General features: G+C 64.5%; 86 protein-coding genes, 1 tRNA gene, 2 pseudogenes and 1 riboswitch. Of the genes and pseudogenes, 32 read left to right on the top strand and 57 right to left on the bottom strand.

The window, feature by feature from the left end:
• Positions 1-452: 452 nt before the first annotated feature.
• Entirely contained in the window at positions 453-1391 is a 939-nt protein-coding gene (locus AC0KVN_RS22735; RefSeq protein WP_435568385.1) for a right-handed parallel beta-helix repeat-containing protein, read from the top strand.
• Positions 1392-1422: 31 nt separating this feature from the next.
• Complete coding sequence (locus AC0KVN_RS22740; protein WP_007713310.1) at positions 1423-1617, top strand: hypothetical protein; 195 nt, start codon at positions 1423-1425, stop codon at positions 1615-1617.
• Positions 1618-1731: 114 nt separating this feature from the next.
• On the opposite strand, the gene ahpF is transcribed toward AC0KVN_RS22740, so the two are convergent.
• The 3 genes from ahpF to betI form a co-directional block, all read right to left on the bottom strand.
• Positions 1732-3312: an alkyl hydroperoxide reductase subunit F gene (gene ahpF / locus AC0KVN_RS22745; protein ID WP_435568384.1), complete on the bottom strand. Its 1581-nt coding sequence runs from the start codon at positions 3310-3312 to the stop codon at positions 1732-1734.
• Positions 3313-3499: 187 nt separating this feature from the next.
• Positions 3500-4063 (bottom strand): alkyl hydroperoxide reductase subunit C, encoded by a 564-nt coding sequence (gene ahpC / locus AC0KVN_RS22750; RefSeq protein ID WP_004210655.1) that lies wholly within the window; start codon positions 4061-4063, stop codon positions 3500-3502.
• Between the two features lie 134 nt (positions 4064-4197).
• Complete coding sequence (gene betI / locus AC0KVN_RS22755; protein WP_037511538.1) at positions 4198-4800, bottom strand: transcriptional regulator BetI; 603 nt, start codon at positions 4798-4800, stop codon at positions 4198-4200.
• Between the two features lie 170 nt (positions 4801-4970).
• Here betI and AC0KVN_RS22760 point away from each other — a divergent pair, with 170 nt between their 5' ends.
• Positions 4971-5453 (top strand): hypothetical protein, encoded by a 483-nt coding sequence (locus tag AC0KVN_RS22760; protein WP_017503574.1) that lies wholly within the window; start codon positions 4971-4973, stop codon positions 5451-5453.
• A 596-nt stretch (positions 5454-6049) separates the two neighbouring features.
• Here AC0KVN_RS22760 and rsmA read toward each other — a convergent pair.
• From rsmA to AC0KVN_RS22780, 4 genes are all read right to left on the bottom strand, one after another.
• The gene (gene rsmA, locus AC0KVN_RS22765) at positions 6050-6904 is read right to left on the bottom strand and encodes a 16S rRNA (adenine(1518)-N(6)/adenine(1519)-N(6))-dimethyltransferase RsmA (RefSeq protein WP_435568383.1); all 855 of its coding nucleotides are present in this window, start codon (positions 6902-6904) and stop codon (positions 6050-6052) included.
• Positions 6894-7919 (bottom strand): 4-hydroxythreonine-4-phosphate dehydrogenase PdxA, encoded by a 1026-nt coding sequence (pdxA, locus tag AC0KVN_RS22770; RefSeq protein WP_303758970.1) that lies wholly within the window; start codon positions 7917-7919, stop codon positions 6894-6896. The genes rsmA and pdxA overlap by 11 nt, the downstream gene beginning before the upstream one ends.
• On the bottom strand, positions 7897-9261 hold the full coding sequence (locus AC0KVN_RS22775) for a peptidylprolyl isomerase (protein ID WP_483656396.1): 1365 nt from the start codon (positions 9259-9261) through the stop codon (positions 7897-7899). The genes pdxA and AC0KVN_RS22775 overlap by 23 nt, the downstream gene beginning before the upstream one ends.
• An 86-nt stretch (positions 9262-9347) precedes the next feature.
• Positions 9348-11612 carry an LPS-assembly protein LptD gene (locus AC0KVN_RS22780; protein WP_037511522.1) on the bottom strand — a complete coding sequence of 755 codons (2265 nt, stop codon included), beginning with the start codon at positions 11610-11612 and terminating at the stop codon, positions 9348-9350.
• A 179-nt stretch (positions 11613-11791) separates the two neighbouring features.
• On the opposite strand from AC0KVN_RS22780, the gene AC0KVN_RS22785 reads away from it, so the two are divergent.
• The 3 genes from AC0KVN_RS22785 (at position 11792) to ndk (ending at position 14216) form a co-directional block, all read left to right on the top strand.
• Positions 11792-13237, top strand: coding sequence for a leucyl aminopeptidase (locus AC0KVN_RS22785; RefSeq protein WP_435568382.1), 1446 nt, complete (start codon positions 11792-11794; stop codon positions 13235-13237).
• 5 nt (positions 13238-13242) lie between these two features.
• The gene (locus AC0KVN_RS22790; protein WP_048938572.1) at positions 13243-13680 is read left to right on the top strand and encodes a DNA polymerase III subunit chi; all 438 of its coding nucleotides are present in this window, start codon (positions 13243-13245) and stop codon (positions 13678-13680) included.
• Positions 13681-13793: 113 nt separating this feature from the next.
• Complete coding sequence (ndk, locus tag AC0KVN_RS22795; protein ID WP_004210674.1) at positions 13794-14216, top strand: nucleoside-diphosphate kinase; 423 nt, start codon at positions 13794-13796, stop codon at positions 14214-14216.
• Positions 14217-14498: 282 nt separating this feature from the next.
• Here the strand turns inward: ndk and AC0KVN_RS22800 are convergent, their stop codons facing one another.
• On the bottom strand, positions 14499-15137 hold the full coding sequence (locus tag AC0KVN_RS22800) for a hypothetical protein (protein ID WP_048938573.1): 639 nt from the start codon (positions 15135-15137) through the stop codon (positions 14499-14501).
• Between the two features lie 4 nt (positions 15138-15141).
• Positions 15142-15816, bottom strand: coding sequence for a glutathione S-transferase family protein (locus AC0KVN_RS22805; RefSeq protein ID WP_026109031.1), 675 nt, complete (start codon positions 15814-15816; stop codon positions 15142-15144).
• 83 nt (positions 15817-15899) lie between these two features.
• A riboswitch (TPP riboswitch) is annotated at positions 15900-16009 on the top strand.
• Between the two features lie 29 nt (positions 16010-16038).
• On the opposite strand from AC0KVN_RS22805, the gene AC0KVN_RS22810 reads away from it, so the two are divergent.
• Genes AC0KVN_RS22810 through pnuC form a run of 3 tightly spaced genes read left to right on the top strand, consistent with a single transcriptional unit; the run spans position 16039 to position 20044 of the window.
• Positions 16039-18333 carry a TonB-dependent receptor gene (locus AC0KVN_RS22810; protein ID WP_435568381.1) on the top strand — a complete coding sequence of 765 codons (2295 nt, stop codon included), beginning with the start codon at positions 16039-16041 and terminating at the stop codon, positions 18331-18333.
• 2 nt (positions 18334-18335) lie between these two features.
• A complete protein-coding gene (locus tag AC0KVN_RS22815; RefSeq protein WP_279728790.1) occupies positions 18336-19478 on the top strand; it encodes a phosphotransferase enzyme family protein in 1143 nt (380 codons plus the stop codon).
• The gene (gene pnuC, locus AC0KVN_RS22820) at positions 19478-20044 is read left to right on the top strand and encodes a nicotinamide riboside transporter PnuC (RefSeq protein ID WP_435568380.1); all 567 of its coding nucleotides are present in this window, start codon (positions 19478-19480) and stop codon (positions 20042-20044) included. Before AC0KVN_RS22815 ends, pnuC begins: the two co-directional genes overlap by 1 nt.
• 47 nt (positions 20045-20091) lie before the next feature.
• Here the strand turns inward: pnuC and AC0KVN_RS22825 are convergent.
• Positions 20092-20165, bottom strand: a tRNA-Cys gene (locus AC0KVN_RS22825).
• Between the two features lie 190 nt (positions 20166-20355).
• Between AC0KVN_RS22825 and AC0KVN_RS22830 the strand changes: the two genes are divergently transcribed.
• The 8 genes from AC0KVN_RS22830 to AC0KVN_RS22865 all read left to right on the top strand — a co-directional run bounded on the left by AC0KVN_RS22830 (position 20356) and on the right by AC0KVN_RS22865 (position 30291).
• Complete coding sequence (locus tag AC0KVN_RS22830) at positions 20356-20988, top strand: protein-L-isoaspartate O-methyltransferase family protein (protein WP_435568379.1); 633 nt, start codon at positions 20356-20358, stop codon at positions 20986-20988.
• 10 nt (positions 20989-20998) lie between these two features.
• The gene (locus tag AC0KVN_RS22835; RefSeq protein WP_063976333.1) at positions 20999-22441 is read left to right on the top strand and encodes a TolC family outer membrane protein; all 1443 of its coding nucleotides are present in this window, start codon (positions 20999-21001) and stop codon (positions 22439-22441) included.
• Positions 22442-22510: 69 nt separating this feature from the next.
• On the top strand, positions 22511-22999 hold the full coding sequence (locus tag AC0KVN_RS22840) for a DUF2497 domain-containing protein (RefSeq protein ID WP_435568378.1): 489 nt from the start codon (positions 22511-22513) through the stop codon (positions 22997-22999).
• Between the two features lie 141 nt (positions 23000-23140).
• A complete protein-coding gene (locus tag AC0KVN_RS22845) occupies positions 23141-25201 on the top strand; it encodes a S9 family peptidase (protein ID WP_435568377.1) in 2061 nt (686 codons plus the stop codon).
• A 38-nt stretch (positions 25202-25239) separates the two neighbouring features.
• Entirely contained in the window at positions 25240-25455 is a 216-nt protein-coding gene (locus tag AC0KVN_RS22850; protein WP_004210716.1) for a hypothetical protein, read from the top strand.
• Positions 25452-26048: an ATPase gene (locus AC0KVN_RS22855; RefSeq protein WP_125986080.1), complete on the top strand. Its 597-nt coding sequence runs from the start codon at positions 25452-25454 to the stop codon at positions 26046-26048. The genes AC0KVN_RS22850 and AC0KVN_RS22855 overlap by 4 nt, the downstream gene beginning before the upstream one ends.
• 47 nt (positions 26049-26095) lie before the next feature.
• The gene (locus AC0KVN_RS22860) at positions 26096-28795 is read left to right on the top strand and encodes a valine--tRNA ligase (RefSeq protein WP_435568376.1); all 2700 of its coding nucleotides are present in this window, start codon (positions 26096-26098) and stop codon (positions 28793-28795) included.
• Positions 28796-28839: 44 nt separating this feature from the next.
• Positions 28840-30291, top strand: coding sequence for an MATE family efflux transporter (locus tag AC0KVN_RS22865; RefSeq protein ID WP_435568375.1), 1452 nt, complete (start codon positions 28840-28842; stop codon positions 30289-30291).
• A 14-nt stretch (positions 30292-30305) separates the two neighbouring features.
• Here AC0KVN_RS22865 and AC0KVN_RS22870 read toward each other — a convergent pair whose 3' ends face one another.
• Positions 30306-31970, bottom strand: coding sequence for an ATP-binding protein (locus tag AC0KVN_RS22870; RefSeq protein WP_435568374.1), 1665 nt, complete (start codon positions 31968-31970; stop codon positions 30306-30308).
• A gap of 237 nt (positions 31971-32207) precedes the next feature.
• On the opposite strand from AC0KVN_RS22870, the gene AC0KVN_RS22875 reads away from it, so the two are divergent.
• A complete protein-coding gene (locus AC0KVN_RS22875) occupies positions 32208-33290 on the top strand; it encodes an acyltransferase family protein (protein ID WP_435568373.1) in 1083 nt (360 codons plus the stop codon).
• A 4-nt stretch (positions 33291-33294) separates the two neighbouring features.
• Here the strand turns inward: AC0KVN_RS22875 and AC0KVN_RS22880 are convergent, their stop codons facing one another.
• From AC0KVN_RS22880 to AC0KVN_RS22930, 11 genes are all read right to left on the bottom strand, one after another.
• Positions 33295-34299, bottom strand: a complete 1005-nt coding sequence (locus tag AC0KVN_RS22880; protein WP_435568372.1) for an LLM class flavin-dependent oxidoreductase — start codon at positions 34297-34299, stop codon at positions 33295-33297.
• A gap of 45 nt (positions 34300-34344) precedes the next feature.
• Entirely contained in the window at positions 34345-34776 is a 432-nt protein-coding gene (locus tag AC0KVN_RS22885) for an Hpt domain-containing protein (RefSeq protein ID WP_004210730.1), read from the bottom strand.
• Between the two features lie 55 nt (positions 34777-34831).
• A complete protein-coding gene (locus tag AC0KVN_RS22890) occupies positions 34832-35068 on the bottom strand; it encodes a sulfurtransferase TusA family protein (RefSeq protein WP_026109037.1) in 237 nt (78 codons plus the stop codon).
• On the bottom strand, positions 35058-36422 hold the full coding sequence (der, locus tag AC0KVN_RS22895) for a ribosome biogenesis GTPase Der (protein WP_010338561.1): 1365 nt from the start codon (positions 36420-36422) through the stop codon (positions 35058-35060). Before der ends, AC0KVN_RS22890 begins: the two co-directional genes overlap by 11 nt.
• A 32-nt stretch (positions 36423-36454) precedes the next feature.
• Positions 36455-37804, bottom strand: a complete 1350-nt coding sequence (locus AC0KVN_RS22900; protein WP_435568371.1) for an outer membrane protein assembly factor BamB family protein — start codon at positions 37802-37804, stop codon at positions 36455-36457.
• Positions 37805-37812: 8 nt separating this feature from the next.
• Positions 37813-38511 (bottom strand): tetratricopeptide repeat protein, encoded by a 699-nt coding sequence (locus tag AC0KVN_RS22905; protein WP_004210734.1) that lies wholly within the window; start codon positions 38509-38511, stop codon positions 37813-37815.
• A 74-nt stretch (positions 38512-38585) separates the two neighbouring features.
• Positions 38586-39458 (bottom strand): 3-methyl-2-oxobutanoate hydroxymethyltransferase, encoded by an 873-nt coding sequence (gene panB / locus AC0KVN_RS22910; protein ID WP_004210735.1) that lies wholly within the window; start codon positions 39456-39458, stop codon positions 38586-38588.
• A 102-nt stretch (positions 39459-39560) separates the two neighbouring features.
• The gene (locus tag AC0KVN_RS22915) at positions 39561-42020 is read right to left on the bottom strand and encodes a TonB-dependent receptor (RefSeq protein ID WP_435568370.1); all 2460 of its coding nucleotides are present in this window, start codon (positions 42018-42020) and stop codon (positions 39561-39563) included.
• A gap of 167 nt (positions 42021-42187) precedes the next feature.
• Positions 42188-42376: a YezD family protein gene (locus AC0KVN_RS22920; protein ID WP_004210739.1), complete on the bottom strand. Its 189-nt coding sequence runs from the start codon at positions 42374-42376 to the stop codon at positions 42188-42190.
• A gap of 110 nt (positions 42377-42486) precedes the next feature.
• Entirely contained in the window at positions 42487-43155 is a 669-nt protein-coding gene (locus AC0KVN_RS22925) for an RBBP9/YdeN family alpha/beta hydrolase (protein WP_010338566.1), read from the bottom strand.
• 174 nt (positions 43156-43329) lie between these two features.
• The gene (locus tag AC0KVN_RS22930; protein WP_004210742.1) at positions 43330-43695 is read right to left on the bottom strand and encodes a PRC-barrel domain-containing protein; all 366 of its coding nucleotides are present in this window, start codon (positions 43693-43695) and stop codon (positions 43330-43332) included.
• A gap of 86 nt (positions 43696-43781) precedes the next feature.
• Between AC0KVN_RS22930 and AC0KVN_RS22935 the strand changes: the two genes are divergently transcribed.
• Positions 43782-44213 (top strand): OsmC family protein, encoded by a 432-nt coding sequence (locus AC0KVN_RS22935; RefSeq protein WP_017500508.1) that lies wholly within the window; start codon positions 43782-43784, stop codon positions 44211-44213.
• Here the strand turns inward: AC0KVN_RS22935 and AC0KVN_RS22940 are convergent.
• The 16 genes from AC0KVN_RS22940 to AC0KVN_RS23015 form a co-directional block, all read right to left on the bottom strand.
• Entirely contained in the window at positions 44210-45115 is a 906-nt protein-coding gene (locus AC0KVN_RS22940; protein WP_435568368.1) for a DMT family transporter, read from the bottom strand. The genes AC0KVN_RS22935 and AC0KVN_RS22940 overlap by 4 nt on opposite strands.
• Before the next feature lie 53 nt (positions 45116-45168).
• Entirely contained in the window at positions 45169-45975 is an 807-nt protein-coding gene (locus AC0KVN_RS22945) for a class I SAM-dependent methyltransferase (protein WP_435568367.1), read from the bottom strand.
• 87 nt (positions 45976-46062) lie between these two features.
• Positions 46063-46788, bottom strand: a complete 726-nt coding sequence (locus tag AC0KVN_RS22950; protein ID WP_435568366.1) for an anti-sigma factor family protein — start codon at positions 46786-46788, stop codon at positions 46063-46065.
• Positions 46781-47308, bottom strand: coding sequence for a sigma-70 family RNA polymerase sigma factor (locus AC0KVN_RS22955; RefSeq protein WP_037516480.1), 528 nt, complete (start codon positions 47306-47308; stop codon positions 46781-46783). Before AC0KVN_RS22955 ends, AC0KVN_RS22950 begins: the two co-directional genes overlap by 8 nt.
• Before the next feature lie 5 nt (positions 47309-47313).
• Positions 47314-48537 (bottom strand): glycosyltransferase family 4 protein, encoded by a 1224-nt coding sequence (locus AC0KVN_RS22960; protein WP_435568365.1) that lies wholly within the window; start codon positions 48535-48537, stop codon positions 47314-47316.
• A gap of 46 nt (positions 48538-48583) precedes the next feature.
• Positions 48584-49309 carry a hypothetical protein gene (locus AC0KVN_RS22965; RefSeq protein ID WP_435568364.1) on the bottom strand — a complete coding sequence of 242 codons (726 nt, stop codon included), beginning with the start codon at positions 49307-49309 and terminating at the stop codon, positions 48584-48586.
• A gap of 79 nt (positions 49310-49388) precedes the next feature.
• A complete protein-coding gene (locus AC0KVN_RS22970; protein WP_004210759.1) occupies positions 49389-50921 on the bottom strand; it encodes a TadA family conjugal transfer-associated ATPase in 1533 nt (510 codons plus the stop codon).
• 99 nt (positions 50922-51020) lie between these two features.
• A complete protein-coding gene (locus tag AC0KVN_RS22975; protein WP_004210761.1) occupies positions 51021-51599 on the bottom strand; it encodes a hypothetical protein in 579 nt (192 codons plus the stop codon).
• Entirely contained in the window at positions 51596-53581 is a 1986-nt protein-coding gene (locus AC0KVN_RS22980; RefSeq protein WP_435568363.1) for a hypothetical protein, read from the bottom strand. The genes AC0KVN_RS22975 and AC0KVN_RS22980 overlap by 4 nt, the downstream gene beginning before the upstream one ends.
• Before the next feature lie 276 nt (positions 53582-53857).
• The gene (locus AC0KVN_RS22985; protein WP_004210764.1) at positions 53858-54112 is read right to left on the bottom strand and encodes an ATP synthase F1 subunit epsilon; all 255 of its coding nucleotides are present in this window, start codon (positions 54110-54112) and stop codon (positions 53858-53860) included.
• 153 nt (positions 54113-54265) lie between these two features.
• Positions 54266-55711: a F0F1 ATP synthase subunit beta gene (atpD, locus tag AC0KVN_RS22990; RefSeq protein WP_004210765.1), complete on the bottom strand. Its 1446-nt coding sequence runs from the start codon at positions 55709-55711 to the stop codon at positions 54266-54268.
• A gap of 24 nt (positions 55712-55735) precedes the next feature.
• Positions 55736-56620, bottom strand: coding sequence for a F0F1 ATP synthase subunit gamma (locus AC0KVN_RS22995; protein WP_004210766.1), 885 nt, complete (start codon positions 56618-56620; stop codon positions 55736-55738).
• Between the two features lie 3 nt (positions 56621-56623).
• The gene (locus AC0KVN_RS23000) at positions 56624-57214 is read right to left on the bottom strand and encodes a LysE family translocator (RefSeq protein WP_037511450.1); all 591 of its coding nucleotides are present in this window, start codon (positions 57212-57214) and stop codon (positions 56624-56626) included.
• Between the two features lie 42 nt (positions 57215-57256).
• On the bottom strand, positions 57257-58786 hold the full coding sequence (gene atpA / locus AC0KVN_RS23005) for a F0F1 ATP synthase subunit alpha (protein ID WP_004210768.1): 1530 nt from the start codon (positions 58784-58786) through the stop codon (positions 57257-57259).
• A 2-nt stretch (positions 58787-58788) separates the two neighbouring features.
• Positions 58789-59343 (bottom strand): F0F1 ATP synthase subunit delta, encoded by a 555-nt coding sequence (locus AC0KVN_RS23010; protein ID WP_004210769.1) that lies wholly within the window; start codon positions 59341-59343, stop codon positions 58789-58791.
• A 181-nt stretch (positions 59344-59524) separates the two neighbouring features.
• Positions 59525-61084: a S1C family serine protease gene (locus AC0KVN_RS23015; RefSeq protein ID WP_010338580.1), complete on the bottom strand. Its 1560-nt coding sequence runs from the start codon at positions 61082-61084 to the stop codon at positions 59525-59527.
• Between the two features lie 125 nt (positions 61085-61209).
• On the opposite strand from AC0KVN_RS23015, the gene ada reads away from it, so the two are divergent.
• The 4 genes from ada to yfiB all read left to right on the top strand — a co-directional run bounded on the left by ada (position 61210) and on the right by yfiB (position 64659).
• Positions 61210-62298 (top strand): bifunctional DNA-binding transcriptional regulator/O6-methylguanine-DNA methyltransferase Ada, encoded by a 1089-nt coding sequence (gene ada / locus AC0KVN_RS23020; RefSeq protein WP_435568361.1) that lies wholly within the window; start codon positions 61210-61212, stop codon positions 62296-62298.
• Positions 62299-62384: 86 nt separating this feature from the next.
• A complete protein-coding gene (gene yfiR / locus AC0KVN_RS23025) occupies positions 62385-62930 on the top strand; it encodes a regulatory sequestration protein YfiR (protein ID WP_435568360.1) in 546 nt (181 codons plus the stop codon).
• A 2-nt stretch (positions 62931-62932) separates the two neighbouring features.
• The gene (gene dgcN, locus AC0KVN_RS23030; protein WP_435568359.1) at positions 62933-64153 is read left to right on the top strand and encodes a diguanylate cyclase DgcN/YfiN; all 1221 of its coding nucleotides are present in this window, start codon (positions 62933-62935) and stop codon (positions 64151-64153) included.
• 14 nt (positions 64154-64167) lie between these two features.
• Positions 64168-64659, top strand: a complete 492-nt coding sequence (yfiB, locus tag AC0KVN_RS23035; RefSeq protein WP_435568358.1) for an outer membrane lipoprotein YfiB — start codon at positions 64168-64170, stop codon at positions 64657-64659.
• On the opposite strand, the gene AC0KVN_RS23040 is transcribed toward yfiB, so the two are convergent.
• Genes AC0KVN_RS23040 through AC0KVN_RS23050 form a run of 3 tightly spaced genes read right to left on the bottom strand, consistent with a single transcriptional unit; the run spans position 64656 to position 67704 of the window.
• Complete coding sequence (locus tag AC0KVN_RS23040) at positions 64656-64832, bottom strand: DUF1289 domain-containing protein (RefSeq protein ID WP_048938600.1); 177 nt, start codon at positions 64830-64832, stop codon at positions 64656-64658. The two genes, yfiB and AC0KVN_RS23040, sit on opposite strands and share 4 nt — an antisense overlap.
• Positions 64832-67000, bottom strand: a complete 2169-nt coding sequence (locus tag AC0KVN_RS23045) for a primosomal protein N' (protein ID WP_435568357.1) — start codon at positions 66998-67000, stop codon at positions 64832-64834. Before AC0KVN_RS23045 ends, AC0KVN_RS23040 begins: the two co-directional genes overlap by 1 nt.
• A gap of 38 nt (positions 67001-67038) precedes the next feature.
• Positions 67039-67704, bottom strand: a complete 666-nt coding sequence (locus AC0KVN_RS23050; RefSeq protein WP_483656397.1) for a DUF2490 domain-containing protein — start codon at positions 67702-67704, stop codon at positions 67039-67041.
• A gap of 127 nt (positions 67705-67831) precedes the next feature.
• Here AC0KVN_RS23050 and fsa point away from each other — a divergent pair, with 127 nt between their 5' ends.
• The 3 genes from fsa (at position 67832) to AC0KVN_RS23065 (ending at position 70176) form a co-directional block, all read left to right on the top strand.
• Positions 67832-68485, top strand: coding sequence for a fructose-6-phosphate aldolase (gene fsa / locus AC0KVN_RS23055; RefSeq protein WP_004210778.1), 654 nt, complete (start codon positions 67832-67834; stop codon positions 68483-68485).
• 86 nt (positions 68486-68571) lie between these two features.
• Positions 68572-68898, top strand: coding sequence for an antibiotic biosynthesis monooxygenase family protein (locus tag AC0KVN_RS23060; RefSeq protein ID WP_435568355.1), 327 nt, complete (start codon positions 68572-68574; stop codon positions 68896-68898).
• 69 nt (positions 68899-68967) lie between these two features.
• Positions 68968-70176: a GGDEF domain-containing protein gene (locus tag AC0KVN_RS23065; RefSeq protein ID WP_483656398.1), complete on the top strand. Its 1209-nt coding sequence runs from the start codon at positions 68968-68970 to the stop codon at positions 70174-70176.
• 17 nt (positions 70177-70193) lie between these two features.
• Here the strand turns inward: AC0KVN_RS23065 and AC0KVN_RS23070 are convergent, their stop codons facing one another.
• From AC0KVN_RS23070 to AC0KVN_RS23100, 7 genes and pseudogenes are all read right to left on the bottom strand, one after another.
• Positions 70194-71171, bottom strand: coding sequence for a fumarylacetoacetate hydrolase family protein (locus AC0KVN_RS23070; protein WP_435568353.1), 978 nt, complete (start codon positions 71169-71171; stop codon positions 70194-70196).
• 2 nt (positions 71172-71173) lie between these two features.
• A complete protein-coding gene (locus tag AC0KVN_RS23075; protein WP_435568352.1) occupies positions 71174-71965 on the bottom strand; it encodes a cyclase family protein in 792 nt (263 codons plus the stop codon).
• Positions 71962-73119, bottom strand: a complete 1158-nt coding sequence (locus tag AC0KVN_RS23080; RefSeq protein ID WP_435568351.1) for an alpha/beta hydrolase family protein — start codon at positions 73117-73119, stop codon at positions 71962-71964. Before AC0KVN_RS23080 ends, AC0KVN_RS23075 begins: the two co-directional genes overlap by 4 nt.
• A gap of 17 nt (positions 73120-73136) precedes the next feature.
• Positions 73137-74038, bottom strand: a pseudogene (locus AC0KVN_RS23085) (VOC family protein).
• Positions 74035-76419 (bottom strand): glycoside hydrolase family 3 protein, encoded by a 2385-nt coding sequence (locus AC0KVN_RS23090; protein WP_483656399.1) that lies wholly within the window; start codon positions 76417-76419, stop codon positions 74035-74037. The pseudogene AC0KVN_RS23085 and the gene AC0KVN_RS23090 overlap by 4 nt, the downstream one beginning before the upstream one ends.
• Positions 76407-77003: an NADPH-dependent FMN reductase gene (locus AC0KVN_RS23095; protein ID WP_029547871.1), complete on the bottom strand. Its 597-nt coding sequence runs from the start codon at positions 77001-77003 to the stop codon at positions 76407-76409. The genes AC0KVN_RS23090 and AC0KVN_RS23095 overlap by 13 nt, the downstream gene beginning before the upstream one ends.
• Before the next feature lie 61 nt (positions 77004-77064).
• Positions 77065-78177 carry an LLM class flavin-dependent oxidoreductase gene (locus AC0KVN_RS23100; RefSeq protein ID WP_483656400.1) on the bottom strand — a complete coding sequence of 371 codons (1113 nt, stop codon included), beginning with the start codon at positions 78175-78177 and terminating at the stop codon, positions 77065-77067.
• Positions 78178-78361: 184 nt separating this feature from the next.
• Between AC0KVN_RS23100 and AC0KVN_RS23105 the strand changes: the two genes are divergently transcribed.
• A complete protein-coding gene (locus tag AC0KVN_RS23105) occupies positions 78362-78979 on the top strand; it encodes a TetR/AcrR family transcriptional regulator (protein WP_004207109.1) in 618 nt (205 codons plus the stop codon).
• Positions 78980-78991: 12 nt separating this feature from the next.
• Here the strand turns inward: AC0KVN_RS23105 and AC0KVN_RS23110 are convergent, their stop codons facing one another.
• The 5 genes from AC0KVN_RS23110 to AC0KVN_RS23130 form a co-directional block, all read right to left on the bottom strand.
• On the bottom strand, positions 78992-79504 hold the full coding sequence (locus tag AC0KVN_RS23110) for a hypothetical protein (protein ID WP_069336346.1): 513 nt from the start codon (positions 79502-79504) through the stop codon (positions 78992-78994).
• A gap of 69 nt (positions 79505-79573) precedes the next feature.
• Positions 79574-79966, bottom strand: coding sequence for a C-glycoside deglycosidase beta subunit domain-containing protein (locus AC0KVN_RS23115; protein WP_069336345.1), 393 nt, complete (start codon positions 79964-79966; stop codon positions 79574-79576).
• Positions 79967-79978: 12 nt separating this feature from the next.
• Entirely contained in the window at positions 79979-80989 is a 1011-nt protein-coding gene (locus AC0KVN_RS23120; protein ID WP_010338599.1) for a sugar phosphate isomerase/epimerase family protein, read from the bottom strand.
• A 3-nt stretch (positions 80990-80992) separates the two neighbouring features.
• A complete protein-coding gene (locus AC0KVN_RS23125; protein WP_037511406.1) occupies positions 80993-82219 on the bottom strand; it encodes an MFS transporter in 1227 nt (408 codons plus the stop codon).
• 160 nt (positions 82220-82379) lie between these two features.
• Positions 82380-83327 (bottom strand): ThuA domain-containing protein, encoded by a 948-nt coding sequence (locus AC0KVN_RS23130; protein WP_483656401.1) that lies wholly within the window; start codon positions 83325-83327, stop codon positions 82380-82382.
• 303 nt (positions 83328-83630) lie between these two features.
• Here AC0KVN_RS23130 and AC0KVN_RS23135 point away from each other — a divergent pair, with 303 nt between their 5' ends.
• From AC0KVN_RS23135 to AC0KVN_RS23150, 4 genes are all read left to right on the top strand, one after another.
• Positions 83631-85130, top strand: a complete 1500-nt coding sequence (locus AC0KVN_RS23135; protein ID WP_483656402.1) for an MFS transporter — start codon at positions 83631-83633, stop codon at positions 85128-85130.
• Positions 85131-85235: 105 nt separating this feature from the next.
• Positions 85236-85886, top strand: a complete 651-nt coding sequence (locus AC0KVN_RS23140) for a gluconate 2-dehydrogenase subunit 3 family protein (protein ID WP_483656403.1) — start codon at positions 85236-85238, stop codon at positions 85884-85886.
• Entirely contained in the window at positions 85883-87565 is a 1683-nt protein-coding gene (locus AC0KVN_RS23145; protein WP_270093303.1) for a GMC oxidoreductase, read from the top strand. Before AC0KVN_RS23140 ends, AC0KVN_RS23145 begins: the two co-directional genes overlap by 4 nt.
• Positions 87562-88392: a nuclear transport factor 2 family protein gene (locus AC0KVN_RS23150; protein ID WP_483656404.1), complete on the top strand. Its 831-nt coding sequence runs from the start codon at positions 87562-87564 to the stop codon at positions 88390-88392. The genes AC0KVN_RS23145 and AC0KVN_RS23150 overlap by 4 nt, the downstream gene beginning before the upstream one ends.
• Before the next feature lie 62 nt (positions 88393-88454).
• Here the strand turns inward: AC0KVN_RS23150 and AC0KVN_RS23155 are convergent, their stop codons facing one another.
• The 4 genes from AC0KVN_RS23155 to AC0KVN_RS23170 form a co-directional block, all read right to left on the bottom strand.
• Complete coding sequence (locus tag AC0KVN_RS23155; RefSeq protein ID WP_483656405.1) at positions 88455-89840, bottom strand: MFS transporter; 1386 nt, start codon at positions 89838-89840, stop codon at positions 88455-88457.
• Positions 89841-89904: 64 nt separating this feature from the next.
• Positions 89905-90672, bottom strand: a complete 768-nt coding sequence (locus AC0KVN_RS23160; protein ID WP_483656406.1) for a hydroxypyruvate isomerase family protein — start codon at positions 90670-90672, stop codon at positions 89905-89907.
• Positions 90673-90790: 118 nt separating this feature from the next.
• On the bottom strand, positions 90791-93091 hold the full coding sequence (locus tag AC0KVN_RS23165) for a TonB-dependent receptor (protein ID WP_052076682.1): 2301 nt from the start codon (positions 93089-93091) through the stop codon (positions 90791-90793).
• A 22-nt stretch (positions 93092-93113) separates the two neighbouring features.
• Positions 93114-93416, bottom strand: a complete 303-nt coding sequence (locus AC0KVN_RS23170) for a hypothetical protein (RefSeq protein ID WP_483656407.1) — start codon at positions 93414-93416, stop codon at positions 93114-93116.
• 197 nt (positions 93417-93613) lie between these two features.
• Here AC0KVN_RS23170 and AC0KVN_RS23175 point away from each other — a divergent pair.
• Positions 93614-93918: pseudogene (locus tag AC0KVN_RS23175) on the top strand (transposase); the annotation flags it as partial.
• Positions 93919-93993 lie beyond the last annotated feature (75 nt).

Here is a 93993-nt window from a genome sequence, read left to right on the forward strand (position 1 = left end):
ATAGTCGCGCTGCCACCAGCCCCGTCATCGATCAGGCCGCCTGAGCGCTCCCCCGTGGGGGTGTTTTAGCGCTTACGGTGTTTCCTAGCTTCACGGCGAATTGTGACTCGAACACGCGCCGAAAACCGCCAAAAAAGTCCGGGGGTAAGTGCGGGGGTATCGGTCAACTTGACTTTGCAGAAAGACGAAAAATCAGCTAAATCAAGGCACTATTCGAGTATCGTAAGCGAAGCGAAGCGAAGCGACGGGCGGGCGTGCGGTGCGTTCGATCAGGATGTCATTGCGTTGCGGTCTGCCGCTTCGCCGACGGTCAGGTGAAAGGCGAACGGCCTTTTCGGGGCGCCGGACCCCTGTAAACGTCTTGGCAATAATCCTGCCCCAAAGTGGGGCATGTGCTTTCAGGTTTACTATGGGGCTTGGCTATGATGTGGTCGGCGCCTAGCCTTGTTGCCATGCGCATCTTCTTGACCCTGCTGCTGGTGTCCGCAGCCATCACCGCGTCGGCCTTTGCCCAGAGTGCGCCGGCCCCGTTCACCCTTGCCGAAAATGGCCGGGGCTTTGTCTCGCTTGCCGATGCGATCGGCGCGATCGGCGATGGCAAGGGCACGATCATCGTCGCGCCGGGCACCTATCGCCAATGCGCCGTGCAGAATGGCGGCGAGGTGACGATCAAGGCGGCAACGCCGGGCAGTGCGATTTTCGACGGGGTGGTTTGTGAGGAAAAGGCAGCTCTGGTGCTGCGCGGCCGCACCACCATGGTCGACGGCCTGATCTTCCAGAATCTGCGCGTGCCTGACGGCAATGGATCGGGCATCCGCCTCGAAAAAGGCAATCTTTCCGTCAGCAACAGCCTGTTCCGCAACAGCGAGGAAGGCATTCTGACCGGCGAGGATCGCGGTGCCACGGTCCAGATCGACAAGTCGACCTTCCGTCACCTGGGCCGGTGCGACCGCGATCTCGACTGCGCCCATGGCATCTATATCGGCCGGGTCGGGCGCCTCAGCGTCACCCGCTCACGCTTCGACCAGGGCGATGGCGGCCATTATCTCAAGAGCCGCGCCGCGCAGGTCGATATCCGTGACAATAGTTTCGACGACAGTGGTGGCCGCCTGACCAATTACATGATCGACCTCAGCAACGGTGCCAGCGGCCAGATCGTCGGCAACGACATGGTACAGGGCAAGGACAAGGATAATTGGTCGGCCTTCATCACTGTCGCGCCGGAAGGCCGCGAGAATGACAGCAGCGCCCTGGTGATCGAAGGGAACAAGGCCGGCTTCGTGCCGGGCGTCGAGCGCAGTTCGACCTTCGTCGCCAATTTCACCGACGATGTTGTCCGGATCGGCCAGAACCAGCTTGCCCCCAGCATGAAGATCAAGGACCGGCGCTGACTTTGCCGCGCCGATCTGATAGGGAAGGGCGATGCGCACCACCTATGACAGCGCGACCGTTCGCCTCTATCATCTGGGCGACGACGGCGCGGCGATGACGATCATGTACGGTCCCCTGAGTGAAGCCCTGCGCGTCGCCGAGCAACAGCCGCAGGAGGTGCAGGACGGCCTGTTCCTTGCCACAGACAATGATGTCGTCGCCTATCTCGACCTGATCGAAAGCTGAGTCGCCGCGCATTTCGGACGAGAAAATAGGAAAAAGGCCGGTCCGTCAGGGTGACGGACCGGCCTTCGCTGGCCTGAAAACCAGAAGGGGGGGACTGGTTCAGGCGGGCATTTTTCAGGCTGCCTCGGCCGCTTCCTCGGCAGTGGGCAGACGGATCAGATAGTCGAAGGCCGACAGGGCTGCGGTTGACCCCGCACCCATGGCGATCACGATCTGCTTGTAGGGCACGGTGGTGCAGTCGCCGGCAGCGAAGATGCCGGGCTGGCTGGTTTCGCCACGCGCGTCGATCTCGATCTCGCCACGGGGCGAGAGGGCGATCGTGTCCTTGAGCCATTCGGTGTTCGGGACCAGGCCGATCTGGACGAAAATGCCCTCCAGCTCGACATCATGCTCGGTGCCGCTGTTGCGGTCCTTGTAGCTGAGGCCGCTCACCCGCTCGCCATTGCCGTTCACCTTTGTGGTCAAGGCCGAGGTGATGATCTTGACGTTGGGCAGGCTGGCGAGCTTGCGCTGCAGCACCGCGTCGGCGCGGAGTTGGCTGTCAAACTCGATCAGCGTCACATGGGCGACGATGCCGGCCAGGTCGATCGCGGCTTCGACGCCGCTATTGCCGCCGCCGATCACCGCCACGCGCTTGCCCTTGAACAGCGGGCCATCGCAGTGCGGGCAGTAGGCGACGCCCTTGTTGCGATAGTCGTCCTCGCCCGGCACGCCCATCTGGCGCCAGCGGGCGCCGGTCGACAGGATGATGGTGCGGCCTTTCAGCGACGCGCCATTTTCCAGCACGACTTCATGATAGCCGCCTTCGGTCTTGGCCGGGATCAGCTTCGCCGCCTTCTGCAGGTTCATGATCTCGACGTCATAATCCTTGACGTGCGCTTCCAGCGCCGAGGCGAGCTTGGGGCCTTCGGTGCGGCTGACCGAGATGAAATTCTCGATATCCATGGTGTCGAGCACCTGGCCGCCGAAGCGTTCCGCCGCCACGCCGGTGCGGATGCCTTTGCGCGCCGAATAGATGGCCGCCGCCGCGCCGGCAGGGCCGCCGCCGACCACCAGCACCTCGAAGGGATCCTGCTTGCGGATCTTCTCGGCCGCCTTCGCCTCGGCGCCACTGTCGATCTTGGCGACGATCTGCTCCAGCTCCATCCGGCCCTGGCCGAAGGGTTCGCCGTTGAGGAAGATGGTCGGCACGGCCATGACCTTGCGCGCGTCGACCTCATCCTTGAACAGGCCGCCGTCGATCGCGACATGGCTGATCCGGGGGTTCAAGACGCTCATCAGGTTCAGCGCCTGCACCACGTCGGGGCAGTTCTGGCACGACAGCGAGAAATAGGTTTCGAACGCATAGTCGCCGTCCAGATCCTTCACCTGCTGGATCAGATCCTGCGCGGCCTTGGACGGATGACCGCCGACCTGCAGCAGGGCGAGCACGAGCGACGTGAATTCATGGCCCATTGGCAAACCGGCGAAGGTCACACCGATATCGGTGCCGACGCGGCGGATCATGAAGCTGGGCTTGCGCTTGTCATTGCCGGTGGCGAGGCTGACCTTGTCCGAAAGCTCGGCGATTTCGGTCAGCAATTCGTTCATTTCGCGCGACTTCGCACCATCATCCAGCGAAGCCACCAACTCGATCGGCTGGGTGATGTTCGCCAGATAGGCCTTCAACTGCCCCTTGAGATTTGCGTCCAACATGTCTGTCTGGCTCCGTGGAAAAAATGGCGGACCGTCCCGATCGGGAGGACGCGACGGCCCGTCCGGGGAATTGGTGCGACCCAAAAGCCCCGTTGAAACTAAGATAAGTCTGTAGAAAGCGTTTTGAAGGTCCGCCGGGTCCCCTCAATCTGGGCGAACCCGGCGGCCTGTCAGCACCTAAAGATGCTTAGATCTTGCCGACGAGGTCGAGCGAGGGGGCGAGGGTTTCCGCGCCTTCTTCCCACTTGGCGGGGCAGACTTCGCCCGGGTGGCTGGTCCAGTACTGCAGCGCCTTGATCTTGCGCAGCAGTTCGGCCGCGTTGCGACCCACGCCCTCGGGGGTGATTTCGACCAGCTGGATCACGCCTTCCGGATCGAGCACGAAGGTGCCGCGATCGGCCAGGCCAACGCCTTCGCGCAGCACGCCGAACTGGTTCGAGATGTCGTGGTTCTGGTCACCCAGCATGTAATAGTTGATCTTGCCGATGGCCGGCGAGGTGTCGTGCCAGGCCTTGTGGCAGAAATGGGTGTCGGTCGACACCGAGTAGACTTCCACGCCCATGCCCTGCAGGGTGGGGTAGATGTCGGCCAGGTCTTCCAGCTCGGTCGGGCAGACGAAGGTGAAGTCGGCCGGGTAGAAGAAGAAGACGGCCCACTTGCCCTTGACGTCGGCATCGGTGACATCGACGAACTTGCCTTCCTTGAAAGCGGTTGCCTTGAAAGGCTGCAGGGGGGTGTTGATGAGAGCCATGGGCTATCCAGTTCCTTGATTAGGGTTGCTGTTGCGAAGCCTGTTTAGGGAAGCGGATGATTCGGGGGAAATTGGTTTTCTCGGACATGTTGATAGATAAAAGCGATCACACACTATCCGATTAATCGAACGGTTCATTGATCCCGCAGGGCATGACCCATGGCTCGTTCAACCAGCTGCTGCGCCTCTGCCGCGCTGAAACTGGTGGGGTCCAGGCAATATTCCAGCCAGAGCCCGTCGACCAGCGCGGTGAGGCCGATCGCCTTGAGCCGTACTTGCGCGGGCGAGAAGGCCGGCGCGGCGGCGGCGACCAGCCCCTCCAGTTGCGCGCGCGACGCGGCATAGATGTCGGCATGGGCGGCCGCCACATCGGCATTGGACTTGATCAGGCTCCAGAAGGCGATCCAGGTGGCGAGCAGGTCGGCGTCCAGCACGGGCTCGCGGAAATTGGCCTGGAGAAAGGCGCGCAGCCGGTCCAGCGGATCATCGCCCGCGCCTGCGATCGCTGCGTCCATGGCCTGGGACACGCGCTGCCCGACATCGCGATAAGTGGCCAGGATCAGCGCGTCGACGCCCTCGAAATAATGGGTCAGAAGCCCCGACGATACGCCCGCAGCGGCGCAGATGGCGCGGACGGATGTGCCTGCCACGCCCTTTTCCGCCAGACATTTTGCCGTTGCGTCGATCAGTGCCTGCCGCCGGACATCGGCGGACTCCCGTACGAATTTCGCTCTCACTTGCCCCCCGGCATGGGACGACCCGGCGCCCCGAACATGCTATTTTGTTGCCGCTCATTGTGCGGAAATGACGGGCGCTGGCAAGCGCCGTTCGACCCGATTGCGGATCGATCCGGCCGGTTCGCCCGTTTCCCCCACATATTGTCGTCATGACAGCAAGGAGACCATGGATGATCCGACAGCCCGCCACCACGTCCGCCCTTCGCCTGATCCTGCCCGGTCTGGGCGCGGTATTGTTGCTGGGTGGCTGCGCCAAGGGCGTGGACAACGAAACGGTGGCGAACAATGCGAGCGTGCCGGCCCATGCCGAGGCGATCGAGGATACGGACTCCGTCGCGGCCCCGGACAATGCCGGCGCGGCGTTGCCCACCGACGAGTGGGTCGGGCGCTGGACCGGGCCGGAAGGGCTGTTCCTCGACATCCAGCCCGCACCCGACGGCAAGCCGGGCCATTATGCGCTGGCCAACAAGGATAATCTCGACCGGGAGGCGACCTATAGCGGCCTGGCCGATGGCGCGACGATCCGTTTCGTGCGCGATGGCCGCGATCTTGCCATCCGGCCCGGCACGGGGGCGGAGACGGGCTTCAAATATCTCGCCGACAAGCAGGACTGCCTGATCGTGAAGCCGGGCGAGGAAGGCTATTGCCGATAATGCGGGATCGGCAAAGGTCATGCCGACGCCACAGGGCCGAAGTTCACAGTGTCGTGCGGCATTTGTGGCCGTTTGCACCGGATATGCGCGTGCCACGCGCCCATGACGCGACGGTCGCGCGACAGTTTGGGCAGGACAGCCTCGCACCGACGCGCCGGTCGGGCCATGTCGACGCGACAGGGAGGCGACACATGGGGCACCGCCTGTGGCGGGCTGCGGTCGGGGCGAGGGAAGGGCGCGGTGCTGGTGCATCGCCCAGGGTAGATCAGAGATTGGGCGAGTAGGACAGGGCTTCGCTACTCTTGCCTGACGATGTCGGATTTTGACGGCTGACGACCAGAAGTGGACATTCCTCCCCGGAACGGGGAGGTGGCAGCGCGAAGCGCTGACGGAGGGGCAGGTGCCTCTTAGCGCTGAGCTATCCGGCCTGTGCCCCTCCACCACTCGCTACGCGAGCGGTCCCCCTCCCCGTGCCGGGGAGGAATGTCTTGTTCCCACCCAACTTTGGCATCCATGCTTTCGGAGAGATGACGGTGCTGGAGACGTTCGCTCATGGCTCCGTATCTGAGCCTTGCTGGGAGTGCCCCGTAGCGGAATCAGGCGCTGGTGGTTGCCTGGCCGAGCTGGCGGGCGAGGGTGACGAATTCTTCGACGCTGACGGTTTCTGCGCGGCGTTGCGGGTCGATGCCGATCGCCTCCAGCGCGTCGAGCGCGCCGGGGACGGACTTGAGGCTCTGGCGCAGCATCTTGCGGCGCTGGCCGAAGGCGGCGGCGGTCAGGCGTTCCAGGATCTTGAGCTGCACGCCTTCGGGCGCCGGCTTGGGGGTGATGTGGACCACGGCCGACATCACCTTGGGCGGCGGGGTGAAGGCGCTGCGATGCACTTTCATGGCGATGCGCGCGTCGCTGCGCCACTGGGCGAGGACGGCGAGGCGGCCATAATGGTCGGTGCCCGGCTTCGCGACGATGCGTTCGGCCACTTCCATCTGGAACATGAGCGTCAGGCTGGACCACCAGGGCAGCGGCGCCCATAGCGCCGACAGCCAGCCGACCAGCAGGGCGGTGCCGACATTATAGGGCAGGTTGGCGATGATATGGGCGCCATCGCCGGCTTCGGCATGGGCGTCGATCTCCATCGCGTCGCCGGAAATGACGCGCAACTGACCGGGGAAGGCCAGTTCCAGTTCGGCGAGTGCAGGCAGGCAGCGCCGGTCGCGCTCGACCGCGACCAGCTTGCCGCCGGCGCGCAGGATCGCGCGGGTCAGGCCGCCGGGGCCGGGGCCGACCTCAAACGCGGGCTGATCCTGGATGCTGCCGGGAATGGCGGCGATCCGGTCGAGCAACTGTTCGTCGAGCAGGAAATTCTGGCCGAGCGCCTTGCTGGCCTGAAGCCCATGGGCGGCGATCACGTCGCGCAGCGGCGGCAGAGTGGGGCGGGCGTCAGCCGGCATAGGCAATCCGTGCGCGGGCGGCTTCTGCCGCCATCTTGAGGGCGGCGATCATCGCGCCGGGATTGGCGCTGTCGGTGCCGGCGATGCCGAAGGCGGTGCCATGATCGGGCGAGGTGCGCACGATCGGCAGGCCCAGGGTGATGTTGACGCCATCGTCGAAGTTCAGCGTCTTGATCGGGATCAGCGCCTGATCATGATACATGCAGAGCGCCGCGTCATAGGCTTCGCGGGCGCGGGCATGGAACATGCCATCGGCCGCCAGCGGGCCGACAATGTCGATCCCTTCGGCGCGCAGCGCCTCGATCGCCGGGCGGATCACCTCGATCTCCTCACGGCCGAGCGCGCCATTCTCCCCGGCATGCGGGTTGAGGCCGGCGACGGCGAGACGGGGACGGGCGATGCCGAAATTGCGCTGCAACCCCTTTACCGTGGTGAGGGCGCGGGCGCGGATCAGATCGATGGTCAGCGCCGAAGGCACATCGGCCAGCGCGATATGGATGGTGATCGGCACCACCTTGAGCGACGGGCCGGCGAGCATCATGACCGCGTTCTGGGCCGAGACGCCGCAGCGTTCGGCGACGAATTCGGTCTGGCCCGGATGGGTGAAGCCGACGCCGTACAGCTGTTCCTTGCCGACCGGCGCGGTGACGATGCCGGCGGCCGATCCGGTGCGGGCAAGGCCGACCGCGACCTCCAGTGCCTGGAAAGCGGTGCGGGCGCCATCGATGCTGGGCGTGCCGGGCACGATCTCGCCCGCTTCGGCCACCTGCATGCAGGGCAGGGCGCGCTCGAACACCTGCGCGGCTTCCTCGGGCGATCCGACGATCTCGACCGGGCCGAGCCACACCGCGCGCAGCGATGCGGCATCGCCGACGGCGAAGAAGGTGGGCAGGCCACGTGCTTCGCGCATGACCCAAGCCTTGGCGACGATTTCCGGTCCGATGCCTGCCGGATCGCCGAGCGAGACGGCGAAGGGCGGCAGGCTGCCCGGATCAGTTATATTCGATAACGGCATCGCGGCGAAGATCGCGCAGATAGATGCGGGCGCGCTTGTTGACGCGTTCCTCTTCCAACTGGGCCTGGATCTGTTCGGGATTGGGGGCGTTGGCCGACTGCGGCTCGTCGCGGCCGCAGACGATCAGGACGCGGACGCCATCGTTGATCGAGCCGAAGGGCGGGGTGGATTCGCCGACCTGCAGATTGACCAGGATGTCCTGCAACTGGGGAGGCAGGTCGCGCAGCTTCACATTGTCATTGTCGACCACGTCGGCGCCGATGCGGGCGCCGATCTCGTTCGCCTGACCGCAGCCCTTGATCTCCTTGACCGCGGCGGCGAAGGTCGCGGCCTTCTGGCTCGCGGCTTCCTTGCTGGTGCCGGCCGGGAAGAGGACCGACAGCTGCTTGAGGCTGAGCAGCGAATCGCGCGGATCGGCGGTCAGCACCTTGCGCTTGTCCATCACGTAGATGATCGACATGCCGCCCACCGTCTCGATCGGGCCGGCGAGCTGGCCGACCTGCAATTCGGTGGCGGCCTGCGCCAGTTCGGTCGGCAGCTGGCTGGGGCGGACCCAGCCGAGATCGCCGCCGACGACGGCGGTGGAGGCTTCGGAGAACTGACGGGCATAGGCGGCGAAGCTGCCGCCCTGCTTGATCTGTTCGATGATGTTGCGTGCGTTGGCCGTGATCTGGTCACGGTTTTCCGGCGTCGAGGACAGGTAGATTTCGCTGATCCGCACTTCGTCGCTGCCCTTGGCGGCGTTGAGGCGATCGACCACCGACTTCACTTCGTCCTCGGAGACGTTGACGAAGGGCTGGATGTTGCGGCGGAGCAGGCGGCTCCAGGCCAGTTCGCCCTCGATCTGGCGCTTGATGCTGCTGGCCGAGCTGCCCTGTTCGCGCAGATACTGGTCGAACTGGGTGGGCGACTTGCGGAAATTGGCCGCGACGCGCTCATAGCTCTGGTTCACTTCGGTCGGATCGATCTTGATGTCGTTGGCCGCCGCTTCCTGGATCTGCAGCGTTTCGTCGATCAGGTTGCGCAGAACCTGGACGCGCAGCCGTTCCTTTTCCTCGGCCGACACCTTGCCGCCATTGGCGGTGATGATCAGGGCCAGGCGCTGGTCAACATCGGTGCCGGTGATGATGCGGCCGTTCACGATCGCCGTCGCCTTGCGGACATTGGGATCATTCTTGCCGAAGATGGTGACATCCTTGGGCAGGTTCAGGCCCTGATCGGCGTCATCGTCGACGGCCTGGGCCGATACGGTCTGTGCCGCCATGCCCAGAAGGGCGGTGGACAGGAACAGGGTGCGCAGGCCCGAGCGAACGGATTTGGGCGAGAAAACGACAGAAAGCATCGTCGGCAAAAATCTCCAATACGGTCGGGAGCCAATGCCCCGTTCCGCCTTAACCGGTCCTGAGCGGACGGCGGGAAGGCAGTTCCTTATATGCCAATATTGCGAAAAGCCAGCCGCAGCTGGAAGCTGTTGCCGGCGCGCGCGTCACCGTTGGTCTGATAGTCGCGCCGCCATGTAAAGCCCAGCGTCAAACAATCATCCTCATAGGCAACGCCGAGGCGCTGGCGCACGGGCTCATAGCCGTCGGCCGTGGTGCCCGGATCTTCCTGCGCGCCGGTAAGGTCGATGACGGTCGAGCCGAACACCGACCAGAAGCGGGCGAACTGGATGCGGCCGCCAAGGCGCAGTTCCTCGCGGTCCTGCAGATCCTCCAGCGTGATATTGGCGTTGCGGTTGAGGCGCAGATAGCTGATCTGGGCATAGGTCTTCTTGCTGCCCACGGTCGCGTCGACCTCGTTCCGGCGGACCGCCAGATTGTCCTTGTCGACCCGGAAGCGCTGGGTGAAGCTGACGAAATCCTTGTAGCGGATGGTCCAGCGGCCGACGATGTCGGACATGCGGTCGGACAGGCCGGTGCCGTCGGGCAGGATGCTGGCGCGGTTGTCGAGCCGGTAACTCTGGCCGACATTGGCGTCGAGCGTGAAGTCGGGCAGCGCCAGATTATATTCCAGGCCATAGGTGATGCGGCTCGAATCCTCGAACCGGTCATAGCCCGCGAAGCGGTTGAGCGCGAAGAGGTTGCTGTCCTCCAGATCGACCGACCGGGCATCCTCATTGGGCACCGACAGGTTGGCGAGATGCGGCGAGGCGACGATCTGGACGCGCGGGGCGATGCGCTGCACGCCGCCGAACGCCTCACCCATGAAGGGCCAGCGCATGTCGACCGCGGCGGCGGCGATGCCGCGCGCCTTCCAGCCCGGATCGCCGGCATAGCTGATCGTGTCGGTCAGCAGATTGTCGCTGCTGTGATAGACGTCGCCGCGCAGATAGGTGGTGAAATTCACTTCCTGGCCAAGGCCGGTCAGCTTGCGCAGATTCCATTCGAACGCGGCAAAGGCGCGCTGGGTGTCCTGCCCCTCGGTCCGGGTGATCGCCAGCGTATTGGCCTGGAACTGCATCTGGCCGCCGAGCAGCGGATCCTTCATCCGCAGCCGATAGTCCATGACCGGCAGGGCGATCGGCATCTGGCCCTGGGGATCGTCGACGCGCAGCGTCTGCACCGCCCAGCCGGCGAGCGAGAAATAGCTGTTCTCGCCGATCCGCTGGACGCCCAGGGTCGAACGCAGCCGGTCGTCGCGGCTGATGTCGTAGCGGCGCAGGAAGGTGCGGTCGGTGGCGACCCGGATCGATCCGTTGACGCTCCATTCAGGCGACAGCTGCATGCCGCCGCTGGCGTCGATCGCGCCGCGAATATCCTTTTGCGAATCGGTCGGCGTGATGCCGCTCGACCGGCTGCCATAGGTGGCATAGCCGGTGATCTGATAGGCGCCGCGATCGTAGAGATGGCGGAAATTGCCTTCGATCATCGGCAGCGAATCGCTGTAGACGTGCGGCGTGACGGTCAGGTCGCGATTGGGTGCGAGCTTGAGATAATAGGGGACCGCGACCTCGAAGCCGTTGACCCGGTCATAACGGATATTGGGGACCAAGAGGCCGCTGCCGCCATCGTCGCCGACCGGATGCGACAGGCCCGGCACCGGGATCAGCGGCAGGCCGAACAGCTCGACATTGGCGCGGGTATAGGAGACGCGCTGCTTGGTCGGGTCATAGACGACCTTGACCGCGTTGATCTGCCAGGTCGGTTCCTTGGGACAGCCGTCGCTGCCTTCTACCGGACAGCCGGTATAGGCGGCGTGGTGCAGCGTATAGACGCCATTGACCCGCTCGCCCTTGGTCGCGGCCATGCGGCCGCCCTTCTGGAGGACCAGCAATATATTGTCGACCGCGCCATCCTTGAGCGTATCGGTGACATCGAAGCGATCACCATAGGCGACATTGCCGTCGGGATCGATCACCGAGACGGCGCCCAGTGCCTCGACCTTGCCGGTGTTGCGGTCCCACACGATCTTGTCGGCGCGCAGCCGGTTGCCGTCGCGCAGCAACTGGACATTGCCGGTGGCGGTCACGACCTGGCTGTTGGTGTCATATTCCAGCGTATCGGCGGCGAAGCCGATTTCCTGGTCATTGTCGGGCACCGGCGCGTCGGGCGCGCTGATCGGCGTCTGGGGCTCGTTCAGCTTGGGCTCGGGCGCCTGTTGCGCATGGGCCAGCGGCGCCGCGAGCAGGCAGGACGAGGCAGCGCCGGCAAGCAGCGCCTGTTTGAACGACAGGGGAAACACGGAAATCTGCAAGCGTAGGGGCCTCTTTGTGGGCACTTCTGGTCCCTGCCTATCGCACTGCTTGGCCCGCGCCGCAATCGCTGCTCGCATTCGGGACGGCGGAAATCCGCCGAATGGCTTTGCAGAGCGGCAAAGCCGCACTATCTGGCTGAAACAAGAACGACACGGCATTCCAGAGAAAAGGCCCCCAGATGGACATCCAATTCAGCCCCACGCGCCCCCAGGTCGACACGTTGGTCCTTGCCGTGGCGAAGGGGACTGTCGACAGCCTGCCGCTTACCGCATCGGCCACGCTGGTCGCCGGCGCCGCCGCCGCGCGCTTCGCCGGTGAGGCGGGCGGCAGCGTCGAGAGCTTCGTCGAGGAAGCCGGCGCGGTGCTGCGCGTCCTGCTGCTGGGCATCGGCAATGGCAGCGCGGCCGACCTGGAGCGGGCCGGCGGCGCGCTGACCGCCAAGCTGTCGACCAGCGGCGCGACCCACGCAGCGGTCGAATTCCCGGCCGGCGTAAGCGGCGAGGATGCCGCCCGGCTGGGCCTGGGCGCACTGCTGCGCAGCTGGCGGATCGACACTTATCGCACGCGTCAGCCCGAAAAGGCCAAGCCGACGCTGGCGACCGTGACGATCGTCGCAAACGGCGCCGAGGCCGAATGGGCCAAGCTGTCGGCGGTCGCCGCCGGTGTCGCCTTCACCCGCGAGCTGGTGTCGGAACCGGCCAACATCCTCTATCCCGAAAGCTTCGTCGCGCGCTGCCAGCACCTGGCTGATCTCGGCGTCAAGATCACCGTGCTGGACCGCGCGGCGATGACGGAGCTGGGCATGGGCGCGCTGCTGGGCGTGGCGCAGGGGTCGGCGCGCGAGGCGCGGCTGCTGGCGATGGAATGGGACGGCACCGATGGGGCCGCCGAAAAGCCGGTGGTGTTCATCGGCAAGGGCGTGACCTTCGACACCGGCGGTATCTCGCTCAAGCCCGGCCCCGGCATGGAAGACATGAAGTGGGACATGGGCGGCGCCGGTGCCGTGGCGGGCGCGATGAAGGCGCTGGCCGGTCGCAAGGCCAAGGCGCGTGTCGTCGGCATTTGTGGCCTGGTCGAGAATATGCCCGACGCCAATGCCCAGCGCCCCGGCGACATCGTGACGTCGATGTCGGGCCAGACGATCGAGGTGCTGAACACCGACGCCGAAGGCCGTCTGGTGCTGTGCGACGCGGTGACCTGGGCACAGAAGACCTATGAACCCGAAGTGGTGATCGACCTTGCCACCCTGACCGGCGCGATGATGATCGCGCTCGGCAGCGAGCATGGCGGCCTGTTCGCCAACGACGACGCGCTGGCCGACGACCTGCTGGCGGCGGGCAAGACCAGCGGCGAGAAGCTGTGGCGCTTCCCGCTGTCGGAGGCCTATGACAAGCTGATCGACAGCCCGATCGCCGACATGAAGAATATCGGTCCGCGCTTCGCCGGCTCGATCACCGCTGCCCAGTTCATCAAGCGCTTCGTCAACGAAGGCGTGAAGTGGGCGCATCTCGACATTGCCGGCATGGTCTGGTCGGACAAGCCCGGCGCCACCGCCGACAAGGGCGCGACCGGCTATGGCGTGCGCCTGATCGACCAGCTGGTGGCCGACAAGTTCGAGCGCTGAAGCCGGTGCAGGTCGACTTCTACCAGCTGAGCCGCGATCCTGTGGAAGGGGTGCTGCCCGCGATCGCGGCACGCATCCTGGACATGGGCGCGCGGCTGCTGGTGGTGGCCGACGAGCCGGAGCGGCTGGCCCGCATATCGGCGGGCCTGTGGGCGGGGCCACCCGAAAGCTTCCTGGCCAATGGCCTGGCAGGCGACGGGGTGGACGCCGCCCAGCCGGTGCTGTTGGCGCAGAGCTGTGACGCTGCCAATGGCGCCAGGCATGTTGCGCTGGCGGACGGTGTATGGCGCGAGGAGGCGCTGGGCTTCGATCGCGCCTTCTATTTCTTCGATGCGGACACGATCGACGGCGCGCGGGCCAGCTGGCGGGCGCTCAGCAAGCGCGAGGGCGTGACCCCGCGCTTCTGGCGGCAGGAAGGCCGCAAATGGGTGCAGGGGCCGTGAACGCCCGGAAATAGGGACTTCTACCAAGCCCTCTCGCGCCCCTCTTGCGAAGTGATCCGGCCCGGTCTAAAGGGCGCGCAACTTTATTCCAACAATCCGGAGTTATGAGGGCCATGGCCGTCACGCGCACTTTTTCGATCATCAAGCCCGACGCAACCCGTCGCAACCTGACCGGCGCCGTCACCAAGATGCTGGAAGAAGCCGGCCTGCGCGTCGTCGCTTCCAAGCGCATCCGCATGAGCCGCGAGCAGGCCGAAGGCTTCTATGCCGTTCACAAGGAACGCCCCTTCTTTGCTGACCTGGTCGCCTTCATGATCTCGGGCCCGGTCGTCGTCCAGGTTCTGGAAGGCGAAAACGCCGTGACCCGCAACCGCGACATCATGGGCGCCACCAACCCGGCCAATGCCGACGCCGGCACCATTCGCAAGGAACTGGCCGAATCGATCGAAGCCAATTCGGTCCATGGTTCGGACAGCGAAGAAAATGCCGCGATCGAGATCGCCTATTTCTTCAAGCCCGAAGAAATCGTCGGCTAAACCCGACACCCGTCCCCGGACGAGCAAAAGGCCCGGCGCTCCCGCAAGGAGCGGCCGGGTTTTTTGTGGTTGGGGATGACGGATTTGGGTGGGAACAAGACATAGCCCCTCCCTTCCAGGGAGGGGGTGGGGTGGGTTGCGAGCGTAGCGAGCTTCTGCCCTATCGACTGTAGACCGCCGCTACGCGGCGCACCCACCCCCCGACCCCTCCCTGGAAGGGAGGGGAGTAGGAAACGTCCGCTTCTGGTCGCTTGCGGCCTGCCTGAACGTGGCCGTGCGGCTCTAGCGTTTCGTCTGACGGGCCCAGCGGGTGTCGATCTTGGCCTGGGCGCTGGCGCCCTGGGCGTGACTGACCAGGGAGAGGCCGCGCAGGGTCAGTTTGTGGCCGGACAGCCATTTGCCGGCGATGCCATAGCCGATGTCGTAGACGGCGGAATCGCTGTGGGTGTCGCCATTGACGACGAACTGGGTGACGATGGTCACCGGCAGTTTCTCGTCGCCGATGCTGTCGTCGGGCAGCTTGGCGGCATTGCGCGCCTTTTTCAGCGCATCCTCGAACCAGCCGGCCTCGATCCGCGGTTCGCCGGTCGTGTCGACCGGGGCGATGCCGAGCGCCTTGGGGAAATGGATGGTCTGGCTCTGCACCAGCTGATCGGGATCGGCGGGCTTGAGCGTCAGGCGGCTGTCGCCATCGGCTGCGGCGTTGAGCACCAGCCGGGCGGCGCGGGCGGATGCCTTGCTGCTTTCGGCGGCCTTGCTGGCGCGTTCGTCCTTCTTGTCGGCCCAGTTGAGATAGAGGGTGAGGGCGGAGATCAGCACCGCCGCCACCGCCAGCAATTCGCCCAGCGTAATCCAGCGCCGGCGGATGCGGGCGGCTTCCTCCTTGCGGGTCTCCTGCTTGGCCTCGGGGCTGTCGCTCATCGGGTCAGGCCGTCTGTGGCGGGACTTCGAACTTGTCGATCACCCATTCCTCCGCCTGCGCCTCGCCGATCCATTCCTGCATCCAGGGATGGGCGATGATCGCGCGCATATAGGCTTCGGCAAAGCGGGCGACGGGCAGCTGATAGGTGATGAAGCGGGTCACGACGGGCGCGAACATCAGGTCTACGGCGCCGAACTCGCCGAACAGGAAGTCGCCCTCACCACCATAGCGGGCGCGGGCCTGGGCCCAGAGCTGCATGATCCGGCTGATGTCGTGAGCAACGGCCTCCGACGGCGGGACCGGGTCATAGATCTGGCGGATGTTCATGCTGTGCTCGCGGCGGAGCGCGGCGAAGCTGCTGTGCATTTCGGCCGCCATCGAGCGGGCCATGGCGCGGGCACCCGGATCGGTCGGCCAGAACTGGTCGCCCCCGGTCTTTTCATTGAGATATTCGACGATGGCCAGGCTGTCCCACACGACGATGTCGTCGCCATCCCACAGGATCGGCACCTTGCCGGAGGAGGGGGCGAACTCATCGCCCTCGCGACGCTTTTCCCATTCCTCGTCATAGAGAGGGACCACCACTTCCTCGAACGGAAGGCCGGAGAGCTTGCACGCCAGCCAGCCGCGCAGCGACCAGCTCGAATAGGCCTTGTTGCCAATGAACAGCTTCATCATGGCCATGTCTTAGCCGGGCGGGCTTCGATAAGTCGAGAGCCGATAGAGAGGGCTTTCCACTTCGCGTCGAAACGCCTAAGGGGCGGCCATCCCCGGGGGGCCGCTCATGCGCGGCTGAGAGGTGGTCAGCAGACCACGACCCGCTGAACCTGATCCGGCTGATACCGGCGTAGGGAGGGCAAGGCGGCAGGTCCGTCGTCCCTCCTGTGGAGTGGACGTAAGATGAAGACTGCCCGATTGCCCCATGTTGGAAGCGCCTGCCTGACGCTCGCCCTGTTGATGATTGCATCGCCCGCGATGGCGGAGGATGAGCTGGACCAGTCGACCAATATTCAGGTCGTCGGCCATCCCGACCCCGAAGGCCTGTTGCCCGACCAGAGCGCGCCCAAGGCGGTGAGCGCGATCTCCACCGACTTCATCATCAAGCAGGCGCCGACGCTCAACGCCTTCCAGCTGGTCAACCTGCTGCCCGGCGCCAATGTCTCGTCCAGCGACCCTTATGGTCTGTCGGCATCGTCCAGCCTGACGTTGCGCGGCCTGGGCCAGGACCAGATCGGCGTGTTGATGGAAGGCGCGCCGCAGAACGACATCGGCTATTATTATGCCTATCCCTCGCAATTTGCCGATGCGGAGAATGTGCGGCAGGTGATGCTGGCGCAGGGCGCGGCGGACATTGACTCGCCGGTGGTCGCGGCGGCCGGCGGCCTGTTGTCGCTGACGCTGGATGATCCCAGGGCGGAGGCGGGCGGCCTCGTCAACCTGTCGGTCGGTTCCTATGACGAGCGGCGCATCTTTGCGCGGATCGACACGGGACGGATCGGATCGACCGGGCTGAAGGCTTTCATTTCCTATTCCAACAACCGCGCCGACAACTGGCGCGGGGCAGGCCATGACCAGCGCCAGCATATCGACGCCAAGCTGCTGAACGAATGGGGCGATGGCAACCGCGCGAGCATCGCCTTTTCCTTCAACGACGCCAAGACATCGACCTATCCCAGCCCGAGCAAGGCGGATTGGGAAGCCTCTGGCCGGGGCTATAATTTCGATGAGACCTACAGCGAGGGGAACAGCAACTACTGGCGCCTCTATCGCGCGCCGTTCCGAAATTTCTATGTCGCGGCGCCGGTGCATCTCAAGCTCAGCGACACGCTGAGCTTCGACAGCAGTGCCTATCTGCAGATGGGGCATGGCAATTCGCCCTATGGCACGCAGCTGGCCACCACCGGCAATTATCTGGGCACCGAGGAACTGACCCAGCCGATCGACCTGCCCGGTGCGGTCGATGGCGTCGCCACGGTGATGGGCAATTGGACCGGCAAGCAGTTCCGCGTCGGCGACGTCAGCAAGCTGACCTTGCAGGCCGGCGCGCATCGGATCGTGGCAGGCCTCTGGTTCGACTATGGCACCGACCGGGTGACGCAATCCTATACGTCGATCGGTGCCGATGGTCGGCCGGTCGATCAGTGGGGCTATCAGGACAAGGCGATCCGCACCGCCGACGGGCGGCTGCTGGCCTATGAAAATCAGCGCACGGAGACGGTGACCAAGGGCTTCTTCCTGGCTGACAGCATCGCGGTGACGCCCAAGCTGGGCATCGACATCGGTTTCAAGGGCGTCAACCTGCTGCGCAACGGGCGCAATTATCTGCCCGGCCCGCAGTCGAGGGTGCGGATCGACAGCTTTGCCGCGCTGCCGCGGGCGGCGATCCATTATCAGCTGGACGACCGGCAGCAGCTGTTCGCCAACATCACCACCAATTTCCGCACGCCCAACGAGTTCGCGCTCTACAACAGCTATTATGGCGGCGAACTGGTGAGCCAGGGCACCGACGGCCTGAAGAACGAATATTCGATCTCGCAGGAACTGGGCTATCGCTATATCGGCCCCAGCCTGTCTTTCTCGCTGACCGGTTTCCATTATCATTTCCGCAACCGCCAGGTGGCGACGGTGATCGACAGCGGTGGCGCGCTGGTCAATTCGACCATCAATGCCGGCAGCCAGAGCAGCTATGGCCTGGATGGCGAGATCGACTATCGCCCGGCCAAGGGGATGAGCATCTATGCCTCGGCGGAGTATCTGCACACGCGGCTGAACGACGATCTGGCGATCAACGGCGATTATCTGCCGACCAGGGGCAAGCGGGCGGTGTCGGCCCCCAGCTTCCAGTTCGCGCTGGGCAGCACCTATGATGATGGCCGGCTGTTCGGCAGCAGCGCGCTCAAATATGTCGGCCGCCAATATGCGACCTTCATGAATGACGAGAGCATCAAGGGCTATGCCACGTTGGACCTGTCGGTCGGCGTCCATTTGGCCGGGCTGATCGACGCGCAGGTGATGGACCTGCGCATCAACGCGATCAACGTCACCAATCCGCACGTCCTGTCGGGCGTCTATTCGATCAGCACCAACGCGCAGGACACGGTCGGGCGCAACGGCACGCTGATCGCCGGTTCGGCGCCGACCTATTATGTCGGCAGCGGGCGCGCCGTGGTGGCGACGTTGTCGCGCGCCTTCTGAGGATGAGCGCCGCCGCCCCGCATCTGGTCCATGGCATGGGGCTGGCGCTGGAGGCGCCGGCCTGGCCGGCGATCACGGCGGAGGAGGCCGCGGCGGTGCTGGCCCATTTTCCCGACGCTGGCCGGCTGGCGGCGCTGGCCTGGCATTCGCCGCGCCCCTTTTCGGCGGCAGCGCTGGTCGAGACGGATCGCGGCCCGCTGTTCCTGAAGCGGCATCACCAGCGCTTGCGGACGCCGGCGGCGCTGGCCGAGGAGCATGGCTATATGGCGCATCTGCGCGGTGCCGGACTGGCGGTGCCCGACGTGCTGCGCGCGACCGATGGTGCCAGCGCGATGGCGCTGGGCGAATGGAGCTATGAGTTGCATCGTCAGGCGCCGGGTATCGATCTTTATCGCGATCGCCAGTCCTGGACGCCCTTCCTGTCGCCCGGTCACGCCTTCGCGGCTGGTGTTGCACTGGCGCAACTGCATCGGGCGGCGGCCGGTTTCGCCGCGCCGGCACGCGGGTCGCATCCGTTGGTGTCGAGCTTCACCATATTGCCTGCCGTCGATCCGCTGGTCGCAGCGGACGCCTATGTCGCGGCGCGACCGGCGGTGGCGGCCTTCCTGGCGGATATGCCCTGGCGGTCGGAACTGGCGCGGCTGTTCGCGGCATTGGGGGAGGGGCTGGCGCCGCGGCTGGCGGAGCAGCCTGCGCTCTGGACCCATAATGACTGGCATCCCTCCAACCTGCTCTGGTCGGCGGAAGGCGCGGTCAGCAGCATCTTCGATTTCGGCCTGTCGACCCGCAGCTGCGCACTGCATGATCTGGCCACCGCGATCGAGCGGACGGCGATTCCCTGGCTGACGCTGGATCAGGGCCGGCTGGCCGAGCCGGCGGATGTGGATGGGGCGCTGGCCTTGCTGGCGGGCTATCGCAGTGTCCTGCCGCTGGCGCCTGCCGAGATCGATACGCTGCTGCGCCTGCTACCGCTGGTCCATGTCGAGTTCGCCCTGACCGAGATCGACTATTTCTTCGGCATATTGGCCGATCGCGAAGGCGCGATGCTGGCCTGGCAGGCTTATCTGGTCGGCCATGCCGACTGGTTCCTGTCGGGGGCGGGGCAGGGCTTTCTGGCGCAACTTCGCGAGGGAGTGGCGGGCTGATGTCTGTGCTGGAGATCATTGCCGTCATCATCAGCTTCCTCGGCATCTGGCTGACGGCGCGGCGGCATCTGCTGTGCTGGCCGGTCAACCTGATGGCCTGCGCCCTGTATGCCAAGCTGTTCCTGGACGTGCGCCTCTATGCCGACATGGTGCTGCAGGGGCTGTTCGGCATCGCCATCGTCTATGGCTGGATCGGCTGGGCGCGGGGCAAGCGCGACGAGGGCGAGGTAAGGGTGGTGCCGCTGCCGCCGATGCGGGCCGCCAAGGGGCTGGCGCTGGGCGCACTCTGTGCCGGCGCGATCGGCTGGTTCACCCATCATTATACCGATGCGGCGCTGCCCTGGATGGATTCGGCGCTGAGCAGTTTCAGCCTGGTCGCCCAATATTGGACGGCGCGGCGCCATGCGGTGAGCTGGCTGCTGTGGATCGTGGTCGACATTTTCTATGTCGGCATGTTCATGTTCAAGGGATTGTGGCTGACCGCCGGTCTCTATGCCGCGATGATCGGGCTGGCGGTGCTGGGCTATTGGCGCTGGCGGCAGGCGATGCGACGCAGCGCAGCCTGAACAGGGCTGCTGCCTTGAGTCGGCAGGGATCGGATCTATCTGGAAAATGGAGGCCCGAGCCGGAATCGAACCGGCGTGCAAGGATTTGCAGTCCTCTGCGTCACCACTCCGCCATCGGGCCTTCCGTGCGGTGGAGGCGGCAAATGTCCGCCTTTGATCGCAAAGTCAAGCGCGGGAAGGCGAACAATCCCAAGAATCTCGCTCTCCATCGTGGAAAGCCGCTTGGCGCGGGGGAAATGCTGATTTAGAGGTCCGGTAATCCCCTAAGTGTATTGCATTGTCAATACAGTTGTGCCAAGCGAGGAACTATCGTGACCGAGCAGAACTTTTCTTCGATGCGGACCGCCATGGTCGAGAGCCAGCTGCGCACCAGCGCCGTGGACGATCAGCGCGTGATCGCTGTGATGGCGAAGGTGCCGCGCGAGGACTATGTCCCCGCCGAGCGCCTGGCCATGACCTATGTCGATCGCCCGATCCCGCTGGACGGCGACCGTGCGCTGAACCCGCCGCTGGTCACTGGCCGTCTGCTCAAGGAAGCCGATGTCCAGGCCGGCGAGAAGGTGCTGCTGATCGGCGCCGCGACCGGCTACAGCGCGGCGCTGCTCGCCGAGCTGGGTGCGCAGGTGACGGCAGTCGAGGTCGAGGGTGGCGCGGAGATCGCGGTGCCCGGCGTGACCGTGGTGCGTGGCCCGCTGGCCGCCGGCGCATCGGCCGGTGCGCCCTATGATGTTCTTTTCATTGACGGCGCGGTGGAGGAAGTCCCCGCTGCGCTCGTCCAGCAGCTAGTCGATGGGGGACGGGTGGTGACGGGCGTCGTCGAACGCGGTGTCGCTCGCCTGTGCAGCGGCCGCGCGGTGGCGGGCGTGCTGGGTCTCGCCAGCCTTACCGACATGGAAATGGTCGTGCTTCCCGGTTTCGCCGCGCCGGAGCAGTTCGTTTTTTGAGACAGGATAGATGACAGCAAAGCGTATGACCCTTCGGCGCCAAGCCGCTACAGCCTTGCTGTTGCTATCCTCCTCCATGGCAGGGGTGGCGCATGCCGAAACCCTGCAGGGCGCGCTGGCCAAGGCCTATCGCACCAACCCGACCCTGACCGGCGCACGCGCCGGTCAGCGGGCGACGGACGAGAATGTCCCGATCCAGAAGGCAGCGGGGCGGCCCACGGCCAATTCGCAGCTCCAGTTCCAGGAACTGGTCATCCGCCCGTCGAACAGCTTCCTGGCGCCGCATCGGTCCGCCAGCGCCAGCGGCAGCATCGATGTGCCCATCTATTCCGGCGGCACCGTACGCAACAGCGTGAAGGCGGCGGAAACGCGCGTCGAATCGGGGCAGGCCAATCTGCGCGGGACCGAGGCGAGCGTGTTCTCGCAGACGGTCGCAGCCTATATGGACGTGATCCGCGATATCGCGCTGGTGTCGCTCAATGCGGCCAATGTGAAGGTGCTGGAGGTCAATCTCCAGGCGACCAACGACCGGTTCGAGGTCGGCGATGTCACCCGCACCGACGTCGCCCAGTCCGAATCGCGTCTGGAACTGGCCCGGTCCGACCTGCAGCGCGCCGAATCCAACCTGATCACCAGCCGCGAAAATTATATCGCGATGGTCGGCGAGGCGCCGGTCGATCTGGAATCACCGCCCGCTCTGCCGGGCCTGCCGGCCGATCCCGACAGCGCCGTGCGCGTCGCGCTGGCGGACAATCCCGATATCCTGGCCGCGCAGAAGTCGCGTGAGGCGGCGCGTTATGACGTGAAGGCGGCCAAGGGCGCCACGCTGCCGACCCTGAGCGGGTTCAGCCAGGGCAGCTATACCGACTATATGGACAAGGACATTGCAGCCAACAAGCAGGCGGCCGTTGGTGCGACCCTGACCATTCCCTTCTATCAGGGCGGTCGCCCGGCCGCGCAGGTGCGCCAGAACCAGGCGCTCGAGTCGCAGGCGATCGAGCGGCAGATCGAGGTCGAGCGCGGCGTGATCTCGCAGGCGCGCGCCGCCTATGCCGCGTTGCAGGCGTCGCTGCGCACCATCCAGTCGAGCCAGAAGGCGGTGGATGCCGCCGAACTGTCGCTGGAAGGCGTGCGTGCGGAAAATTCGGTCGGCAGCCGCACCATCCTCGACATCCTCAATGCCGAGCAGGAATCGCTCAACGCCAAGGTCGAACTGGTGACCGCGCGCCGCAATGCCTATGTCGCCGGCTTCACCCTGCTGGCGGCGATGGGCCATGCCGAGGCCGATGATCTGGGCCTGGAAAGTGGCACCCTCTATGACCCGATGGTCAATTATGACCGGGTCGAGGGCAAGTGGTTCGACTGGGACTATGACGGCAAGCCCCAGGCGGTTTCGACACGTACCGTTGACACGCCGGCTCAAAACGCCAAAGTCGATGCCGCGCAGCCTTAACCGCTTGTTAACCTGAACAGGTAATCTTGGCGGAATAGGTGCGGAATGAAATTTGGACGGGAATTATCCATGGGTGACATGACCAAGGAACCCTCGATGGAAGAGATACTCTCGTCCATCAAGCGGATCATCGCCGAAGAGGGCGAGGATGCCATTCAGGCCGCGCCGCAGCGCCGCCAGAAGACCCCGATCGACCTGAGCGCCGCGTCCCATGCGGTGATGTCGGCCGAGGTCGAGGAAGTGCTGGAACTGACCGACGAGATTCCGGTGGAGGAAGTGATGCCCGCGCCCAAGTCGACCCGCGCCGTGAAGGCCGTGGCCCCGTCCGAATCGGACGGCGACTCGATCCTGTCGGTGGAAAGCGAAGTGGCCGCGCGTCATTCGCTCTCGGCCCTGTCCACCATGCTGGTCAGCCCGCGCGAGGGCGAGGACAATACGCTGGAGGCTCTGGTCCGCTCGATGCTGCGGCCGATGCTCAAGGAATGGCTCGACGCGCGCCTGCCCGCGCTGGTCGAGGACATGGTCGCCAAGGAAATCTCCCGCATCACCGGCCGCTGAGGCGGATAGGCAGCCGATCGCGCTCCGGCCTCTTGCCGGGGACGTAAGGCGCGCCTAGACCACGGATCATCTCATCGACGCGCCCGGCCGTGCATCGCATGCGCCGGCACGCCGTGTTTTCGATCCGAGGGTGATTTTTCCATGAAACATATCCTGCTTGCCGGCCTTGGCGCACTGGCCCTGTCGCCGATGCTGTCGTCTGCGCTGGTGGCGCCGGCGGCTGCCCGTCCTTTCACGCCCAATGACATGGTGTCGCTGGACCGGGTGTCGTCGCCGACGGTGTCGCCGGACGGCAAGTGGATGGCCTATCAGCTGCGCAGCACGGATCTCGCCAATAATCGCGGCCGCACCGACCTCTATCTGCTGGCAATCGACAAGGCGGGGCAGGCGCCCCGGCTGATCGCGTCGGTGCCCGACAAGAATGAGGCATCGCCGGTCTTTTCGGCCGACGGCAGCGCGCTTTATTATGTCTCCAACGCCAGCGGCGACGACCAGTTGTGGCGCGCGCCGATCGCGGGTGGTCAGCCGGTGCAGATCAGCAAGGCGCCCGGCGGCATTTCCGGGTTCCTGCTGAATCCCCAGGGTGACAAGGTGGCGCTGTGGGCCGACCGCCCGGTCGGTGCGCGCACGATCGACGATGTGCAGGCGCCGACCCCGCCGAGCGCGGGCAGCGGCCGGGTCTATGACCAGCTGTTCGTGCGCCACTGGGATACGTGGAGCGACGGCCAGCGTTCGCAGATCTTCGTCATGCCGGTCGCGGGCGGCAAGGCGGTGTCGGTGATGGGCGGCCTGGTCGGCGACAGCCCGTCCAAGCCGTTCGGCGGAGCGGAGGAACTGGCCTGGAGCGCGGATGGCAAGACGCTGTTCTTCACCCTGCGCGAGGCCGGGCGGATCGAGCCGCTGTCGACCAACCTCGACATTTTCAGCGTGCCGGCCGACGGCAGCGCCAAACCCGTCAATCTGACCGACGCCAATGACGCGACCGACACGATGCCGGTGGTGTCGCCCGACGGCAAATGGCTGGCCTATGCCGCGATGAAGCGGCCCGGCTATGAAGCCGATCGGCTGGTCCTGATGCTGCGCAACATCGCCACAGGCGAGACGCGCGCGCTGACCGAGGGCTGGGATCGATCGGTCGGATTGATCGCCTGGGAAGCGCATGGCAAGGGGCTGCTGGTCACCGCCAATGACGTGCTCGACAATCCGGTGTTCCGGGTCGATGCCGCATCGGGCAAGGTGACGCGCCTCACCGAAAAGGGCCATGCCGGCAGCGTCGTGCCGCTGCCCGATGGCGGTTTCGTCTATGCGCTGGACAGCATCCAGTCGCCGGCCGATTTCTGGAAGATGCCGGCGAAAGGAAAGCCGGTGCGCCTGACGAATGTCAACGCGCAGAAGCTGGCCGGGGTGGACGATGTTTCGGTCCAGCGCTTCAGCTTCAAGGGTGCCAATGGCGACACGGTCTGGGGACAGATCGTCAAGCCCATGGCTGCCAAGGGCAAGCTGCCGGTCGCCTTCCTGGTCCATGGCGGGCCGCAGGGCAGCTTCAACGACAACTGGTCCTATCGCTGGAACCCCAAGGCGTTCGCCGCCCATGGCTATGCTGCGGTGATCGTCGATTTCCATGGCTCGACCGGCTATGGCCAGGCCTTCACCGATGCGATCAACCAGGATTGGGGTGGCAAGCCGCTGGAAGATCTGAAGCTGGGCCTCGCGGCCGCTGCGGCGAAGGATGCCAATGTCGATGCCAAGAACGCTTGCGCGCTCGGCGCCAGCTATGGCGGCTATATGATGAACTGGATCGAGGGACAGTGGGCCGACGGCTTCAAGTGCATCGTCCAGCATGACGGCGTGTTCGACGCCCGCGCCATGGCCTATGAGACCGAGGAGCTGTGGTTCGACGAATGGGAGCATGGCGGCCCCTATTATGAGAAGCCGGAGGAGTTCGAGAAATGGAACCCGGTCAATCATGTCGCCCAGTGGAAGACGCCGATGCTGGTGGTGACCGGCGAGAAGGATTTCCGCATTCCCTATACCCAGGGACTGGCTGCCTTCACCGCGTTGCAGCGGCGCGAGATCCCGTCGCGCCTGGTCGTCTTCCCGGACGAGAATCACTGGGTGCTGAAGCCCAAGAACTCGCTGCAATGGTATGATGAGGCGCTGGGCTGGCTGGACCAGTGGACCGGCGCGGCGAAGGGGAAATGAGCCTTTGAGGGGCTGGCCCGGCCTGCTATATTGACCCCATGGCAAAGATGAAGGTCGATATCGTCGATGGTCCCATCGACCTCGGCAAGCCGGGCAAGCCCAGATACCGGACCGTCCACAAGGACGGCAAGGCCGTGAAGCTGCGGGTGGTCGATGCCGACAGCCCGCAGTTCGAGGCCGAATTCCTCGCCTCCTTCCGCGCCAGCGTTCGCAAGGCGCGGGAAGAGAATAAGGCGATCAGGGACAAGATTTGATCGGCAAGGGCCATGCGCGGCCGCGCCTGTGGATCGTCGCGGGCCCCAATGGCTGTGGCAAAAGCTCGGCCTATGGTCGCAGCGACGTGGCCGAATTTGATGGTTCGGTCTGGATCATCAATCCCGATCTCCTGACCGCCCGGTTGCGGGAAAGTGAGGGGCTGGCGCAGGACGCCGCCAATCTGGCGGCCGTGCAGCGGATCGAGGCCTGGCTGGATGCGTCGATCGACGTGCATCAGACCATCGGCGTGGAGACCGTGCTGTCCAGTCCCAAATATCGGCGATTGGTGGAGAAGGCGCGGGCGCGCGGCTTCGAGATACGGCTGATCTATGTCTATCTGGATTCGGTGGAGCGCCAACTGGAGCGGATCGCCTATCGCGTGGCGAAGGGCGGGCATGATGTGCCGGCCGACAAGGTGGCGGCGCGGCGCATAAGATCCTTTGCGCAACTGCGCTGGTTCTTCGACCAGGCGGATCGGGCCTGGGTGTTCGACAATAGCCTGAGCGAACCGCAACTGGTCGCCCGCAAGGGGGATGGCAGCATCACGATCCGCGCTGGCCTGCCGTCCGAAGTCATGGATAGCCTGATCTGACGCGCGCCATGCCTTGCGTGTCGTGCGGCAGGCGTTAAAGCGCGATCATGACCGAACTGCCCAAAACCTTTGACCCCGCCGCCATCGAGACCCGCTGGTACCAGCATTGGGAGGCCAATGGCCTGTTCCGTCCGGACCGTCCGGGCGCGGAACCCTTCACCATCGTCAATCCGCCGCCGAACGTGACCGGCAGCCTGCATGTCGGCCATGCGCTCGACAATACGCTGCAGGACATCGTCGTGCGTTACGAGCGGCTGCGCGGCAAGGATGCGCTGTGGGTGGTCGGCACCGACCATGCCGGCATCGCGACCCAGATGGTGGTCGAGCGGCAGTTGAACGCGGCCGGGCAGAAGCGCACCGATTTCAGCCGCGACGATTTCGTCGCCAAGGTGTGGGAATGGAAGGCGGAAAGCGGTGGTGCGATCACCAGCCAGCTGCGCCGCCTGGGCTGTTCGATGGACTGGGCCAATGAACGCTTCACCATGGACGAGGGCTTTTCCAGGGCCGTCATCAAGGTGTTCGTGGAACTGCATCAGCGCGGCCTGCTCTATCGCGACAAGCGTCTCGTCAACTGGGACCCGCATTTCCGCTCGGCCATTTCCGATCTGGAGGTCGAGACCAAGGAAACGCAGGGCGGCTTCTGGCGCTTCCGCTATCCGCTGGCGGACGGCGTGACCCTGGCCGATGGCAGCGACCATATCGTCGTCGCCACCACCCGCCCGGAAACCATGCTGGCCGACATGGCAGTTGCGGTCCATCCCGAGGACGAGCGCTATAAGTCCGTCATTGGCAAGGAAATCATCCTGCCGATCACTGGTCGCCGCATTCCTATCGTCGCGGATGAGCACGCTGACCCGACGCTGGGTACCGGCGCGGTCAAGATTACGCCAGGGCATGATTTTAACGACTTCGAGGTTGGCAAGAGGGCCGGTTTTAAAGCAGCCGAAATGCTTAACATGTTTGACGCCGATGCTGATGTGACCCAGACTGCAGACGGTTTGGTCCCGTCAGAATTTATTGGGCTGCATCGATTCAAGCGGAACGCAATCGATGGCGCGCGCGAGTTGGTCGTGAGCCAAATGGCGCAGTTGGGCCTATTGGTGTGGCACATCACCAAGAACAAGGAAGGCGAGGACGTCGCCGCCGATTTCGAGCCGCGCACGATCCAGACCCCCTATGGCGACCGTTCCGGCGTGGTGATCGAGCCCTGGCTGACCGACCAATGGTATGTCGACGCCGGCAAGCTGGCGGTGGCGCCGATGCAGGCGGTGCGCGACGGCCGGATAGAGATCGTGCCCAAGAGCTGGGAAAAGACCTTCTTCAACTGGATGGAGAATATCCAGCCCTGGTGCGTGTCGCGCCAGCTCTGGTGGGGCCATCAGATCCCGGCCTGGTTCGATGACGAGGGCAATGCCTATGTCGCCGAAACCGAGGAAGAGGCACAATTGCAGGCCGGCAACAAGAAGCTGGTGCGCGATCCCGACGTGCTCGACACCTGGTTCTCGTCCGCCTTGTGGCCGTTCGGCACGCTGGGCTGGCCGGAACAGAGTGAGACGCTCAGCCGCCATTATCCCAATGACCTGCTGATCTCCGGCTTCGACATCCTGTTCTTCTGGGATGCGCGCATGGCGATGCAGGGCATGGAGTTCATGGGCGATGTGCCGTGGAAGAAGCTCTATCTCCATGGCCTGGTGCGCGCCGCCGACGGGCAGAAAATGTCGAAGTCCAAGGGCAATGTGGTCGATCCGCTGGGCCTGATCGACAAGTTCGGCGCGGACGCGCTACGCTTCTTCATGGCGGCGATGGAAAGCCAGGGCCGCGACGTGAAGATGGATGAGAAGCGGGTCGAGGGCTATCGCAACTTCGCGACCAAGCTGTGGAACGCGGCGCGCTTCCTGCAGGCCAATGGCGTCACCGCATCGACCAGCCGCGAAGCGCCGCACGCCACGCTGCCGGTCAATCGCTGGATCATTGCCGAAACGGTGGCGACGGTGCAGGCGATCGACACCGCCATGGCCGAGCTGCGCTTCGACGCGGGCGCCAACGCCATCTATCACTTCGTCTGGGACCAGTATTGCGACTGGTATATCGAACTCACCAAGGGTTCGATGGATGACGAGACGAAGGCCGTTGCCGGCTGGGCGTTCGACCAGATTTTGGTGATGCTGCACCCCTTCATGCCCTTCATCACCGAAGAGCTGTGGCAGCTGACCGGCGCGCGCGCGCAGGAGCTGATCGTCGCGGAATGGCCGGTCGCCCTTTATGAGGTCGACACCGATGCGCAGGGCGAGATCGACTGGCTGATCCGTCTGGTGAGTGCGATCCGCACCGCGCGGACCGAACTCAACGTGCCGCCGGGCGCCAAGCTGCGCATGGTCGTGCGTGACGCGTCGGAAACGACGCGTGGCCGCCTGGATCGCCAGGGTGCGGCGCTGGCGCGCCTTGGCCGGATCGAGAGCCTGGCCTTTGGCGAGGATGTCGCGGGCGGCGCGGCGCAGATCGTCGTCGACGAGGCGACCTTCATCCTGCCGCTGGAAGGCGTGATCGATATCGCGGCGGAAAAGACCCGCCTCGAAAAGGCGCTGGCCGCCGCCGCCAAGGAACGGGATTCGCTGGGCGGTCGCCTGTCCAACCCAGCCTTTGTCGAGAAGGCCAAGCCCGAGGCCGTGGCCAAGGCGCGCGAGGACCATGCCGAAAAGACCGCCGAGGCGGAAAGGCTGAAGGCGGCACTGGACCGGTTGGGCTGAGCCGCCTAGCCTGCGCCGCAATCGGGGATAAGGGGTAAGGGCGAATGGCAGCAGGGGCACAAGGGGCGCGGGACCTGACACAGGGGCCGATCGCCTCCACCTTGCTGGCATTCGCCATCCCGACGCTGGCGTCCAATATCCTCCAGTCGCTGAACGGATCGATCAACGCGATCTGGGTCGGTCGCTTCCTGGGGCCACAGGCGCTCGCCGCGACGGCGAACGCCAATATCATCATGTTCCTGATGTTCTCCGTCGTGTTCGGCTTCGGCATGGCGTCGACGGTGATGATCGCGCAGGCGGTCGGCGCGCGCGACATGGACGCGGCGCGGCGCGCCTTCGGCTCGGCGGTCGGCTTCTGCTTCCTGCTGGCGATGGGCGTCGCGGTGGCGGGCTGGTTCGGCGGGCCGGCGCTGCTCCATCTGCTGGCGACCCCGCCCGAAGCGTTCGACATGGCGCTGACCTATTTGCGCGTCATCTTCGTCGCCATGCCGGCCTCGTTGCTGAGCGTCATGATGATGATGGGGCTGCGCGGCACCGGCGACGCGCGCACGCCGCTGATCTTCATGATCCTGTCGGTGGCGATCGACCTGGTGCTCAATCCGGTGCTGATCCTGGGGCTGGGGCCGATCCCGGCGATGGGCATTGGCGGTTCGGCAGCGGCAACGGCGGCGGCCGGCTTCGTCAGCCTGATCGCGCTCGTCATCTATACCTATGCCAAGGATCTGCCGTTGCGGCTTCGCGGCGCGGAGCTTGGCTATCTCAAGCCCGCGATGGACGAGATGCGGGTGTTGTCGACCAAGGGCCTGCCGATGGGCCTGCAGATGATCGTCATGTCGACGTCCGGCCTGGTGATGATCGGCCTGGTCAATCGCGAGGGGTTTCTGGTGACCGCCGCCTATGGCGCGGCGCAGCAGATCTGGACCTATCTGCAGATGCCGGCGATGGCGATGGGCGCGGCGGTCAGCGCGATGGCGGCGCAGAATATCGGCGCGGGTCGGTGGGACCGGATCAGTCGGATCACCGGCTATGGCATATCCTATCTGCTGGCGATCACCGGCGCGATGGTCGTCGTCATCCTGATCTTCCATGAAGCGCTGCTGGCGCTTTTCCTGAGCCATAACCAGGCGGTGATCGATGCAGCCTGGAACATGCAGCTGCTGGCGAGCTGGAGTTTCATGCTGTTTGGCTGCACCATGATCCTGTTCGGGGTGATGCGCGCCAATGGCGTGGTGGTGGCGCCGCTGCTGATCCTGGTCTTCACCCTCTTCGCGGTGCGGCTGGGCTTCTATTATCTCGCCTATCCCCGGATCGGCGCGGATGCGCTGTGGCTGAGCTTCCCGGTGGGATCGGCGGTGTCCCTGACGCTCGCTGCTCTGGTCTATTGGCAGGGCGGCTGGCGCAAGGCCAAGCTGATGGTGCCGATGCACGAAGAGGAATGCCGTGAGGCGGTGCATAGCGAAACCGAGCCGGTCGGTCGGATCGCGCCGACCGGCTGAGACCGGAGCGCCGCTCAGCGGCCCTGGTTGCGCCAGCGGGTGATGGTGCGGGTAAGGATGTCGTCCTCGCCGCCGGCCTGGCGCCAGAGCTGGGTGAAGCTGGGATCGCCGGAAGCCGGGCGCCGCTGTTCTTCCAGATTGTCGAGCGCGACGCGGATCGGCACGGCGACACCTTCGCCGCAGATGATCGCCTCGCGGTTGCGCAGGGCAGGGATCGAATCGAGGAAACCGCGCGCGCCTTCGGGCATGGCCGCCTTCACGAAGGCCTGGTCGCGGTCGTTGTTGAGGCGCATCGAGATGATGGTGCCGCACTGCGATAGCACGCCTTCGGCCAGGTCGGACGGACGCTGGGTGATGAGGCCCAGTGAGACGCCATATTTACGGCCTTCCTTGGCGATCCGCTCCAGGATGCGGCGCACCGCCTGACCGCCGCCGGCGGTGCTGGCGGGGATGTAGCGATGGGCTTCCTCGCACACGAGCAGGATCGGCCGCTGCGGTTCGTCGCGTGCCCATAGCGCATAGTCGAACACCAGTCGGGACAGCACCGAGACAACCACCGAGGTGATGTCGGAGGGCATGGAGGACACATCGATGATCGAGATCGGCTTGCCGCCCGAGGGCAGGCGGAAGACCTTGGCGAGGAAGGCCTGCATCGAATCGGCCACCAGCATGCCGGAGAACATGAAGGAATAGCGCGGGTCGCCCTTGATCTCGTCGACCTTGGACTTGAGGCGCAGATAGGGAAGCGATCCGGTGCCTTTGTCGAGCTTGCCCATCTCGTTCTGCAGGATCGCGGTGAGATCGGACAGCAGATAGGGGACGGGCGAATCCACGGTCAGGCGGCCGATGCTTTCGGCCAGACGGTTCTTCATCCGTGCGGCGAGCAGGCATTTGGCGAGGATGTCGCAATCCTGGGTGCGCTCCGCGCCTTCGGAGGTGACGAACACCTCGCAATGCTCCTCAAAATTCATCAGCCAATAGGGCAGGGCGAGATTGTTCACGTCGAACACCGCGCCATTCTGCTGAAAGGCGGCGCCATATTCGCCATGCGGGTCGATCATGACGATATGGCCCTGGGGCGACAGGTCGCAGATGCGGTGCAGGATCAGCGCCGCGCTGGTCGATTTGCCGGTGCCGGTGGAGCCGAGCAGCGCAAAATGCTTGCCCAGCATCGAATCGACATAGAGCGCCGCGCGCGTGTCCATCGTCGGATAGACCGTGCCGATCTGGACATGCGGCCGGTCGTCGGCGGCATAGATTTGCTGCATGTCGTAGCTGGACACCGGATAGATGTCGGTGCCGGGCGTGGGATAGCGGGTGACGCCGCGCCGGAATCCGTAGATGCGGCCGGTCAGCTTTTCCTCATCGCCTTCGCCCAGAAAATCGATATCGGCGATGATCGCCCCGCCATCGCGCCGGTCGAGCATCAGCGACCGGATATTGGCGATCAGCCAGCGTTCGCCGACACGCATCTTGACCTGGCTGCCGACTTGGCCGGCCATGGCGAGGCAGGTGTCGGGATCATGGGCCAGCGCCGCGAGGCTGTTGGGATCGACTAGGATCTTCGAACTCGACCCGGCGATCTGGAACACCATGCCCAGCGCCTGGTGCAGGCCGGCAGACGATGCGGCAGCGCCCGTGTCGTGCGAAAATTGATGTGCGCCCGGCATCTGGGTCATGAGCCTCTATTGTCCCCCGCAGCCGGCACGCGTCCGGCAATCGACCAGATTGCTATCGGGGGGAGGTAAATATTGGATTACCCACGGGCCGAAATGCCCATTGCGGAACGGCCCGTGGAGCGCGGAAATCCGCGCTGATGCGTCCCATGATCCCGCTTCCGGCTCGCTCCGTCGCGGGGGAGGGGGAACAGGAGCGGGTTTCGGGCATTGGAAACCTGCCACAATCAGGATTTTTGCTTGCCCGATATCGTCTTGGCCAATGCGACGCGCCGTTCCGACGCGATCGCGATTGCGCGTGTGATCTGCATTCTGGGTGTCGTCTATGTCCATGCCTGGACCGGACGGAACGGCCAGGATCTGGAATTGCTGCGTGGCTCCCCGCAGGAAGGGCTGCGCTGGGTGCTGATGGAGATTTTCGGCCGTAGCGCGGTGCCGCTGCTGGGCCTGATCTCCGGCTGGCTGGTCGGCGGGTCGGCGCGCACGCGCAACTGGCTCGATCATGTCGGGCGCAAGGCGCGGACGATCCTGCTGCCAATGCTGTTGTGGAATGCGGTGGCGATCATGCTGGTGTCGGGCGCGGCCTGGCTGCTGGGCCTGTCGGCGCCGGTGCCGCAGTCAGGCGGCTGGATCGCCGAGGAATTGTTCATCATCAACCGCAATCCGGACATCAATGTCCAGATGCCGTTCCTGCGCGACCTGTTCCTGTGCATGGTCGCCGCGCCCTTGCTGGTGCGGTTGCCCAACTGGATGCTGATGGCGGTCGCGCTGGCGGCGCTGTCATGCCAGATTGCGGGGCTCGGGCCGCCGGTGCTGATGCGCCCGTCGATCCTCTTCTTCTTCACCATCGGCATATTGGCCCGGCGCGAGGGCTGGGCGGACCGGGCCGCGGCAGTGCCGATGCTGGCAGCTTCATTGCCCTTCGGTCTGCTGATGGGCGCGCAGCTCTATGTCTCGCTCAAGGGCGGGGCGGGGCTGGCGCCGCTGGCCCTGGCGTGCCTCGACATGGCGGTGCGCATGGCGGCATCGCTCTGCTTCTGGCGGCTGGCCTGGGCACTGGCGGAAAGCCCGGCGCGCGGCCTGCTGATGCGGGTCGAGCCCTATGCCTTCTTCCTCTTCTGCGCCCATCTGATCCTGATCTGGCTGGGTGGGCCGCTACTGGGGCAATTGTTCGGTCCGCTCGGATCGCCGCTCTATCCGCTCTATCTGATCGCCCAGCCCTTCCTGGTGCTGGCGGTGGTGATCCTGATCGGCAACCTGATGCAGCGCCTGTCGCCGACCATGGCCGGGCTGATGAGTGGCGGCCGGCTGGCCGCCACCTGAGGCATCAGGCCAGTTCGCGGGCGGCGATCGCCTGCGCCGCTGCCATGGCGATTTCATAGCTGCGCTTGCGCGCCGCCGGATCGAAGATCTGGGCGGCGATGATCACCTCGTCCACGCCGGTGCGATCGATGAAGGCAGCCAGGTCGCGCTCGACATCCGCCTGGGTGCCGATGCTGGAGGCGCTCAGGACATCGGACAGCATGGCGCGTGCCTGCATCGGCAGGCTTTCATAGTAGCCCGCCAATGGCGGTTGCAGCTTGCCGGGCTGGCCGGTGCGCAGCCGCACGAAGGCCTGCTGCATCGAACTGGCGACCAGTTCGGCCTCCGCCGCACTGTCGGCGGCGAAGATATTATAGCCGGCCATGGCATAGGGGCGGTCAAGCTGGGCCGAAGGGCGGAAGTCGCGGCGATAGATGGCCAGCGCCTCGTCCAGCGCGGCCGGGGCGAAATGGGAGGCAAAGGCGTAGGGCAGGCCGAGCGCGGCCGCCAGTTGTGCGCCGTAGAGGCTGGAGCCGAGAATCCAGAGCGGGACATTGGCGCCTTCGCCCGGCGTGGCCTGAATGCCCAGTCGATCGTCGCCGGCGAAATAGGCCTGGAGTTCGAGTACGTCGCGGGGGAACTGGTCTGCCCCGCCGCTGAGGCTGCGGCGGATGGCCTGCGACACTTTCTGGTCGGAACCGGGGGCGCGGCCCAGGCCCAGGTCGATGCGGCCGGGGAACAGCGCGTCCAGCGTGCCGAACTGTTCCGCGATCAGCAGCGGCGCGTGGTTGGGCAGCATGATGCCGCCTGCGCCGATGCGGATGGACGATGTCGCCTGGCCGATATGGGCGAGCACGACGGCCGTGGCGGCCGATGCGATGCCGTGCATGCCATGATGTTCGGCCACCCAGAGGCGGTGATAGCCCAATGCTTCGACATGGGCCGCCAGATCGGCAGCGTCGGCAAGGGCGGCGGACACGTCGCTGCCTTCGCGGACAGGAACGAGATCAAGGACGGAGAAGCGGGTCATGGCCGCCATATGGGGCCATGGTCAGTTTTATTTCAATACCGAATATCAGCCGGCGCGACCAAAGCCCTGTGGTTCGACGCGGCGGCCGAAGGTGGGACGGCGCGCGACCAGCGGATTGGCGTCGCGATCGAGCAGGGCCATGGTCTCGGTAAAGCAGGGGCGCAGCGCGACCACGGTCTCGATCAGTTCGTCCGGGCTCTCGCGAAATTCGACGCAGCGGCGTGCGACCATTTCGATCTCTTCGGCCATGGCACTGAGCCGATGGGCGCCGAACTGAGCCGATTCGCCCTTCAACGTATGGGCCGGACGGACGAGGGAGACGGCATCGCGATCGCGAAAGGCCTGCTCGATGGTGCCGATCGCCTTTTCACCATCCTCGCGGAAATAGCCCAGAATGCGCATGAAGGCCGTACCCAGCTCCGTGCGGGTCCGGGCAAAATCGTTCCAGTCCACCAGTTCGGTAGCGTGTTCGGGCACCTGCGCACTCCTTTCCTGACGCTCGCGAGATTAGCCGGCGGGCGTAAACAGCCGGTTAAGCCGGCACTTTGCTGAGCGCGAAACGCTGCGGGGAAAGGGCGGAAAATTGCCATCCATGCTGCTGCGCCAGCGCTGCCAGTTCGCGCGGGGCGATAGCGTCGTCGGCATCGATCGTCACATGATCTGCGTCACGCATCGCTCGGGCGGCGCGCAGGACCGGCCAGGGACATTTCATGCCCCTGGCGTCGACATGAAAGGGGGCGGCATCAGGGCCGCCCGCCTCATTTGGCATAGGGGTTCTTGGCGCTGCGCAGCGTCAGGCGCACCGGCACGGCACCGAAGCCCAGTTCCTTGCGGATGCCGTTCACCAGATAGCGGCGATAGCTTTCGGGCAGTTCGTCGAGCCGCGTACCGAACAGCACGAACGTCGGCGGGCGCGTCTTGTTCTGGGTGATGTAGCGCAGCTTGATCCGCTTGCCACCCGGTGCCGGCGGCGGATTGGCCTCCAGCGCGGCTTCGAACCAGCGGTTGAGCACGCCGGTCGAAATGCGCTGCGACCAGGCGGTGCGGGTTTCGAACGCGACCTTGATCAGGTCATCGAGGCCCTTTCCGGTGGCCGCCGACACGGTCATGATCGGCACGCCGCGGACCTGCGCCAAGCCGTCGAACAGCGCCTGCTTGATGCCCTGATAAAGGGCCGAGCCATGTTCCACCGTATCCCATTTGTTGAGGGCGACGATGAGGGCGCGGCCTTCCTCCAGCACCTTGTCGGCGATGCGCAGATCCTGTGCCTCCAGCCCGCGGGTGGCATCGAGCAGCAGCACCACGACTTCGGCGAAGTTCACGGCGTTCAGGCCGTCGGAAACGGCCAGCTTTTCCAGCTTGTCCTGCACCTTGGCGCGCTTGCGCATGCCGGCGGTGTCGATCAGGCGGACGGGGCGTTCCTCGCCCTCATAGCTGGTCCACATCCAGTCGACGGCGATGCTGTCGCGGGTGATGCCGGCTTCCGGTCCGGTCAGCAGGCGGTTTTCGCCGAGCAGTCGGTTGATGAGGGTCGACTTGCCGGCATTGGGGCGGCCAACGATGGCGAGCTTGAGCGGCGCGCTCTCTTCGTCCTCGTAAAATTCCTTCTCATGCTCCTCGCCATCCTCGCGTTCGAGATAGGGGAGCAGCGCCTGGAACAGGTCGGCCAGGCCCTGGCCATGTTCGGCGGAGAAGGGGATGGGTTCGCCCAGGCCCAGTATGAAGGCCTCCATGACGCCGGCTTCGGTCGCCTTGCCCTCGGCCTTGTTGGCGACCAGGATAACCGGGGCATCGCCCTCGCGCAGCCAGCGGGCGATTTCCTCGTCCAGCGGGGTGATGCCGGCGCGGGCATCGACCATGAACAGGGCGACGTCGCAATTCTCGACCGCTGCCTGGGTCTGCATGCGCATGCGGCCGGGCAGGCTGTGGGGATCTTCATCCTCATAGCCGGCAGTGTCGATGATGGTGAAGTCGAGGCCCAGAAGATGAGCCTCGCCCTCGCGCCGGTCGCGGGTGACGCCGGGCTGGTCATCGACCAGCGCCAGCTTCTTGCCGACCAGGCGGTTGAAAAGGGTGGACTTGCCCACATTGGGCCGCCCGACAATGGCAACTGTGGGCAGCATGATGTGGGCCCGTTTCCTTTCTATCGCTGCCCTTAACGCAGCGCCGTCAGCTTGCCGTCATCGGCAAGGATGTAGAGCATGTTGTTGGCGACCACCGGCGAGAGCGACATGGACTTGTTCATGTCCACTGCCTGCTGGATGGTGCCGGTCGCCGGATCGACATAGTTCAGATCACCATGGGTCGATACCAGAATCAGGCGGCCACCGGCAAGGACCGGGCCGGTCCAGCGGATCGCCTTGTCCTTCTTCTTTTCCTTCTGCCAGCGGCGCAACTGGCTGATCCAGCGGATCTTGCCGGTCGCGCGGGCGACGCAGAGCAGCTTGGCATCGCTGGTGACGGCAAACACCCACTCGCCCGCGATCCAGGGGGTGGAGATGCCGGCGATGTTGATTTCCCACAGGCGCTGGCCGCTGGTGAGTTCGTAGGAGGCCATGCGGCCGCCCTGGCCGATCGCGAAGACGCGGCCGCGGTCGATCACCGGATCGGCGTCGATGTCGGTCAGCGAGGCAACGGCGGTGGAGATGCTGGTGCGCGAGAGCGCATCGCCCCAAAGGGTACGGCCATTTTCATAGCGATAGGCGTTGATCTCGCCCGAGCTGTAGCCCGCGATCACCGTGCCCTGCGCAGCGGCCGGAGCGGCCACGCCGAAAATGCCGGTCACCTGCAGCGTGCCGCTGTCGGTCCACTGGGTGGCGCCGTCGGTCTGGTTGAGGGCGAAGATCTGGTTGTCCTGGCCCATCACATAGACATGGCCATTTTCCAGCGTCGGGGCGCCGCGCAGCGGGCCGCCGGGATGGACCTTCCACCCGATCGAGCCATCGGCCACGTTCATCGACACGACGTCGCCGACGCCGGTGCTGGCGAACAGCTTATCGCCCAGGACGCTGACGCCGCCGCCGAACAGGGCACGACCATTGCCTTCGGCCGGAAGGCTGGTCTGCCACAGCTTCTGGCCGGTGTTGGCATCCATCGCGATGACATGGGCGCCGGCGTCGATCACGAACAGCTTGCCGCCGGACACGACGGGGGCGGAGGCCAGGCGCGCCTGGGGCGTGCTGCCTTCGATCGATGCGGTCCAGGCCTGCTGCGGCGCTGCGCCCAGCGCCAGATGGCCCATCGCCTTGGACGGATCGCCGCCCGGCTGCGACCATTGGTCATTGGCGTAGGATTCAGGCAGGGCGACGGGCACGTCGGCCAGGGTCGGATCGACTTCGATCCCCTGCTCGTTCGACAGGATCGAGGTGCGGTTGCCGACCACCGGGGTCTTGGGGCCGCCCTTCTTGCCGCCGACCACGCCGCAGCCCGCCAGCATCGCAACCAGGGCGACGGTGGTCAGGGTACGGCCCATCGGGCCGAATTTTGTGATGCTGTGCTTAGCCATGCGCTTGCTTATCCCTGTACCGGTTCGGCGGGCGTTTCGACCGCATCAATTCCCAATAGCCCCGCCATCTGTCGCGCACGTGAACGGATCGACTGGGGCACATTCTCATCCTTGGCCATGGCCGCGAACATCGGGCCGGCCAGTTCGGGCTTGCGCATCTTCATATAGGCGATGGCAACCAGTTCGCCGGCGCTGCCGAACCAGGGCGCACCCTCGACGGCGAGGGGCTTGAGGCGATCGACCACCTGCTGCGGCTTGAGCGCATCGAATTCGATCGTGGTCTGACGGATCAGGGCCAGGTCGCGATAGGGCTGGTCGAGCGAGCTGTCCGCTGCCATTGCCTTATAGGCTTCGATCGCGGCCTTATTGTCGCCCTTGCGCGCGGCGAGGCCGGCCTTCACCAGCAGGGCGGAGGCGCGATAGCCGGGCTGGCTGGCCTTCGCCAGCGCATCGACATCCTTGGCATCGGGTGTGCCGCCGCCGACCGCAGTCGCCAGCATCTTGTCCATCTGTTCGGACACGGCTTCCGACTGGGTCTTGCTGTAATGCTGCCAGTAAAGCCAGCCGCCAAAGGCGGCGAGGCCGACGATCAGCAGCACGGCCAGGGCGCGGCCATAACGCTGCCAGAAGGTCAGGAGCTGGTCCTGGCGGACGGCGTCATCGACCTCCCGCATGAAGGCTTCGCTGTTTTGCGGCGTCAGGGCCACGGGAATCTCCGAAAAATGGTCATTAGGGGCAGCCGGAAGGCGGGATCATTAGCGGCGCAGCGTGGCCACGCAAATCACTTTTTCGGCCGATAGACCTGATCATCGCCCGGAAAGCTGCGATTGCGCACCTCCGCGGCATAGCTTTCCGCCGCCTGGCTGATCGTTTCGGCAAGGTTGGCGTAGCGTTTCACGAAGCGCGCGGTGCGTTCGAACATGCCCAGCATGTCCTCTGCCACCAGCACCTGGCCATCGCAACGGGCCGATGCGCCGATGCCGATCACGGGTATGTCGACGCTGGTCGTGATGATGTCGGCCAGTTCCTCCATCACCCCTTCGACCACCATGCCAAAGGCGCCTGCGGCGGCCACGGCCTTGGCGTCGCCCAGGATCTTGGCATGTTCCTCCTGACTCTTGCCGCGCGCGCCATAGCCGCCCAGCGCATTCACCGCCTGCGGCGTCAGGCCAATATGGGCCATCACCGGGATGCCGCGCTGGGTGAGGAAGCGGATCGTCTCCGCCATCGCCTCGCCGCCTTCCAGCTTGACGCCGGCGCAGCCGGTTTCGGCCATGACGCGGCTGGCGCTGGCAAAGGCCTGCTGCGGCGATGCCTCATAGGAGCCGAAGGGCATGTCGACGAGGACGACGCTGTGATAGCTGCCGCGTACCACGGCGGCGCCATGGGCGATCATCATGTCGAGCGTGACCGGCAGGGTGGAGGGCAGGCCATAGATGACCTGCGCCAGCGAATCGCCGACCAGCAGCATGTCGCAATGCGGATCGAGCAGTTGCGCCTGACGCGCGGTATAGGCGGTCAGCATCACCAGCGGCTCGTCGGTCTTGCCCTCGAACTTGCGGCGCTGGATCTGGGGCACGGTCAGCCGCTTCATCGGCGCGGGCGTGGGATTGGCGCGGCTGGTCGCGGTGTCGAGCGTGAAGGTCGTGGACATGGGGCGCGGTCTAGCCCAGCGCGGGGCGGCGTGCAAATGCCGGACCGGCCGGCGCGGCATGATGCGCGCGCCGGCCGGCCGTCCCGTCCGTGTCCGATCGGATCAGAAGGAGAATTTGATCGTGCCGCCCCAGGTCTGCGGATCGCCGACCTGGCCGGCGATCAGGCCGGTATTGCCCGGCGCGACCTGAAGATTTTCGATATAGTTGACGTCGAAGGCGTTGCGCACCCAGCCGAACACATCGAAGCCTTCGCCGCGGAAGCCGGCGCGGACGTTGGTCAGGGCATAGCCCTTCACTTCGGTGTAGATGGATGGCGAAGCATTGCTGTTCCAGTGCGAACGGTAATTGCCGTCGACGCCCAGATAAAGCTGCCCGTCCTTCGCCAGCAACGTGACCGGGATGTTATATTCCGCGCCGTAGGAGAAGGCCCATTTCGACACGCCGGGCAGGTTCTGCCCCGAAATGTCGCACTGGCGCGGGCTGAGTGCGCCGGGGACGCCGGGCTGCGAATAATCCGGGGTGGCGCCCGACGGCTGATAGGTGCCGCCGGACAATTCGGGCGGGCAGGGGGCGTCGACGAACTTCTTGTACTTGGCGTCGGTGAAGGCGCCATTGGCATAGGCGGTGAAGCGGTCGCTGGCGACGATCTTGAAATCCGCCTCGATCCCCTGCGAGCGCACCTTACCGGCATTGGCGAGATAGCCGCGCACCGTGCCGAACTGGCCGCCATTCACGGTTGCCTGGAAATTCTTGATGTCGGTGCGGAAGGCGGTGAGGTTGAAGGTCGCCCGGCGATCCAGGAACTGGGTCTTGAGGCCGATCTCATAATGATTGACCGATTCCGGCTTCACCGTGCTGGCGTCGTAATTGACGGTGTTGTCGGCGTTGAGCGGCAGGCCATTCTGGTTGATGCCCAGCGTCTTGAAGCTCTTCGCATAGGTCGCATAGGCCAGCACGTCCGGCGCGATCTTGTAGTTGACGTTGAAGTCGTAGGTGAAGTTCCAGGCGCTGTCGGACGGGGAACTGACCTGGGGCTGGTAAACGCCGCACTGCTGCGTCGTCCCCTTGATGGTGCCGGGCTCCGCAACCGTGGTGCAACTGATGGACTGGCCCTGCGCGTTGGTGACGACACGCTGGTAGAAACCGGACTTCTTGTCATAGTTCAGGCGCACGCCGGGCTGGATGGTCAGGGCGTCCGTGACCTTCCAGCTGAGCTGGCCGAACAGGGCGGCGCTGTCGGCCTTGAGCCATTGCGTGTTGCTGGCGGTCAGGCCGGCCAGAGTGGCCGGAATATTGGCGGGGTTGTTCGGATCGGTCGAGGGGGCAAGGCTCCACTGGGCGGCATCTTCGCCCTGCTGTTCGGTGCCCTGGGTGTCGATCCGCTGCTTGAAGCCGAACAGGCCGACGACGAAGTCGATGTCCTTGCTTTCGTAATTATAGCGGAATTCCTGGCTATACTGGTCCTGCTGCGAGGGGTTCTGTGACTTGGAGACGATCGACAGGCCGGTGAAGTCGCGGTCATTTTCCGGCTTCCAGTCCCAGAAGCGCCAGGCGGTGACCGACGTCAGCGTGCCGGGGCCGACATCCCATTTGATCTTGGCCGACACGCCGCCGATCTTGTTGCCGGCATTGAGGTTGGAATCGAGGTCCGTCAGCCGGTCATAGGGGTTGCGGCTGGGCACGACATAGCCCTGCGCAGCGGCCAGTGCATCATATTGGCGATTGAGCGGACGCTGGGTCTTGCCGACGCGCACGAAGGTCGTGCCGCAGCATTCGGGATCCTGCTTGCTATAGTCGCCCGACAAGGTGAGGCTGAAATCCTCGGTCGGCTGGAACAGCAACTGGCCGCGAATGCCCAGATTGTCCTGCTCGTTGATCCAGCGCTGGCTGGTCACATTGTAGAGCGTGCCGCGGCGGCTGGTCGCGGCGACGGCGATGCGGGCGGCGATCGTGTCGGTCAGCGGGCCGGAAATGGCGGCCTTCGCCTGCTTGTAATTGAGGTTGCCGACCGTCAGTTCGGCGCGGCCCTCGAAGTCGAAGGTCGGCTGGTTGGTCGTGATGTTGATCGCGCCCGCCGTGGTGTTCTTGCCATAGAGCGTGCCCTGCGGGCCGCGCAGCACTTCCACCTGGTTGACGTCGAGAAAGTCGAAGGTCGCGGCGGCGACGCGGCTGTTATAGACATCGTCGACATAGATGCCGACGCCCTGTTCGAAGCCGTCGCTGGTAAGGCCGAACGGCACGCCAAGGCCGCGGATGTTGACCGAGGTGTTGCGTGGATTGGTGGTGTAGACCTGCAGCGTCGGTGCGAGCTGCTGCAGCTTCACGATGTTGAAGTTGCCGGTCGCCTCGATGCTGTCGCCCTTCACCACGGAAATGGCCAGGGGCACTTCCTGCGCGGTTTCCTGACGGCGGCGGGCGGTGACGACGATCACGTCGCCGCGCGGGCTGCTGGCCTGCTGATCATCGGCGGCAGCGGGTTGGGCGGCTTCGGCCGCAAAGGCGGCAGGCGTGACAAATGACGCGCTCGCCACGCTGGCGAGCAACAGAAAACGCGCAATCATGTTCTTCCCCTTGGTTCCGGAGGTCCGGTGAGTTTTGATCGCGGCGTTTCCGGTGGTCCGGTCAAAGCCGTGCTGGGGGCGTTTCTGGTGATGCGGCGTCCCCAGTGCCGCATCGGCATGCCATCCCCGACATGCCCTGATCTATGCGCTTGCCCTCCCTTGATCGGTCAGGCGGTCAGGCGCGTCTTTTCGGTGACGTCGATCTGCACGACGCGGGCGTCGTGGACGGTCAATGTGATGGAGCCGAAGCGCAGCCCTTCCAACACGTCGCGCACCTTGTCGATGCTGGCGATGATGTCGGGGCGCTGGCCTTCGGCGCGGCTGTGGCGAAGTTCGATGGTTCTATGTTCGGTCATGTTCATCCCTCTGGCCGCGTTTTAACTCAACTGTATTAGTAGACAAAAAAGCAAATATAAGGGGCGCGCAAGATTCTCTTGTCGCGCCCCGGCGATGTCTGGGGCCGATATCAGCTGGTCATGCGCAGCCCGTCGGACGGGCGATCAAGCCGCGCCATCGGCATGGCCGGGCGCATCTGGCGCACGGCAGACGCCTGTTCCTGCGCATTGTCGATCAGCCGTTCGAGCAGCGCCTGACCAAAGCCCCAGGCGCCCAGCCCCGAATCCGCGTTGATATGGCCGCTATGGCCGGCATCGACGAACTGGCTGCCCCAATTCTTGCCGATGCTGTGGGCGCGTTCGAAGAAGATATAGGGGTCGTTGCGACTGGCGACGAGGATCGACGGGAAGGGCAGGGGCGTGCGCGGCGTCGGGCCGAATCCACCGATGGTCTCGGGCGTTTCCATCCGGTCACAATCGGGCGGGGCGACCAGCAGCGCGCCGGTCACCGGCCAGCCATAGGCCTGGCTTTGCAGGGCACCCCACCAGGCGACGGCCAGGCAGCCCAGGCTGTGCGCCGCCAGGATGACCGGGCCGTCAGCCTGGCGAATGGCAGCGTCGAGCCGCGTGACCCAGGCATTGCGATTGGGGCTGGCCCAACTGCCCAGATCGACACGCTGGCAATCGCCGCGTCCGCTGTCCCACAATGTCTGCCAATGATCCGGGCCGCTGTTGTTGAGGCCGGGGATGGTCAGCACTACCGGCTGGCGCGCGTCACCCGAATGTCCGAATCGCTCCATTATCCTTATCCTCGTCCTATATTCTGAGCCTCTCAAAATAATACTATTCATCTAGTAGACAATGGGCGAGCGCCGAAATGTGTCAGAATCTGGGCAACCTGAATGGCAGATAAACGGGCGCGTCGACCCCATGGCCGCGCGCCCGCATCAAGCCCCTGAACGGGCAGGGAAAAGCTACCAGGGGTAGATCAGCCCATAATATTGGTAGACGTTGCGGCCATAGGCATCGTCGAAGGCCGGCCGGTCCTCGTCCAGATAATGGGGCGCCTGTTCCAGCACCTCCTTGGCCAGTTCGATCACATAGCCGCCCTTGTCCATATCATAGGCCAGCATCGACCAGGGCAGGGGATAATGTTCATTGCCCATGCCCAGGAAACCGCCGAAGGACAGCAGCGCATAGCGCACATGGCCGCTACGCTTGTCGACCATGAAATGGGATATCTTGCCAAGCCTGTCGCCCTGGCGGTTGTAGACGGCGGTGCCCTCGACCCGGTCGGACGCGATCAGGTCATGGCGATGCGCGCTCATCATCTCGGCCATTGTCACTCTCCTGCAAAAACATTCTATTCTGATGCAACCATGGGGAACCGCTGGGGTTCCTCCGCTTCACAGCAAGGAGCATCGGCATGAAGATCAATCGCAGCGGTTCGGCGGCCTGGAGCGGCGGCCTGAAGGACGGCAAGGGCACGATCTCGACCCAGAGCGGCGCGCTCGACGCCTATCCCTATGGCTTCGCCACCCGGTTCGAGGGCATGCCGGGCAGCAATCCGGAAGAACTGATCGCGGCGGCCCATGCCTCCTGCTTCACCATGGCATTGTCGCTGATCCTGGGCGAAGCCGGGCTGACGGCGGAGAAGATGGAGACGAGCGCGGTCGTCACGCTGGAGCAGCAGGAGGGCGGCTTTGCCATCACCGCGAGCAAGCTGACGCTGAAGGCGAAGATCCCCGGCGCCGACGACGCGACTTTCCAGGAACTCGCGGCGAAGGCGAAGGCCGGATGCCCGGTATCGAAACTGCTGAAGGCTGACATCAGCCTGGATGCGGAACTGCTGGCCTAGGCCGCCGCGATACGCCTGGCGTGGCGATGTTCACGCCAGGCGATATAGAGGCCGCTGGCGATGATCAGCGCGGCGCCGACCCAGGTGGTCCACATCGGCCAGTCGCCCCAGATCGCCCAGCCCAGCAGGGTTGTCCACAGGATCGAGCTATAATCCATCGGCAGCACCACCGATACCGGCGCCCAGCGCAGCGCGGCGGTGAGGCAGAGTTGCGCGATGCCGCCGAACAGGCCGATCATCAGCAACAGCCCCCAGGTCTGCGCGTCATGCGCCTGACCATAAAAGAGCATGCCGATGCCGAGCGGCGGCACCGACAGGGCGGTGAACCAGAAGACCACGACTCCCGCGCTCTCGGTGCGGCCCAGTTCCCGCAGCACCAGGCTGACGCTGGCCGTCACCAGCGCGGCGGTGATGGCGACGGCAACGCCCATCGGCGGGAAATGGCCGCCTTCGGGCCGGACCATGATGAGGACGCCCAGAAAGCCGATCAGGACCGCAGCCCAGCGATGGAGGCCGGTCGGTTCGCGCAGGATCAGCGCCGACAGGATCGTGCCGAAGATCGGCATGGTGAAGCCGATCGTCGTCGCCTCGGCCGGGGGCAGCAGGATATAGGACAGGAAATTGAGCGCCATGCCGGTCAGGCCGATGACCATACGGGTGGCGTGGACGCCGATCCGCCGGGTGCGGATGGCGCCGATGCCGCTGCTCATCGCCAGCCAGGCGAAGACCACGGGCAGCGCGAGCGCCTGGCGATAGAAGAGGGTTTCGACCAGATGGACGCCATGGGCGTCGGCGACGCGGCCGGTCACGAACATCACCGCCAGACAGACGACCGCGACCAGGCGCAGGCCGATGGCGAAGAGCGGGCGATGCGGGCGGGACGGGGCGGCGGTGCTGGACACGCCGCTTCCTTAACCCGGTTACGCGACGGCGCAACCGGGCTGGATCGGGTTTCTTACTTGAGCGGCTTGCGGAATTTCAGCGTCATGCGGTCGCTTTCGCCGATCGCAAGATATTTCGCCCTGTCAACTTCGCCGTTACGCAGCGTGGGCGGCAGGGTCCAGACGCCCTTTTCCCAGTCGGCCGTATCCTTGGGATTGGCGTTCACTTCCGATGCGCCGACATATTCGAAGCCTGCGCCTTCCGCGATGCGGCGGATGGTCGAGACCTTGAGATAGCCGCTGCTCTTTTCCAGCGCCGTGTCGCGATCCTCGGGCAGGCGATGGTCGACGATGCCTAGCGTGCCGCCGGGCTTGAGCATGGCGAAAAAGGCCTTGAAGGTCGCATCCTCGCTGCCGCCCATGACCATGTTGTGGACATTGCGGAAGGTCAGCACGGTGTCGACGCTGTTGGCCGGGATGCTGGCGGCTTCCTCGGGATAGGCGACCAGCTTGACCTTGTCATAGGCCTGCGGCTTGTCGGCCAGGAACTTCTTGTAGCCGTCAAGATAGCGGCCGGTCGGCTGGAGCGCGTAGAAGCTGCCCTTGTCGCGCAGCAGTGGCGCCAGGATTTCCGTGTACCAGCCGCCGCTCGGCGCCCATTCCACCACCGTCTGGGTCGGCGTCACGCCAAAGAAGGCGAGTGTCTCCTGCGGATGACGATATTTGTCGCGGGCGACATTGGCGGGGGTGCGGCTGGATGCGCCGATGGCGGCTGCCACCGGATCGGCGCCATGGCCGGCATGCTGGGCGACGGCCGCGCCCAGCGGCAGGAGGGCAAGGGCAGCGGCAAGCGCGATCGATCGGCGGGGAAAAGCGGACATGGGCAACCTCTCAACGGATCTGGAGCGCAGGGTGTGCCGTGCCCGCATCCCACTGGCAAGGAAATCCGGTGCTTATGGACCGGTTGGTCAGGACCAGCTGCCCGCGATCGACTCCGCCGTGGCGTCGATTGCGGCCGGTTCATCCTCGCCGGTCAGCGCATAGGACATGTCGCCGCGCCGCCAATAGGCCACCGACTGGGCGCCCTCGCGCACCGAATCCGGCCGCTCGGGCGCATCGGTGCGCCGGTGCATGGCATAGATGGACAGGTCGCGCCCTTCGGGCGTGCGCAGCGCGATCAGCAGCGCGGGCGTGCGTTCACCGGGGAAGAGCTGGACATCGGTCACGCGCCAGTCGGCGGGCAGGCCGGGAATGTCGATATGGGTGCTGGCCAATATCTCGCGCGGGTCGAAGCTGGGCGATTCGATCTGCCCCTGCATCCGGGCGCGGATCATGGCGACGCGGTGGGAGGTGGCGGCGTCGACGACATAGGCGGGCGGTCCGTCGCGCACCATGAGCAGGGCAACGAAGCTTGCCGTCAGCAGGGCAAGGCCGCCGCCGGCGCCGATAGCAAAGCGACGATGGCGCGTGGCGGGCGGGTGGAGCGCGCTCGCCTGTGCCGCCATGGCTTCGGGCAGGGGCGCACGGTCCTGCGCCAACAGGCGCAGCCCGGTGCGGGCGCTGAGGTCGCCCATAACCTGCGCGGCGAGATCGGGCCGGCGCGACAGCCGGGTTTCCACCGCAAAGCGCCGGCCAGGATCGAGTTGGCCGTCGACATAGGCCATCAGTTCGATCTCCGAAGGATCCTCACTCATCCTGTCCTCCCACGATGCGCAGCCGATCGCGCGGCTGCCTGTCCCTGTCCTGTCGCAATGTCGCCCGCGCACGGGCAAGGCGCGACATCACCGTGCCGACCGCTATGCCCAGAAGGTCGGCGCTTTCCTGATAGCTCAGCCCTTCGACGACGGTCAGGTGCATGACGGCGCGCTGATGGTCGGGCAGGTCGGCAAAGGCGCGGGCAACCTGCATCAGGTCGGCGCGCACCTCCTGGTCGGGATCGGCATGATCGACCTGGATCTGGGCAAAGGCCATATTGCGACGCGTTTCCGCCGCCTCGCGCCGCTTGGCCGAGATGAAGACATTGTGGACGATGGCCAGCAGCCAGCGGCGGCGGCTGCGATCGGGCTGGAACTGGTCGCGCCGTTCGATCGCGCGCATCACGGCGTCCTGCACCACATCGTCGGCGACGACATGGTCGCGCGACAGGGCGCGGGCATAGCGGCGCATGGCGCGCAGGTCCGCCTCCATTTCCATGTCCGTCCGCTTGCCCGTCATCCACATCATTCCATTGGGGCGCCCGCCAGTTCGCGATAGACGCGCGCCACCGAATCCAGGACATGGTCCCAGCGATAGTCGCCCGCCGTCGTCTCCGCCGCGCGGCCGAGCCGCCGCCTTAGGCCGGTGTCGCGGACGAGGGAAGCCAGGCCGCCGGCATAGGCGCCAACGTCGCCCGGCGGCACCAGCAGTCCGTTGACGCCATTGTCGATCAGCGCGGATGCGCTGGGGACCTCGGCCGACAGGACGGCAAGGCCGCTGGCCATTGCCTCCAGATTGACGTTGCCGAACGCCTCCGTGACGCTGGGATTGACCAAGATGTCGGCGCTGGCGACCAGCGCGCCGAGACGCGCCCCTTCGACATGGCCGGCGAAGCTGGCATTGGGCAGATGGCGGGCGAGGGCATCGCGCGCCGGACCATCGCCCAGGATCAGCGGGCGCAGCGACAGACCGTTGGCGCGCGCCGCCATGATGGCGTCGGCGAAGATGTTGAGCCCCTTTTCCCTGACCAGCCGGCCGAAGAAGAGCGGCACGACATCGTCGGGCGCATAGCCAAGCTGGGCGCGCAGGCTTTCATCTCGCATCGCCGGATGAAAGACGGATCGATCGACGCCCCGGCTCCAGAGGGCAATGCGCTCTGCGCCATGTATCGCGGCGAGGTCCGCAGCGATCGGCGGGGTCGGGGCGAGGATGCGGTCGCAATCGCCATAGAAGCGATCGAGATAAGTTTCGACCTGCCGCCGCAGGAAGCCGAGGCGGTAATAAGCAAGATAGGTCTCGAACCGGGTGTGCAGGCTGGCGACGGCCGGAACGGCGTTGCGCCGCGCCCAGTTCAGCGCCTGCCGGCCGAGCAGGTCGGGCGCGGACAGATGCACGATGTCAGGCTGGAACGCCTCCAGATCGGCGCGGGCGGCACGGGTCAGGCCGATCGCGAGCCGATATTCCGGGCGACCGGGGATGCAGAGCGAGCGCACCGATCGGACATCGCCGGCCGAGGTGAAGGCCGGCGTCGGCGCGGTCGGCGAATAGATGCGCACCTCTGCCTGATGCTCGTCCAGCATATGCCGGACCAGGCGGTTGAGTGCCCGGTTCGCGCCATCGCGCACGCAATCATAATTGCCCGAAAACAGCACGATCTTCAGCGGCCGGGATGATGCCGGCGCCGTGGCGACCGGCAGGGCGGCATGAATATGGGCGCGAAGGGAAGAGAGCGGGGAATGCAGCGTCATGCCCCGCTTACGCTTGTCGGATCGCGCCTATTCCATCGATGGGCAATTAAAATTGCCGAATGATGCGCAGGCCGGCGGTGGGTCGGAAGACATCGCCACGCGGCCGTTCCGCGCCAAGGCCCGCCTGCATGGCGAAATTGCCGCCCAGTTGCTGGTGCAATTGCGGCATCAGCAGCAGGCCGCCCTCGCTGCCGCCCTGATAATTGATCTCCAGCCCCAATACCTGCCCTTCGCTGCTGTCATAGAAGGCTGAGTGGTTGAGGATCACGCCATTGCGACCATGGCCGCCCGACAGCTTTACGTCGGCAAGCCCTGCCATCGTCACGCTGCTCCAGCGGCTATTGTAGCGATGGGCCGCCATATAGGCGAAACTGCTGCGATATTGTTTGGCGCGGCGGTCATAGATGCCGAGATATTGGACGCCATGGCCGGTGCGCCCGCCGCCGGTGGTGCCGAAACTCGCCTGCAGACCCAGTTTCAGTTCAGCAAGCCGGCCGTTGACGAAGGGCAGTTCGCCCTCGATCGCGAAGCCGTCGGCAAAGGCATATTCGATTTCCGGCGCCCAATGGACGGCGTCGTCATCGCCCGACAGCGGAACGGTCGCCAGCGTATTGACCTCCAGTTCGCCGCGCTTGGCGCCCAGCGGCCGCATCATGTCGAAGATCATCGGTTCGGGCACGTCGGGATAGGCGTTGGACGCCAGCGCGACATCGCCCAGAAAGGCGCTCGCCATGGCGGCAAGGCCATGGCGCGAAAGGGATCGAACGGACAAGAAAGGCTGCTCCCGCGATGAGGATGTGACGATTCACATCCCCGTCTACGCGGGAGCGGGCGCCCTTATTCCCTAAGGGTCAGAGGCAGGCTTCCAGGAAGGGCTGGTCGAAACCGAACATGCGGGCCTTGTCGAGCGTGTAGGGGCGCAGGCCCATCGAGCGATATTCGCCGATGATCTTACCGCTGTCATCCTCGTCATGATATTCGAACTTGAACAGTTCTTGGGTGACGATGACGTCGCCTTCCATGCCGATCACCTCGGTCACGTTGGTAACGCGGCGCGAACCGTCGCGCAGGCGCTTCACCTGGACGATCAGGTCGACCGAGTCGGCGATCTGCTTGGAAATGGCTTCCTTCGGGATCTTGATGTCGCCCATCAGGATCATGTTTTCCATACGGCCCAGGCATTCGCGCGGGCTGTTGCTGTGCAGCGTACACATGGATCCGTCATGGCCGGTGTTCATCGCGGCGAGCAGGTCGAAACACTCCGCGCCACGAATTTCGCCCAGGATGATGCGATCAGGACGCATACGCAGGGCGTTCTTGACGAGATCGCCGATGGTGATCGCGCCCTGGCCTTCCAGGTTGGGCGGGCGGGTTTCGAGCGGCAGCCAGTGCGGCTGCTGCAGGCGCAGTTCGGCCGCGTCCTCGATGGTCAGCACGCGCTCGCCCGGATCGATCATCTTCGACAGCGCATTGAGCATCGTCGTCTTGCCCGAACCGGTACCGCCCGAAATGACGATGTTGAAACGGCAGGCGCCGGCGATCTTGAGTGCGGTCGCCATCTTCTGGTTCATCGCGCCCCATTGGGCGAGCATGTCGATGGTGATCGGCTTGGCCGAGAATTTACGGATCGAGATGGCCGTGCCCTTGAGGCTGAGCGGCGGCACGATCACGTTGACACGCGAACCGTCGGGCAGGCGGGCGTCGGCCAGCGGCGTGGTCTGGTCGACGCGGCGGCCGACCTTGTTCACGATGCGCTGGGCGATCTGGAACAGATGTTCTTCATCGCGGAACTTGATCGGCGCGATCTGGAGCTTGCCCTTCTTTTCGACATAGGTCTGCTCGGGGCCATTGACCATGATATCGCTGATGTCCGGGTCGGCCAGCAATTCCTCGAGCGGGCCGAGGCCCAGAAGCTCGTCGACCAGCACCTTTTCCAGCGCGAACTGCTCGCGCCGGTTGAGCGTCAGCTTCAGCTCGGCCAGCACTTCCATGATGATCGGCCGGAATTCCTCCGCCAGTTCATCCTTGGTGAGGGTCGCGGCCGCTTCGGGATCGACGCGTTCGAGCAGGCGGGGAAGCACCTGTTCCTTGATCTTGTGAACCGACGCCTCGAATCCCTGCGGGCCGGCATCGGCGACATGTTCGGCATTGGCGCGTTCGGACAGGCGCGACATGGCGTCCGCATTGCGCTGCATCTGGCTGGTCGGTGCCGACAGCGGATCGAGCGGAATTTCGCCCGGCAGGGCCGCCAGGTCGAGCGGCGGGAACTGCTCGCCGCCGCGCGGGGCCTCCTCGCGTGCTGCGCCGCCGCTGTGCATCGGTCGGGCGACGCCGAAACCCGGCTTGATGCCGGCAGGTCCATTTTTCCGTCCAAATGCGCTCATAACTCTCCGCCGGTATTCTGCGATCGGGCCAGCCACCCCAAAATGGGCCGATTCACCATGGCTGGAGAAGGTGAATAAGCTGGAAACTTTGACAAATGGCTAATGGGCGTTTGACGGTGGTGGAGGCGTAACGAACCGCGGGTCTGCGCCAAACCAGCCGCCGATCAGGCGTCCGCTGTCAAGGAGCCTGGAGCCCTGCGGTGTGAGTTCGATCCTGCCGTCGTTGCGCTGAACGATATTGCCGGACAAGGTCTGTTCCCGCACTCGCCGATCGATCTGGCGCAGATCACCAAGATACTCGCGTATGAAAACCTGTTCCAGCATCGGTGGGGTCAGTTGACCGTTCTGACGTTCGATCCGGGCAAGCAGGAACATGGTGATGGATCGGTCAAAGGTGACCGGGAAAACGATGAGGAAGCTGATATTGAAGGCGAGCGAGAGGGCTACCGCGCCGATTGCCGTCGACAGATCCAAGGAACGCAACCATCGCCCCGCCCAGCCGATTAACAGCGCTAAAAGCAGCGCGCTTATGAAGGCAATAAACACACCGCGATAGAAAAGCAGTGAAATGCTTGCCAGCAATGGCGAGGCGATGAGCGCGAGATAGAGAAGAAAGCCTGCGACCAGCGCACCGACATAGGCCAAAATCAGGTTTCGAATAGGTCGAATATTGGTCATCGGGCAATGTCTTTCGTGGCGATCAAGCAGGCAAGAGGCTCGCGATGTATGCAGCGTAGGCCGGGCGGCGGCCCCTTATGCGCACTCCAGACGGGATCGACTGCGGCAATCATCAGATAATCGACCCCGGAAGCTTCGGCGCGGCGACGTATCTCCGCCTGCGGCAGGGCGCGGCTGAAAATGGGCGCGATTGTCGCGATGCGTAGGCTGACATCATCCATCGAAGCGCCAAAAAGATTGGCCTCCTTATCTGCCACACCCGTTGGCTGGCGCCCGTAAAGGCCAAAATTGAAGGACCGTTGAAACAGGGCAGGATTGTGCTGGATCACGGCATTCGCCGGCAGATGGCGCGCCGCCCATTCATAAATGCGCCGCTGATCCAGATTGTCGCTGCGCAGACGGAACAACTCGTGTGACGGACTGGTCGGGGCATAGGGCGGCCGGATCAGGCGAACGCCTGCGATATCCCACAGGACGGCCGCAATGCCGAGTGCGAGGAGGAGCTTGAAGGTGAAAGGTCGATCTGCGATCGGTCTGGGTTGGTCGTGCAGCGAAGCTGTCGTCCAAATTATGGCGGCCAGTTGTGCGAACCAGATCGACCGCCAGCCGAGGTCATTGTTGATGATCGTGGACTTGAGGAAGCTGGCAATGAGTAGCGAAACCATTGCACTGGCGAGCAAGAGGATCTGGACCGGTTGACGGGGCCATTCTTTGCGAGTGTGCCAATACAGGATCGAGCCCCAGGCGAAAATGCCGAACTCCATGGCGTAATTCAATGGCAGTGCCAGCAGGTGCAATAATGCCCAGCTTCCCTCTCTCGGCAGGATGAAGGTGAAGGGACGAATGGTGAGCGCGATTGGCAGGGCATTGTCGTGCCGAGCGACGATCAGGTCATGTATCTGGTAGATGGCGGCGAGCAACGCGACCATGCCGGCAATGAGGATGGTGATGTCACCCTTCCTGAGGCTGATCAGCCCCCAGCCGGCCAGAACCGGCGCGATGGTCAGCATGATCCACACGGACGATCCGAAACAGGTCGCTATACCCAGCCCAGCCAAAACAGCGATCATGTATCGGCCAATTTTAGGAAGTTGCCTGGCCTGTACCAGCAGCAGCATGGATATCCAGGCAGCAATAAGTGCTACAATGTGATGCGGTACCCAGACGATGGAATGCAGGACGAAGGTAACTTCGGTGCTCCACCAGTCACTGCGCGATTCAAGATTGCCGCTCCACAGATAGCGATAGCCCATCCACAGCAGGTCGGTGCCCGATACAAAGCAGAAGAGCAGGGTCAGCCGCATGAAGCGTCGTCCGCGTTCGGCCGTGATCAGCCCCGCCTCTGATGAGATTTGCCAGAGCAACGCGGGAACCGCGATGCCTGTCCAGAAAGCTGCGGCGGCAAAGGCCATACGCGCGCTGACGAACGGTTCACCGGCCCAGTGGATGGCGGCAGGAAGAAGGTAGAAATAATAATAATAGCCCGCGAAACCTGGCCGAGCGAAGAAGGGGTCGGCAAAAGGCACACCCTGATGGGCTATGGCACTGGTTACCGCTGCATGTTTGACCAGATCGAATTCCAGCAGCGACTGATTGAGCATGCCATCGGATGTCACATAGTCGGCAAATTGAATGACTATGAGGATGAACCAGAGCAGGACCATGGGGGCTGCGAGGCGCCACCCTTCTCGTTGCGGGCGCAGAATGTCCAGACGTCTGAGTGCAAGGATGGCCAGCCCGGCATGAAGCGGCAGCATCATGCCGATGCCACCCGCTCGGACCAGCAGAGCGTCGACGGCCGGCAACAATGTCAGCGCCAGCGACAGTGACCAGCCGAGCCGGGGCCATCCGCGGCCAAAATCCGGTCCACAGCGCTCTACAAGTGTCGCTAGACCCGCGCCGGGCAGAAGCAGCCAGAGGGCGCCAAGTCCAACACCCGCGAGCAGACTCGCCAGATCTGATAGAAAGGGCGATGCGGTCATGAAGGTGAGCGGTTGGTTAGGGCAATGGCGCGCGCATCGCACCGGTTGGGCCGACAAGGATTCATTGGGCTGTCCGTAGCGGTTGGTCGCTTCATGGGGCCTAGGCAATCATGGTAAAAAAGCTCTTAAACACGGCTTGGGTCGCTCTGGCCGTTTTATCGGGCTCTCAGCTATGCCACGAAAAAAAAGCGGCGCTGTACGCGCCGCTTTCGTATCGCCTTCATCATGGCGAGAGATTTGATGGGGCTCGCGCTGCGAACCAAAAATGGATCGAGCTCAGCCCGCCTTTTCGGCGAGAACCGTCAGGCCCTTTTCATTGACCTCGGCAAAACCGCCCTCGACCGGGATGATTTCCGGTGCGGCGCCAGCCGATGCGAAGATCTGGATCGCGCCATCGCGCACGGTCGACATGAAGGGCGCATGGCCCTCCAGCACGCCGAAGTCGCCATCGGTGCCGGGAACGACGACCTGATAGACCTCTTCCGAGCGGACGAGCTTTTCAGGGGTCACGAGTTCGAAATGCAGTGCCATTCTAAAATCTCCCCCCTCCCTTCCAGGGAGGGGCCGGGGGTGGGTGCCATCGCGATGCGATGGCCTGCGCCCTAGCCGAGAGGCAGGAAGCGCGCTTCGCGCGCTACCCACCCCTCAATCCCCTCCCTTGGAAGGGAGGGGAGGGTTTGTTGCTTAGGCTGCTTCGGCAGCCAGCTTCTTCGCCTTTTCGATGGCTTCGTCGATGCCGCCGACCATGTAGAAGGCGTTCTCGGGCAGATGGTCATATTCACCATCGACCACGGCCTTGAACGACTTCACCGTGTCTTCGATCTGGACGAACTTGCCCGAGATGCCGGTGAAGACTTCGGCGACGTGGAACGGCTGCGACAGGAACTTCTGGATCTTGCGCGCGCGGGCGACGGTGATCTTGTCCTCTTCCGACAGCTCGTCCATGCCCAGGATCGCGATGATGTCCTGCAGCGACTTGTACTTCTGCAGGATCGACTGGACGGCACGGGCGGTGTCGTAATGTTCCTGGCCGACGACGCGGGGTTCCAGAACGCGGCTGGTCGAGTCCAGCGGATCGACCGCCGGATAGATGCCCAGTTCCGAAATGGCGCGGTTGAGAACGGTGGTGGCGTCAAGATGCGCGAACGAGGTCGCCGGCGCCGGGTCGGTCAAGTCGTCCGCGGGGACGTAGACGGCCTGCACCGAGGTGATCGAGCCCTTGTTGGTCGAGGTGATGCGTTCCTGCAGCTGACCCATGTCGGTCGCCAGGGTCGGCTGGTAGCCCACGGCCGAAGGAATACGGCCGAGCAGAGCCGACACTTCCGCGCCCGCCTGGGTGAAGCGGAAGATGTTGTCGACGAAGAACAGCACGTCCTGGTTCTCGACGTCGCGGAAATATTCGGCAATCGTCAGGCCCGACAGGGCGACGCGGGCACGGGCGCCCGGCGGTTCGTTCATCTGGCCATAAACCAGGGCCACCTTCGAACCTTCGCTGATCGCGTTGCCGTCGGCATCCTTGGCGATGACGTTGGCGTCGAGGAATTCATGGTACAGATCGTTACCTTCACGGGTGCGTTCGCCCACGCCCGCGAAGACCGAGGTGCCGCCATGGCCCTTGGCGATGTTGTTGATCAGTTCCTGGATGAGAACGGTCTTGCCGACGCCAGCGCCGCCGAACAGGCCGATCTTGCCGCCCTTGGCATAGGGGGCCAGAAGGTCGATGACCTTGATGCCGGTGACCAGGATCGAGGCGTCGGTCGACTGGTCGACGAACTCGGGTGCCTTGGCATGGATCGGCGAACGCAGTTCGGTGGCGACCGGGCCGCGCTCGTCGATCGGCTCACCCACGACGTTCAGGATGCGGCCGAGCGTTGCCGGGCCGACCGGAACCGAGATCTGCGCGCCGGTGTCGGTGACTTCCTGGCCGCGGGTCAGACCGTCGGTCGAGTCCATCGCGATGGTGCGGACGGTGTTCTCACCCAGATGCTGGGCGACTTCCAGCACCAGGCGCTGGCCGTTGTTGCTGGTTTCCAGCGCCGAAAGGATCGCCGGGAGCGCATCGGGGAAGGTCACGTCGACGACGGCGCCGATGACCTGCGAGATGCGGCCTACATTGTTGGTGGTTGCCATGACTATGTCCTTGCCTGCTTGTCCTTAGAGGGCTTCGGCGCCCGAGATGATTTCGACGAGTTCGGTGGTGATCGCGGCCTGGCGGCTGCGGTTATACTGGATCGTCAGCTTGTTGATGAGGTCGCCGGCATTGCGGGTCGCATTGTCCATCGCGGTCATCGACGCACCCTGTTCGGACGCGTTGTTTTCCAGCAGCGCCTTGAAGAGCTGCACCGTGACGTTGCGCGGCAGCAGGTCGTCGAGGATCGCTTCCTCGCTCGGCTCATATTCCACCGTGGCGGCGATCGCGTTGCGGTCGGCGTCGGCGGGGATCTTCACCGGGATGATCTGCTGTTCGGTCGGGATCTGCGCGAGTGCCGACTTGAAGCGCGAATAGAAGAGATGGGCGACGTCGAACTTGCCGTCGAGGAACATCTGGCTGAGTTCCTGCGCCACCGCCTGGGCCTGGGCAAAGCCCGGCTCCTTGGCGCCGGTGGTGTCGTAATTGGCGACGATCTTGCCCGGATAGGTGCGGTTGATGACCGGACGGCCCTTGCGGCCGATCAGGTAGAACAGCACCTTCTTGCCATCCAGTTCCAGCGCGCGGGCCTTGGCCAGCGCGGCCTTCACGATATTGGCGTTGAACGCGCCGGCAAGGCCCCGATCGCTATTGGCGACGACCAGCAGATGGACTTCGTCCTTGCCGGTGCCGGCGAGCAGCGGCGAAGCGCCTTCGCCCGAGCCGCCGGCAATCTTGGTCGCCAGGCTCGCGACGACCGCTTCCAGTCGCTCGCTATAGGGGCGGGCAGCTTCGGCAGCGGCCTGCGCCTTGCGCAGCTTGGCCGCGGCGACCATCTGCTTCGCCTTGGTGATCTTCTGGGTCGACTTCACCGACCCGATGCGCAGCTTCAGTTCCTTGAGGCTAGCCATAGTTCAAATATTCCGAGCAAGGGCCAGACGGCCCGCGAGACCAAAGAAACCGACGCCCATGGCGCCTTCGAACCAGCGCATCGCGCTGCTCTGCCCCACTTTGCGGCCCGCCTTGGTGGCGAGCAGCGCGAGCAGGGCGCACCACAGGAAGCCCAGCCCATAGACGATCGCGATCAGCAGCATGCCCTGCCACGGCGCATCCGGGCCGGTGCCCACGAACTGCGGCAGCGCGGCGAGGAAGAAGATCGCGACCTTGGGGTTCAGCACGGTGCTGACCAGGCCCTGGGCGAAGGGCGATCCGCCGATCCGGACCTTGGGCGTTTCGCTTGCCGGCGCCGGCTTGATCGCGCCGCGCAGCAGGCCAAAGCCCATCCAGGCCAGATAGAGGGCACCGGCGATCTTAACGCCCAAGAACAGCCCCGGCACCGCATTCAGCACGCTGAGGAAGCCGAAGCCGCACAACAGCATGTAGAACAGGCCGCCAAGCTGGATGCCGCCGATCGCCGCCATTCCCGCCTTGAACCCGCGGCGCGCCGCGTGGCCGGCCACCAACATGGTGTCCGGCCCCGGCAGCAGCACCAGACCGATCGACATCACGGTCCAGGCAAGAAGGGAATGGGCGGTCAGCACAGCGTCTTAAGCGAAGGTCTTGCCGAACGAGTCCAGCGCAGCCTTCAGCTTGCCCTTGGCGTCGTCGCCCAGATCCTTGCTGTCGCGGATCGCGGTCAGCACTTCGGGGTGGTCGTGACGCAGATAGGCGAGCATCAGCTCTTCATAACGGGTCACGTCCTTGACCGGGATGCCGTCGAGATAGCCGTTGGTGCCGGCGAAGATCGACGCGGTCTGCTCTTCGAACGGCAGCGGCGAGAACTGGCCCTGCTTCAGCAGTTCGGTCAGGCGCGCGCCGCGGTTCAGCAGCTTCTGGGTCGAGGCGTCGAGGTCCGAACCGAACTGGGCGAAGGCCGCCATTTCGCGATACTGGGCCAACTCCAGCTTGATCGAGCCCGAAACCTTCTTCATCGCCTTGGTCTGCGCGGCCGAGCCGACGCGCGACACCGACAGGCCGACGTTGATGGCCGGACGGATGCCCTGGTAGAAGAGGTTGGTTTCGAGGAAGATCTGGCCGTCGGTGATCGAGATCACGTTGGTCGGAATATAGGCCGACACGTCGCCTGCCTGGGTCTCGATGATCGGCAGCGCGGTCAGCGAGCCATTGCCATTGGCGTCGTTCATCTTCGCAGCGCGTTCCAGCAGGCGGCTGTGGAGATAGAAGACGTCGCCCGGATAGGCTTCGCGGCCCGGCGGGCGGCGCAGCAGCAGCGACATCTGACGATAGGCGACGGCCTGCTTGGACAGATCGTCATACACGATCACGGCGTGCATGCCGTTGTCGCGGAAGAATTCGCCCATGGTGACGCCGGTATAGGGCGCCAGATACTGGAGCGGAGCAGGTTCCGAAGCGGTCGCGGCGACGACGATCGAATATTCCATCGCGCCATTTTCTTCGAGCTGCTTGACGATCTGCGCGACGGTCGAACGCTTCTGGCCGACGGCGACGTAGATGCAGTAGAGCTTCTTGCTCTCGTCGTCGCCCGCGTTGATGCCCTTCTGGTTGATGAAGGTGTCGATCGCGACGGCGGTCTTGCCGGTCTGGCGGTCACCGATGATCAGTTCGCGCTGGCCACGGCCGACGGGGACGAGGGCGTCGATCGCCTTCAGGCCGGTCTGCACGGGTTCGTGCACCGACTTGCGGGGGATGATGCCCGGCGCCTTGACTTCGACGCGCTTGCGCTCGGTATATTCGATCGGGCCCTTGCCATCGATCGGATTGCCGAGGCCGTCGACGACGCGGCCCAGCAGACCCTTGCCGACGGGAACGTCGACGATGGTGCCGGTGCGCTTGACGGTGTCGCCTTCCTTGATCTCGGCGTCCGAGCCGAAGATCACGATGCCGACATTGTCGGCTTCGAGGTTGAGTGCCATGCCCTGCACGCCATTGGCGAACTCGACCATTTCGCCCGCCTGGACGTTGTCGAGGCCATGGACGCGGGCGATGCCGTCACCCACGGTCAGAACGGAACCGACTTCGCTGACCTGCGCTTCGGTGCCGAAATTGGCGATCTGGTCCTTGATGACCTTCGAAATTTCTGCGGCGTTGATATCCATGTTCAGCCTTTCATCGCCAGGGCGAGACTATTCAAACGGGTGCGGATGGAGGAATCGATCATCTGGCTGCCGATCTTGACGACCAGCCCACCCAGGATCGCGGGATCGACCTTGGCCTCGACGGCAACGTCGCGGCCGACACGCGCCTTGAGGCCCTTGGCCAGCGCGGTCAGTTGAGTCTTGGTGAGCGGATGCGCGCTCGTCACTTCGGCGCGGGCCTCGCCCTTGTGATTCGACAGCAGCGTCTCATAGGCGCGGATGACCGCGGGAAGCTGCGAGAGGCGACGGTTCTGGGCGAGCACGCCCAGGAAATTCGTCGTCAGCGGATCGATCGACATGGCGGATGCAACCGCCGCGATCGTCTTACCCGCTGCGTCGCGGCTGAGAACGGGACTGTTGATCAGGCCCTTGAAATCAGACGATTCTGCGATCGCCGCCTTGATTGCCGCGAGGCTCGCTGCGACGGTGTCGAGCGTCTTGCCGTCGCGGGCCAGATCGAACAGCGCCACCGCATAGCGGCCGCTGAGGCTGGCCTGAATACCGCCGGTAGTCTCCACGCGCTTACCGTCCTCCAACTTGATTTGCCGGTCATGCAAAAAGAGGGGGAGCAGTAATAACCGTCCCCTGTTGTCGGGCCGGTTAGCAGTGCCAATATGACTATGCAAGTCATGTGACACGATTCCATCGCATCGACGAAATCAAGCCAATTTGACTGAGTTTTTCGGGAAAACGGACAGGCTAGGGAGCGGGGTCTGCGGGGGCAAGCCGTCCTTTTTGGCAATGATAGACCAGCCGCTCGTTCGGCTGGGGCGGCAGCAGCGCGGCGAGGTCCGACTGGAGCGTCGCGATCCGGGTCAACATCGTGGAATCGCTGCTGCATCCCTTGATCGGGCCATCCTTCAGCAGGGCGCGGGCCTTGTCCATCGTGTCGCCATCGGGCAGCCAGCGCTGCACCCGCAACAGGCCGGTGGCCGGGTCGAATTCGCTGCGGCTGACATAATTGCCCTCGTCGGGCACATGGGCGCGCTGCCAGGTCGTGCCGGTCGCCTGATATTGGGTGTCGCCGTTGACGCAGCCGCCCTCGGCCCAGTTCAGGCCGACATCATTGGGCTGCGACACGGTCAGTCGGCTGCGGTTGAGGTCGATCCGGCAGATATTGTCGCCGGCCCAGGCAAAGGCCTTGTTGCTGACCACGCTCTGGTCCTCCGGCAGCTTCACCCGCTCGTCGATGCTGGCAAAGCTGGGCTTGAAGACGAACAGGCCAAGCGCGCCCATCAGCAGGATGCCGCCACCGGCGATGAACCAGGTGGCACGCTTTTCGCGGCCCTGGCTGTAGAAGAGGCCGCCGGCACCCAGGCCCAGCACGGCGAGGGCCAGCAGCACGGCGGCGCCCGCCATCGCATTTTCGCGGCCGGAAATGACGTCGCGCTCGGCGGTGTCGCGGGCCTGCTGCAGCGCCTGCTCGCGCTTGTCGGCGGCGGCGCGGTCATTCTGTTCGGTCAGCTGCGATTCGCGCTGGGTGATCGAGGCTTCGGCCGCGTCGGCTTCGGCCATGGTGCGGCAGGCGACGACGGTGTGGAGCGAGGACACGCCGGCCTGGCGCAGGAAGGAGGCGACTTCGCGCCAGGATACGGCAAAGCCGAATTCGGCATCATTGCCGTCCGAGATCGAGCCGAAACTGTTGACGCCCAGCACCCGCCCGCAATCATCGACCAGCGGGCCGCCGCTGTTGCCGGCGGCAAGCGGGGCGGTGTGCAGGATGGTGTCGAAGCTTTGGCTGGAGCGGCCGGACGAGATGCTGCCGCTGGTCTTCACCGTGCCGAGCGGTTCGACCAGTTGCTTGAGGCTGAGGCCCTGGGCGCGATCGACGGTGCCGGGATAGCCGATGGCGGTGACATGCTGGCCGTCATCGACCGCCCCGGCATAGAAGGTGGCAACCGGCAGGCTGCCTTCCTCCAGCTGGATCAGGGCCAGGTCATTGCCCGGCGAATAGGCGATGATCCGTCCGCCATAGCTTTTCTTGCCCTCGGACGGGATCACGCCGATGACGAGATCCTTCTCCTCGCGCGCCAGTTCGACGACATGGGCGTTGGTCAGCACCTTGTCCGGGGCGATCGCGATGCCGCTGCCATGGCCCACGAAATAGGCGTCCGCGCCGTTGGTCGCGACCAATGCGACGCGCACCACGCTGCGCGCGGCGGCGGTGATATCCTGCTGTTCGGCCCGTGCGGGGCTGAGCAGGACGAGGGACGCGACAAGCGCGGCGATCGGGCGAAGGCGACGGAAAAGGGCGACCATAGGAGGCGCATACATATGCGAAGGCCCGCTTTAGGCAATCGGGAAAAAGCGGATGCGACGGGCCGTGTGCTTTTGACCGCAAGCGACGGGAAGCCTCGCCAAGCCGTCTGGATTACCCCATATCCATGAACCAGATGACACGCCCCGAACCCGTCCCGGCCGCCATGCCCGATGCCGCAGCCTGCTGGACCGCCTTTCTGGCGCGCGATCGGCGGCAGGATGGCTGCTTCGTCGGAGCGGTGCTGACCACCGGCATCTATTGCAAGCCGAGCTGCCCGGCCCGGCACCCGAAGCGGGAGAATATGATCTTCCTGCCTGATGGTGCGGCGGCCCGTGCGGCGGGCTTTCGCGCCTGTCTGCGCTGCCGGCCGGATGAGGTCGGGCGCGACCAGCAGGCGGTGGAAGCGGCGATCCGCCTGATCCGCGCGGCCGAAACGCCGCCCCGGCTGGAGGAGATGGCCGACCATGTCGGCTATGCGCCGCATCATTTCCATCGCTTGTTCAAGCGGATCACCGGCCTGACCCCGGCCGCCTATGCCCGCGATCTGCGCGCCGAGCGGCTGAAGGCGGCGCTGGCGACGCCCGGCAGCGTGACCGATGCGATCTATGAGGCCGGCTATAACGCGCCGAGCCGCGCCTATGCCGATGCCGAACGGCATCTGGGCATGACGCCCAGCGCCTGGCGCGAGGGCGGGCGCGGCGTCGATATCCGCCATGTCGTGATCGGGACGAGCCTGGGCGCGCTGCTGGTCGCGGCGACCGAGCGCGGCCTGTGCCGCATCGCCTTCGAGGAGGGGGAGGCAGAGCTGCGCCGCCGATATCCCAACGCGTCTCTGTTGCCTGCGGACGCCACGCTGGATCGCTGGGCGCGTGCCGTGGCTGCACTGGTGGATGATCCGGGGGCGGGGGCGGACCTGCCGACCGATGTCGGTGGCACCGCCTTTCAGCAGGCGGTCTGGGCCGCCTTGCGGACGATCCCGGCGGGCGAGACGCGCAGCTATGGAGAAATCGCCGCGGCGATCGGCCGGCCGGGCGCGGTGCGCGCGGCAGGGACGGCCTGCGGCGACAATGGCCTGGCAATATTGGTGCCGTGTCATCGTGTTTTGCGCAGCGACGGAAGCCTAGGCGGCTATGCCTATGGAGTCGATCGCAAGCGGAGCCTGCTGGAGCGGGAGCGACGTGCGAAGATGACAGCGAAGGCGACAGGTGAATGATCCTTTCTCGATCCGCTTGCGTCACAATATTCTCGTAATTTAACTTTTGATTAACTATAGGCTCGCGCCTTCTTCGATGGGGGCGGGTGGGCTTGCGTAGTCTGTTGTTCTGGCTGTTGCTGATGACACCGACCATGACAGTGGCCTTGCCGCTGGCGCGGCCGGTGGCGATGCCGATCGGTCCCGGTCCCGACCGGATGGCCGCCGGCGTGGCGCGCATGGTCGGATCCATCCTGGAATTTACCCGCTGGCCGACTGCGCGGCCGGTCGTGCGCATGTGCATGGCCGGTGTCGTCGCCCATGGCGACCAGTTGGATGAGATCAGCCTGACGAACGGCGCGCGGATCGCCACGGTGGCGCTGGCCGCCGACGAGGCCGCGCCGGCCGCGCGCTGTGATGCGCTTTATCTCGGAAGCCTGGACGCGGTGGTGCGCCAGCGTTTGATCGCCGCCATGCGCGGCAATGCGGTGGTGACGATCGCGGAGGATGATCGCGACTGTGCGGGTGGGGCGATGTTCTGCCTGTTGTTCGCGCCGCAGACGCTGTCCTTCCAGCTCAACATCGATGCGGTGTCCCGATCCGCGGTGCGGATCGATCCGCGCGTGCTGCGCGTGGCGAAGGGGGGCTATTGACCATGGCCGAACCAAGCCCGACCGCAATGCCGACCTTGCGCCAGTTGCTGGCGCGAGCGCATCTGCGCCTGATTTTGTTCGCCGTGTTGATGGCGGGCCTGACGCTGACGGTGACAGGTGTCACCGTCATTCGCGGCTATGCCGCCCGCAACCTGACGCTGATCGCGCAGACCGTCGCCTATACGGTCGAGCCGGCCCTGGTGTTCGAGGATGTCGACGCGGCACGACAGGGGATCGCCACAGTGGCGGCATCCGAAAGCGTGCGATCGGTCGAGTTGCATGATCGTGACGGACGGTTGATCGCGGCCTGGAACCGGCCCGATCGCGGCATGGCCGGCAACCTGTCCCGGATCGTGGACGCGCTGTTCTGGCCCAGCCCGGTACGGGTGCCGGTTCATCACGGGCCTGTCGTCGTGGCCGAAGTGCAGGTGTTCGGCGATGCCGGAGGCCTGGGGCGCTATATCCTGTCCGGGGTTGCCACTGCGCTGGCCTGCCTGGGGCTGACCATCGTCGCGACCCAGTTGCTGGCGCGGCGGTTGCAGCGCGACGTGACGGGACCATTGGCCCATATTGCACAAGTCGCCCATGCAGTTCGCACTGACCGCCAGTTCGATCGGCGCGTGCCGGTCGCCGGCATTCATGAGGTCGATCAGTTCGCGCGCGATTTCAATGCGCTGCTGGATGAACTGGACGAATGGCACACCGGCATTTTGAACGAGAATCGTATCCTGGAGCGCCAGGCGACGCGCGATCCGCTGACCGGCCTAGGCAATCGTGCGATGTTCGAGCGGGAGCTCGCGGCGACCATGGCGCAGGCCGATGAAGGCGATACGTCCTTCGCGGTCATTTATGTCGATGTGAACCGGTTCAAGCAGGTCAATGACAGCCATGGCCATGATGCCGGCGACGTCATGCTGATCGTCATCGCGGCGCGGCTGCGGATGGCCTTGCGGCCGGGCGACATGGCCTTCCGCCTGGGCGGCGACGAATTTGCGCTGATCCTGGCGGCCGGGGCGACCCGAGCCGAAGCCGATCAGATGTCGGCGCAGATCGGGACCAGCATGACCCAGCCGATCATGTTGCCGAGCGGCGTCAGCATCCGATCCTCGCTGAGCATCGGCAGCGCTCTCTATCCACAGGACAGTGTCGATCCGCGCGCACTGCTGCGCCATGCCGACGCGGCCATGTATGCGGCCAAGGCGCGGAGCGACGGCCGGAATTGATGATGAGGAACAATATGCGAAAGCTTCTTTCCCTCCTGGCGCTGACTTTGCTGGCAGCCTGTCAGACGGTGCAGCCGAGTGATGGCTTCACCGAAGCACAGAAGACGGTGCTGCGTGCCAATGGCTTTCAGCCGGTCGGCAGCAACTGGGAATTCGGCATGGCCGACCGGCTGTTGTTCTCGACCGACCAGAGCGTGCTGATCCCGGCGCAGCGCGATGTGATCAGCCGGATCGCGAGCGCGCTGGTCGCCGTCGAAGTGCGCGGCGCCAAGGTGGAGGGGCATACGGACAATACCGGCACGGCTGCCTATAATGAGCAATTGTCGCAGAAGCGGGCGCAGGCCGTTGCCGACGCGCTGGCGGCGGGCGGCATGGCACCGGCGGCTCTGCATCCGGTGGGCATGGGGTTGCGGGTGCCGGTGGCGAGCAATGACAGCGAGGTCGGTCGCCAGGAAAACCGCCGCGTGGTCATCATCGTCGCACCGAACGACGCCATGTCGCTTTAACGGCGGATTGGCTCGAAATCCTTCACCCGCGCCATGACGGCGGTGCGCTGGGCATCGGTCATGCTGCGCCAATGGACGATTTCGTCGAGGGTGCGGCCGCAGCCGGTGCAGCCCTTGCGCTCGGCATCGAGCGAACAGAGATTGCGACAGGGGCTCTCGATCGGCGCGGCCATCACATGAAGCTGTAGGGGTCGACGTCCACCGCGACGCGGGTGGTCGATTTCCACACCAGATTGCCGAGCCATTCGCGGATCACCGACTGGATGTCGACCTGGCGCGTGGCGTGGATCAGCAGCCGGTGGCGATGGCGGCCGCGCAGCACGGAAAGGGGGGCAGGGGCGGGGCCATAGACGCGCATGCCCTCCACCTGCGGCGCCGACTTGCCGATCAGCCGCGCGGTCTGTGCGGCTTCGTCGCTATCCTCACTGGAGATGATGATTGCGGCGAAGCGGCCGAAGGGCGGGGCATTGGCGCGGCGGCGGTTTTCGGTCTCGATCAGATAGAAGCGCTCGCTGTCGCCGGCGATAAGGGCCTGGATCACCTCCGCATCGGGCATTCGGGTCTGGATGAAGACATGGCCCGGTTTTTCGCCGCGCCCGGCGCGTCCGGCGACCTGCATGATCTGCTGGAAGGTGCGTTCGGATGCGCGCAGATCACCGCCCTCCAGCCCCAGGTCCGCGTCGATCACGCCGACCAGGGTCAGGTTCGGGAAATGATAGCCCTTGGTGATGAGCTGGGTGCCGACGATGATGTCGATGTCCCCAGCCTCCACCGACTTGACGAAATCGGCGGCGCGGGCCGGCGAGTGCAGCGTGTCGGACGTGGCGATGGCCACCCGCGCCTGTGGCCACAGCGCCTTCACCTCGTCGGCGATGCGCTCGACGCCTGGGCCGCAGGCGACCAGGCTGTCCTCTTCCTTGCACTCGGGGCAGAAGCGCGGCGCCGGGATGACATGGCCGCAATGGTGGCAGGCGAGCCGCTTGGTCAGCCGATGCTCAACCATCCAGCTGGTGCAATTGGGGCATTGGAAGCGATAGCCGCAATGGCGGCACAGCGTCAGCGGGGCATAGCCGCGTCGGTTGAGGAAGAGCAGGCTCTGTTCGCCCTTGGCCAGCACTTCCTCCATCGCCATCACTAGCGGCGGCGCGATCCAGCGGCCGCGCTCGGGCGGATCGGTCAGCAGGTTGATGCCCTCGATATCGGGCATCTGCGCGCCGCCGAAACGGGCCGGCAGCTTGATCTCGCGATAGCGGCCAAGGTCGACCTGATGCCGTGTCTCGATCGCCGGGGTGGCGGAGGCCAGAACGACCGGGAAATGTTCGATGAGGCCCCGCATCACCGCGACGTCGCGGGCATGATAATGGACGCCTTCCTCCTGCTTGAAGCTCGCCTCATGCGCTTCGTCGACGACGATCAGGCCCAAATTGGGATAGGGCAGGAACAGGGCGGAGCGGGCACCGACGACGACCCGCGCCTCGCCCGCCGCGATCGCGCGCCAGGCGCGGCGGCGTTCGCTCTGGCGCAGGCCGCTATGCCAGTTGACCGGGACCGTGCCGAAGCGTTTCTCGAACCGTTCAAGGAAGGGTTCGGTCAGGGCGATTTCGGGCAGCAGCACCAAGGTCTGCTTGCCGGCGCGGATGGCAGCGGCGATCGCCTCGAAATAGACCTCGGTCTTGCCCGACCCGGTGACGCCGTCGAGCAGGAATGGGGCAAATTCATGGGCACGCACCGCGTCCGCCATGTCGGTCGCGGCCGCCATCTGCTGCTCGGACAGGGCCGGCGGCGCGTGGGCTGGGTCGGGCTCCGGGAAGGGGGTGTCGACGCTGACCTCGACCGGCTCGAACGCGCCGGCCTTCACCAGACCGCGGATCACCGTATCGCTGACCCCGCCGATCATCGCCAGTTCGCGCACCAGCCCTTGCCGGTCGCCGATCCGCTCCATCGCCTGGGTGCGCTGTTCGGTCACGCGATCGGGCAGTTGGCCGGTGGCACGATATTCGATGACGGTGCGCGTGCCCTCCAGCGCGGACATCGACGCCAGCGCCATGCGCAGCACGGCGGCCGGCGGGGCGAGATAATAGTCGGCGGTCCATTCGATCAGCCGGCGCAGCGTTTCGGGCAGCGGCGGCGCGTTCAGCACTTCCAGCAGGTTGCGCAATCGATTGTCACCGACCGTCTCGACATCCGGAAAGGACTCCTCGTCCCAGACCACACCGACCAGCTGGCGCGGGCCCAGCGGGGCGACCACGATGCTGCCCGGCCTGGCCGTCATGCCATGGGGGATGCGATAGTCGAGCGGGCCGAGGGCGGCATTGAGCAGGAGGACACGGGCGCGGGCCATTGAGCGTCCTTAACCGCTCTTGCCGTTCTGGCAAATCGTCAGAGCCGCCAGGCGATCGCCAGCCAGGGGACATGGACGACCTCATCGGGGCGGTCGTTGGGGAAACTATGCTGGCGCATATAGCTCAGCTGGATGCCGAGCCGCGGCGTCAGCACATGGCGCAGGCCGATCAGCTGCCGCGTGGTGACAAGTTCGCTGTCCTGGACCGCGCTTGGCCTGTGCAGTTCGAAGAAAAATTCAGCGGAGGTCAGGAGGAACCATTTGCGCTGCTTTTCCAGCGGGATGTCGAGCTGGATACGTTCGCGCAGGCGCCAGGCCGGCTGCGCGGCGCTGTCGATGTAGCGCTGTTCCAGCCGGGTGCGGCTCTGCAGCAGGCCCAGGTCCACGATCAACTGCTGGTGAAAGCGCATTTCCTTCTGCACCCGGCTGGTGACGAAGGCAAAGCCGCCGCCCAGCTGCACGCCATCGGCGATCCGATGGTCCAGGGTGATCCGTTGCAGCAGCTGGTCGTTGCCCGGCCGCAGGCGATAGCTGACATCGATGCCGATCCGGTCATTGTCGTCGATCTGCGCGACCCCGCCGCCGGTGATCCAGGTTTGCACCGCTTCGTCTGCGGCACGGGCATTGCGGGGCAGGGCGATCATGGCCACAAAGATCATGAACGGGGCGATCCTGTCGCTATATGCGCGTATCGCAAACATCATGGCCGCTCCCTGTCCGGCTCAGATAAAGCGTGGCGATCGCCAAGGCAATTGGCGCTCGCCCCGATGGCCAATCCATCGGCCAGCCGCTAAAGGGAGCCGATTCGCGAATCCTGCCCCGGAGCATCCCATGAAATTCTTCGTCGACACCGCCGACATTGCCGAAATCCGTGACCTGGCCGCCACTGGCCTGCTGGACGGCGTCACCACCAACCCGTCGCTGATCCACAAGTCGGGCCGCAAGTTCCTGGAAGTGATCGAGGAAATCTGCGGCGTCGTGGACGGCCCGGTATCGGCCGAAGTCGTCGCGCTCGACCATGAGACGATGATGAAGGAAGCCGCGGTCCTGCGGAAGATCGCCCCCAATGTCTGCATCAAGGTGCCGCTGACCATCGATGGCCTCAAGACCTGCAAGGCGTTGACCGACGATGGCGTGATGGTGAATGTCACCCTCTGCTTCTCGGCCAACCAGGCGCTGCTCGCGGCCAAGGCCGGCGCCAGCTTCATCTCGCCCTTCGTCGGCCGTCATGATGATAATGGCTTCGACGGCATGCAACTGATCGAAGACATCCGCCTGATCTACGACAATTACGCGTTCGACACCGAAATCCTGGTCGCGTCGGTCCGTCACCCGATCCACGTGCTCGACAGCGCCAAGATCGGCGCCGATGTGATGACCGCGCCGCCGGCCGTCATCAAGGCCCTGTTCAACCATGTGCTGACCGACAAGGGCATTGCCGGCTTCATGTCGGATTGGGCCAAGACCGGCCAGTCGATCCTCTAAGCGACATTGCCGGCGGGCGGGCGATCGGCCTGCCCGCCGGAACTCCTGCCGCCGCCCGGCCATTGTCTCCGCACAAGGAGGTGGCCATGTTCGTTGCGGTCTATTGGTGGCGCGTCCACCCCGGCAAGGAAGAGCAGTTCCGCGCAGCCTGGCGCCGCGGCACCGACCTCATCCGTGAAAAATATGGTAGCTGTGGATCGCGCCTGCACCGCGATGCGGACGGGCGGTTCGTGGGCTATGCCGAATGGCCGGACGAGGCGACCTGGCGCGCGGCGTTCGACGCGAAGATGGTCTATGACGATCCGGAAACCCGCGCCGCCTTTGTCGACGCGATCGCCGAAGTGCCGGCGGATGCCGACCCGATCTTCACCATGACGGTCACCGACGACCTGCTGGTGCGTGCGACGAGCTGATCCGGGCGGGAACCTTTTGTTCAGCATATTCGGCTAGATAACACGCTCCTTTCCCCGATGAACCTGTCCATGCCGATCGACGCCGTCACCATGCTGCTCATGACCCAGGCCATCGCCCTTGTTGCGGCGCTGGTGCTGGCTGCCGAATGGCGTCTGGCGAAGGCGCGCTCGCTCGCCTGGTGGAGCGCGGGATTCGCGACCATCGTGGTGGGCAGCGGCATGTCGGTGTTGCGCACGGCGGACAGCTTCCTTCTCTATGTCTGGCTGGCCAACGGCCTGCTGGTGGTCGCGCATCTGTTGTTCGCCAAGGGGGCGGCGGCCTTTGCCGGGCGACGCCTTCCCGGCATCTGGCTGGGTGTGCTGCTGGTCTGGGTGGCGCTGCTGGGCACCGATCCGGCCAATGATCGCACTGCGCTGTTCGGCCTCGTCAATTCAGCGCTGGTCGCAATCCTGTCGCTCAAGGCCGCGTCCCTCCTGCTCTCGCTCCGTCGTACCAGCGAAGTGCGCGATGCGGTGCGGCTGGGGCACATCTTCCTTGGCCATGGCATATTCTACCTCGCCAAGTCGGGGCTGATCTTCATGCCGGGCCTGTTCGTCAGCCTGGTGGGCTTCAAGGGGTTGCTGATCAAGGCCTCGCTCTATGAGGGCATATTGGTCGAGGTATCGCTGGCCCTGCTGATGCTGGCGGCTGTGCGACACCGGCGCGAACGGCAGATCACGGCGCTGGCGGAGCGGGATTCACTGACCGGCGCCTATAATCGTCGCGCGTTCGAGGCGAAGGCGGCGGCCGGGATGGCGCTGGCGCGGCGGGCCGGCCAGCCGGTGGCGCTGCTGCTGTGCGACGTCGATCATTTCAAGGCGGTCAATGATGGCTTCGGCCACGCCACCGGCGACCGGCTGCTGTCGGGACTGGCCGAAATATTGACGGATTGCGTACCCGCCGATGCACTGGTGGCGCGGCTGGGCGGCGATGAGTTCGCCGTTCTGCTCTTTGGTCTTCCACCCGAAAATCTGCCGGCACTCGGCCGCCGCATCTGCCATCGTTTCGCGCAGAGCGGGGCGGGTGTCGCCGGGGCGAGTTTGCAAGTCTCGACCAGCATCGGTGCGGCGACCAGCATCACGGGCACGGAGGAACTGCCGCACCTGTTCGATCGGGCGGATCGCGCGCTTTATGACGCCAAGCGCAAAGGGCGCGATCGCATGTCGGTTGAATCAGGCGTGGACTTGAGCGTCGCGACCCCGCCGCTGCGCCTCGCCAAAGTGGCACGTCGCGTCTGAGACTTGGTCGCACCCTTTCATGTCAAATTTGAGTGGGGCGCCATTAACCGTTGATTGATGTCGCCGAACGGCGATCCGTTCCCGCCCAGAGCGGCAAGCGAAACGCAATCGCCGAATCTGAGGAAAGCTGTTTGGGATTTACCTTGCTCGATCATCTCGATCGCGCGACGTTCGGAGATGCAGCAGGAACCGAGCGTCGCATAATCGGCGTTGGATACGGTGCCTGATCCGATGATCGTGCCGGCAACCAGATCGCGGGTGCGGGCAGCGTGGGCGACAAGTTCGTGGAAACCAAATGCCATTTCGCCGCCATGGGGATGGCCGAACCAGGCGCCGTTGATGCGGACCTCCAGTGGTAGATGGACGCGGCCGTCCTGCCAGGCTTCGCCCAGCTCATCGGGCGTGACCGCAAAGGGCGCGACAGAGCAGGCGGGCTTGGCCTGGACCCAGCCGAACCCGGTCTTCATCTCGATCGGGGCGATCGCGCGCAGCGACCAGTCGTTGATGAGCAGGACCAGCTTGATATGGGATAGCGCATCCTGCGCGCTAGTGCCCATCGGCACGGCATCGGTGATGACGCCGAACTCGCCTTCGAAATCGATGCCGTCAGCTTCGCTGGGGAGCGGCACATCCTGCGTTCCGGACAGGAAGCGATCGGACAGGCCCTGATACATCAGCGGCCGGTCGGTTTCGATCGGCGGCAGGTTGAACGCCTTCTGCATCAGTTTGCCATGCTGCGGAAAAGCGGAGCCGTCGAGCCATTGCCAGGCGCGGGGCAGGGGAGCGAGCAACCGGCTTTCGTCCAGCACATCGCCTTCCCCCTGTTCCAGCCGGTCGGCAAGCCGGCGCAGCGCCGGTTCGACGCTGTCCCATCGCTCGATCGCCTGCTGCAACGTGTCCGCAATGCCGTCCGCAGGCAGGCAGCGACGCGCATCGCGGGAGACGACGATCAGGCTGCCATCGGGGCGGCCATTATCGAGGGTGGCAAGGCGCATCTTTATTCCTCGAAGATTGCGACCGCGCGGGTCCAGCCGGCCGACGCGCCCTTGATCTTGTGCGGGAAGCAACTGACCATGAAGCCATGGCCGGGCAGGCTTTCCAGATTGTGCAGCTTTTCCAGGTGGCAATAGCCGATGTCGCGGCCGGCCTTGTGGCCTTCCCAGATCAGCGAGGTGTCGCCGGTTTCCTTGACCTTCTGCGCGGTATAGCTGAACGGCGCATCCCAGGACCAGGCATCGGTGCCGGTGACGCGCACGCCCCGCTCGGTCAGGTAGATGGTCGCCTTATAGCCCATGCCGCAGCCGCGATTGACATAGTCGGGCTGGCCCAGCGCCGTGCCGGCGGCGGTGTTGACCAGCACGATGTCGAGCGGCTGGAGGCTGTGGCCGATGCGCGCTAGTTCCGCTTCGACATCGGCAGCGGTAACGACATAGCCGTCGGGGAAATGGCGGAAGTCGAGCTTCACGCCGGGCTGGAAACACCATTCCAGCGGCACCTCGTCGATCGTGATCGATCGTTGCGGTTCGCCGTCGCGGCCGTCCATGGTCGGATGGAAATGATAGGGCGCGTCCAGATGCGTGCCGCTATGGGTGGTCAGCTTCACCCATTCGGATGCCGCGAAGCCGGCGCCGTCGGGCGTGTCCTGTGCCGTGACGCCGGGGAAGAACATCGCCAGTTCATGCGCGGTGTCGGCATGGGTCTGATAGGTGATCTCGGGCTTCAGGAACGGCGGGTCGCTGACCACATCGTTGCACAGCATGATCGACAGATCGACGAAGCGGCGGGTCATGCGGTCTTGCCTCCCAGCGTTTCGGCGAACCAGTCGGCGATGCAGTCGCGGCCATAGGCCATATTGTCCGCGCCGACATGTTCGACACCGCCTTCGCGCGGCGTGAAGATCGTCTTTTCGCGGCGGGGGGAGTTGACGAGCTGGTCGTAGAGATCGTCAGCATAATCGACGCTGATCTGGCGATCCTGCGCGCCATGGGTGACCAGGAAGGGCACCTTGATGCGGTCCATATGGCCGTTGAGGTTCATTGCTTCGGATTTGGCCAGAAAGTCCGCCTGATCCTTCGCCCCGAACGCCCAATGGACATGCGCCCAATAATGGGGAACCGGGTTTTCGCCCTCGCGCGCCATGCGCTTGTCCTGCACTTCGCGCCAATTATGGTTGGCGCCCCAGACCGCGCCGCTGGCAAAGCGGGGTTCATAGGCGACGGCGCGCGGCGCGAAATGCCCGCCCAGCGAAATGCCGGTCAGGCCGATCGCCCGGCCATCGACATCGGGTTGCTGTTCCAGCCAGTCGATGGCCTTGCTGGCCCAGCTTTCGCTGTGCGGATCGACGGGCAGATCCTGGAGCCGCAGCGCTTCGCCGCTGCCGGGCTGGTCCACGCACAGCGTCGAAATGCCACGCCGCGCCAGTTCCTGCGGCAGGCGCGTCCAGTAGAGCAGTTCCTTGCAGCTATCGAGCCCGTTGCAGAAGACCACGACCGGCTTTCTTCCCTCGCCCGGCGCGCGGGTGAAGAGGGCCGGCATCGTTCCTGTCGCCAGCGGTATTTCGATCCGCTCGCGATTGAGCCGGCCCAATGTCGTCGACCGGTCAAAGGCTTCGCGTGCCTTCGCATAGGTCGCCTCGCGGCCCGGCGCGCCATGGCCCTGCATCCGCTCGGCGGTGATCAGATAGAGCGCGGCGCGCTCCATCTTGTTGGAGGCGGAGAAGAGCCGGCCCTGGGCCTCATCCTGCGCCGCCAGTTCCAGCAGCTTGTCGCCCATTGCTGCCCAGGCCTTCATGAACATGGGCGTGCCCGCGTCGGCGCCGCTGTCGGCAGCGTCGCGGATCGGCTTGCACATGTCGATGATCTCGCCGAGCTGCGCGCCCGATTCCATCGCGATCGCGACCGACAGGTTCCAGATATAGTTGGGGAAATATTCGAACAGCGCCACGGTTTACGCCTCCCCTCTCAAACTTCTGCAGCCTGGAACAGGCCCTTGTCGGGCTCGGGATGGGGCATGGTCTGGGGGCCGCCGACGCCGATGCCCCACTGGTCCATCACCTTGGGGCCGGGCACATGGACCTTGGGTTCATGGCGCTCGAAATCCACATATTCCAGCTCGGACGTATATTCGACCGCGAAGCCCGTCGGCGTGGTGAAATAGCTGAACGTATTGTTCCCGGCCGTGTGGCGCCCCGGTCCCCAGCGAATGTCGGTGCCCTTCTGCCGCAGCCGGTTGATGCCGACCATCATGTCGTCGACGCTCGGCATGTCATAGGCGACATGGTTGAGGCAGGGCGGTCCGGGCAGGATGGCGAGGCGGTGGTGCGCGCCGTTGCAGCGCAGGAAACACATGAAATCGCCCAGCCAGTCCGACACCTTGAAGCCGAGCACGTCGCAGAACCACTGGACCAGAGCCTGATGGTTCGGCGAATGCAGGACGATATGGCTGATCCGCTGCGGCACGCCTTCCCATTGTGCGATGGCGCGGGGTTCGGTCGGGCGATATCGCTCGAAATCTCGAAGGGCAGGCCGTCGGGCGAGAAGAAGCGGAAGCCATAGCCGCCCCCCAGCGTGTCGAGATCGTGCGGGGCGCAGATGATCCGCGCGCCGGATGCCGCGATCCGATCATGCAGGGCATCGACATCGGCCCGGCTGTCGGCCGCCAGCGCGATCACGTCGATGCGCTTGTCTGCCGCGGCACGCAGCCGCACGACATAGGCTTCCTCGCCGCCATCGGCTGCGAAATGGACCATGCCATCCTTTTCGCCCGCTTCGACCAGCTTCCACTGGTCGGCATAAAAGGCGCGTTCGGCCTCCAGATCGGGCACGGCATAGCCGACATAGCGGATTTCGGTGACGCGGCTCATTCTGTCTGCTCCGGAACGGGTAGGGAAAGGTCAAACGCGACGTCCGCGGCCGATCGGCCGGCGAACAGACGGGGGGCGGCGATGTCGCGCCAGCCATCGCACCAATATTGCAGGCGGCGGCGCAGGATCGGGATTGCCAGTTGTCGCCGCTCGCCCGGTTCCAGATGGACCTTGGTAAAGGCGACCAGCGCCAGTTCGGGCTCGCGCCGATAGATCTGGATGACATCGCTGCCGGCGCGATCGGACTGGTTATGCATCTGGGCACGGACGATGAGGCCACCGTCATGGCCGGCGACGATATCGACATCGTCCAGCGCGATGTCCGCATAGCCGAGACCGGCGCCCAGCGTGTGGCGCGGATCGGCCATGCCGCGATAGCCGATCCGCCGGCCCTCGTCATAGCGCAGGTCGCCCTTCTCATCGGGCATCAGGGCCAGGGCGGGATAGTCGGCATCGTTGCGTGCGATCGAGACCGGCATGCGCCCGCCCGGCTCCCGGTCGCCGGCCAGAACCTGCGCGATCGCGGTCCCGAATGCCTCGCCGGGATACCAGGCGATCAGCAGCGCTGCCGCTTTCTCTTCCCAACTCGTGTCGAAGGCATGGCCGACATTGGCGACGATGATGGTGCGTGGATTGGCGGCGGTCACGGCATCGATCAGCGCCAGTTGATTGTCCGGCAGGCTGGTGTGGCTGCGGTCCTTGCTCTCGACGCTCGCGTCCGACGTTTCACCGACCATCAGGATGACGGCATCGGCCTGCTGCGCCAGCGCGACGGCACGATCCAGCATCGCCTCGGGCGTGTCGGGGCGGCGAATGCCAAACCATAGGCCGTGGACGCGGGCGGGCTGGTAGAGGAACTCGACCTCGATCGGATAGCTGTGCCCGGCCTTGAGAGGGGCGCGGGCATCACGGGCATCGCCGCTCTTGAGCTTGCCCATCACATCCGACGAGGGAATGGCCTCGTCCAGCACCAGCAGGTCGACGCCATCGATGCGCATCCGCACCGGCCCGGTCGCGCCCAGATGAAAGCTGTGATCGCCATCATGCTCGGCCCGGAACAGACCGCGCGCGACGATCCGGGCAGGGCGGTCGAGTGCGGCGATGTCGTCATGCACGCCGGCGAACCAGACCAGCGAGTTGGTATCGCGCGTCTCGCTGTGGATCAGGCGGGCGTCGTCCGCCGGGCCATCATAATAATCGATCGTCATGCCATGGGCATAACCGTCGCCGAGGTCGCGGGCGGGTGTGACCGGCATCGACGGCAGGCGCGGCTGAGGATCGACGCCGGGTTCATAATCGACCCGCGACTTGCCGGCATAGCGCGCCTGGATCGCCTCCAGCGGGCGCGCCGCATCCGGCGTCACGGCGATCTTGGCGAAGGTGCCACCCTGGTAACAGGGGGCGGCCGCATTGGGGCCGATGATGGCGATATGGCGGTCGCGACCGAGCTCAAGCGGTAGGATCGCCTGTTCGTTGCGCAGCAGCACGAAGCCTGCGGCTGCGGCCTCCACCAGCAGCGCCTGGGCATCGGCGCCTTGGATCGGAACATGCTTGTCCCCCTTGAAGCGGCGGGCGGCGGTGGCGACCCGCGATGCGGCATCCGTCACGCGCTGCCCGCTGACCAGTCCGTCGGCCAGCGCGGCCGCAGCCTTTGCGCCCAGGAAGCGGGCCGGCCCCGGCATTTCAAGGTCCAGGCCGGCGGTCAAGGTCGCGACGGTGGAATGGGTGCCGAACCAGTCGCTCATCATCACGCCGGGAAAGCGCCACTCGCCTTTGACGATGGTCGTGATGACATGATGATGCTCGGCGCACCATTGGCCGTTCAGCCGGTTATAGGCGGTCAGCATGCCGCCGACGCCGGCCTCGGCGCACAGTTCGAAGGGGAGCAGATAGATTTCGCGCAAGGTGCTTTCGCTGACCACCGCGTTCATCCGGTCGCGATCGGTCTCGCTGTCGTTGCAGACCAGATGCTTGGCGACCGATGCGGTGCCAGTGCTTTGCAGGCCGCTGGCCCAGGCTGCGCCCAACAGGCCAGCGAGCAGCGGCTCCTCCGAATAATATTCGAACGCCCGGCCGGCGAGCGGGCTGCGCGCCAGATTGACATTGGGGGCGAGGACCATGTCGACGTCCATGCGGATCGCCTCGCCACCGACCAGCGCACCGACGCGCATGTTGAGGTCGATGTCCCAGCTGGCGCCCAGCGCGGTCGGGCAGGGAGTCAGCAAGGCAATGTCGCGTTCGTCCACGCGTCCGCTGGCAATGCCCATCGGCCCGTCTGCCATCGCCAGCGAAGGGATGCCCGCTTCAGCATAGCCGACCGTCGTCCACATGGTGGCGCCGGCGCTCATCGCCAGTTGCTGGTCGATCGTCAGGCCGGACATGCGGCGCCCTCCATCGCGAAGTGCATGATCTGCCGCGCCTGAGCGCGGACCGCATTGGCGATGCCTTCATCACACAGCGCGCCGTCGGCATCGAAGGGGCGCTGCTCGACCGAGTTGACCGCAACCCCGACCGGCGTCGGCCAGCCGCGCATCGCATGGATGACATCGCGCAGCGCCGACAGGGTGGTGCCGCAGGCCTGCCAGCCGGCCGCCGTGACGACCAGGCCGACCGGACGACCATCGAAATAGACACGGCTGTCGCCGCGCAGATCTTCCAGCAGGTCGATCGCATTCTTCACCAGCCCGGAATAGCCACCATGATAGCCCGGACTGCCGATGACGATGCCATCGGCGGAACGGATGGCATCGACCAGCGCGCGTTCCTCGGCCGTGCGGTCGGGATGCTCGGGATTGAAATGGGGCAGGCGGGCGAGGGCCGGGCCGTCGAACATCGTCGTCTCGGCGCCCAGATGCTCGCATTCCTTCAGGACCGCACGCACGATCCGCTCGCTGGAAGATGCCTGGCGGAATGTGCCGCCTAGGCCGACGATCCGCTTCGGGCGGGCGCCATGATGACCGGACATGTCCATACTCCTCGAAATGGCGCGGCCTTCTTGCGGGCCGCGCTCATCAGTGCATTGGGGTTCAGGCGTCGACCTTCGCCTTGAAGGCGGGCATGACCTTGTCCGACAGCAGGCGCAGCGTCTGGTTGCCCAGGCGTAGCCGCTCCTCGGTCAGCGGACCGGTGGTGGTGCCGCACAGGATGTTGCCGATGCCCAGTTCCTCATAGGGTTCGAGATGCTCGATGACGGTTTCGGGCGAGCCATAGAGGCACCATGTGCCGATCCAGTCCTCGGTCAGCGCATTGGGGGTGCGATCGGTCTTCTTGTTGGCCGAATCTGATTCCGCGCGGGCGTTGAAAGCGGCCTCGCGCTCGATCGCGTCCTGATAGGAGCGCAGGATGATTTCCAGCTCCTCGCGCGCCTGCTCGTCGGTTTCGGCGACATGCACGACCTGATAGGTGTGGGTGGTCCAATCCAGCGCCTGGGCGATGGCTTCCTGCGAATGGCCGGCCTCGTCCAGCATCTGGCGATAGACGCCGAAATATTTGGCGACATGCTTCATCGGCTCGGTGCCGCCGATCTGCGGCGGGGTGAAGGCGGGAATGAAGGCGGGCCAGGCATTTTCGGCTGCCCGGCGCGCGCTCGTCTCCTTCATCGCGACCGGCATCAGCCGGGCATGACCGGACGAATATTGTGCCGGCGCGATCCGCTGCAGCACGCGGCCCTTGTGCGGGCCATTGTCGATCTCGACCGCGGGATCTTCCATCTGCTTGGCCCAGAGCTGCTCGGCGATGGCAAGGTTCGCCTCGGAGATGGCGCCGGCTTCCTTGTAGTTGACGCCGAAGCCGATCATTTCCTCGGGCGTGGTGCCGCTGCCCACGCCGACCAGCAGCTTGCCGTCGGTCAGCTGGTCCAGGATGTTGATGCGCTCGACGAAGCGGACCGGGTGATGGAGCGGGACCGAAACGACGGAAAAGCCGAAATGCATCTGCGGCAGCTTCGCCGCCAGATAGGAGGCGAACATGAAGCTGTCGGACGCGACCGGCATGTAACCGTTGAAATGATGGTCGGGCAGGAAGATCGCATCGAAGCCCAGATCGGCCGCCTGGGTCGCGTGCGCGGTCAGGTCGTGGATCAGTTTGCGATCCTCGTCGGGCGCCATCGAACGAGCGTTCAGAAACACAGAAAAGCGCATTTTTCCCCTCCATGGCTGCCCTTTGGGCGCGCATATGACGACTTGTTTACATTGGCGGCCAAAGCCGTCAGAATGAATCTCAATTAGAACCAATGTTCTTATTATCGATAGGATCTTTATGTCTTCAGTGTCAACCGAGAAATCGAAGGATGATTCTATTTCTGGTTCGGGAGAGGCCAGTCGCGTGCCTCAGCAGGGCCGCAGCCGGGCCTCTTACGAGCGCATGCTGGCGGCCGCCGAGAAGCTGATGGTGAAGCGCGGCAATGACGATTTCACGCTCACCGAAGTGGCCAAGGCCGGCAAGGTGTCGATCGGCTCCATCTATTTGCGCTTCGACAGCAAGGATGACCTGATCCGCGCGGTCCATGGTCGCGTCCTCGGCCGGATCGGCGAGGAACAGGACAACATGATGCAGGCGATCGGCGACAAGGCGACCAGCCTCGACGATTTTGCGCGTCTGTTCGTGGAGGCCTATGCCGAACTGCTCAAGAGCTACAGCCCGGTGCTGCGCCCGATCATGTTCCGCGCCATCTATGACGAGACGATCTCGTCGCTCGGGCGGACCTCGGCGGAAAAGCTGACGCAGGAGGCAGAGGCGCAGATGATGCGCTATGCATCCGAGTTCGGCCGGCCCGATCATGCCCGGCTGGTCGGCAATGCCTTTCGCATGATCTATTATACGCTCGCCCGTTTCCTTGGCCTTGGCTCCTCGCCGGAAGCGGCCAATCAGGGCAATTGGGAGGAACTGAAGGAAGATCTCGCGATCATGTGCGCGGCCTTCCTGCGCGCGACGGGCAAATAGGCGCCCGCCACCTCAAGCGTCGGGGTTGGCGAGCCGCAGCCCCGCGCCATAGAAGCGGACGATGCCGGGGCCATCCGCCTGCACGCACAGTTGGAAACCGAAGCGGGTGGTGATCGCCGGGCTGATCGGCAGGTCGGTGCGCAGCCGGTTGCACGCCGGATAATAATGCCGCCACATTTCGGGCGGATCGAACGGTTCGGGCGTGCCGGTCATTGGCTGGTTGGGCGGGCACAGATGCTGGCGCTCCATCCCGCCATGATGGACGCAGACCCAACTGAGGATCGCGCCTTCTTCGGACTCCCACAGCAAGGACACCTGGTCGACCAGGCTGCCGGCAGGAAGCTGGAAAGGGAAATGGAACCAGATCTTGCGGTCCGGTCGGATGCGGAAGCTCGACGAGAAGCCACGATGGAAGCCGCGCCCCTGCGACCAGGGCTGGTCATCCACGACGTCGATCCAGTCGGCGCCGCTTTCCTGCAATTGCACGGCGGCCGGGGCCAGCCATAGTTCCTGGGGCAAGCCCATGCCGCTTCCTTTTCAGGGATGGGGGTGTTCCGGCATGGCGGCGTGGTTCGCCGCCATGCCGGTCCCCCGTCAGGCTGCGAGTTGCAGCTCGCGCCCGGTCTTCGTTGTGGGAACGAAGGGCAGGTAGGATACGCGCATGCGCACAGCGATATCGACCTTGTGCGCGCCGGGCGTCAGCCCGCCCGGACGCAGCACCGTCACGGTCGCCTTCTCGCCGAAATTCCAGCGATCGTCATAGACCGTCTCCATCTCGTCCAGCGTCCAGCTGCGGCCGCGGACGGAGAAGCGGACATCCTCGCGCGCGACCGGATCGCCATCGATGGAGAGGCCGATATCCTCGATCATCGAGAGACCAAGTCCCCGATAATAGGGCAGGCGGGCGAGCAGCGAGAAGCCGATCGTCTCACCATTGTCGACGACGTTCGCAAAGCCTTCGTCGCACAGCATCATCTTGTCGAACATGGGTGCGGCTCCTTAGGCGGCGAGGGCAGAGGGGGTGGGTTCGCCGATCAGCGACTTCAGCATTTCCTGCTGGCGGCGGACCTGCTCGACGGAATCGACCTCATGGGCATCCTCGATCCAGCGATTGCCCTCATATTCCGAGCAGATATAGCCCTTGTAGCCGCCCTGCTTGAGCACCCTGACGATCTCGTCATAGGGGATGGAAGGCTCGACCAGATTTTCGTCCATCTGGTAGAATTTGCCATGGACGTTGTGGATGCGGTGCATGAAGTCGAGCATCCGCTTGGGTTCATAGGCAGCATTGTGGCGCAGCGTTTCCGCCATGCCCAGCGCCGGCCCTTCGCCGCCCATCTCGCGCACGTTCAGGATCACATATTCGGACAGGACACGGTCCTCATAGGCGGTCTCGATATAGTCGGCGATCTTCTGCGGCACGCCGTTGCGGATGAAGCGCTCCTTCCAGACCGGCGGGAACTTGAACAGGAACATGCCCATGTCTGGCAGGAAGCCCAGCGCGTCCGACCCCGATTTCTCGAAGGCTTCGGCATGGCGGATGATCCAGGGATGGTCGAAATGCAGCGGCGCATGCACCTCGATCAGGATCTTGATGTTCTTTTCCTCGGCATAGGGCGCTGCGGCAACCAGCACTTCGGGGGCGATCGAAACGAGCGCGCGGATATATTTCATGCCCAGCCGCGCGCCGAAGTCGATATCCTTCTTCACGCTGGCGACCTGCTCCTCGAAGGGCATCATGCGACCCTTGTAGCGCTTGTAATCGAGCATGAAGTCGTGGCTGACGGCGGTGGCGTCATATTTTTTGATGAGCGCATGCCACTCGTCGATCTTTGCCTCGTCGACGCTGGCTTCGGGCCAGCCCCAGAAGGTCTGCTCGCCGATGATCTCGATGCCCAGTGCGCCCATGTCGGCACAGGTCTTGAAGCAATCCTCCAGGCTCATCTTCCCTTGGAAGGTCTCGTGCTGGAAACTGTAGAGGCTCACGCCCCGCTTGATGTCGCTTGTCATATATTACTCCGCAGGAGCGATGGTGGGGGTCGGGGTGCGCGGCGCGCGGACCAGACCGATCACGATGGCGGCGATGACGCCTACCAGACCCGCTGCAAGGAACGCGCCCTGCATGGTTCCGACGAGGTTTTCGGCCTGATGCACTGCCCAGGGGCTGGAGAATTGGCCGAAGAAGAAACAGGCGGTCCACACGCCCATGCCGCGGCCGCGATGCTCGAACGGCAGCTTGCTCTGCGCCCAGGAAATGATGGTGGGCACCGCCATGCCGGCACCGGTCTGCTGGACGATCAGCGCTGCGACCAGCCAGCGCCAGTCGGGCGCCAGACCGATGCCGGCGAGGCCGATGCCGAGCAGGCCGAAGAAGGTGGCGAGCTGCACGGTCTGCGGGCGATTGCCCATCAGGCGGAAGATCAGCGCCCCCAGCATCACGAACAGGCTGGGAATGGCGGTCAACTGGCCGATCCGCGCCGGGTCCATTACGCCGACCTCGCGCCAGGCGAGCGAGCCGCTGATGATGAAGACATAATAGAGCGCCGACGCGACCAGCGTCACGCCGCCGATCAGCGCGACCGATGCGGTCGGGAAGGGCGTGCGCGGGGCCTTCTCGCTCTGGGCGATGTCGGCGATGGTGGCGCCGTCGGCGCGGCGTGGCTCGAATAGCCAGAGCAGCATCGCGATGAAGATCGGGAAGGCGACGGCATAGACCATGAAGATGCCGTTCCAGCGCACCGACGAGGCTGCGCCCGACAGCAGGATCACGCCCGATGCGAAGAAGGGGCCACAAATGCCCTGCAGGAACAGCCAGTCTTTGCGCCCGCGATCGTCCCAATAGTCGGCGATCAGCGTGTTGACGATGGTCAGGATGGCCGCTTCCGCCACCCCCAGCAACAGCCGGCAGGCGATCAGCGCATTGAGGCTGTCGAGAAAGAAGGGGGCGGTGCCAACGATGCCATAGAGCAAGGTGGCGCCGATCAGCAGGGGGCGGCGACCGAAACGGTCGACGAAGAAACCGGCGAAGGGCGCGATTAGCGCGATCGTCAGGCCCGGCGCCGACACCATCATTGGCACTTTCCAGCGCGCGTCGGGATCGGTGGCAAAATGATCGATGATTGCCGGGATGGCCGGGAACATCGACACGATCGCGAAGATCGGCAGAAATCCGGCGACCACGATGGTGATGCCCTGGGGGACCAGCGACAGGCGCCGGAAAAAATCTAAGACGGAACGCACCGACCTCAGGCTCCTCTGACCGGGCGACTCATTGCCGCCTCTAATTAGAACTAGTATTCGTCTATTGGTTGTGACGGGGCCTGTCAATCCGCTGTCGGGCGCCCGGCAATACGCAATGCTCCGTAGCCCGGCGACCGTTGAAGCCGCCGGGCATAAGGCTTCATTGCTGTATATATTCCTTGGCTTCGTCGAGCACCGGCAGGGTCACCTTGCCGGTCGCGGCCCAGTCGCTGCCGCGCAGGATCAGGGTCTGCAGCCCTGCGAAATGCAGCGATACCTCGTCATGGCCCAGGGTCATGGAAAAGACCCGACCCTTGCCATAGTCGGCGGTCCAGACCTGTGGATGATCGGCATCCATGCCCTTCATCGCCTTGAGCTTTTCGGGCGTGTAGGCGGCGGCGGGATATTTGTGGCCGGCGAGCTTCGCGTCATAGCTCGCCGCACTGTCATGCGCGGTTGCCAGCACCCTTATCCTGGCATCCGGGTCCATCCGCATGTTGGTGTACATGTCGTCATTATAGGTCCAGACATATTCGCGCATGCCCGCCGTGATCGGATGGGTGCGATCGACGATATGAACCGGGAAGGCGCCCGGCGGCGAGCGGCGGCTCGATCCCGGCTCCATCACCGCGCCGATCAGGCGCTGATACTCCGGCCAGTTCGCGCCGAAGGTGAAGGAGGAATGATAGGCGACCAGCCCGCCGCCCTGGCGGACATAGTCGAACAATGCCTGTTCCGCCGTTTTCGACCAGCGATGCTCGGTCGGGTCGGCATAGTTCCAGCGGCTCGAATAGTTGAGCAGGACGACATCGTAATTCTTCAGTGTCGCCAGGTCGCCATGGTCGAAATCCTCGGTGACGCGCACGTCGAACCGGCCGCTATCCTGCATCATGGTGCGCAGCATGTTGTTCACGCCGGTCCAGTCATGTTCATAGCTGTTCTGGCCGCTGATGATCAGTAATCTGATCCGCTTTTCGGTCGGATCGACCGGGATGCCCACCCGCTGCACCGTCTCGGGCGGGCGGTATTTGACGTTGACGATGACCTGCGCGGCGGCCGGGGCGGCAAGCAGGGCAAGGCTGGCGATCGCAAGGTGGAGACGCTTCATGGACAGGATCCCTCTCTTCGCTTTCTGATTTTGGCCGGACCGGGGCACGTCGGTCGACAGCCGTCCCGCGCGCACAGGCGCAGGACGCGGCACGCGATGGCACGCCCGTGGCAATGTCTGGAAATATCAGTCCGGTGATTCGCACGGCACAACAAAGCCGGTGACGAAATTATTAGAATAAAAATTCTGGTTGTCGAGCGGATTATGCGCGGGGGGAGGAAATGCGGCTGTCAGGTACCTTGACGAATCCGCGATCTGCGATATCTATTACTAGAATAATAATTCTATAAATGTGGGCGGGCGATGCTGGCAGTCGAAGGGGAAGGGGTGAAGGCTGGAGCAAAGCCCAATGCGGTGCGCAGCGCGATCGATCATGCGCTGGCGCTCAGCAAGCGGCAACGGACGGTGGCACTGGCCATCGTCGCGACCGCGATGGTGCTCGACCTGGTCGACATGACGATCATCAATGTCGCGGTGCCCACGCTCCAAGCACAACTGGGGGCGAGCGACGCCGAAGTGCAATGGATGGTCGCGGGCTATTCGACCATCTTCGCCCTACTGCTCATCACCGGCGGGCGGCTGGGCGATATTCTCGGCTACAAGCGCGCCTTCCTGATCGGCGTGGCCGGCTTTACCCTGACATCCTTGCTGTGCGGAATGGCGCAGACACCCGGCCAACTGGTCGCCGCGCGCCTGCTTCAGGGCGGGGCGGCTGCGATCATGCTGCCGCAGGTCATGTCGCTGACGCAGATCATGTATCCGCCGCATGAGCGTATGGCCGCGCTCGGCCTGTTCGGCATATTGGGCGGTCTGGCGGCGGTGCTGGGGCCGGTGATCGGCGGGCTGCTGCTCAGCGCCAACCTGATGGGCCTTGGCTGGCGTTCGATCTTCCTTGTCAATCTGCCGATCGGTCTGGTTGCGCTGATATTGGCGGCGCGCATCCTGCCTGGCGGGCGATCGGCGCACAGCCCCCGGCTCGACATGACCGGCACCCTGCTCGTCATGCTGCTCCTTTTCCTGCTGATCTTTCCGCTGATCCAGGGGCGGGACTATGGCTGGCCGCTCTGGGGATTCGGCCTGATGGCAGCCAGCCTGCCGATCGGACTGCTGCTGGTCCGGCACAGCCGCGCCCGCATGGCGCGGGACGGATCGGCGCTGATCGTGCCGGACCTTTTTCAGGCGCGCGGCTTTTCTTTCGGCCTGCTGACGACGCTGGCCTTCCAGGTTGCGACCGGTGGCCTGCTCTTCACCCTGACGCTGGCGCTCCAGCGCGGGCTGCACTTCACCGCGGCACAGGTTGGCATCGCCCATGTCCCCTATGCCTTCGGTGCCTCCTTCGCGATCGGCATGTTGTCGCGCAAGGCGTTGCCGCGCTTCGGGCCGATCATCATCAGCTGGGGCGCACTGCTGATGATCGCCGGGCTGATCCTGCTGACCCTGCTGCTCAATGCGGCTGATCTGATCGCGGCGAGCCCGCTGCTGATCGCGCCGCCTTTGCTTGCCATGGGGCTGGGCATGGGGCTGGTCGGCGGTCCGCTGCCGCCCTGCACCTTGTCGGAGGTGGATGTCGGCCATGCCGGTTCGGCCTCGGGGCTGCTCAAGGCGACCCAGCAACTGGGCGCCGCGGTCGGCGCGGCGGCGATCGGTACGCTGTTCTTCCTGATCCAGCCGGACGAGCGCATGGGCAGGGCGGAGGCGATTGCGGCCTTCACCCTGTCTGCCTCCGTCGTGTGCGCAATGCTGGTGGTGGTAGTGCTGCTCGCGCTCGCCATTCCACGCCAGCTGCGCATCCGCGGGCAATGATTGTATCGAAGCGCAAACTGGCGCTTGCCGATCGGATGATGGCTCGATAGAAAATAGAATTATAATTCATTTATAGGGTCTCAAAGACCCATGGAGAGGCAGAATATGGGACGTGACAGCCCCCCACAGATACCGCCAACCGAAAGCTGGCTGCCCGGCAAGGCGGAGCGGCGCCAGGTGCTGGGCGGGGCGCTGCTGCTCGGCGCCTTGGTCGGCGTCCCGCTGCGCGCCTGGCATCAGCAGGTCGAGGGCCAGGCTGGCGGCGCCAGCGATTCGGAAAAGCTGCTGCTCGCCCGTCTGTCTGACCTGGTGATCCCGGATAGCGATACGCCCGGTGCCGTCGCCGTCGGCGTTCCCGCTTTTGTCGAACGCGCGCTGCTGCACGGACTGGACGATACCGCGTCCGAACCGGCCGGAAAGGTGCGGATGGGCGATGATCGCGGCGGCCTGCCTGTGCTGGATCAGGTCACACGGGATCTCAACGGTCGCGCCGACATGCCGTTCCTGGGCCTCAAGCCGGACCGGCAACGCGGCGTTCTGGAAGCCTATGATGCCGAAGCCTTTGGCGGCGAGCAGGGCGATCATCCCTGGAAGAAGATCAAGGCGCTGATCCTGACCGGCTATTACACGTCGGAAGTCGGGGCGAGCCGCGAACTGCAATATGAACTGGTGCCCGGCCGCTGGGATCCGAACCTCCCTTTGCCGGCCCATAATCGATCCTGGTCGAGCGACTGGACAGCGGTGGATTTCGGATGAGCATGGATTTTGACGCGATCGTCGTGGGGTCGGGCATCACCGGCGGGTGGGCCGCAAAGGAACTCACGCAAAAGGGTCTGAAGGTGCTGATGATCGAGCGGGGACGCATGATCGAGCATGGCACCGATTATGTGACCGAAACCAAGGCGCCGTGGGAAATGGAGTTCCGTGGCGAGGGCGATGCAAAGCTCTATGCCGAGGAATATGCGGTGCAGCGCCTCAATCGGCACTTCACCGAATTTACCCAGAATCATTTCGTCAACGACAAGGACAATCCTTACGCCGTTGCCGAAGGGACCAAGTTCAACTGGTGGCGCAGCTATCAGATGGGCGGCAGATCGCTGACCTGGGGACGGCAAAGCTATCGCTGGTCCGACTATGATTTCGGCGCCAACAAGGCTGATGGCCACGGCACCGACTGGCCGATCCGCTATGCCGACCTTGCCCCCTGGTATGATTATGTCGAGGATTTCATCGGCGTATCCGGCGCGACCGAGGGGCTCGCCTCGCTGCCCGATGGCAAGTTCCTGCCGCCCATGGCGCTCAATGTGGTCGAACAGCATGTGCGCGAGGCTATCGCCCAGCGCTGGCCCGACCGTTGCCTGACGGTCGGTCGCACCGCCAATCTGACAGCGCCCAAGGAAGGGCGGGCGCCCTGCCAGTTCCGGTCCATCTGCGCGCGCGGGTGTTCCTATGGCGCCTATTTCAGCACGCAAAGCTCCACCCTGCCGGCGGCACAGGCGACCGGACGACTGACGGTCGTGACGGATGCGCTGGTGGAAGCGGTCGATTATGATCCCGCCACGAAGAAGGCGACCGGCGTGCGCGTCCTCGACGTCAAGACCGGCGCGCGGACGCGGCATACGGCGCGGCTGGTCTTCCTCAACGCCAGCGCCTTCAACAGCGTCCACATCCTGCTCCGTTCCCGGTCGGAGGCGCATCCCAATGGCCTTGCCAACAGCAGTGGCGTGCTAGGCACCCATGTGATGGACCATGCCTCGACCCTGTCGACCATGGCGATCATGCCGGGTTTCGACGATCGCACGACCTTCGGCAATCGGCCGACCGGCGTCGTCATTCCCCGCTTCCGCAATCTCGACCGGCAGGAAGGCGATTTCGTGCGCGGCTACAGTTTCCAGGGTGGGGCGCTGCAGAGCGGCTGGACCGCGGCCAAGCGGGCGGCCGGCATCGGCGCCGATTACAAGGCAAAGACCCGCGAGGTCGGTCCCTGGCGCATGGTGTTCGTCGGCTTTGCCGAAAGCCTGCCGCGCGTCACCAATCGGCTGACGCTGGATCCGGTCAAGCTCGATCCGCAGGGCCTGCCGATGCTCAACATCCATTTCGAGCATGGCGACAATGAACGCCGTGCGCTGGCGGACGCCAAGAAGGAAGCTGCCGCGATGATGGAGGCCGCCGGCGGCCATGTCATCATGGGCTTTGACGAGCCCGGGGCGGGTGGCTCGGCGATCCATGAAATGGGCGGCGCGCGCATGGGCCATGACCCGGACAGTTCGGTCCTCAACCGCTGGAGCCAGGCACATGACGTGTCCAACCTGTTCGTGACGGATGGTGCCCAGATGAGTTCGTCTGCCTGCCAGAATCCGTCGCTCACCTACATGGCACTGACGGCGCGGGCTTGCGACCATGCGGTATCGCTGATGAAGGAGGGCGCGCTGTGAGGCATTTTGTACCCATCCTTGGTTTTGCGCTGGTGGCGCTGGCGCCCATGGCCGTCGCAAAGTCGGCTGACAATCGCACGATCGTCGATGATTTCGTCGATCGCTTCTATCAGCAGCGTGACGTTGCGGGCGCCTTCGCCGCCCATGTCGCGCCCGGCTATGTCCAGCATAATCCCGGTCTGCCCGATGGCCCGGACGCGGCTGTGGCGGCGCTGGCGCCGATGTTCGCCCGGCCCGATGCCCGGTTCGAGGTGAAGCATCTGCTGGTCGATGGCGATCTCGCGCTCGTTCATCTCTTCGGACAGGGCAAGCCGGGCACGGCCGGGGCGGCGGTCGCCGATCTCTATCGGCTGAAGGACGGCAAGGTGGTCGAGCATTGGGATGTGCTGCAACCGATTGCGGAGGGCAGCGATCCGCTGGCGATGGCGGATGCGCCGCCCAGCGATCGCAGCCACACAGATACCAATCGCCGCGCCTTCACCCAGTTCATCGACCTGCTGTTCGCCAGGGGCGATGTCGAACAGGCCTATCGGCGCTTCGTCGCGCCGGATCTGATCCAGCATAACAGCCGCATGGGGCAGGGGCGCGATCAGGCGGTGGCGGCGATCCGGGCGCTTCATGCGATGCCGGGTGCCAGCTTCACCGTGCAGCGCATCCTGGTCGATGGCGATCTTGCCGCCGTCCATTATCGCGGCAAGCTGGCAGCGGATGACAAGGGCGCGGCGGTCGTGGAGATATTCCGCTTCGACAAGGGACGGATCGTCGAACATTGGGACATGTTGCAGGGTGTGCCGGAAACGTCGCGCAACGCCCATCCGATGTTCTGACTACCCCAACCAATCAGGCAACGAAAAGGGCCGCTACAGTCGCTGTAGCGGCCCTTTTTGAGTCAGTCGTTGCGGGCGGCGATGTCCCGCCGGATTGCTTCATGGCGACCGTCCATCGGCCAGAAGGCAATGATGATGATCTGCACGATCATGATCGCGATCGGCCAACCATAATAGGACCAGCGTATCGCCGCGCGGGCGCCGTCGCTGACTGCCTTGGGGTCATAGCCGGCACCGGCGAGCACATAGGCGATGATCGCCGTGCCGATCGCCATCCCGACCTTGGTCGACAGGCTGATGCCCGACGACAGCAACCCCTCGTTGCGGGTGCCAAAGCGCCATTCATGATAGTCCACCGCATCGGCGGCCATGGTGAAGATCGCCGTCATGGTCAGGCTGATCAGGATGGCGGCGAAGAGGAACAGGCCCAGGAAAAGTCCATGCTGCGCCTCGATCAAGGGCAGCAGCATATGCACGCCGATCGCGACCAGAAGCGCCGCGATGCAGCCCCTGCGGATACCGGTGCGCTTGAAGAGGAAGGGCGCGATGAAGGCGCTCAGCAGCAGGGTGCCCGATACCGCCGGCAGCAGGATACCGATCATCCAGGGCGCTTTCATCACCTCGATCGCGAAGAAGGCGGTGACGGAGATTACGCAGCCGAAGCGCAGGAAATTGAGGGTGCAGAAGAGGAAGGTGACCAGCCAGGCCCGGTTGCGCACCATCGCGCCGACATGCGGCCAGATCGCGCCGCCGGCCGGTGTCTCGTCATAATGCCGCTCCCTGCAACTGACGAACAGGTTGAACAGCGCCGCCAATGTCAGCACCGCAAAGAGTAGTGCGACCAGCGCAAAGCCAAGCCGTTCATTGCCACCACCCAGCACGCCGACCAGCGGCATGGTCGCGGCCGTCGCCAGGATGACGGAGACCGACGTGCCGATCGCGCGCGCGCTGCCCAATTGCATGCGGCTGCCATGATCGCTGGTCATCATCGGCATCAGCGCGGAGAAGGGCACGGCCAGAAAGCTGTAGAGAATCCCCAGCAGCGAGAAGGTGACATAGGCATAAGCCAGCTTCGCCCCGGTCGACCCGTCGATGGTGGTGAAGGTCAGCACCAGCAGGATCGAGAAGGGCAGGGCGGTGAACAGGAAATAGGGACGGGTCCGGCCCCACCGCGTCCGCGTCCGATCGACCAGGATACCCACCCCCAGGTCGATGCCCGCGTCGAACAGCCGTGACAGCAGGAACAGCGTGCCGACCGCCGCCGCCGGCAATAGCGCCACATTGGTGTAGAAATAGAGCAGGAAGGCGCCGACCGCATTCCAGCTGAGGCCGCAGGCGAAATCGCCCAGCCCATAGCTGATCTTTTCCCAGGGGCGCAGATGGCTGTCATCTTCGCTGTCAACGATCCGGGGGCTACGCATCGGCTGCTCTGCAACGGCTGTCGTCATCGGACTGTCCTCGCCAATATCTTTGGGCGGGGCGATCGGTCGACCGCCCCGCCTTCGTCATCTGTCAGAGGCCCGTGGCCGCGCGTGCCTGCGCGATCGATTGATCGGAGGGGAGGGTAGGCTGATATTCCAGCCCGATCCCGCCGTCATAGCCGAGCGCGCGGAGCTGCGCGACCACGGCCGGCCAGTCGATCGTGCCGGTGCCCGGCTCGTTGCGCCCGGGATTGTCGGCAAACTGGACATGCTGGACCAGATGGATGCGGCCCTTGAGCACCGCTTCCATATCCTCGCCCATCACGCTGGAATGAAAGACGTCATAGAGCAGGCGCAGATGGTCGCTGTCCACCTCCTCGATGATGTCGAGCGCCAGCGTGGTGCTCGACAGGAACATGCCGGGGTGGGAGACGATGGTATTGAGCGGTTCCAGCACCAGCACGACGCCGGCTTCTTCCGCCAGGGCTGCTGCCTGCTTCAGCGCCTTGACCGCCTCGGCCCTCTGTTCCTCCAGGCTCACCCCTTCCCGGGTGAAGCCCGATGCCACCACCAGCGGGGGGCGGCCCAGTGTCTTGGCGGTTTCCAGCGTTGCGGCGACGGCTTCCAGAAACTCGCCATGTTGGGCGGGGTCGACCAGGCTGCGGCGCGGGCCGACGCAGAAGCTGGTGAGTTTGATGCCCGTCTCGTCAAGCGCAGCCCTGATCGCATCGATCGGCTTGTCGTCCCACAGGTGAAATTCCACGGCCGAAAGCCCGGCATTCTTCGCCGCGTGGATGCGGTCGGCGAAATCGGGCGCGCTGTCCTTGAAAAGCCATTCGATACAGGCGGACAGATACATTCCTCTTCTCCTTGGTCGCCCCCTTGTTGTCGGGGACTGGGTCCGGTCGAAGAAGAAGAGGCGGCCCCGCCGGCCTAGCCGGGGCCGCCTCATTTTCACGAAGCTTAGAGGCGTCCGATCAGAAGCGATAGGTGCCCCGGACGCCATAGGTGCGCGGCGTGCCGTATATATAGTTGATCAGCATGGTCCCGCCGGCATCGACATAGTTGACGAAGCTGTAGGGCCGGTAATTCTCCAGATTGCGGACATAGGCCTGCACGCTCAGCTTGTTGCCCGGCGCGCTATATTCGAGGCTCAGGTCCGTCTGGGTGAACGCCTCCTGCAATTCGGCGCGATTGTTGAACGGCTGCAGATAATAATCCGACTTGAACCGGCTGAAGACGCTCGCGGTGATCTTGTGATCGCCGATGTGGAAATCATGGTCATAGCCAAGCGCGATCGTCCATTTGGGCGACTGCACCGGGCGATTGCCGCTGAGATCGAAGGGCTGGTTGCCGGGCGTCGACGGATCGCTGTCGTTGATCGAACCGGTCAGGCCCAGCAGTGATGTCTGGAACGCCGTCAGTTCGGCGTTCAGATAGTTGACCGTCGCCGTGAAGCGATCGTTGCGCGACAGCAGGACCGTGGTGTCGGTCTCGATGCCCCAGACCCGCGACTTGCCGGCATTGACCACCTGGCTGCCGACATTGGTGTCCAGGAACACCGGGATCTGCTGGTCGCGATAGTCATAATAAAAGGCCGAGGCGTTGAACTGGATGGTGCGGTCGGCAAAGCTGTTCTTCGATCCGATTTCATAGGCGGTCAGCTTTTCCGAACCGAAGGAGCCGACATTGTCGAAGCCGCCGGCCTTGTAGCCCGTGCTGACCTTGCCGTAGATCAGATGGTCGCGCGACGGATTATAGTCGATGCCCAGCGTCCAGGTAGGCTGGCTTTCCTTGAAGCGCGGATGCAGTTCGGTCCGGGCGATGCTGGTGTCGTCGATTGCCGGCGGATTGGGGCCGCGCCCGAATTGCGGGCCGTAATTATAATAGAGGCCCTTCTTCTTGTCGTGGGTGTAGCGGATGCCGCCGGTGACGCTCAGCTTGTCGACGACGATTGGCACCGTCGCCTGGGCAAAGCCGGCGATCGAGTCATTCTTCACATAGGGGCGATAGAAATAGTTGAGATAGCTGCCACCCGCCGCCAGCGGCAGGAACAGGCCCTGCGCCATATACTGGTTCTCATGGAAGTAGAAGGCGCCGACCTGATAGATGATGCCGCCATTCTCGCCGCCTGACAGGCGCAGTTCATGGCTTTGCGTCTTCGAATTCTTCTCGTAATTCTGGATGAAGATGGTCGGCACATAGCCGTTGAGCGGCTGGCTGATATCCGACTTCACGTCGCGATAGCCGCCAATATAGCTCAGCGTGCCGATCGAGCCGACGTCGATGTCGAGCCGACCACGGATCGCATATTGCCTGATCTTGGTCGAACCCAGATCGCCCAGCGGGAAGGATTTGCGCGGCGGATTGAAGTCGAGATTTTGCGGGACGCCGCCATTCTCAAATTCCGGTGTCGAGGGGATGACGTCAACGATGCCGGAGGCATAGCCAGGGTTGGCAAGGACGCCATTCGTCGCGATCACCTGGCCATATTGCGCTACGCCCGTGGTGTTCACGTCGACAAATTCGCCGGCGACATAGGCGCGGATGCCCTCGGCCGGTTCGGCATAGAAGGACAGGCGCGCGGCATCGGTATTGCCGGCACTGCCACGGCCTGCAGGGCCATTGTTGAAATAGCCGTCATGCTCGTTGTGCATGCCACTGGCGCGAATGGCGAATTTCTCGCCCAGCGGAATATTGACCGCGACTTCGCCGGTGATCGTGTCGTAATTGCCGTAGCTGCCGGTGGCATAACCGGAAAATTCCCCGAGGCGCGGCTTGGCCGCCACGATGTTCAGGGCGCCGGCAGTCGCATTGCGGCCATAGAGCGTTCCCTGGGGGCCACGCAGGATCTCGATGCGCTCCAGATCGAAGAAGCTGGCGTTCAGCGCGATCGGCCGGTTGATATATTCGCCGTCGATATTGATCGTCAGCGCCGGATCGGCCGTCTCGCTATGATCCTGGCTGGAAATGCCGCGCACGGTGATCTTGGTATATTGGGTGTCGTTGGTGATGCCCAGGTCCGGCGCAAGTTGCGCCAGGCCATTCACGTCAGTGATGCCGGCCTTCAGCACCGCATCATTATCGAACGCGCGCATCGCGATCGGCGTGTCCTGGATATTGGTGGCGCGCTTCTGCGCGGTGACGACGATGTCGGCGATCCCGACCGTGTCGGCCGCGGCCGGGCTGGCGACGTCCTGCGCCATGGCCGGCGTTGTAAGAGCTGCGATGGCCGCGCCAAGCATGAGCGCGGACAGGCTACGGAACTGTTGCATCATTCCTCCCCTTCGATTCCCTTTTCTAGGGAAATTTACGAATTGCAATGATGGTTTTAATAACGGCCTGGCGATGCGTCAAGTAATAACAGAATGCATATTTTAATTTTAAAAATCCGACGTTTTTGACGGTTGCGGCGATGGTTGCGCCCTGTGACGCGCTGCGTGGTTGCCTGTGGTTTGAGGTTGAGAGATCATCGGGAAGGAAGCGGGGGGGGGTAATCAATGTGCAGAAAGCATCACTCGCTTCGCCGGCGTCAGTTTTCGGCATGTTGAGGGGGTGCGATGCCAGCCAGAGGGATGCCATGCCGATAGCGTCAGGCGACATTGATGGAGAATTTTGAACTGCAACCAAAGTCGCGTTTCGCAGATGAAGTTCGATAGCGGGATTTCGCGCCTGTTATCTCGCAGGAACTCGCCGATCCTCGTAGTGGGTATGTTGTGAAAGGGCGTTGAAGGAGCAGTCTGAATAGCCTCTAGATTTCTGGACGCCTTGGGTCCTAATTTTGAGGACAGAAGGCGACGATGGGGAATGGCAATTTCAGCGATGAGTTCAAGCGTGATGCGGTGGCCCAGATTACGGAGCGGGGTTATCGTGTATCGGAGGTTTCCGAGCGGCACTCGCTGTATTCGTGGAGGAAGCGGTTCGGGAAGGTGGCATCGGGGGATGCTGCCAAGGATGCCGAGATCCGGCAGTTGAAGCGCGATCTGGCCCGAATGACAGAGGAGCGCGACATCTTAAAAAAAGCCACCGCGTATTTCGCCAGAGATACAAAGTGAGAAATGCCTTTGTTGCCGAGTATCAGGGCCAGTTTGGCGTTCGCGGGATGGGAGAAGGGTCAGGTCGAGAACCAGGTGCAGACGATCCGAGGGCGTTTCTTCCAGCCCCGCCTGCGGTTCGCCAG

Source organism: Sphingobium sp. SG1, from assembly GCF_057063145.1.

Bases quoted from the DNA above. Each gene is read 5' to 3' on its own strand.
- AC0KVN_RS22735 (WP_435568385.1), top strand. From the start codon at position 453: ATGCGCATCTTCTTGACCCTGCTGCTGGTGTCCGCAGCCATCACCGCG.
- AC0KVN_RS22740 (WP_007713310.1), top strand. From the start codon at position 1,423: ATGCGCACCACCTATGACAGCGCGACCGTTCGCCTCTATCATCTGGGC.
- ahpF (WP_435568384.1), bottom strand. From the start codon at position 3,312: ATGTTGGACGCAAATCTCAAGGGGCAGTTGAAGGCCTATCTGGCGAAC.
- ahpC (WP_004210655.1), bottom strand. From the start codon at position 4,063: ATGGCTCTCATCAACACCCCCCTGCAGCCTTTCAAGGCAACCGCTTTC.
- AC0KVN_RS22760 (WP_017503574.1), top strand. From the start codon at position 4,971: ATGATCCGACAGCCCGCCACCACGTCCGCCCTTCGCCTGATCCTGCCC.
- rsmA (WP_435568383.1), bottom strand. From the start codon at position 6,904: ATGCCGGCTGACGCCCGCCCCACTCTGCCGCCGCTGCGCGACGTGATC.
- pdxA (WP_303758970.1), bottom strand. From the start codon at position 7,919: ATGCCGTTATCGAATATAACTGATCCGGGCAGCCTGCCGCCCTTCGCC.
- AC0KVN_RS22775 (WP_483656396.1), bottom strand. From the start codon at position 9,261: ATGCTTTCTGTCGTTTTCTCGCCCAAATCCGTTCGCTCGGGCCTGCGC.
- AC0KVN_RS22785 (WP_435568382.1), top strand. From the start codon at position 11,792: ATGGACATCCAATTCAGCCCCACGCGCCCCCAGGTCGACACGTTGGTC.
- ndk (WP_004210674.1), top strand. From the start codon at position 13,794: ATGGCCGTCACGCGCACTTTTTCGATCATCAAGCCCGACGCAACCCGT.
- AC0KVN_RS22800 (WP_048938573.1), bottom strand. From the start codon at position 15,137: ATGAGCGACAGCCCCGAGGCCAAGCAGGAGACCCGCAAGGAGGAAGCC.
- AC0KVN_RS22805 (WP_026109031.1), bottom strand. From the start codon at position 15,816: ATGATGAAGCTGTTCATTGGCAACAAGGCCTATTCGAGCTGGTCGCTG.
- AC0KVN_RS22810 (WP_435568381.1), top strand. From the start codon at position 16,039: ATGAAGACTGCCCGATTGCCCCATGTTGGAAGCGCCTGCCTGACGCTC.
- AC0KVN_RS22815 (WP_279728790.1), top strand. From the start codon at position 18,336: ATGAGCGCCGCCGCCCCGCATCTGGTCCATGGCATGGGGCTGGCGCTG.
- pnuC (WP_435568380.1), top strand. From the start codon at position 19,478: ATGTCTGTGCTGGAGATCATTGCCGTCATCATCAGCTTCCTCGGCATC.
- AC0KVN_RS22835 (WP_063976333.1), top strand. From the start codon at position 20,999: ATGACAGCAAAGCGTATGACCCTTCGGCGCCAAGCCGCTACAGCCTTG.
- AC0KVN_RS22840 (WP_435568378.1), top strand. From the start codon at position 22,511: ATGGGTGACATGACCAAGGAACCCTCGATGGAAGAGATACTCTCGTCC.
- AC0KVN_RS22845 (WP_435568377.1), top strand. From the start codon at position 23,141: ATGAAACATATCCTGCTTGCCGGCCTTGGCGCACTGGCCCTGTCGCCG.
- AC0KVN_RS22850 (WP_004210716.1), top strand. From the start codon at position 25,240: ATGGCAAAGATGAAGGTCGATATCGTCGATGGTCCCATCGACCTCGGC.
- AC0KVN_RS22860 (WP_435568376.1), top strand. From the start codon at position 26,096: ATGACCGAACTGCCCAAAACCTTTGACCCCGCCGCCATCGAGACCCGC.
- AC0KVN_RS22865 (WP_435568375.1), top strand. From the start codon at position 28,840: ATGGCAGCAGGGGCACAAGGGGCGCGGGACCTGACACAGGGGCCGATC.
- AC0KVN_RS22870 (WP_435568374.1), bottom strand. From the start codon at position 31,970: ATGACCCAGATGCCGGGCGCACATCAATTTTCGCACGACACGGGCGCT.
- AC0KVN_RS22880 (WP_435568372.1), bottom strand. From the start codon at position 34,299: ATGACCCGCTTCTCCGTCCTTGATCTCGTTCCTGTCCGCGAAGGCAGC.
- AC0KVN_RS22890 (WP_026109037.1), bottom strand. From the start codon at position 35,068: ATGCCAAATGAGGCGGGCGGCCCTGATGCCGCCCCCTTTCATGTCGAC.
- der (WP_010338561.1), bottom strand. From the start codon at position 36,422: ATGCTGCCCACAGTTGCCATTGTCGGGCGGCCCAATGTGGGCAAGTCC.
- AC0KVN_RS22900 (WP_435568371.1), bottom strand. From the start codon at position 37,804: ATGGCTAAGCACAGCATCACAAAATTCGGCCCGATGGGCCGTACCCTG.
- panB (WP_004210735.1), bottom strand. From the start codon at position 39,458: ATGTCCACGACCTTCACGCTCGACACCGCGACCAGCCGCGCCAATCCC.
- AC0KVN_RS22915 (WP_435568370.1), bottom strand. From the start codon at position 42,020: ATGATTGCGCGTTTTCTGTTGCTCGCCAGCGTGGCGAGCGCGTCATTT.
- AC0KVN_RS22920 (WP_004210739.1), bottom strand. From the start codon at position 42,376: ATGACCGAACATAGAACCATCGAACTTCGCCACAGCCGCGCCGAAGGC.
- AC0KVN_RS22925 (WP_010338566.1), bottom strand. From the start codon at position 43,155: ATGGAGCGATTCGGACATTCGGGTGACGCGCGCCAGCCGGTAGTGCTG.
- AC0KVN_RS22930 (WP_004210742.1), bottom strand. From the start codon at position 43,695: ATGGCCGAGATGATGAGCGCGCATCGCCATGACCTGATCGCGTCCGAC.
- AC0KVN_RS22935 (WP_017500508.1), top strand. From the start codon at position 43,782: ATGAAGATCAATCGCAGCGGTTCGGCGGCCTGGAGCGGCGGCCTGAAG.
- AC0KVN_RS22945 (WP_435568367.1), bottom strand. From the start codon at position 45,975: ATGTCCGCTTTTCCCCGCCGATCGATCGCGCTTGCCGCTGCCCTTGCC.
- AC0KVN_RS22950 (WP_435568366.1), bottom strand. From the start codon at position 46,788: ATGAGTGAGGATCCTTCGGAGATCGAACTGATGGCCTATGTCGACGGC.
- AC0KVN_RS22955 (WP_037516480.1), bottom strand. From the start codon at position 47,308: ATGACGGGCAAGCGGACGGACATGGAAATGGAGGCGGACCTGCGCGCC.
- AC0KVN_RS22960 (WP_435568365.1), bottom strand. From the start codon at position 48,537: ATGACGCTGCATTCCCCGCTCTCTTCCCTTCGCGCCCATATTCATGCC.
- AC0KVN_RS22970 (WP_004210759.1), bottom strand. From the start codon at position 50,921: ATGAGCGCATTTGGACGGAAAAATGGACCTGCCGGCATCAAGCCGGGT.
- AC0KVN_RS22975 (WP_004210761.1), bottom strand. From the start codon at position 51,599: ATGACCAATATTCGACCTATTCGAAACCTGATTTTGGCCTATGTCGGT.
- AC0KVN_RS22980 (WP_435568363.1), bottom strand. From the start codon at position 53,581: ATGACCGCATCGCCCTTTCTATCAGATCTGGCGAGTCTGCTCGCGGGT.
- AC0KVN_RS22985 (WP_004210764.1), bottom strand. From the start codon at position 54,112: ATGGCACTGCATTTCGAACTCGTGACCCCTGAAAAGCTCGTCCGCTCG.
- atpD (WP_004210765.1), bottom strand. From the start codon at position 55,711: ATGGCAACCACCAACAATGTAGGCCGCATCTCGCAGGTCATCGGCGCC.
- AC0KVN_RS22995 (WP_004210766.1), bottom strand. From the start codon at position 56,620: ATGGCTAGCCTCAAGGAACTGAAGCTGCGCATCGGGTCGGTGAAGTCG.
- AC0KVN_RS23000 (WP_037511450.1), bottom strand. From the start codon at position 57,214: ATGTCGATCGGTCTGGTGCTGCTGCCGGGGCCGGACACCATGTTGGTG.
- atpA (WP_004210768.1), bottom strand. From the start codon at position 58,786: ATGGATATCAACGCCGCAGAAATTTCGAAGGTCATCAAGGACCAGATC.
- AC0KVN_RS23015 (WP_010338580.1), bottom strand. From the start codon at position 61,084: ATGGTCGCCCTTTTCCGTCGCCTTCGCCCGATCGCCGCGCTTGTCGCG.
- ada (WP_435568361.1), top strand. From the start codon at position 61,210: ATGAACCAGATGACACGCCCCGAACCCGTCCCGGCCGCCATGCCCGAT.
- dgcN (WP_435568359.1), top strand. From the start codon at position 62,933: ATGGCCGAACCAAGCCCGACCGCAATGCCGACCTTGCGCCAGTTGCTG.
- yfiB (WP_435568358.1), top strand. From the start codon at position 64,168: ATGCGAAAGCTTCTTTCCCTCCTGGCGCTGACTTTGCTGGCAGCCTGT.
- AC0KVN_RS23040 (WP_048938600.1), bottom strand. From the start codon at position 64,832: ATGGCCGCGCCGATCGAGAGCCCCTGTCGCAATCTCTGTTCGCTCGAT.
- AC0KVN_RS23045 (WP_435568357.1), bottom strand. From the start codon at position 67,000: ATGGCCCGCGCCCGTGTCCTCCTGCTCAATGCCGCCCTCGGCCCGCTC.
- AC0KVN_RS23050 (WP_483656397.1), bottom strand. From the start codon at position 67,704: ATGATGTTTGCGATACGCGCATATAGCGACAGGATCGCCCCGTTCATG.
- fsa (WP_004210778.1), top strand. From the start codon at position 67,832: ATGAAATTCTTCGTCGACACCGCCGACATTGCCGAAATCCGTGACCTG.
- AC0KVN_RS23060 (WP_435568355.1), top strand. From the start codon at position 68,572: ATGTTCGTTGCGGTCTATTGGTGGCGCGTCCACCCCGGCAAGGAAGAG.
- AC0KVN_RS23065 (WP_483656398.1), top strand. From the start codon at position 68,968: ATGCCGATCGACGCCGTCACCATGCTGCTCATGACCCAGGCCATCGCC.
- AC0KVN_RS23070 (WP_435568353.1), bottom strand. From the start codon at position 71,171: ATGCGCCTTGCCACCCTCGATAATGGCCGCCCCGATGGCAGCCTGATC.
- AC0KVN_RS23075 (WP_435568352.1), bottom strand. From the start codon at position 71,965: ATGACCCGCCGCTTCGTCGATCTGTCGATCATGCTGTGCAACGATGTG.
- AC0KVN_RS23090 (WP_483656399.1), bottom strand. From the start codon at position 76,419: ATGTCCGGCCTGACGATCGACCAGCAACTGGCGATGAGCGCCGGCGCC.
- AC0KVN_RS23095 (WP_029547871.1), bottom strand. From the start codon at position 77,003: ATGTCCGGTCATCATGGCGCCCGCCCGAAGCGGATCGTCGGCCTAGGC.
- AC0KVN_RS23100 (WP_483656400.1), bottom strand. From the start codon at position 78,177: ATGCGCTTTTCTGTGTTTCTGAACGCTCGTTCGATGGCGCCCGACGAG.
- AC0KVN_RS23110 (WP_069336346.1), bottom strand. From the start codon at position 79,504: ATGGGCTTGCCCCAGGAACTATGGCTGGCCCCGGCCGCCGTGCAATTG.
- AC0KVN_RS23115 (WP_069336345.1), bottom strand. From the start codon at position 79,966: ATGTTCGACAAGATGATGCTGTGCGACGAAGGCTTTGCGAACGTCGTC.
- AC0KVN_RS23120 (WP_010338599.1), bottom strand. From the start codon at position 80,989: ATGACAAGCGACATCAAGCGGGGCGTGAGCCTCTACAGTTTCCAGCAC.
- AC0KVN_RS23130 (WP_483656401.1), bottom strand. From the start codon at position 83,327: ATGAAGCGTCTCCACCTTGCGATCGCCAGCCTTGCCCTGCTTGCCGCC.
- AC0KVN_RS23135 (WP_483656402.1), top strand. From the start codon at position 83,631: ATGCTGGCAGTCGAAGGGGAAGGGGTGAAGGCTGGAGCAAAGCCCAAT.
- AC0KVN_RS23140 (WP_483656403.1), top strand. From the start codon at position 85,236: ATGGGACGTGACAGCCCCCCACAGATACCGCCAACCGAAAGCTGGCTG.
- AC0KVN_RS23145 (WP_270093303.1), top strand. From the start codon at position 85,883: ATGAGCATGGATTTTGACGCGATCGTCGTGGGGTCGGGCATCACCGGC.
- AC0KVN_RS23155 (WP_483656405.1), bottom strand. From the start codon at position 89,840: ATGACGACAGCCGTTGCAGAGCAGCCGATGCGTAGCCCCCGGATCGTT.
- AC0KVN_RS23160 (WP_483656406.1), bottom strand. From the start codon at position 90,672: ATGTATCTGTCCGCCTGTATCGAATGGCTTTTCAAGGACAGCGCGCCC.
- AC0KVN_RS23165 (WP_052076682.1), bottom strand. From the start codon at position 93,091: ATGATGCAACAGTTCCGTAGCCTGTCCGCGCTCATGCTTGGCGCGGCC.
- AC0KVN_RS23170 (WP_483656407.1), bottom strand. From the start codon at position 93,416: ATGTCGCCTGACGCTATCGGCATGGCATCCCTCTGGCTGGCATCGCAC.